This is a genomic window from Aquisalibacillus elongatus, assembly GCF_003843875.1.
GTDB lineage: Bacteria > Bacillota > Bacilli > Bacillales > Alkalibacillaceae > Aquisalibacillus > Aquisalibacillus elongatus.
Genome location: NZ_RKRF01000011.1, coordinates 1 through 115,343, shown reverse-complemented (window position 1 = coordinate 115,343; position 115,343 = coordinate 1). Strand labels below are relative to the sequence as shown.

The following is a 115,343-nucleotide window of genomic DNA, read 5'->3' as shown; positions in this document are numbered from 1 at the left end:
TAATAGTACGTCCACATTTCGATATTTATTGCGGAAATCAATCGCTTTGTTATCTCGAATCGAATTTATAAACTCATTTGTAAATTTTTCTGATGTTGTATAAACAACACTAGCTTGAGGATTATGTTCTAAAACATAATGACCAATCGCATGCATTAAGTGTGTTTTACCTAATCCAACTCCTCCGTAAATAAAAAGGGGATTGTAGGCTTTGGCTGGTGCTTCGGCTACAGCTAAAGAAGCAGCATGAGCGAAACGGTTTCCTGAACCAATGACGAATGTTTCAAAAGTATATTTGGAATTCAACATTGTTTTCGAAGATGATTGATCATTTTTCATTTGGTTTATTTTCTTAACAGGTTGTTTAGCTGGTTCATCAATGTTCTCTGTTTCGGGAATCATAAATTTAGGCTCTAATTCAGATCCTGTTAAATCATAAATCGTTGATGAAATTAATGATGAATAACTATTTTCAAGCCAATCCCTTGCGAACTCATTTGGAGCGGCAATCACAATTTGGTTGTCTTGTATATATTTAGCTTCAGTTGATTTTAGCCAAGTATCAAAGCTTGGTTTACTCACTTTTTTCTCAATTTCAGCTAAAGCTTTGGTCCAGATCTCTGCTATGTTATCCAACTAGTTCACTCCTTTGACTAACGTCTAAAAAGGCGTTGCCCTTAATAATAAAACAATTGTGGATAATTGTATATAACTCAGACAACAAATATGTAAATTTATCGACAAAATCCACAACAATGTGCATAACAAACTAAACAGGATGTGAGTAACTATCCACAAATTATTCACATCCTGTGGAAAACAGCGTTATGTGATAAAGTTATCCACGTAAATTAACACTATTATCTTATCAAATTATCACAACAATTACAACGCTTGTAGATACTTATCCACAAATGTAACAAACATGTACAAAATTTCTATCCACAACCCTGTATATTGTGGTTAATTTGTCGAAAAATGATGTGGATATATTTTAAATTGTTTTAGTTGTTCTATTAAGATGTGGATAAATAAATGCTTGTGTTCAACAGAAGAATGTTTTACAATGAATATTGCGTTATTAAATTGACATTTGTTGTTCCATTTTATATACTAATTTGGACTGTTTTTTGAAATAGTAAATGTAACGTGCTTGGAAGATTTTCAGGAGGTGTAAATGATGAAACGCACTTATCAACCAAATAAACGTAAGCGAAATAAAGTACACGGCTTCCGTACTAGAATGAAAACGAAAAATGGACGTAAGGTTCTAGCGCGTCGTCGTAAAAAAGGTAGAAAAGTTCTTTCTGCGTAGACCACTGAAAAAGCTCAGTGGTCTTTTTTCACGTTAAATTGAAGTTTTATATAAAAGGAAATGAGTCAATCCTATAGTAGAGATCTCATGATGGGATGATTGGATGAAGAAAGAATACAGAATTAAAAAAAATGAGGATTTCCAAAAAATATTAAGAAATGGTCAGTCGTTTGCGAATCGACAGCTTGTTATATATTATTATGAGAAGAATGATCAAAACCATTTTCGTGTGGGGCTTTCAGTTGGAAAGAAAATCGGTAACGCCGTTAAGCGAAATGAAATTAAGCGTTATTTAAGACATGCGTTTATAGAGTTAGAAGATTCTATAAAACCAAATTATGATTTAGTCATTATTGCTAGAAAACCGACGAGTCAGATGAGCTTCCATGAGGTTAAAAAAAGTTTAACACATGTTTTGAAGCGCTCTAACATGTTTCGTCAATAAATGATTGAATTTCTTATGGTAATAGATGCTGAAGAAGTGCTAAAATACTAAATAGAGTTTTATCTCAATACATACTTGAGACTAATATAGATACATGTGAAGTTTGATAGGAGGAAATAGAGGGTGCGCAAAAAAATATTACTGATCATAACATTAATAGGGTTAGCCTTATTTTTATCCGGTTGTTTAGATGTTAACCAGGATATTACTAACGATACTAAAGAAGGAGTATGGGAAGAATATTTTGTGTGGCCATTAGTGTCACTTATTGAGTTTGTAGCTACTGATATTTTTAACCATGGATATGGTGCAGCTATTATTATCGTAACGATTTTACTTCGTACGTTAATTCTTCCATTGAATGTTAAACAATTAAAGTCATCTCAGGCAATGCAGTTATTACAGCCTGAAATTCAAAAGTTAAGAGAAAAGTATTCGTCAAAAGACCAACAAACACAACAGAAATTACAACAAGAAACGATGGCGTTATTCCAAAAGCATGGTGTTAATCCACTGGCTGGGTGTTTACCTATAGTTGCTCAAATGCCAATTTTAATCGCATTCTACCATGCCATTGTCCGTTGGGAACCTATTAGAGATTACGGCTTTTTATGGTTCCAATTAGGAGAATCAGGTATTGCTAACAACTTACTGTTAGCCTTAATTACAATGGGAACAACTTTCTTACAACAAAAATTAATGATGGCAGGACAACCTGCTAGTGTTAACCCGCAAATGCAAATTATGTTATACTTATTACCACTAATGATTGGTGGGTTTGCATTATTCTTCCCGGCGGCATTAGCACTATACTGGATCGTCGGTAACATCTTTATGATAGCTCAAACAATCTTTATTCGTCGTCCGTTGATGAAACAATTCGAAGAAAATAATAATGGGGGAGCGAAAAAGTGAGAGAAATAACGGCTAGTGGTCAAACAGTTGAAGAAGCTAAGGAAAATGCGCTAAGTCAATTAGGACTTTCTGAAGACCAAGTGAATGTAGAAATCATTGACGAAGGTAAGAAAGGGTTATTGGGCGTATTTGGATCTAAACGTGCGTATGTAAAGGTTCAAGAGAAAATTGATTTAGTTCAAGTAGGAAAAAGTTATTTAGAACACGTGGCTCATGAAATGGGTATTGAGGTCGAGGTTCGACCAGATAACCGTGAAGATGAAATTTCATTTGAGTTGGTGGGCGACAAAATTGGTCTATTAATAGGAAAGCGCGGTCAGACACTAAATGCATTACAATATTTAACGCATTTAGCTGTTAATAAAGCGGATGAAAATCAATACGTAACCGTTGTTGTAGATGCTGAGAATTACCGTGAAAGAAGAAAAGAAACGCTTTATCAGTTGGCTGAGAAATTAGCGAGTAAAGCTGTTCGAACAGACCAAGATGTCAAAATTGAACCAATGCCATCATTTGAACGTAAAATCATTCATACAGCATTACAAGACCACACCGATGTTTCAACTCACTCAGAAGGAAAAGATCCAAATCGATATGTTGTTATAAAACCTAATTAAGTAAAGGGGGGCTGTCTTTCTAGTCATATAAGCTGACTAGAAGACAGTCTTTTTAATGGGCAGATAAGACTTCTTAATACCTTTTCTTTTGACACGTTTTATGTTATTGTTTTAAGTTAGGAAAATCATGTGCTGAACGCATGGAGTTGCGTTTTGAGGTTATATTTTCCTTAAAAATATGAAATTAGAAAGGGGTGAAGGTCATGGAACAAGACACCATTACAGCTATTTCAACACCGATTGGTGAGGGAGCGATTGCGATTGTTCGTCTAAGTGGTGATGAAGCTTTTGCCATTGCTAATCGAGTGTTTCAAGGTAAAGACATTTATGAAGTGGATTCACATACGATCCATTATGGAAATGTCGTAGATTCAAAGACAAATGAATTAGTTGAAGAAGTGATGATGACAGTCATGAGAGCTCCGAAAACCTTCACCCGTGAAGATATCATAGAGATAAACTGTCACGGTGGAATGGTTTCAGTTAACCGTGTCTTACAACTTGTACTAAGAGAAGGGGCTCGCCTGGCCGAACCAGGTGAATTTACAAAACGCGCCTTTTTAAATGGCCGTATAGACTTATCACAAGCAGAGGCGGTAATGGACCTCATTCGTGCTAAAACAGATAAGGCCATGAATGTAGCACTAAAACAAATGGATGGGCGACTGTCTGGATTGATTAGACAATTACGTCAGGAGCTCATCGAGACAGTTGCGCATGTCGAAGTGAATATAGATTATCCTGAGTATGACGATGTAGAAGAAATGACGCACGAAGTATTGGTAGAAAAAGCTACTCATGTTAAAAAAGAAGTGCAAAAAATTCTTCAAACCGCTAAACAAGGAAAGATTCTAAGGGAAGGAATCGCTACAGCTATTATTGGAAGACCGAACGTTGGTAAGTCTTCCTTACTAAATAAATTAGCACACGAAAATAAAGCGATCGTTACTGAAGTACCTGGTACAACACGTGATGTGATTGAAGAGTATGTCAATGTAAGAGGAGTCCCACTTCGATTGATTGATACAGCAGGTATTCGTGAAACAGAGGACATCGTGGAGAAAATAGGTGTTGACCGTTCTCGTCAAGCTCTAAAAGATGCTGATTTAATTTTATTAGTGTTAAACGGTAATGAGGAGTTCACAAAGGAAGATGCTGCATTGTTTGAAGCAGCTGAAGGTATGGATGTCATCGCATTAGTTAATAAGACTGATTTAGATCAACAAATAGATATGAATCAAGTTAAACATGTTGCAGGCGGATCCCCCGTTGTAACGACTTCTCTTTTACAAGAGGAAGGAATTGATGAACTAGAAGAAGCGATTGCTAATACGTTTTTCGAAGGCGAATTAGAATCTGCTGATTTAACCTATGTATCAAATGTTCGTCATATCCAATTACTCGAACAAGCCGAATCTGCACTAGACGACGCCTTAAATGGAATTGAAATGGATATGCCGCTTGATTTAGTGCAAATTGATATAACAAGATCGTGGGAATTACTCGGTGAGATCATTGGTGATAACGTACACGAATCACTTATTGATCAATTGTTCTCCCAGTTCTGTTTAGGAAAATAATAAAGGAGGTACAAACATGTATAATGCAGGACAATATGATGTTATTGTTGTCGGTGCAGGTCATGCAGGTGTTGAAGCAGGTCTAGCAGCTGCTAAACGTGGTGCGAAAACACTAATGCTGACTTTGAATTTGGATTTAATTGCATTTATGCCATGCAACCCATCAATTGGTGGTCCTGCTAAAGGCGTCGTCGTTCGAGAAATTGACGCACTTGGCGGCCAAATGGGTAAAACAATTGATAAAACGCATATTCAAATGCGTTTGCTTAATACAAGTAAAGGACCAGCTGTTCGTGCATTACGTGCACAAGCTGATAAAGTTTTATATCAACAAGAAATGAAAAAAGTCATTGAAAATCAAGAGAATTTAACGCTTCGCCAAGGTATGGTCGATCAGTTATTTGTAGAAGATGGTGCTGTAAAAGGTGTGTTAACTGAAACGAAGGCGGCTTACTACGCACCAACTGTTATTGTAACAACAGGGACGTTTATGCGTGGTAAAGTGTTGATTGGTGACATTGAGTATGAAAGTGGACCAAACAATCAACGTTCTACTGTTAAACTTTCAGAGCAGTTAGAAGAGCTCGGGTTTGATATCGTTCGCTTTAAGACAGGCACACCGCCACGAGTAAATAGTCACACAATCGATTATACTAAAACAGAACAACAACCTGGCGATGAAGTGCCTCGAGCATTTTCTTATGAAACAACAGAATTTATTACAGACCAAATTCCATGCTGGTTAACGTATACAGGCGAATTTACGCATCAAATCATTGATGAAAACCTAGGTCGATCTGCTATGTACTCAGGTGCAGAGCGTGGTACTGGACCAAGATATTGTCCGTCAATTGAAGATAAAATAGTTCGTTTCCATGATAAGCCACGTCACCAAATTTTCTTAGAACCAGAAGGACGGGATACAGAAGAAGTATACGTTCAAGGGCTATCGACGTCACTACCTGAGGACATTCAAAAACGTTTGTTAGAAACAATCCCAGGTTTAGAAAAAGCAGATATGATGCGCGCAGGCTATGCCATTGAATATGATGCTGTTGTGCCAACACAGCTTTGGCCAACACTTGAAACGAAAAAAGTTGACGGTTTATTTACGGCAGGCCAAATTAATGGGACATCTGGATATGAAGAAGCAGGCGGTCAAGGGATTGTAGCCGGCATTAACGCAGCGGCGAAATCCCTAGATAAGGAGCCATTAATTCTAGACCGCTCTGAGGCTTATATTGGTGTTATGATCGATGATTTAGTGACAAAAGGAACTAATGAACCTTATCGTCTATTAACTTCACGTGCCGAATATCGTTTGTTACTACGTCATGATAATGCAGACTTACGACTAACGGACATTGGATATAAGATGGATGTCGTTACTGAAGAGCGTTATGAACGATTCACACGTAAGAAAAACTTAATTGACCAAGAAGTTAAGCGACTAAAATCGCATATTATTAAACCAAATGAAGACGTTCAAAACTTACTTCATGAACTAGGTGGTTCACCACTGAAGGATGGTGTTCGTGCTTCTGACTTACTTCGACGTCCAGAGATTAAATATGATCATATTAAACAGTTGATCCCAAATGATGAAACATTACCTGAAGACGTTGAGGAACAAGTTGAAATCATCGTGAAGTATGAAGGTTATATTGAAAAATCAATGCAGCAAGTAGATAAAATGCGAAAAATGGATAACAAACGCATTCCTGAACACATTAACTATGATGATATTCAAGGGATTGCAACGGAGGCTAGAGAAAAGCTTAAAAAAGTTCAACCTTTATCAGTTGGGCAGGCATCACGAATTTCAGGTGTTAACCCATCAGATATTTCTATTTTACTCGTTTATATTGAACAAGGTGTCAGATCTCAAGCTTCGAATGAATAGAGGATGCTTATGAATGAATCAATGTTTATAAATGCATTAAAAGAACAAAATATTAATTTAACAGAGCAACAACTTCAGCAGTTTAATACCTATTTTGAGGTATTAGTGGAATGGAATGAAAAAATGAACTTAACCGGTATTACAGACCGAGAAGGCGTTTATTTAAAACATTTTTATGATTCCATTTCGGCTGCTTTCTATGTTGACTTTAATCAAGTTGATTCGATTTGTGATGTTGGTGCTGGAGCGGGATTTCCTTCAATCCCGCTCAAAATTATTTATCCTCATCTGAAAGTAACAATTGTTGACTCACTCAAAAAACGGATTACGTTCCTAAATCATTTAGCAGAGCAGTTGAACCTTGATGGTGTAGCCTTTTATCACGATCGTGCAGAAACGTTTGGGAAAAATAAAATGTTTCGAGAGTCTTTTGATGTTGTCATGGCCAGAGCTGTTGCTAGAACGTCAGTCTTAAGTGAATTATGCTTACCATTAGTTGAAGTTGGAGGAAGACTGATTATGATGAAAGGTGCTAGTTTCAAAGAAGAACAAGTATCAGGTGAATTAGCTGTTAAAACACTTGGTGGAGAGTGGAACGCTATTCATACTTTTTCACTACCGATTGAAAATAGTGAACGCTCAATTGCGATTATTGATAAGAAGCGGAAAACACCGAAAAAGTATCCAAGAAAACCTGGAACACCGAACAAAGATCCGATCGAATCATAAGCGAAAATGTCGATTTGTAAAGGTTTTTGACGTAAAGTTAAGGCTAGTATTCTATAAAATTTACTTCTTTCAAATGCTAGAATATGATAGAATAGTAGTAGTGATTCACAAGATAGTACGATTAATTAATGTAATGTTTCACGTGAAACATTACATTTTTAATACATAATATACTTCGACTTAAGAGATTCATTGAATTTTGAAGGTAGGTGCCTAAATGAGTTCGTTAAGTAAATTGTTTGGAAAAAACGAGCAAAATAATGAATCAACTAATCAAGAAGAACAAATTGACTTGAACGAAGTAGTCGAACTACCCGTTCAAGATATTAGGCCGAACCAATATCAGCCGCGTACCATTTTTGACGATTCGAAAATAGAAGAATTAGCTCAAACGATTCGTACGCATGGTATGATCCAGCCGATTGTTGTTCGAAAATTAGAAGACCAGAGTGGTTATGAACTCATCGCTGGTGAACGTAGGTGGCGAGCTGTTCAGACATTAGAATGGGAAACCATCCCATCTATTATTAAAGATATGACAGATACGCAAACAGCTTCCGTGGCATTAATTGAAAACTTACAACGTGAAGAATTGACCGTGATAGAAGAGGCGATTGCTTACGACCAATTACTTCAAATTCACGGGCTTACACAAGAGGCGTTGGCGCAACGCTTAGGTAAAAGTCAGTCTACAATTGCAAACAAATTAAGATTACTTAAACTAGCAAGCGTCGTCCAGCAGGCAATTTTAAATAAACAAATTACAGAACGTCATGCGAGAGCTCTAATTGCTTTAAAAGAAGAAGAGCAACAAGAAAATGTCCTAAATGAGGTTCTCGAGAAACATTTAAATGTTAAACAAACTGAAGATTACGTAAAACAGATCTTAAATCCTGAAGAAAAGAAACAGAAAAAGAAAAAACCTCAAGTAAAAGGGGTTAATAAAGATGTTAGAATTGCACTTAATACCATTCGTCAGTCATTAAATATGGTTCAGGATACGGGAATGGACATTGAATCTGAAGAAAAAGATTCAGATGAGTTTTACGAGATTACCATTAAAATTCCTAAAAAATAGCTTAATAGTTACGGTATTCCCATCTTAATTTTAAAAGATGGGTCTTTTTTCTATAATATACATCTAACATTTAATTCAAATACATGATAAAATAAAAATATTGAATACTAATAGATTGGGCAGGTGACATTATGGGAAAAGTCATTGCCATTACGAATCAAAAGGGTGGCGTTGGCAAGACAACAACAGCAGTGAACTTGAGCGCTTGTTTAGCTCATGAAGGCAATAAAGTCTTGCTCATTGATATCGACCCGCAAGGTAATGCAACAAGCGGTATAGGGTTGAATAAAGGCGATATGTCCGCTTGTATATATGATGTACTAATTGAAGAAGAAGATCCTCGACAAGTCCGAGTTACTTCAAATGTTCCTAACTTAGATGCGATTCCGGCAACTATTCAGCTAGCTGGGTCGGAAATTGAACTTGTACCGACGATTTCTCGTGAGTTACGTTTAAGGAAATCACTAGAAAATATTCGAGATGACTACGATTACATAATCATAGATTGTCCACCTTCCTTAGGGTTATTAACGCTTAATGCATTAACAGCTGCAGATAGCGTAATCATCCCAGTTCAGTGCGAATATTATGCACTTGAAGGTTTAAGTCAGTTATTGAATACGGTTAGACTGGTGCAGAAACGACTAAACCAAAACCTAACTATCGAAGGTGTACTGCTGACAATGCTTGATGCACGTACAAATCTCGGAATTCAAGTAATTGAAGAAGTGAAGAAATACTTCCAAGATAAAGTGTTTAATGCAATCGTACCTAGAAATATCCGTTTAGGTGAAGCACCGAGTTATGGTGAGCCGATCATTACTTATGATCCAAAATCTAAAGGTGCTGAAATATATAGCGAATTAGCGAAGGAAGTGATGGCAAATGGCCAGAGGGTTGGGTAGAGGTTTAGAAGAACTGTTTGGTGTTGAGGAAGAAGGAGTACAAGAAGTACCAATAGATCAAATTCGTCCAAATCCTTACCAACCTAGAAAAAACTTCGAGGCGGATGCGATAGAAGAACTTAAAGATTCCATTTTACAGAATGGTGTTTTGCAGCCTATTATTGTAAGGCAAACGATCAAAGGTTTTGAAATCGTCGTTGGTGAACGTCGTTACAGAGCTTCTAAAGAAGGTGGCTTAAAAACGATTCCAGCAGTTGTTCGTGAACTATCAGATGAACAAATGATGGAGTTAGCCCTTTTAGAAAATCTTCAACGTGAAGATTTAACACCAATGGAAGAAGCTGAAGCTTATGAACGATTAATCCATGAATTAAATATTAAACAAGATGATTTAGCTAAACGACTTGGTAAAAGCCGTCCTCATATAGCTAATATGATGCGACTATTATCGCTGCCTGAAAAGGTCAGAGCGATGATTAACAGCAAAGAGCTCACAATGGGGCACGGTAGAGCACTACTTTCTTTGAAAGAAGAAGAGGAAATTGTCTTAGTTGCTGATAAAATTCGCAAAGAACACTTAAACGTCCGCCAAGTTGAAAATTTAATTACTCAATTAAATGAAAAGAAACAAAAGAAAAAGCAGAAAAAGACAACGAAAAAAGATGTCTTTATCTCTTCAAAAGAGGCTGAATTAAGAGACTTATTTGGTACAAGTGTTAATATACAACAAGGCAAGAAAAAAGGTAAGATTGAAATTGAGTATTTCGACCAAGATGATTTTAATCGCATACTTGAATTACTAACTCATAAGTAATAAGAGCTCGCCATTCGGCGGGTTTTCTTTTATAGTTAGATTAAAAATGTTTCACGTGAAACATTTTAAGGTAAGGGTGATCAAAATAGCACTAACAGGCGTTATTGTAAACGGTATTTGTATTATATTAGGAACGATATTCGGACTATTTTTTACTAAAATATCAGAACGAATAAAAGATACAGTCATGGTTGGGATTGGACTTACAGTTTTGTTGATCGGTTTTTCAATGGCGCTCACGTCTGAACGAATCATTGTAATTCTACTGAGTTTAGTAACCGGCGCCATCATTGGTGAAGGGCTCGACTTAGAAGAAAAACTAAATCGCTTGGGTTCTCATATCGAAGTGAAATTTAAAAAGCCTGGTCAAAATTCAAGAATAGCAGAAGGCTTTGTAACTGCATCTTTAATTTTCGTGATTGGTGCGATGGCTGTTGTTGGGGCTTTAGATAGTGGATTGCGCGGAGACCATGAAGTGTTATTCACGAAGTCAATCATTGACGGTTTTGTTGCACTAGTCTTAACAACCACAATGGGTTTTGGCGTGATTTTTTCCGTTATTCCCGTTGTATTATACGAAGGTGGAATAGCTCTTTTTGCAACACAAATTAATGCTTGGATACCTAAAGATATGCTCGACTTATTTATTGAGGATATGACATCGACAGGTGGTTTGTTAATTTTTGCGATTGGACTCAACCTATTAAAAATCACTGAAATTAGAGTCGCTAATTTACTCCCAAGCTTACTGACAGTTGGAATTATTCTATACGTGTATTTACAAGTTGAATCATGGCTCATGTAACCCCATAGTAATCTATGGGGTTTTGATTTTTACAAAACTTTTGTTGCGCTTCCTCTTAATATCCATATAATAAAGGGCTTGTGCAATTTGTTTCGCCATTTTCATCACAACGGATAAGCGAGTGTTTTGTAGAATCGTAAACTCCATAAACCCACCAATATTCACATAACCTTTAATAGATAAATCTCCGACGGGCTTAATATCCTTTTTTACTGCTGCTCCAGGTATTAACGGCCCGACTTCTACATCAATCGATTTAACTTTTGGTAAGGAAGACAATGCAGCATCAATGGCAATGATGCATGGTAGTTGGTATGTCTCATAAATATCATCTAATGTCTCTTTGAGGTTTTTTGCATGGACAGGTTGATCAATCGTTCCATATACATGTAAGTCTTTTATAGGTTTTTGTTTTAACATATAACCTATTAGAGGTCCTAAACTATCACCAGTCGATCGATCGGTTCCGATACACAAAATAATAATAGGTCTATTAGATGGAATGTTATCGTGAAGTGTTTCGGATAAGTTGTGAACAAAACTACGGTCATCTGTATGTAACGTCGTGATGGATTGGTTAAATTTAATAGAAGTCATACTTCCAACCCCTTGTACATATTTTTACTAGTATATGGCGTAGATTTAGAAGATATACATAAGGGGTTGAAGGGATGGTAGGTGGATTTCGTTGGATTGGACTTATTGTGGCAACTATGATTGGGGCAGGTTATGCTTCAGGGCGTGAGATTTGGGAGTTTTTTGGCCATGAAAGTGGACTAGCTATTTTATTATTTACGATTATGTTTATCGTTAGTTGTAGTGTTATCTTAACGATTAGTTATGAAATGAAATCGGAGAACTACTTACCGGTGTTACAAACATTAGTAGGGAAGAGGTTTGCGAATGTATATGACTGGGGAATTTTATTATACTTATTCACCATGTTATTTGTCATGATCTCAGGGAGTGGTGCAACTGTAAATATGTTTGAGCTTCCTTACTCAATTGGCGTGGTATTAATAATTACCCTGTTACTCGCAGTGATCCCATATGGTATGGATGGAATCTTATCGATTAATCGTTTTTTACTTCCAATGTTGATTGTAGGATTGGCAGTTGTTTTAATCGTTTTTATTTTTCAAGAAAAAGTCCCATTATTATACCATTATGTTGAGCAATCGAATTGGGCCTCATCGATTCCTTTTACATCATTAAATGTTGTCCCACTCATTGCAGTAATTGGAGCCATAGGGAAAGAAATAAAGAGCAAAAAAGAAATATATGTTGCAAGTATAGGTAGTGGTTTAGTTTTAGGTTTTATATCTTATATGTATAATATTAGTTTAATACACGTCTCTGATCAGCTATTTTTCTATGAAATCCCATTGTTTGCGATATTAAATGGCTATCCTGTTCAAATGTTCTTTATCATGACAGTATTACTTTGGTTTGCTATATATACGACAGCGATCACGAGTCTTTTTGGTTTGATTGCACGCGTAAAAGGTTATTTTAAGATGAACAAAGGGATGGTAGGCGTCGTGTTAATCCTAGCAGCGTTACCATTTACCTTGGTTGGTTTTTCAAACTTAATCAGTTACTTGTATCCTTTATATGGAATCGTTAATATCTATGTACTTGCAATGATTTTATTATTTCCTATTATTAGACGAGCAAATGAGAGACAAATTTGATAAAATAAGAAGGTAATAAATAATGGAGGGTGGTCAATATGGTTGAAGCTAAATTTGATTTAAATGATGTTGTTGAAATGAAAAAGCCACATCCATGCGGGACAAATAAGTGGAAAATTGTACGAATGGGGATGGATATTCGTATTAAGTGCTTAGGCTGCAATCATAGTATTTTAATTCCAAGAAAAAAATTCGAGAAAAAACTAAAAAAAGTTTTAGAAAAATCAGAGTGAAAAAATGTTTCACGTGAAACAAAATTAAATTATATACCTATTTTTTGATAAACAAGGGCTAAAATGCCTTTGTTTTTTTAATTTTCCCTATAGCTTGTTTTTTTACGTTCAAATATCTATAATTGTTATGGACTAATCTTGATAGAAGTGGGTTCGGAAACTGAAGGAGTGTTTAAAAAATATATGTCATTAACAGCTGGGATTGTAGGTTTACCAAACGTAGGGAAATCTACTTTATTTAACGCAATTACACAAGCTGGAGCGCTATCGGCAAACTATCCATTCGCAACTATTGATCCAAACGTAGGAATTGTAGAAGTGCCCGATGAGCGACTTCATACGTTAACAGAAATGGTGAATCCTAAGAAAACAGTTCCAACATCATTTGAGTTTACCGATATTGCTGGAATTGTGGAAGGTGCAAGTAAAGGTGAAGGGTTAGGTAACCAATTCCTTTCACACATTAGACAAGTAGATGCTATTTGTCATGTCGTACGTTGTTTTAGTGATGATGATATCACACACGTATCAGGAAAAGTTGATCCAATCGCTGATATTGAAACAATTAACTTAGAATTAATTTTAGCGGATCTTGAAACGATTTCGAAACGTTATGACAAAGTCGAAAAATTAGCGAAGCAAAAAGTGAAGGATGCACAGTTTGAATACGATATTTTAACTAAACTAAAAAACGCATTTGAAAATGAGCAACCAGCACGTACGCTAGAATTTTCAAAAGAAGAAGAGCGATATGTTAAACAACTACATTTATTAACGTCTAAACCAATCCTTTATGTAGCAAACGTTGGTGAAGATGAACTATTAGATGTTGAAAGTAACGATAACGTTCAAAAAGTAAAAGAGTATGCTGAACAAGAAGAAGCAGGCGTCATTGTCATTTGCGCGAAAGTGGAATCGGAAATTGCTGAGTTAGAAGGCGAAGAGAAAGAAGAATTTCTAAATGAATTAGGGATTGAGGAATCAGGGTTAGACCAATTAATCAAAGCATCTTATAACATGCTTGGGTTGGCGACTTATTTCACAGCTGGAGAACAAGAAGTTAGAGCCTGGACGTTTAAAAAAGGAATGACGGCTCCACAAGCTGCTGGTATTATTCACTCAGATTTTGAGCGAGGTTTTATTAGAGCTGAGACGGTTTCTTACGAAGATTTAGTTGAAGCAGGATCTATGGCTAAAGCTAGAGAAAACGGGAAAGTTCGCTTAGAAGGAAAAGAATACATTGTACAAGATGGCGATGTCATTCACTTCCGTTTTAATGTGTAAAATCAGGGGATAAATTATTGTTGTGAGTTAACCTTAAGTTTGATATAATACTTTATTGTGAGTAATTAGATTACTCCTTGCCCTCATATGAAATGTAGGGCCGTAAAGTCCAAGAGGAGGTGAAGACGGATGAATAAATACGAAATCATGTATATCATCCGCCCAGATGTTGAAGAAGAAGCTCGTAAAAGCGAAATAGAGCGTCTTCACAACGTGTTAACGAATAATGGCGCGGAGATTACGAATGTTGACGAAATGGGACAGCGTCGTCTTGCGTATGAAATCAACGACTACCGTGATGGTTACTATGTTGTTGTTAATTTCGAAGGCGAACCTGTAGCGGTTGATGAATTTAGCCGTGTTGCGAAGTTCTCTGACGATGTAATTCGTCATATGGCAATTCGCGAAGACGATCAATAAGGGGTGTTTGATGTGTTAAACCGAGTTGTATTAGTTGGAAGATTAACGAAGGACCCTGATTTACGCTACACTCCAAATGGGGTGGCGGTTGCTAACTTTACCGTAGCCGTTAATAGACCTTTCTCCAACCAACAAGGAGAACGTGAAGCGGACTTTATTAATTGTGTCATTTGGAGACGTCCAGCCGAAAACCTTGCAAACTATATGAAAAAAGGTAGCATGGTTGGTGTGGATGGCCGAATTCAAACTAGAAGTTTTGACGGTCAAGATGGAAAACGCGTATTCATAACCGAAGTGGTTGCAGATAGCGTTCAATTCCTTGAATCAAAAGGGTCATCTAGAGGTGGAGCAAACACTCAAGGAAGTTCAGCTCCAAACACATCAAACAATTCAGGCTCACAAAATCAAAGTGGATCAGAATCTAAACAAGATGACAATCCATTTGAAAATAGTGGCGAACCAGTAGATTTGTCGGATGACGACTTACCATTTTAAACAAACATTCTAATCAAAGGAGGGTTATCGATGGCACGTCGTGGACGCAAACGTAAAAAAGTGTGTTATTTCAAGTCGAACGGTATTACACACATCGACTATAAAGATCTTGATTTACTAAGACGATTCGTTTCAGAACGTGGTAAAATTTTACCTCGTCGTGTAACAGGAACGTCAGCAAAATATCAACGTAAATTAACAAGAGCAATTAAACGCGCTAGACAAATGGCATTACTACCATATGTTAGCGAATAATAACTTTGAACTGCAACGACTTACCTAAAAGGTAAGTCGTTTTTTATATTAAGAAATGTAATACTAAGGCAACAAAATAAAAAATATAAGGTACTATTAATAAAAGAAGTTAATAATCACATATAATTCAAAGGATTTTATACTTAAGCAAAGGTGGATTAATAATGAAAAAAACACATTTTTTAAATATTATACTCATTATAATGTTATTCACTTCATGGATATGGTTTGCTTTAGATGATAATAAGCCTAAGACAAGTGCTGACTTAGTCAATTATCTATTGGTCAATGATAACGATGATTTAGAAGATGTTATTCAAAGGGATTCATCATTAGAAGGTAAAGATATTAAAAACCGTAAGGAATATTTTCAAAATTCAACTGAGATTACACAATTTTTTATTGTAGAAGCAAACCACAAGGAAAGTCCTCTTCTAATTGAGACTACTCCAAGTTTAATTAACAATAAACTACTTATCAAAGATATTAAGGAAATTAACATGAACACCTTACAAAATATATTAACAGAATAGGAGATAGATTTATAAAAGCAAAGTAAGAATCCAATATACTTATTTTGCTTTTTTTATGTACAAGTCAGTGTTGAATCCATTCAATATAACGAGTACAATATACCAAAATGTGTATAATTTTCAGAAATTAACTAGTGATTCTATATAATAAAAGAGGAGGTTAGTTTTGGCGTCATTAAGATGGATTAGTGTAATCGCACATGTGTTAGGGTTGGTATTCATATTTTATGGTTGGACTCAGTCATGGGATTTTTCAGCGCATACTTCAGAATATGAAAGCATCTTGATCGCAAGAACCGTCAGGACATACGCCTTTATCATTGGTGGTTTTATATTACTCTTTGTAGGTGTTTCATTAAAGCTGGTTTGTGATTATTTACGTACATTAGAAAATGAAGTACTTTCTTTAGATAATGATGAGAGAAAGAGCATTTAAGAAGTGAAAAAAAGACTTTTCAACTAAGGCCATAAGGGAGAGGGGGAGGATGTATTGAGCAGAATAGTTATTATAATTATATTAATGATGGCCATATTTTCATTAAGCGCTTGTAATACTTTTAATTCGAATACCAATACGATTTCTACTGTCGAATTAACAGATCGAGAAAATGCCATACTTACTACAAGTGCGGATCAGTCATTTGTATATGATTTCAACCTGGATAGTGATTATAAAGAAGTGTCTGTATGGATTGAGAAGTATGAATCAGGTGAGTTGGTTAATGATCGAATAAGTAAAATAACTTCTCGTGTTGAGGACAACGGATCTATTATCATGACATCGACAAAAACAGATAATCAAATAGCATTTAATATTGGAGTTAATAGTGATGATGGTGTTAGTTCAATTCGTGGTTTTGACACTAATGCTGAAGGTTTTGCCAATGCTTCAAGTGTATCGAGTGATATTCATGAAGATAGCATTTCAATTGAAGAAGGTGTCGTCTTAGCAAGTCATAGTTACTCTTATGATGAATATGGTATGAGGTCACTTAGCGCTGATTTTTTTAAAAATCCTGAAGATCATTTACATGAGATAGAGGGATATGATGTTGTTTATATTTTAAAAGCAGAGTTTCAATAAGGTTATTTTCGGACAACTTTAAATGTTGTCTTTTTTTTGTGGTTATAAGTGAGTTCATACTTATCATGGTTTTTACATATGATTAAACCTAAAAATGTTGTAAAATAGAAGTATTAGATATTATGGTAGAGGTGTCACATAAATGCTTAAATCCAACGCAGTAAAAGATGGGGTTGTGTATACGTTAGTTTATATTGCATTGCTCCTTTTAGTTTTGTTTATACCTTTTTTAAGTTTCTTTCTAATGTTTGTTTTGCCTATACCGTTTATTTTATATGCTTACAAGTATGAAACTAGGCAAACAGGCATATTTTTTATAGCGGTCCTTTTATTAAGCACGTTTTTCTTAATTGGGATTACGTTGCCATTAACGGTCTTTGTTGGTCTTGGTGGTATTGTGATCGGCATAAGCCTTAGAAATCGAAGGAAAATTTTAGAGACTTTAGCCTACGGGACGATGGCTTATACAGTTGGCTTGGCTTTAGTTTACGTCATTACACAATTTATTTTCCAAGTTAACTGGAGTCAGGAAATTCAAGAAGGGCTTAACGAAAGCCTTAATACTTACATGGGATTTTACGACGAATTTGGTGATCTGTCTGATGAAGAAAGGGAAATTTTAAGCAACCAAATGAATTCAATGGTTGATAAGGTCCCAACTGGTATGGTTATTTTTGGTCTATTCTATGCTTGGATTACACAGTTAATAGGTCATAAAGTGATTAAGCGATCTGAAGGTGTAACCTTTAAGTTCCCTAAATTTAGAGAGTTTACTTTTCCACTAGCTTTAATCTGGTATTTCTTTATTGGTGTCATTTTAACGTTAATCTTTCCGGAACGTGGAGATATGCTGTATTTAGTAGGGGATAACCTATATGCTCTGACAGGATTATTATTATCAATACAAGGTTTATCGTTTATCTTTTTCTTTAATCACCATAAAAAGTGGCCGAAGTTCATACCATATATTGTTATCGTGTTATTTGTTTTACAACCGATTTTACTTCTTTATCCACTAAGAATATTAGGTATAATTGATTTAGGATTCCATCTAAGAGATCGACTATCGAAGAAAAGTTAATGTCTCGATTGATTGGGAGATGAATGTTCATGAACGATTTGAAAGAGCTAACAGAAAATAAAAGTATATGGCTATTATATGGGTTAGCAGGTATACTCACGATTATCGTGTTATACCATCAGTGGATCATCGGGACAGTTCTTACAACAGTATTAGCGATACTGATTTACTTTACTTACAGAACTGAAGCTCGTAATAAGCAAAAAACGGAAAACTATATATCGACTTTATCGTATCGTGTGAAAAAAGTCGGAGAGGAAGCTCTACTTGAGTTGCCATATGGGATTTTGTTATTTAATGAAGATAACCAAATTGAGTGGGCTAACCCTTATATGAACGACTATTTCGATGATGACCAGTCTCTAATAGGTGAACCGTTAAGTTATTTATCGGAAACATTATTAAATGCTGTGAAAGACCAAGATCAAGAAACGTGGATTAGTTTAGGGGAGAAACGTTTCCAAGCGATTATAAAAAATCAAGAGCGTCTCGTTTATTTATTTGACCGAACAGAACAAGTTGAATTAGAGCATACGTATGACAATGAACGCGCCGTCATTGGAGTTATTTTCTTAGATAACTATGAAGAATTAACTCAAGCGATGGATGATACATCGAAAAGTCATTTGAACTCAGAAGTGACGTCTATTTTAAATAATTGGTCCAATGATTATGGTATTTATTTAAAACGTACGTCACAAGAGCGATTTGTGGCTGTTTTAAATAAAGAAATTCTAACGCAACTTGAAAAAAATAAATTTGAAATTTTAGATGATGTTCGAGAACTCATCTCTGATCAAAATGTGCCACTAACATTAAGTATCGGTATTGGAAGAGGATCAACTGATTTACCTGAATTAGGTGACTTAGCGCAGTCCAGCCTAGACCTTGCCTTAGGTCGAGGTGGTGACCAGGTTGCCATTAAGGATGAGTCAGGAAGAGTGAAGTTCTATGGCGGTAAAACGAACCCTATGGAAAAACGAACGCGAGTAAGAGCGCGTGTTATTTCTCATGCCTTACGTGAATTAGTACGTGAGAGCGATAAAGTTCTGATCATGGGTCACTTAACGCCAGATATGGATTCTATTGGATCTTCAGTCGGTATTTTGAAGCTTGCACAACAAAATGGCAAAAAAGGTTATGTTGTCTTTGATCCAGATGGTGTTAATACAGGTGTACAGCGCTTAATGGACCAAATTGGTGAGCATGAATCATTAAGTGATTGGTTTATTACACCAGAAGATTCATTAGATATGGTAACCAAAGATACATTAATTGTAGTCGTCGATACGCATAAACCATCGATGGTGATGGAAGAGCGCTTGCTTAATAAAACAGAGCGCATTGTTGTTATCGACCACCATAGACGTGGCGAAGAATTCATTGAAGAGCCAACGCTTGTATATATGGAACCATACGCATCATCTACAGCAGAATTAGTAACTGAACTACTTGAGTATCAAGATGGCCCGTTAAAACTTGATATACTTGAGGCAACATCATTATTAGCAGGAATTACGGTTGATACGAAGTCATTTACGTTAAGAACCGGATCACGTACATTTGATGCAGCCTCTTATTTAAGGTCCAAAGGTGCAGATACCGTATTAGTTCAAAACCTTCTAAAAGAAGATATTGATGTGTATGTTAAACGAAGTGAGCTTGTGAAAAATGCCACCGTCTATCAGGAAGGTGTTGCGATTGCTAAAGGCCTTAAAGATGAAGACTACGGTGCCATTATTATCGCACAAGCTGCTGATACGCTTCTGACGATGAGCAATGTGAGTGCAGCATTTGCTATTGCTAAACGTAAGGATGGTAAAATTGGTGTGAGTGCTAGGTCACTTGGAGAAGTCAACGTTCAGATTATCATGGAAAAAATGAACGGTGGCGGTCATCTGACAAATGCAGCGACTCAATTAGAAGATACAACGATTGAGCAAGTAGAAGAACAACTTAAAGAAATTATTGATGATTACTTTGAAGGAGGCGACGAATCATGAAGGTTATTTTTACAAAAGACGTAAAAGGCAAAGGTAAAAAAGGGGAAGTTAAAAACGTCTCTGAAGGTTATGCGAGAAACTATTTATTAAAAAATAATTTAGCTGTAGAAGCTACTAAAGGAAATTTAAAACAACTTGAAGGCGAGAAACAAAAAGAAAAAGAACGCCAAGAAGAAATCTTGCACGAAGCTAAAAAGTTAAAAGACGAACTAGAAGACTTAACCGTTGAATTGACTGCAAAATCAGGGGATGGCGGCCGATTATTTGGCTCCGTTACAAGTAAGCATATAGCTGATGAGTTGAAGAAAAATCATCAAATAAAAATTGATAAACGTAAAATCGAGTTAGACAACCCGATTCGTTCGTTAGGATATACAAATGTACCAGTTAAAGTTCACTCTGAAGTAACAGCGACTTTACGTGTACATGTCAAGGAAGCCTAATGGCTCCAGGCTAAAGGAGGAACCGACGTGTCAGATATCGTAGCTCAAGATCGTACACCACCGCACAATATAGAAGCAGAACAAGCGGTACTAGGTGCTATCTTTTTACAACCCAATGCCATTGTGACAGCTACAGAAACACTAGAAGCAGAAGACTTTTATCGCATTAGTCATCAGCGAATTTTTGAAGTGATGATTAGCTTAACTGATAAAGGCGAGCCTATAGATTTAGTAACCTTAACTAATGAGCTCACCCAATTGGAACTTCTGGATGATGTTGGTGGCGTTTCATATTTAACAGACGTCGCAGAATCTGTTCCAACGGCTGCAAATATTGACTACTATGCCAAAATCGTTGAGGAAAAATCGGTTTTAAGGCGTATTATTCAGACTGCAACTGGCATTGTAACAAAATCATTTGAAGAAAAAGATGATTTACCAAGTATTATCGATTACGCTGAGAAGTCCATCTTAGATGTGTCTCAACAAAAAGCATCAGGAAAGTTTAGAAATATAAAAGATGTTTTAATTAATGTTTATGACAATATTGAGCAGCTTCACCATCAGAGCGAAGAAGTTACAGGTGTTCCTACAGGATTTAAAGATTTGGACCACATTACATCTGGATTCCAGAAAAATGACCTGATCATTATCGCAGCTCGTCCTTCTGTTGGTAAGACCGCTTTTGCCCTTAACATTGCGCAAAATGTCGCGATTCAAGCTCAAGAGAACTGCGCCATCTTCAGTTTAGAGATGGGCGCCGAACAACTTGTCATGCGTATGCTTTGTGCAGAAGGGAATATTGATGCGCAGAGACTTAGAACAGGTAGTCTTGAAGAGGAAGACTGGGGTAAGTTGACTATGGCAATGGGAAGCCTCTCAGATGCCGGTATATATATCGATGATACACCTGGTGTAAAAGTTAGTGAAATACGTTCTAAATGTCGTCGGTTAAAACAAGAATCAGGTTTAGGCATGGTTTTAATTGATTATTTACAACTAATACAAGGAAGCGGGACAAGTCGAGAGAACCGACAACAAGAAGTATCGGAAATCTCACGTCAATTAAAGGCATTAGCACGTGAGTTAGAAGTTCCTGTGATTGCGTTATCCCAGTTATCACGTGGTGTTGAACAACGTCAGGATAAACGTCCAATCATGTCAGACATCCGTGAGTCCGGTAGTATTGAGCAGGATGCCGATATTATTGGTTTCTTATATCGTGATGATTACTACGAAGATGATAGCGAGAAGGAAAACATTATCGAAATAATTATCGCTAAACAACGTAATGGTCCGATTGGTACTGTGGAGTTAGCCTTTGTAAAAGAGTATAATAAATTCGTCGATTTAGACAGACGATATAATGAAGCGGATATTCCACCTGCATGAATTAAACCGCCTCGAATAATTTTCGGGGCGGTTTTTAAAAACGAATATTTTTTAGTTTGTGATTAAAAATGTTCGTTTATAATTGAATATTAACGTAAGAATTGATAAACTAACGATGTATTTATGTTATTTCTTAATATTAGGAGGACCTATCATGACAACTGCTGTCGTAATCGGAACACAATGGGGTGACGAAGGGAAAGGTAAAATTACGGATTTTTTAGCTAAACAAGCACAAGTCATCGCCCGTTATCAAGGTGGAGATAATGCGGGTCACACGATAAAATTTGGTAATCAAACCTATAAACTTCATCTAATTCCTTCGGGTATCTTCAACCAATATAAAACATGTGTATTAGGCAATGGAATGGTGATCAACCCCAATAAGTTATTAGAAGAAATGAATTATGTAAAAGAAAACGGCATGTCACTAGATCAGTTAAAAATAAGTAGTCGAGCACATGTGATTATGCCTTATCATATCACTTTAGACCGTTTACAAGAGGAATCAAAAGGAAAAGAACAACAAATTGGAACAACGAAGAAAGGCATCGGTCCTGCTTATTCAGATAAAATTAACCGTATTGGCATTAGAATGGCGGATTTATTAGATCCAGACGTATTAAAAGATAAAATAAAACAACAAGTTCAGGATAAAAACATATGGTTCGAAAAAGTTTACGGCGAATCACCTGTTAATATTGACGAGGTATTTCATGAGTATCTTAACTATGGCGAGAAGTTAAAGTCTCATATAGTAGACACATCCTTATTATTAGATCAGTCAGTTGATCAAGGGGATTCCATCCTGTTTGAAGGCGCACAAGGTGTCATGCTCGACATAGATCAAGGGACGTACCCATATGTCACATCATCTAACACGTCAGCTGCAGGCGTAGCTACAGGAAGTGGGATTGGTCCTAACAAAATTAATAAAGTTGTTGGCGTCTCGAAAGCCTATACGACTCGAGTTGGCGATGGACCATTTCCGACAGAACTAAATGATGAAACGGGTGAACAAATTAGAAGAGTCGGCCATGAATACGGCACAACAACGGGTCGCGCAAGACGTGTTGGTTGGTTTGATGCCGTAGTTGTAAATCATTCTAAACGTGTCAGTGGATTAACTGACTTATCGTTAAACTGTTTAGATGTGCTTAGTGGTATCGACAAACTGAAAATTTGTACAGGTTACGAACTAGACGGGGAAGTTATTAAGTATTATCCGGCAAATGGAAAATCACTTGAACGATGCAAACCAATCTATGAAGAATTACCTGGTTGGGATGAAGATATAAGTCAGGTACGAACGTTTGAGGATCTTCCTAAAAATGCACAGCAGTATTTAACACGTATAGAACAATTAATCGGAGTAAATGTATCAATATTTTCCGTTGGCCCTGATCGAAATCAAACCGTTGTTCAAAAAGATATTTACTAAATAAAGAAGGACAAGCTTCTATTAAAATGGAGCTTGTCTATTATTTTTGATAGATTGCCCAAATTATCAAACTTTAAATTGTTGGACAAAAAATCTCCAATAGTGCTTGTCAAAGCAGGTATGAAGTGATAGTATTAACGCTGTTCGCATTTAATTGGTCCGGTAGTTCAGCTGGTTAGAATGCCTGCCTGTCACGCAGGAGGTCGCGGGTTCGAGTCCCGTCCGGACCGCCATTAAAATATATAAACAAACCTGGCTCGGTAGCTCAGTCGGTAGAGCAACGGACTGAAAATCCGTGTGTCGGCGGTTCGATTCCGTCCCGAGCCACCATTCATTTCATTAACACAGTTATGACTGTGTTATTATTTTTATAATCTATTGTTACAGAAAGATTACAATTGTGTAAAAAATTCTAAATTTTCACATCAATATAGTTTCCTTTTACACTTCTTCTAACAAAAACTAGCTTTTTGTTAGAAGAAAATGTCAATAATAATACAAGTTCTTTACAATGTATGAATAGAGGTTTATTTTCATCAAAACCCTATGATAGATTATATACGTGTAGGAAAATAGTAGATTAGTTTCATATATTTATATAAATTAAGTAATATGGGGGATTTTGTCGTGGGAAAATTAATGGGGAGAGTTAAGCATAGTGTTCGTGCGTTTAAAAACACGTCTTTGATTAAAAAGACCGTCCTCACAACCTGTGTAGGTTTAGGTATGGCTTTTGGATCAGTGTATGCTGACTCAGTCAATGATAGCTTTGTAGAAGTTTACCACGTTTATGTTGATAGTAAACATGTTGGTACAGTTGAAAATAAAGAAGATGTAGAATCCTATATCAAGGAGCTGGAAGAACAAGCTGAGAATGAATATGATCAGGTAGATTTAGTTCCAGAACAAGACATCTCATACGTTAGTGAAGTTGTTTTTACGCCAAAAGATGAAGTAGATGAAGTACAATCTGAATTAGGAGAACAAATATCATTTAACGCTTCTGCTGTAAAATTACAACTAAACGATGAAGTATTAGGGTACGTTAGTGATCTAAAGACAGCTAACCAAGCTATCAATCGCGTTGTAAGTAAGTATTTACCAGAAGATTTAAAACAAGATTTTGAGTTACTAACAATGGATAATAATGAAATTCATACAACGTCCATCTTGAACCATTTACCTAAAGAATATGCAAAAGACACTGAAGAAGATAAAGAAGAAAAAGAGAATGAAAAGATTAAATTAAATGATGGTTCAGTGGTAGTTGATTTAGGTTTAACTGAAAATCTCACATTCTCTCAACAAGGTGTGGATCCCAAAGAATTATTAAGTGCTGAACAATTACAAAAAATGTTAGAACGAGGCACTAAAGGTAAAGAAGTACATACCATCAAGGAAAATGAGGTCCTTGGTCAGGTTGCAAGTGAGTATGACTTATCTTTTGATGAATTACTAGAATTAAATCCGGACTTAAATGAAGATTCAATTGTTCAAGTCGGTCAGGAAGTATTTGTAGAAGCTGAAAAACCAATCATTGATGTCACTTATACAAAAGAAACAGAAGAAGAAGAGTCTATCGGTTTTGAAACAGAATATAAAGACACAGACTCTTTATATAAAGGTCAAACTGAAGTTGAACAACAAGGTAAAAAAGGAACAAAACGTATTAAATACGAAATAACAACAAAGAACAACGAAGTGATCAATAAAGTAAAAGTTGACGAAGAAGTCGTAGAGGATCCACGAAACAAAGTGGTACTCCGAGGAACAAAGGTAATTGACTCTCGTGGTTCTGGACAATTTGCAAACCCAACAGTTGGAGGTATCCTTACAAGTACAATGGGGTATCGTTGGGGAAGAATGCATAAAGGAATAGATATCTCTGGTGTGAGTGACCCAACGATTAAAGCTGCAGATAATGGTACCGTATCATTTGCTGGAAATGATGGCGCATTTGGAAAGAAGGTCGTTATTAATCATAATAACGGCTACAAAACACTATATGCTCACTTGTCAAGTATTTCAGTCAGTTCAGGCCAAACGGTTAAACGCGGTCAGAAAATCGGTGTAATGGGTTCATCCGGTAGTTCAACAGGAACTCACTTACATTTTGAAGTATTGAAGAACGGTTCGAATGTGAACCCATTAAATTTTGTTGGTTATTAATTTTTAACCTCTAGCTTTTATAGCTAGAGGTTTCTTAATATTTTAATTTAATATGATGCCATAAGAGGCGTTTTTCTTAATCTGATTGAAAAAGACATTTTACGTAAAATCATGTAAAATAATAATGGACAAGACTTTTTATCCTAATGAAAGTAGGTGTAGTCATGAACTATAAAGTATTAGTTGTCGATGATGAAGAACCAATTGCAGATATTTTAAAATATAATTTAGAAAATGAAGGTTATGATGTAGTTGTTGCTTATGATGGTGATGAAGCAATAGAACTAACAAAAAGAGAAGTACCAGACATTATTTTATTAGATATTATGTTACCAGAGAAAGATGGTATGGAAGTTTGCCGTCAGATTCGTAAAGATTTTCAAATGCCAATCATTATGTTGACAGCAAAGGACTCTGAAATTGATAAGGTTTTAGGGCTTGAACTCGGGGCTGATGATTATGTAACGAAGCCATTTAGTAATAGAGAAGTGATTGCTCGGGTAAAAGCTAACCTTAGAAGGCAAAGTCAATCAGAAGACCCTAAGAGTGGTTCTATACCAAATCTAAAAATTGGAGCACTTGAGATTAACCGTGAAAATTATTCGGTTACAAGAGACGGCGAACCAATAGATTTAACCCATAGAGAATTTGAACTGTTATTATATTTAGCAAAACATTTAGAACAAGTGATGACTCGTGAGCATTTACTAGAGACTGTATGGGGTTACGACTATTACGGTGATGTACGTACAGTTGATGTCACGATTAGAAGGCTTCGCGAGAAAATTGAGGAAAATCCAAGTAACCCTAACTGGATTGTGACTAGACGTGGGGTTGGATATTATATGCGTAATCCTGAATAGGGGAAGTTAGTATGAAAACCATCTGGGGATTCTTTAAATCCATTCAACTAAAAATGATTATTATATATATCCTACTCATTCTAATTACGATTCAAGTTATTGGAGCTTATTTTGCTCAGCAATTAGAACAGGAATTAACCGATAATTTTATTGAATCGGTTAACGACCGAGTAGAATTATTAAATTATAACTTACAACAAGCATTTCAGGTGGATCGCTCAGAAGAGGGGACACCATCGCTTGAAGTGGATGTTAGAGAAATTATTAATGACTATACATCTGATGATTTAAGTGAGATTTTAGTCATTAATAATAATGGTCGTGTGTTGGGCACGACGAACCAGATGGAATTACACAATGTTGGTAAACGAACAACAGAGACGAGAATCCAACAAGCTTTAACGGGAAACCATGACGAAGATATTCGATATAATGAAGAAAATGGCCACAGAACACTTGTATTATCTACCCCAATCTATGAAAGTGAAGGATCAGATGAGGTTGTAGGGGCTTTATCAATTGAGGCCTCTTTAGAAGGTGTTTATGGGCAAATGAATGATATTAATCGGATTTTTGCCAATGGTACGATGCTAGCCATCACAGTTTCTGCTTTATTAGGGATTCTGGTTGCTAGAACGATTACCAAACCCATAACTGAAATGCGTAAGCAAGCTAAATTAATGGGACAAGGTGATTACTCACAAAAAGTTAATGTTTATGGTACGGATGAAATAGGACAGTTAGCAGAGACATTTAATGAATTAGGCGACAAAATTAAGGCTGCCCAGGCATCAACAGAAGGGGAGCGGAGAAAGCTAAGTCTAGTATTAACCAACATGACAGATGGTGTTGTCGCTACTGAGGAGACTGGTAAAATTATTTTAATGAATCTCCCTGCTCAAAATCTATTAAAAGCAACACAAGAAGAGTTAGAGGACAATTCACTTATTCAGTTACTAGGTATGGAAGATCAAGTATCAGACATTAATGAATTAAAAGATATGAAAAGTGTCATCATAGACCTTTCAGACGAAGCTCAGCTGTTATTAGTTCGAGCTAATTTTTCCGAAGTACAGGATGAGAACGAAGAGTTTAGCGGTATTATTACGGTCATTAGTGATGTCACCGAACAAGAGAAAGTTGAGCGTGAACGAAGAGAGTTTGTGGCGAATGTTTCCCACGAACTTAGAACACCACTAACGACGATGCGCAGTTACTTAGAAGCCTTAACAGATGGCGATACGTGGAAGGACGAGAATATTGCGCCTAAATTCTTATCCGTTACTCAAAATGAAACTGAGCGAATGATTCGCCTCGTCAACGATTTATTACAGTTATCTAAAATGGACAACAAGGATTATCAACTGCATAAGGAACGTGTGAATTATACGGATTTTATTCATCATGTGGTTGATCGTTTCGAATTAAATCTAAAACAAGAAATTGATATCAAAAGAAATGTTCCAGAAGAAAAATATAATGTTTGGGTAGACAAAGATAAAGTCACGCAAGTATTAGATAATATTATATCCAATGCCATCAAATATTCTCCAGAAGGTGGAGAAATCTTGGTTGAAGTTACAAAAGAAAAACACCAATTATTAACGAAAGTCACTGATGAAGGTGTCGGAATACCAGAGAGCAATATAGATAAAATCTTTGATCGTTTTTATCGAGTTGATAAAGCTCGTTCCCGTCAATTAGGTGGTACGGGACTTGGGCTTGCGATCGCTAAAGAGTTGATAGAAGCTCATGACGGTGAAGTATGGGCTAAGAGTAAAGAGAACGAAGGTACAACCATTACATTCCGGTTGCCACTGATGCAAAAGAAAAGGGGGCAGCGTAAATGAATCTAGAAAACATTAAATCGCTTGTCCTTTTTCTCTTAGTGTTATTCAGCTTATTTCTCACGTTCGCTTTATGGACGTATCAACCTCAATTTGATGAACTTGAACAGAGAGATTATCTTGATCGCACGAAATTAGATGGACAAGAGCAGTCTATAAGTGAAGTTATTTATCCGAACGAAGTCATTTTTCATCATTATAATCAAGCTAAAAAGCTATTGGATAAAGAGGAAGAGACCGATTTTTATAGTGAGATGACATCTTGGGAGATTTCCAAAATAACTTCACTAAACAGTTCTAATCAAAATGTATTGAATCAGTTTATGCAAGAAACGGACCTTGGATTGCAACGAAATAATTTAAATGAAAGTATTGAACTGCACTTTCCGGATGATCTCCCAATGGAATTAATACCACAAATGTTTAATGTTAGTGATGTGACAGGTATTTTAAGCGGCTCGTTCAATAAAATGTATTTACATTTGGATTCGTCTGCACAGGACATCAAAATTCTTTTTCTGTCAGACCGTCGTGATGAAGAACAAATTTTTGTAGGGAATATTCAATCTTCAGATGTTTATGCAGAATTAGAGGGTCAAATTGATAATAGAAGTAAGATGATGTTTCTAAGCCGTTATCCTATTGGCAATAAGGAATTTTATTTACCTAACGAAGAAGAAAGTATGCCAGCCTATACATTAACAACGGAAGACTTAGATTTAGAACCACTTAAGAACGTATTATTTAACAACCCTTCTTTAATTAGAAGGACATCAAGTGCATTAGACGAAAGTTCTCATCACACGGATGGGAACCGCGCGTTAAAAACGTATAGTGCCTTTAATTATAATGAATTTATTGTGTTCATTAATCCGCTTTCTAATGAACAAATTAGAATGAACCCAGATGACTTGGTCAATAGAAGTATTGAATTTACTAACGACCATACGGGTTGGACTGATGAATACAAATTAAGCAAACTTTCTATACAACCGACCAATACGTTGACCTATCGGATGTATTATAATGGATATCCAGTTTTTGACAGCAGTCAATATACGATTATGGAACAAGACTGGGGCGATAATGGTCTGTATCGTATGAAAAGGCCACTATTCAAAATCAGTCAAGAATTCTCAAATGCCCAAGAAAAACGGATGGATTCTGGTGAACAAATCTATCAATCATTGCAAAGTATTGAAGGGCAAGTTTCTCTAGATTTAATTGAGGAGTTTCGCCTCGGGTATAAGTTATCTAAACATCCAGATGTCACTTCCCAAGTCATGACTCTAGAACCAAGCTGGTACATTAAATATCAAGGGACATGGGAAGAGTATAATTCCTTTACTTCGAAGTATTTAAACCAAGGGGTTGAGTAATATGAAATGGGGCCAGATTAAAACAATATTTATTATTAGCTTCTTGGTTTTGAACTTATTTTTATTGCAGGAACTTCTAAATAAAGTTGAGCGTAGTGAGTATGATACGTTAGATAAATCAACATTAGAAGATCAATTGGCCGCTCAAGAAATCGAATACTCGCTACCTGAAAGTGGTCAAACAGAAGCTTACGTATCAGCTGAGCGCTATCAATTAACTGAAGATGACATGGATGATCTAGGTGATTTATTAGATGAACAAACGATTGAAGTCGGTGAGAATCAAGAAGTCATCGTTAGTGAGTTTAATGAACCGCTAGAGCTTGATTTTGAAAATCGTGAAGAGGCGATTTCATTAATTAAGGAACAGGTTCTTTACGGTGATCAGTACTCATTTTGGGATTATTATGAGGAAGAAAATGTGTTATTATTTTTCCAGAAACAAAATGACCGAATGGTTTATTTTAATGAAACAAGTTCCCTCATTGTTCAGTTAGATGAGGAAGGAAGAGCTATACAGTATAGACAAACATTACTTGAAGAAGTTGAACATAGAACGGAAGAACAAGAAACGATTGATCCTATAAACGTCATTCGGACCCTATATTCAAGTGATTTTATTATGCCTGAGAGCGCAGTTTCCATGAAGATGGGGTACCAACGACTTGTTCCCTTAGAAGATGGTGTACAAGTTTTCGTCCCAACATGGGAAGTTATTGTAAACGATGACGAGCACTACTTTGTCAACGCCATTGAAGGACAGCACATTCCAAATGATGAATTAGATTTTGTTATTGGATTAAAAGAAAGTTTAAAAAGAGAAATCGATGAATTAGAAATAAATCGGAGTGAGACAGAGTGACACTACATTTCAGTGTATTAGCATCGGGGAGTACAGGAAACGCATTTTATATCGGAACAGATCAGACGAAATTATTAGTCGATGTTGGGTTAAGTGGCAAGAAGTTAGAAGCACTACTAGATGACATTCAAGTTAACCCAAGTGAGCTAGATGGTATTTTAGTGACGCATGAACATAGCGACCATATTAAAGGCGTTGGTATTTTTGCACGACGATACCAATTACCTATTTATGCCAATGAGAAAACTTGGGAGGCCATGGAACCTAACCTAGGTAAAATTTCAACGGATCAAAAATTTCATTTCGGAATGGAAACCTCTCAAACGTTTGCAGATTTAGATATTGAAAGCTTCGGCGTATCACATGATGCCATTGATCCTATGTTTTATGTGTTTCATCATGAAGGAAAAAAAGTGTCAATGTTAACTGATACGGGGTATGTATCCGATAGAATGAAAAAAACGGTTGGTAATTCGGATGCCATCTTGTTTGAGGCGAATCATGATGTAGGAATGCTACAAATGGGTGGATATCCTTGGAACATTAAGCGTAGAATATTAAGTGATAAAGGGCACGTCTCCAACGAAGATGCTGCTGTTGCTATGTTAGATGTCATTGGGAATCGTACGAAGCATATTTATTTAGGGCACTTAAGCCAAGATAATAATATGGTTGATTTAGCGCGTATGAGTGTCGAACAAATTTTAAAGAAACACGATGTAGCAGTCGGTGAGCAATTATTGTTAGAAGATACGAGCCCTGTTAAACCAACTCCTATTTGTTATGTTTAAATCCACGAACAGTGAGGTGTAGGAAATGGGATATTATGATGATCATATGAGACCCAGACGTCATAACAAAGGTTGGCTCATGCCATCTTTGGTTGGGTTAGTTTTGGGAGCCATATTAGTTTTGTTGGCATTACCTATATTAGCTCAGGCAAACCTTCTCCCTTATGACATTGCTCAGGAAGAAGAATCGAATAACCAGGTTGATCAAAATGAATCAGACACTGAGGGTAGTAACAAAACGGTTAATGTAGAAGTGAATACCCAAATAACAGATATTGTAGACAACGTCTCTAATGCTGTTGTAGGTGTGGTCAATATTAAACAACAAAGTATGTTTGGAGATAATAACAATCAACAAGATGGAGTTGGATCAGGTGTCATTTATAAAGTCTCCGATGGTGATGCATTTGTCGTGACCAATTACCATGTCATACAAAATGCAGATGATGTTGAAATTGCTTTATCTCAAGAGAAACAGGTTGCAGCCGAAGTCATTGGAGGCGATGTATATACCGACTTAGCGGTAATCCGTATGGACGCTGAACATGCTGAACAAGTGGCTGAACTTGGAAGCTCTGAAAACTTAAGAGTTGGAGAACCCGTTATTGCCATTGGGAACCCATTAGGCCTACAGTTTGCAGGGTCTGTCACACAAGGTATTATCAGTGGAAAAGACAGAGTTATTCCACAGGACTTTAGTGGTGACGGACAACCGGATTGGCAATCAGAAGTTATTCAGACTGATGCAGCTATTAACCCTGGAAACTCAGGGGGAGCATTAGTTAATCTAGATGGGCAATTAATCGGTATTAATTCAATGAAATATGCCTCAGCCAACTTAGAAGGTTTAGGGTTTGCTATACCAATTGATATTGCGAGACCAATTATTGCTGATCTTGAAGAAGATGGTACGTTAACACGCTCTTACATGGGCGTTAGTATCTTCTCGTTAACGGATGTGGCGCAATACCATTGGGAAAACACGCTAAACCTACCTAACGATGTAGAAAGTGGCGTTGTGGTAGAACGCGTTGAGCGCATGACACCAGCAGCTCAAGCTGGACTTGAACAATACGATGTTATTGTTCAAATGAATGATCAGGAAATTACGAACGTTTTAGAATTAAGACAGTTCTTATTTAACCAATCTAATCCAGGTGATGAAGTGACGATTGAGTATTATCGTAACGGCGAATTACAACAAACAACGATTACATTAGTTGCTCAAGAATAAACCCAAACTCCGCTCAAACCTAACTTGAGCGGAGTTTTCTATATTGTTCGGAAATGAACTTATGCACACTATCTACAAGTTTATTCACAAAATGTGTATACTTAAATCACCCTAAAACAATATCTTGTGTCCAAAATAGATAACACAACTAAATCAAGTACGAACATATGTTGATATGTTGATAAACCTGTGGATAAATGGCGATTTTGTTAATAACTATAAAGTTATACAGAGTTTTAAACAGGTTTTCCACTAAAAGTGTGGATAACAAGTTAGAAAGTTGATAAAGCAAAGAGTTGAGGGAATACTTATTCAGTTATTAACAAGTTTTCAACAAAAATTGTGGAAAAGATAATGTTCGGAAGTAAATAAAGGAGGCTAACAATGGACATTAAAATCTTATCGGTTGGAAAAATTAAAGAGAAGTATCTCAAGCAAGGCATAGAAGAGTATGTGAAACGGTTATCTCCATACGCTAAGATAAAAATAGAAGAAGTTCCAGATGAACACGCACCAGAAAATTTAAGTGAAGCGGAGCAAGAAGCCGTAAAGAAGAAAGAAGGGGACAAGTTATTAACAAAGTTATCCACAGATACATACGTCTTCACATTAGAAATTGAAGGAAAACAACTAACCTCAGAAGCCTTCGCCAAAAAAATCGACAACCTCGCAACCTACGGCAAAAGCAAGATCGCGTTCATAATTGGTGGATCATTAGGTTTAAGCGACGAAGTTAAAACCCGAAGTGACGAATCCCTATCCTTCAGCAAAATGACTTATCCACACCAGTTGATGAGATTAATCTTGCTAGAGCAGGTTTATCGGGGATTCAAAATCATACGAAATGAACCGTATCATAAGTAATTGAGGATATAAAAGGAACAAGCCGTAATATGCAAGTTTTGTATAGGAACTTGAAATTACGGCTTTTTTAAACTGTTATCATGATTATTTTTAGGTTTTTTTCTTTCGAGTCTAAATAAATAGGTCGCCATGGATAGATAGGTCAAAAATAGAAGAAACAAAAAGACTGGTGTGGACAAAACATTTAGGACGAACATCAAGAAACTCTCCTTTATTTAATCAATAGAGCGGAACCGGGAACATGATATAGAAAAGTGCTGCTGCCGGTAAAACAAGGATAAGTGCTAAAGCAGGTTTTCTATAATGGATGAGTAAAAACATAAACAATGTGGCGTTTAACCAAATATTATGCCAACTATTCCATCCATCTCCGTACACATACATTTCTTTATGAGCAAATAATGCCTCAATAATGGAGTAAAAAATCACCCAAACTGCAGTATAGATAATTTTTGCATTACGAGCTGTTGGCATCCGCTGGAAAAAAATAATTAGAGTTACCGGACATATATAAAACGTGAAAAATAAATTAATCGTCATATGGTTTAACCATTCTGCAGTTATCCCCTGAAAAGCCCAAAGTAATTGATCGTGATAAATCGTGTTATACGTCATGTTTATGGCAATGAAAAATAAAATCGTAGGATATTGATGATTTACACGTGACCAATCAATAAATTTATAAGCAAATAAAGTCCATATAACCAAAACTAATAATAAATACATAGTCCACCTCTAATATTAGTAGAAACTAAGATTTATTATCGCCAAAATAATACACTCTTATGCAATATAAACACGCCGTATGCAACTAAGTGGTTAGAATAAATTATTAGCAAGTATAAAAAACTAAATCCCGTATTACCATTAAAGTGGTACGGGATTTAATAATTGCTGTATAAGCCCTTTAATTTGGAACAGTCTCTTTTCCCACAAACTCTACATATCATGATCCGATTTTTGTTTTTGCCGTGAATGGTTTTGCTGTTTTACTTTGTGCGATCCTTGCATTGGCTCGCCATATGGCTGTTTCGGACTCTTTGGTAAATTTGGTTTTGTTTGCTGTTTTGGTCCTTTGGGTTTTCCGCTCATTTTCGATCTCCTCCTTTGCTGATTTACGGATAGCTTTTAACAAGGGATAGAAATCTATACTTTGGAAAGCCAAATTCTCACCGCACTTGCCTAATCCATTTTTTGCGTAACTTATCATCTTACCTTGGCTCATGAATATTTGGGTTCTTAGTAACTGATAAATTATAAATCATCTATACACTTATTAATGCCTGGTACACTAGGTGCTAAGTTTATTCCTCAATCTATTCTTCATCCGGTGGACTTAGGCTAATGACAATATCTCCTTCCTCTCCTTTTACATCTGAATCGGGAGTGAAAAATTCTAATGCTCCTGTGTTTTTAAGTACAAATAAACGGATTTCCTTCTCGCTACGGTCTTGGTTATACTGTTTGTAACTATACTGCTTTGTTATTGGTGTTCTTTTAAATTTAAAGCCATTTTCAACTGCATCCGACAGTTTTGTTAATGAATAATGCTCTTCAAATAAAACTCGCCCGCCTATTGTAGGTTTCAAATCTTTAACTGTTTCTCCTTCTCCTTCTTCAACACTTAATCGAAATACGTTATTACGACCGTATTCAGGAATAAATGTCGAACAAACCAATGCATTATAAGAATCGTAATCTGTTCCTGCAATTAGATATTCAAATGGAGTCATATCAATGGAATGTTCTGTTTGTTCCGATAAGACCTCACCATGGTAAAAAGGTAAATCAGCTTTTTTTACTTTTTCTAACTTTCCCAAAGAAGAATCCGCAATCGTAAAAGGGACTTTTAATTTTTGTAAAAATTGCCCCAAAGATAACGTGAAAGCGTTACTTCCAACTAGCAATATTCCAGGTTGATCATCAATAGAAAGGTTTAGTTTTTTTGCAAGTGGCTCTAACGTAAACCCGTGTGCACACACAGTAAAGAAAACGAGTGCGAATGTTAAAGGGGTCACAATTGTTGCATCCGTGTATCCTTCTTCTAATAATATAGAAGCAAAATAACTTGATACAGTTAGTGCAACAATTCCCCGTGGTGCAATCCAACCAACCAATACTTTTTCACCAAGTGTTAAATCAGTTCGAATCGTTGAAAGTAAAATGGACAATGGACGTACTAGAAATAACATTAGCACGACAAATCCAATAATCCCTGGCTGGAAGATATCAAAAAGTGTGTCCATTGATAATGATGCAGTCAACATAACAAAAATTACGGATATTAGGAGGATGGAAATATTCTCCTTGAAATGACGCATATCTTGAATCGATGGAATACCAATGTTAGCCAATGTCATTCCCATTACAGTGACTGCAAGTAGGCCTGTCTCATGCTTGATTTCATCCGATATAGTGAAACAACCGATAACAATTGCAAAAACGATTGGTGATTTAAGAAATTCAGGAATATATCCTTTCTTAAACATCCAACCGACCCCACGACCACAAGCCCAGCCAAGAAACCCAGCAAAAAGTAAACCAAGAAAGAAATCAACTAATCTTGATGAATCCGATGTTCCATTCGTTAAAACTACGATGACTTCAAATGCTAATACTGCCAATAGTGCTCCTAAAGGATCAACTATAATTCCTTCCCATTTCAAAATTTTTGATGGTCTTGGCTTTAGCTTTGATTGTCGTAATAATGGTAAAATAACCGTGGGACCTGTAACTATAAATAAGGCACTGATAACGAGTGACACAGCCCAGCCTAATCCTGCAACATAATGTGCAGCTAGTGATCCAAAAATCCAGCTAATCAATGCACCAACTGTTATAATACGAATAACCGGTCTACCAAGTCCCTTTATTTCTTTTATACTTAGACTTAAACTACCCTCAAATAAAATAATGGCAACAGCAATTGAAATTAAGGGTTTAAATAGGTCGCCAAATGTATCTTCAGGGTGGATTAGGCCAAATATTGGTCCTGCCAATAAACCAACAACAGACATTACTACAATGGCAGGCATTTGAAATCGCCAAGAAATCCATTGTGACCCCATTCCTAATAGAATGATAATCATGATTTCAGCTAATGTGGATAGTGTCATGTGTTTATCTTCCTTTTCCTCATTTCAACTGTAAATAAAACAAGTATTCCACCGTACTTTTGTTCAATCCTATTTTAGATTTCCCATGTAGGTGAGTTCTTATGCTATCAGTTGACTTGCGGTATATGGCACAGCCATAATTGATGCAATTTTTTAAAATAAGGGGCCAGTTAGTAGACTGACAAAATCATGGTCTAAAGTGTGATTATCTGCAAAGCCTCCAAAGGGTTAGTTCAAAGTTTTAATAAAATCATTAGCTCTTGAGGGATAAACACCTTCTGTTATATACCATTTCCACACCAAGTCATCACCTTTCTTACCAATGAGACCTTCAATTAGGATTCCGGGTTGGACTTTATTGATGGAGATTCCACTTATTTGGTAGTTCGGTTTGTGAGTAAATCAATAGAGGTAACAATTTCATTGAATATTTCTTTAACTTGAAACATACTACGACGCGCTTCTGTACAATTATTAATCTCCTCTTCATTAAAAAACCTATCCGCCGCTTAAGCGGCGGATAGGAAGTAAATAATTTATTCTTTACCTACTATCAGTCTATGAAGATGTTTGATTAATAGATTAAATATTGTTCACGTACTTCTTTGAACTCGTCTAAGTCATCTTGCCATTGTTCGATAATCGCATCGACCGATTCGCCGTTTTCAATTGCTTCTTGTACCCAATCATTACCAATTAAGTTGTTGAAGAAACCATCAGAACGGAATGAGAAGTCTTCTGGGTATAAATCATGAATCGCTTTAACAATGTGTAACCCTGTTTCGATTGATTTATAAGCTGTTTGATCGGTAACATGAATTTCTATTCCGTGTGATAGGTTACCAGCATGTTTCGAGAACGTCGGTGTAAATGATGCAGCTCTAAATGTGACGCCAGGTAGTTCTTGTTCATTTAAGTGGGTCGCCAGTTCATCTGCATCAATAAATGGTGCACCGATTAATTCAAATGGTTTGGTAGTGCCACGTCCTTCAGATACGTTCGTACCTTCAATTAAAGCAGCTCCTGGATAAACCACGGTTGTATCTGTTGTCGGCATGTTTGGTGACGGTGCGACAAAATCTAAGTTCGTATCATCATAATACATGTAACGCTTCCAACTATCCATTTCAACGACTGTTAAGTCAGCGTTAATATCGAACTCATTATTAAATAATTTAGCTAATTCACCAACTGTCATCCCGTGACGTAACGGAATTTCATATTCTCCGACGAATGAAGAAAACTCATCATCTAAGACTGGACCTGCGACATCTTGGCCATTAATTGGGTTTGGACGATCTAAAACGACGAATTCTACATCGTTTTCTTGGGCTGCTTCCATAGCATTAGCCATTGTATAAATATAAGTGTAGAAGCGTGTGCCAACGTCTTGAATATCAAATAGGAGAACGTCGACATCTTCTAACATTTCAGGCGTTGGTTTTCTCGTTTCGCCGTAAAGGCTATAAACTGGAAGACCTGTTTTCTCATCAATGTAGTATTCAACATATTCGCCTGCTTGGGCACTACCACGGACACCGTGCTCTGGTCCGTATAGTGCAGTTAGGTTCACGTCAGGATCATTGTGTAAAGTATCGACAATACTGTTTAGTTCTGAATCTACACCTGTTGGATTTGTAATTAAACCAACATCTTTACCTTCAATAATGTCTTTTTCATCTTCTAATAATTGTTCAACACCTAGTTCAAATTGTTTTGCATGGCCTTTAGCTTGACCATTACCATTGCCTGGGTCTGCCATGGTGACTGTTATGGTTGTTAAAGTCAGAGTTAGTGCCATTAAACCGATGAGCCATTTTTTCATGAAAAATTCCTCCTTGAATTATTTAATAAAGAAACGGATTAGTAATTCAATCCGTGTCCAAATTCATATAAGACGTCATCGTTAAGTGTCGGAATCGTAACTGGAAGTGTTCCTGTTGGTTCGTTTTTACCGAAGATGGTTGCAGCAGTTGCATCAAAACTAGCCTGGTTAAAACCGTATTGAGCTAAATAACCATCAACATCAGGGTAAGCCATAATATCGTACGGGTTCCGAATACCTACTGAGACGACAGGAGCATCGGTCATACCTTCGAGTGAATTAATAAGTGACATGACTGGGTTATTTGGTGAGCGTCCATTGACATTATAAGTGTAAGAGCCAGCAATCACAGCTTCCGCGTTTGCTATTGTTTCTTGCTCACTTTCTGATAACTCACCTGACGTTTTGATCACAGTCGTTTGGTCGTGATAATTGGTAATCGCTTTACCTAAATTGTTTATAAACGTATCACCAACGACAACGATTTCGCCTTGACTGTCCTGGTTGAGTGGTAGAGCATCGTCTTCATTTTTAACCAATGTAATGGACCCATTAGCAACCTCCCGTTCTAGTTGTTGATGCTCATCTGCACCTACGATTTCAGTTGCCTTTGCTATTTTATCTTCAATAGATGGTGGGTTTTCTTGTTTGATAATCCCGCGTTCAATTTTCAAGCTTAAAATACGTTCAACAGATGCTTCGATACGTTCTTCAGAAATCTCACCTTCCTCAATGGCTGATAATAAACCATCTGCAACTTCTTCTAAGCCTACGGGCATTAAGACAATGTCACTACCTGCTTTCACAGCACGAATCGCTGCATCTACTGTACCGAAATGGTCTGTGATGGCATTCATGTTCATGGCATCTGTTGTGATAATGCCGTCGTAGCCCATGTCATCACGCATTAATTCTGTTAATACTTTGTGAGAAAGCGTGGCTGGTAGTGTTACTTCTTCACCAGTTTTTTGTGATGTTACCGTGGTGTCGTCGATTTGTGGGAAAGTCACATGGGCAGTCATGATCATGTCCACGCCAGCTTCCATCGCTTGTTGGAAAGGTGCTAGCTCTACTTGTTCTAAACGTTCGCGGTCATGCGGGACTTCTGGTAACCCTAGATGTGAATCCACATCTGTATCGCCATGACCAGGAAAGTGTTTAGCAGTTGCTGCGACACCAGTCGATTGCAGACCTTTCGTATAAGCGATCCCTAAATCGGCAACTAAATCAGGATCTTCACCGAATGAACGGACCCCAATAACAGGGTTATCTGGGTTATTATTCACGTCCATGACAGGTGCGAAGTTTGTATTAATACCAAGTGATCCGATTTCACGTCCGATAGCTTGACCGACATCGTAGGCCATTTCTTCAGAACGCGTTGCCCCCAGTGCCATATTGCCAGGAAAATCGGTACCTGACTGTAGACGCGTTACAATGCCACCTTCTTGGTCAATAGTCATCATTAAACCAAATTTCTCAGCAGCATTTTGGTAATCACTGACTAAACGAGCAGTTTGCTCTGTGCTTTGAACGTTTTCAGCAAATAAGATCACGCCACCTAAATGATACTCATCAACGAGTTGTTCGATTTCTGGAAGCATTTCCGTTACTGCTTCACCGTCCCAGTTCCGAAAATCAGGCATTAACATTTGCCCTAACTTTTCTTCAATCGACAGCTCGTCTAAAGCGTGTTGAATCATATCATATCGATCGCCATGTTCCTTAACTAAAGAAGGCTCGGATTTTGGTTTCCCAGGTTCTTTTTTACAGGGATTAACTTTATAATCGACTGCGATACGATCTTCATAGTCGCCGTTGGTTACTTTGATAAATGTTCTCCCGTTTTGCCCAGTCAGTGAGACCTGACCATTTTCATCAACGGTGGCGACATTTGGATTCGTTGAAGACCATTCAATTCCTTTAGAAACTTCCTTGAAATGTCCGTCATCATAGACATTTAAGGCTGATAGTTGAAATTGTTCAGAATCAATTGTGGCATTCGCTTCGGGAACATTTTCTAAGAGGATTAAATCTTGAGGAGTCGCTTGTTCTTGTGCTTGGACTAATTGACTTTGCATGCTTAAACCGACATTCGATAAGACAAACATGACGGCAACAGTTAAAATCAACCATTTTTGCGCATGATTCACGTTAGCATCACCTCAAATTAAGATTGGAATTGCAAGAGTAGCTTATGTGTTTTCTGTGAGGCTATTAAGAATAAATCTTGGTGAGGTCTAGAAAGCGCTTTCATAATTGTGATAAAATTTTGTTTCACCACCCTTTGGTAATGATGAATTTAAAATTTAGAATAAGGTTAACATTGTGAAATTTTAGAGTCAAATTTGGGAATAATGCTGTAAATCAGTGTTTTTGAGTATAAAGTTTTAGGTTTAGGAAAGTTTTGTGTTGGGATTTAGGACAAAATGAATGAAAATTGGAGGCGTTGTGTGAGGATTGGTTTTTAAAATTTAGAAAAATAGATAGAATGTCGTATTTTTAAACGATGGCTTTTACGAAATAGCTATATTTTAGGGACAAGAATCTATATAATCTGCCATTTGACTCATTGTTTCTATAAGACTCTTGTAAAGTAAAACTCTTTCATAAAGAATAGACAACTTGCACATTATTGTGGCATGATTTATGTACACAATTACTATGTACAATTGGGAGGTTCACAGCATGACCATCGTATTAGGCATTGACGGTGGCGGCACGGGTACGCAGGCACTAGTTGCTGATGAAACAGGTTATATTTATGCTACATCGACAGTAGGACCTACGAACCCGAATGCCGTGAGTCGATCACAATTAAAAGAAACGATTACTAACATAATGACGGAATTACATACGGAAAACCCAACAGCCTTTGGTCAAATTGCTTGCGGTTTTGCTGGCATGTCTGGTTCAGGTGATTCAGAGAAAAGTCACCTTGTCGAATCCGTCTTAGCTGAAGCGGCACCAGATTTCCCAATTCGAGTTGATAATGATGCGATTAATGCTTTGTATGCGGAAACGTTAGGTGAACCTGGCATTGTTCAAATTGCTGGGACAGGCTCAATTACTTTTGGTCTGAATGAGTCTGGCGAAACCGCTCGCATCGGTGGCTGGGGCTATTTATTCGGTGATGAAGGAAGCGGTTATGCAATTGGTCAATCTGCCTTACAAGCTGTTTTTCAAGCTTACGACGGTAAAGTGGAGGCAGATGTGATCACAAGACATATTTTATCCTACGCACAAATACAGCATATACCAGATTTGATTCCTTTTATTTATGAATCGCTCAGTCCCCGTGAAACGATTGCTAAATTAACGCGTCCAGTGTTTCAAGCTTATGATGATGGTGATGCTTTAGCGATTCGTCTAATTCAACAAGCTGCAGATGATCTAACTTTATCAATTCAAACGATGCTGAACCGCCATTTCCAACATAACCAAGAAGTTGTCTTAGCGGGTGGGTTGTTTAAACGTCGTGATGTCTTGCCAACAATACTCAATCAGCAATTATCTGTACCAGTTAGAGTTCTTGAGCGAGAACCCGTTGTGGGCGCTGTTGTTGCTGCCTTACAAGATGCTGGTGCAGTAGTTCAACCTGAGTTCAAATCATCAGTTGATAATGCCTCTAATAATAGGTCTGCTAAATGAACAGCACGCATCGTATCTGTTTGCTCAGTTCGTTCGATACCTAGTTTCATTTGTAATAGACAGCCTGGATTCGTCGTCACAATTGTGGTCGCACTGGTTGTGTCGACGTTTTTCATTTTATGATCTAAGATTTGCATCGACATCTCAGGTTGCGTCAAGTTATAGATGCCGGCTGAACCACAACATTGGTCAGCGTGTGGCATTTCAACGTATCCCCCTCCTTGGATCGCCTGGATGAGTTGACGGGGCGCTTCCGCAACGCATAAGACATTCCTTAAGTGACACGAATCTTGATAGGTGATGATTTGAGGATCGATTATTAAAGGTACTTCGTTTGGAAAATCAAGCTCCATTAATACGCTCGAAAAATCGACAATTTTATCGGTGAACGCTTTTGCTCGCTCAGCCCAGTCAGGATCGTTTTTTAATAAATGATCGTAGTCATGAAGAAACGCTCCGCAACCGCCAGCATTCGTGATGATGTAGTCGACGTCTGCTGTTTCAAATGCTTCAATATTTTGCTTAGCCAATTCAACAGCACCAGATTTTTCCCCACTATGGCCGTGCAAAGCCCCGCAACAACCTTGAGTGTCAGGAACGACGACATCACAGCCGGCTCGGTTTAATAACGCAATCGTAGACTGGTTCGTATCGTAAAATAGCGTATCCATGAGGCAGCCTTTAAACATAGCAACGGTTGCTTTCGTCTGAGTTGTTTCACTCGGGAATGTCGATTCACGGTGCTGTTTTGTCCGTTTCGGAACTTCTGGTAAGACGCGTTCCATTTGTTGCATATGTTCCGGGAAAAAGTTCATCACCTTTAATTTTCGTGCTGTTTTTTGTAAACCGGATCGCTGATAAAATCGTAATAAACTTGTTGCTTTGCCAATTTTGTCTTGATCGGTAAAAAGGGTGTTTAATGTTGTTTTGCGTAAGGCTTTTTCTCGTATGGCCTTATCTTTATGTTCGTAAAAAATCGCTCGCGCTTCTTCTAGCATTTCCCCATAATTAACACCGGCAGGGCAAGCAGGTTCACAAGCTCGGCAACCTAGGCAAACATTAAGTGATTCCTCGACTTCATGAACATCATCAATCTCTCCGTCTCGAACCGCCATCATAAGTGAAATTCGTCCGCGCGGAGAGTGAACTTCATCTTGCGTCTCGACATATGTCGGACAAGCAGGTAGACAAAAGCCACACTTCATACAATTGAGTAATTCATCTTCACTTATTCGTTCCTGAAAGGCTTGAGTGATGGATTCACTCATCGACCTCACCTCCTGAACGGTGAAATAATTTACCTGGATTCATGATGTGTTGGGGATCAAAGGCGTCCTTGATTTGTTTCATGAGATTGATTCCCTCGTCACCGACTTTCCAAGCTAAGTAGGGTGACTTCATTTCGCCGACGCCATGTTCCCCTGTAATGGTGCCACCTAGGTCAATAGCTTTTTGAAAAATCGCGGCGAATGCGGCTTCGACACGTTCCCATTCAGATTTGTCACGCAGATCTGTCATGCATGTTGGGTGTAAATTGCCATCACCAGCATGGCCGAATGTCGCGATATTGACCTCATACTCTAAGGCAATCGCCTCAATCGCTTTAACCATGGTGGCGATTTCAGAACGAGGGACGGTAGCGTCTTCTAAAATGGTCGTTGGGCTACGTTTGGCTAAAGCTGATAGAGCACTACGCCTCGCCTCACGTAACTGAGCTGCTCGTTCTTCCGTTTCAGCTATTTGTGTGGTGATTGCCCCATGTTCGACCGCAATCCCTTGAATTAATTGAATATCGTGTTCGCAAATGGAAGGTGGACCATCTTGTTCGATTAGTAATACTGCTTCGGCATCTGTTGGTAAACCGACATGGGAATAATCTTCAACTGCTTGAATCGTTGCACGGTCGATGAACTCTAGTGTTGCAGGGGTTAATTTGTTAGCAATCACCTGTGAAACGGTTTCAGCTGCGCGTTCAATCGAATCAAAAGAAGCTAACAATGTTTGTTTCGACTCAGGTAATGGGACCAGTTTAAGTGTTGCTTCTGTTATGATTCCTAATGTCCCTTCTGAACCGACAAACAAACTGGTTAAATCGTATCCCGCGACATCCTTAACGTTTTTCCCACCTGCGCGAATCACATCGCCGTTCGCTAAAACAGCATTAACACCGAGAACATAATCCTTCGTTACACCATACTTTAAGCCACGTAAGCCACCGGAGTTTTCGTTTATATTACCACCGATTGTTGAGATTTTCATCGAACTGGGATCAGGTGGGTAAAATAATCCTTTTGCCTCAACGGTCTGACATATATCTCCCGTAATGACACCTGGTTGAACCGTAATCGTTAAGTTGTTTTCATCGAGTTCCAAAATTTGATTCATACGATGGAAAAGCAAAACGACACCACCCTGAGTAGGTGTCGTGCCAGCAGCTAAATTCGTACCAGATCCCCGTGGCACAATGGGTACTTGGTGGTTATCACAGACCGTGACAATTTTTTTGATTTCTTGTTCACTTGCTGGAGCAACCACAGCCTCTGGTTTTGCATTGAAATTCGGCGTGGCATCGTATGCGTAAGAATGTAAAGAGGACTGTTTTGTTTGCACATGCTTGTCACCGACAATTTGTCGAATCTCTTGAATCCATGTCATAGTGATCGTACCCCTCTTGATAATTTTTTGAAAAGTTCTTAATTTTATTATAATATGAAAAAACACATGTTAAAATAAAATTACATTAAAAAATAAAAATTTTAAAATATACGTTTAAAACAAAAGGGAAAGAAGTGGTCTTTTTATGATCATGAATCATGTGACAATATTTCTCGAAAATCAGACCATTGATAGTGGTTCGATTGAGATTGAAGACGGTAAAATTATCGGCGTTTATGAGGAGTCTATCCATAATGAGTCGGCGATTGATGGACTTGGGTTGAACATTATTCCTGGTTTCATCGATACCCATATTCATGGTACCAATGGTGTTGATGTCATGGATGGGACGAATGAAGCGTTGGCAACAATGGCGCGAACCTTACCGCAAGAAGGAACAACCTCATTTTTACCGACAACGTTAACAAGTGATCCGTCGCAGATTGAACAAGCGTTAAACACGATCGTTGATTATCACCAGAATGAAGGTGAAGCTGAAATTCTAGGAGCACACATAGAAGGCCCGTTTATCAATCAAAAGAAAAAAGGAGCCCAGCCAGCAGAACATATTCGCTTGCCAGATTACACATTAACCAAAAAGTGGCTTGAAACCGGTGTGGTAAAGGCCATGACGTTAGCTCCAGAATTGGATCATGCGGATGATATTATGCAATTGTTACGTGATGCGTCTGTTGTCGCATCAGCTGGTCATACAGATGCGGATTATAACACGATTCGATTAGCGAGAACGCATGGTTTAAGTCAATTGACGCATTTATGTAACGCGATGAATGGTCTTCACCACCGAGAAGTCGGAGCGGTTGGTGCAGCGGCATTATTCGAGGATTTACAAAGTGAACTCATTGCTGATGGCATTCATGTTGTTGATCCCATGTTGAAATTGCTCTACGATATGTTAGGTCCTGATAAGATTACGCTTATTACGGATAGTATTCGAGCGAAAGGCTTAGAAGACGGAACTTATACATTGGGCGGGCAAGATGTAACTGTGGCGAATAAACAGGCGACACTGAATGACGGCACACTTGCTGGTAGTGTTCTGAAGATGAATGAAGCGGCGCGACGAATGATGGACGTTAGTGGTGCTTCATTTCGAGATGTCATAAAAATGGCTTCTGTTAATCCGGCTAAACAGTATGGTGTTTGGAATCAGAAGGGTAGTATTGCTGTTGGTAAAGATGCTGATTTCGTCTTAGTCGATAATCAATTAACGGTATATGCAACTTATTGTAAAGGTGTGAAAACCTATGAACGTCATCCAAACCAATAATTATGAAGCGTTGAGTCAACGAGTAGCTGATTATGTGCAGGAGCTTGTTGGTGCAAAAGACCAACCAGTTTTAGGTTTAGCGACCGGTAGTACTCCCGTAGGATTCTATGAGTACATACGCCAAACCCAACCCGATTGGTCACATGTAACGACGTTCAATTTAGATGAATATGTCGGGATTTCTCCAAGTCATTCGCAAAGTTACCGGACGTTTATGGAGAAGAATTTATTTTCTAACATTTCGGTGATGGCAAGTTATATCCCTGATGGTCAGGCTCATGATTTAACGGCTGAGTGTACCCGTTATGAACAATTAATCGCGGAACAAGGTCAGATTGATTTACAAATTCTCGGACTGGGTCATAATGGACATATTGGTTTTAATGAACCAGGGACGTCATTTCAATCTCGCACACATATAGTTGATTTAGCTGAAACAACGCGTCAAGCGAATGCTCGTTTTTTCGAATCAATTGACGACGTGCCGACTCAAGCGATTACAATGGGTATTCAGACCATTATGGAAGCAAAGAAAATTGTTCTAATGGTTAGTGGACACGATAAACAACATGCATTTAATCGTTTAATGGAAGGTGAGGTTGACGAACAATTTCCAGCTAGTGTCCTGCATCATCACCCTGATGTCACCGTGTTTGTAAGTGATGTTGGATAATATTATACAGAAAGGATGAAGGCGTATGTCGGATTTAAAAGGTGGACTCGTGATTTTAAAAGAAATGGTTGGTTTTTTACCGAATTCCGAACGCAAAATTGCTGAATATATGATTCAGCATCCTGAAGAAGCCATTCAAATGACAGCAGCATCATTAGGCAAAGCAAGCCAAACAAGTAGTGCTGCAGTCATTCGTATGTGTAAATCAATTGGCTTTAAAAGTTTTCAAGAATTAAAACTTCGTGTCGCTGGTGATCTACAACAAGGGAATGGATCAACCGATTACCGTGATATTAAACCGAATGAAGATATTGGCAGTGTGATTGATACCGTAACCGCTAATACCATTCAAACGATCAAAGAATCAGTTGATATCTTAGATAAGCAAGAATTGGAGCGGGCGGTCAATTCCATTATAAACGCAGAGTCGATTACTTTTGTTGGCTTCGGTGCGTCATACATTGCTGCAAGTGATGCAGCGCAGAAGTTCGTACGGATTAATAAGCATGTTCATTCATTTTCAGATTTACATATGGCAGCGACTACAGTTGCGAATAAAGGTAAGCAAGATGTCGTGGTCGGGTTATCGTTCTCAGGTGAAACAACAGAAGTAGCTAAAATACTCGGATTGGCGAGACAAAAAGGTATTCAAACGATTAGTGTAACGAAATATGGCCGGTCGAAAGTGGCTGACCAAGCTGATATTAAGCTTCATACTTCGGCGGCACGTGAAGCAACATTTCGTAGTGGTGCGACGTCATCTCGTATTGCGCAATTACATGTGATCGATATGTTATTCATGAGTCTAGCAGCGCAACAGTACGAGCAGTCCGTGCAATACATTGACGAAACGCGTGAAGCGATTTCCTATATTAAAGGGGATTTATAAATGTTTGATACAAATATTAGTTTTTTATAAATGCTGATCAAACACATCTAATGCTTGGTTTAGAGAAGGTAGTAGCATGCATTCTAAATAATATTTTTCTATCTGAAATAATATTTCAAAAACAAAACGTTTTATTGACATAAGAAATTAAAAAGGTTATAATAATTATAAATTTTCAGTTAATTATCATGATTTTGAAAGCGCTTTACTAAAACAATGGTAAGGGAATGGAGCTACATGGAATTATCAACGTTAACAACAGAACAGCGAAACTCTAATAGCATGAATCTTGACCAAAAAGATACATATGACATTTTAAAAACGATTCATCAGGAAGATGCTAATGTTCATCAAGCAATTGAAAAGGTTTTACCGACCATTGAAGATGTTGTTGAAGCAGTTTATCAACGTTTATTGCGAGGAGGTCGATTAATATATGTAGGGGCCGGGACAAGTGGTCGCTTAGGTTACTTGGACTCATCAGAATGCCAGCCGACGTTTATGACACCACCAGAAATGGTGCAAACGATTATGGCTGGAGGCGTCGATGCATTTTTCCAAGCGTCAGAGGGCTCTGAAGACCAAGAAAGTCAGGGTAGAGAAGACATTGCTGTTAAGGAGATTGGTCCATCTGATGTTGTTATTGGTATTACATCGAGTGGGCGGACGCCTTATCCGATTGGTGCGGTCAAACTTGCTAAAGAACAAGGCGCATTCACAGTGGCGCTAACGTGTAATGAGCATTCAGAAATTGGCCAGATAACAGATCGAGCAATTGAAGTTGTCGTTGGACCTGAAGTGCTAACCGGTTCAACAAGAATGAAAGCGGCAACAGCTCATAAAATGATTCTAAACATGATTAGTACAACGACTATGGTTAAATTAGGTAAAGTTTATGAAAACTTAATGGTCGATGTGCAAGCGAATAATGTGAAATTACGTGATCGGGCGAAACGAATTATTATGGATATCGCTAAAGTTACATATGAAGTAGCGGAACAGACATTGGCCAAAACAAACAACCATGTAAAACCAGCCATTGTGATGCTAAAAGGTGACGTTGATTATGAAACAGCCAACCAAGCACTGAATGAATGTGATGGCTATGTACGAGATGCTATTCAATACGTGAAGGACAATTAATGGATGAAGTCGCATCTTAAGTTAACTTTAGATGCGTTTCAAATAATATTAATCACAAGGGGGATAACCAAGTGAATGGATTGTTGAAAAAGCAATTTGGACTTGTGTTAATGATGATGCTTCTAGCACTTCTGATGTATGCTTGTGCACCAGATGAAGCACCAGTAGATGATGGTGGGTCCTCGGATGAAGAGGAGTCTTCCGATGATGAAGGTAGTAGCGATGAATCATCAGATGGCGAAATTAGTGGCGAATTAGAAATTCAATACTTTGTTGGTGGTTATGGTGATTCTTGGTGGAAAGAAGTAATTTCTGACTTCGAAGAGGAATATCCAGATGTTAACGTGACTCAACATGCAGGGCCGACTATTAACGAAGAAATGCGTTCGCGTTGGGTTTCTGGCGATCCACCTGATGTTGTTTATATTGATGGTGCGGGTTCCAGTGAAACGCAAATGGTTGAAGACGACCAATTGATGAATCTAACCGAATGGGCTGAAGGAATTGAGCTTGAAGATGGTTCTAAATTAGTTGATAGTTTCATAGCTGAACCGTCCGATTATGACGGCGAACTTTACAGCTTACCGTTAGTATTTGACGCCTGGGGTACTTGGTATGATATGAACCGTTTTGAAGAGAACGGTTATGAAGTCCCACAAGGCTTTGATAGTTTCATGAGTACGATGGGAGACATTCAAGAAAACGAAGATATTTCACCGTTTGTAACAACAGGGCAACACCCTTACTACTTCTCACGTGGTATGTTGTATCCTGCCTTTGCAGCTCACGGTGGTAATGAGCTATTGGCTGACATCGTTCAAGGTGCAGAAGGTGCTTGGGAAACAGACGAGGCAGTGGAAGTTATGAATAATGTAGAAGAGATGGTTGATGCAGGTTATGTTGATTCAGGTTTAGGTGCACTTAACCATACGCAGTCACAAATGAATTTCTTACTTGGTGACAATGCGTTTATTCCAGTTGGTTTCTGGTTACCGAATGAGATGGAAGGCGACAAACCAGAAGATTTACAGTATGGTTTTATTCCGTCTCCAATGAACCCAGAAGGTGAACCAATGGCGATTGTTCCAGACTTAAGACCGTTAGCAATAGCTGAGGAAGCTGAGAATCCAGAAGCTGCAAAAGCGTTTGTTGAGTTTGTGTTCACACGTGAATATGCAGAGTTATTCTCCGAGCATACAGGTGCGATTATGAACTTAGAAGGTGTTGACTTAGCGAACAACGAGAATGTTCCAGAGTATTTAATTCAGGCGAACGAAATGATTAACGACCCAGAACAAGTTGAAATCTTTTACAAGCCGCATCCAATGAGTGCTGACCTTGAAACACCGATCAGTGACTCACTCGTATCATTGCTACTTGGTAATTTAACAGCAGAAGAATTTATTCAAGAAGCTGAAGAAGCAGCAGCAGAGTATCGAGAAGGAAATTAAGAAAGTTGTATGGAATGTAGTTAATCTGCATTCCATACACTTACTACATAACGAAGATTTGACTCTTTTCAATCTGACGATAGAGCTATCGTCAACCTTCTTTAAACATACATCATAAATAGAAGAAAAGAGTGATAAGCATGGTTCAAACTAAGAAACAAAAATACTTATTTTTAGCGTTTTGTTTAGTTCCTACCTTTATTATGTTTAGTATTTTTACTTTATATCCGTTATTTAGTGGTTTATATTTTTCCTTTTTTGAATGGTCAGGAACGTCACAAACGCGTGAATTTGTTGGTTTTGATAACTATATTCGGTTATTTAATGATGAGATTATTCCAGATACGGTTTGGCATGACTACTTTTTAGTCGCAACTAAGGTGATTGGGATTATGGTTATGGCATTGTTTATAGCAGTAGCCTTAACGCAGTTGAAGATTAAAGAAGCGCCGTTTTATCGCATTGTTTTCTTTTTCCCGAACATCATGTCAGTAGTGGTCATTGGTATTCTTTGGATGTTCATTTATAACCCTAATCTAGGTCTAGTGAACTCTGGTTTAGAGATGATTGGATTAGAAGAATGGACTCGTCCTTGGCTAGGTAGTGAAACATGGGCGTTGCCAAGTTTAGTCCTCCCATCCATTTGGGCTGGGATTGGCCTATTTATGTTACTACTCATGGGCGGTATTTCCAATATATCGAAGAGTTATTATGAAGCTGCCAAAATTGATGGTGCTAATGAATGGCAGCAATTTTGGAAGGTGACGTTGCCGCTGATTTGGCCACAAATTAAGATTTCGATCTTATATATTGTAATTACAACATTAAACGGGTCATTTATCATTGTGCAAGTTATGACTGGCGGGGGGCCAAACAACTCCACACACGTGATGGGCTCTTATTTATACCAACAAGCCTTCACACAGTATAACTTCGGTTATGGGGCAACGATTGGTGTTATGATTCTTGTTCTATCACTTATTACCGTTGTTTTATTACAGTTGTTGTTAAGAAGAGATAGAGTAGAGTACTAGGGGGGACTATCGTGAAACGTACTTTTGGTGAAAGACTAGTACGAAGTGGAATTCGTTTGCCCTTGATCCTATGGTCATTGGCTGTATTATATCCGATCTTTTGGATGTTCTTAGGGTCATTTAAGAGTAACGCAGAGATTTATGCTAATCCATGGGGCATTCCAGAACAATTTAATTTTAGTAATTTCGTCACGGCTTGGACAGAATATAATCTTGATACCAGTATATTTAATAGTTTCGTTGTGACAGCGCTTGGTGCGGTCCTATGTCTTGTCTTAGCAGTACCGACAGCTTATGCGTTAGAGCGAATTCGTTTTAAAGGCAGCCAAATGCTTTTTACGTTGTATATTTCAGCGATGATGATACCGATGGTACTAGGTTGGATTCCATTGTTCTTCCTATTAGCACAGTTTAATATGCTTGATAGTATTATTGGATTGTCTGTCGTCTACGCGATGTCTCAATTACCGTTTACAATTTTCGTTTTAACGAGTTTCATGGGGACCATCCCAAAATCGCTAGAAGAATCAGCATCGGTTGATGGTATGTCACCATACGGAATTCTGTGGAAAATCGTGACGCCACTAACTATGTCGGGGATTATTACGGTCACAATCATGAATGCGATTCAGTTTTGGAACGAATACTTTATGGCCTTGATCTTCCTGCAATCAAGTGAAAATTACACGTTAGCTCTAGCAATAGACTTTATCAGTAATGAAGCACAGTATACGAATGCTTGGGGCGTTCTATTTGCGAGTCTAGTATTTGCGATTCTTCCAGTCATTATTTTATATTCGATTTTCCAACGCCGAATTACAAAAGGAATGACAGAAGGTGCGATCAAAGGTTAATTGAATATTGTTAATTACCAATGCTTGATTAGGAATTTTTAGCCTGGAGCATGGGGATATGCCATAACGTTTATCATCTAAGAGGGAAGTGGTAGTTTCATAGAACCTAAATCTCAAGAGAAGCATAGTCAGAGCAATTAAACTAAGCTTCTCTTGTAATTTTATTCGTTAGGTACTGTAAATGATAAGCCAACTGCGATTCCTGTACTTCTTTCAAGCATGGAAGATATATCAATTCCCTCGAGCGTATCATAATTGACAGCATCAAGTGTGAATTCTTGGTTTTCGTCTTCAAATTCAATAGAATAATCATTCTGAGTGACATAATCTTTAATGCTATTGAAAAGTTCAGATGGATCTCCATCAAACATAAAGTTTACAGTGTAAAGGGTAGATCCCGACATCTCTGATTCAGTGACCATGACTTGGGTGGCATTTTCAGGGAATGGAAAGTCAGACGGAATGGCATCAGGTAAGTCACTTAATGAATCACCGCTTTCATCCTCATCTGTTTCCTCTTCATTTTGTGATTGCTCTTCTTCATCTGTGTTTTGATCATCACTTTCCTGACTCGTATTTTCTTTACCATTTTCACTATTATTATCCTGCTCTTGATCCTCATTTTCACCACCACAAGCCACTAAGAATAGGCCTAAGGCAGTGACAGTTAAGGCTCTCAATATAAATGTATTCTTCAAAACTAAAACACCTCCCCTAAAATTTATTCATAAACCTTACTGAAATAACCAATATTTTTAAAAATTTCATAAAGTTCTTCCTATTGAGTAGAGGAATGCCAGGTTTAAATTAAATCTTTATCATAAAACGGACTTTTTCAGTTGGCTTTACTATAATTGGTTTTTATTTCATAATATTTTATTAATAAACTATTTAAGGGTGTTTTTAGAATGGGGAATGTAACTAAAACACGAATTCTGATTGTTATAGTAATCATTATCATTGCAGTGTTAACATTCATTGCTATTAGGCAAACTTTAGAGGTTCACCATTTCCAGGAACGTTTGGGGCACGATTATGCTAGCGAAATTAGATCATTAGAATTTAATTTAGTTGAAGAACAAATTGACTTATGGTTTGATAAGGTTGAACAAGGTGATTATCGCGAAGTAAGTAATGACATAAATTATTTCCAATATAAGGTTAAATTAGTTCCGCGGAATGCTGGTGAAGTTCCTTACATGAATCTGTTAAAGATTAATAATTTGTTTCGTGATTATGACGAAGGGGATTCCGAAAAAGAAATAAGAAGGGAATACGAATTCCTTCAAAATCTATTAGCTGATTTAGAAGAACACGTGACAGAGAGACTAGAGACAGATCGTGGCACGAGAGAATTATATCATGAACTAAATGATTCTGATTCAGAACTTAATCGTGAGTTACAAAACAGGTTCAATGAACACATTCAGTCATCTGAAAATCAATAAAAAGTGCCTGACCGTCGTGGTTCAGGCACTTTTTTTGATAATTAATTTTTATTAACGGACGCATCATGAATGGAGTTAACCGCTTTTTGTAAAGCGTTGTTGAACTCTTCATCTGTTTGATTCACGTTTAGGTCACTGACTAATGCGCGTGAGAAGCTGGCAATTAGGCCGTCGTTATCTTTTAGTTTTTCGTTTGCTTCTTCACGTGAGTAACCACCAGATAACGCAACGACGCGAACAACATTAGGATGTTCGATAAGTTCTTTATAAAGGTTTGGTTTATTTGGAATGGTTAGCTTAAGCATGACGAACTGGTCGTCTGATAGCTCGTTTAAATGCTTTAAGATCTCATCGTTTAAAATGTCTTCACATTTTTCTTTTTCAGGGCTGTTGATATCTACTTCTGGTTCAATAATTGGAACAAGTCCTGCTTCGATAATGCTTTTGGCGATATCGAATTGTTGGTCTACAACTGCTTTGATGCTCTCTTCATTTGCTTCGTGAATAACAGAGCGCATCTTAGTTCCGAAAATGCCGCGTTCGTTTGCACGACGTAGTGTTTCATCTAAGTCATGGATTGGTTTCATTAATTGAACGCCGTTTTCTTTATCAGCTAGACCCTTGTCCACTTTAAGGAACGGGACAATGCCTTTACCAGATAAGTAATCAGCTGTATACTTACCTTCAACTTTACGATCCATCGTTTGTTCGAAAAGAATCGCGCCTACGATTTGATCGGCATTAAAAGCAGGAGACGTCATAATTCTTGTGCGCATTTGGTGCACAAGGTCGAACATTTCGTCCTCGTTTGAATAAGCGTCTTCCATTACACCATAACCTGCAAGTGCATTAGGTGTACTTCCGCCACTTTGGTCAAGTGCTGCGATAAAACCGTCTTTCGTTTTCATATTGTTAAAATGAGTTTTGTTCATATTAACACTCCTTTAATGCAATAGTTATCTACATACCATCCTACCACGTTATAATAAACTAATACAGCATGATTATGAAGACGTATTTGTTACTTTCATTTTACTAAAATATTCGTCATTTGTCGCTATGTTTAACTTATTTTATCCCATCTTTGCCAAAGTCAATCATTCGTTTAATTGAAATCTTCATGTCTTTTAAATCATTAAAATCTATTATATAATAGTAAATGGTTGTAAATTTTTATAAAGGCTCTATACAGAGCGTTTTTTATTGTTTTGAATATATAATACTACAAATCTATAATTAGGAAGGTTTTTATGAGTAACGGAGAACAGACAAAAGACGTTATTTTAATAGGTGCTGGCATTATGAGTGCTACGTTGGGCACGATTTTAAAAGAATTAGTACCGGATTGGAATATCAAGATTTTTGAACAATTGGACCGTCCTGGCGATGAAAGTTCCAATGAGTGGAACAATGCTGGAACAGGCCATGCTGCATTATGTGAGCTGAATTATACACCTGAGAATGAAGATGGTTCGATAAGTACAAGCAAGGCAATCAAGATCAATGAACAATTCCAAGTATCTAGACAGTTTTGGTCTTATTTAGTGAATCATCAATTATTAGAGCGACCACAAGATTTCATTATGCCACTGCCACATATGAGTTTAGTAAGAGGAGAAGCAAATGTAAACTATCTTAAAAAACGCTTTGAAGCGCTAAGGCACACCCCTTTATTTAAAGGGATGGAGTTTTCAGATGATCCACAACAGTTAATGAACTGGATTCCATTAATTATGCAAAACCGTCAGACAGATGAGGCAATTGCTGCTACTAAAATTGATTCAGGAACGGATGTTAACTTCGGAGCTTTAACACGTAAGTTAATTCATCATTTGGAAGATCATGGCGTGGAAGTCAAGTATCAGCATGGTGTGGATGATATTAGTCAAAATCGTGATGGCTCATGGGAAGTAGACGTTAAACATGTTTATAGCGGACGTGAAGAGCATCATACGGCTGACTTTGTCTTTATTGGTGCCGGTGGTGGCGCACTATCGTTATTACAAAAGACAGGCATTCCTGAAAGTAAAAATATCGGTGGCTTTCCGGTTAGCGGCTTATTTATGGTTTGTAACAATCCAGAAGTCGTTGAGCAGCATCAGGCGAAGGTTTATGGAAAAGCAGCAGTGGGTGCACCTCCGATGTCTGTTCCACATTTGGATACAAGGTATATTGATAATCAAAAGACATTATTATTCGGGCCATTCGCTGGCTTTTCACCGAAGTTCTTAAAAGAAGGGTCTCCTTTTGACTTAATCTCATCTCTTCAATCAGATAATATTTTAACAATGTTAGCCGCAGGAGCTAAAGAGATGAAATTAACGAAGTATTTGATCTCTCAAGTCCTTCAATCGAAAGAGAAAAGGATGGAAGCGTTACGTGACTTTATTCCAGATGCCAAAAGTGAAGATTGGGATATCGTCGTTGCTGGACAACGCGTACAAGTAATTAAAGATACGGAAGACAAGGGCAAAGGAACACTTCAATTTGGAACAGAATTAGTGACCTCAGAAGATGGAACTATCGCAGCACTTCTAGGAGCGTCACCAGGCGCATCAACAGCCGTATCCGTCATGTTTGAAATATTAGAAACCTGTTTCCCAGCTTATTTACAAGACTGGGAGCCTAAAATAAAAGAAATGGTGCCATCTTATGGTCAATCATTAACTGAAAATCCTGAGTTAGCTGACCAAGTTCAATCGGAAACAGCGAGAACTTTAGGATTAGTTGAAGCTCACGTTCAAGAACAAGTGTCGAGTTAACTGAATTAAGAGTCTATGATTCTACTTTGAATCATAGACTCTTTTTTTAGACCATTTTGACATGGTTTTAGTACCTCTTTTATAGTGTTAGACCCTTTTTTGAGATGAATAGTTACGAAACTTGTCGAATACGGTTTAAATTTCTTCGTCTCAGACCTTTTAGCCTAATTTTAGCCGAGTTTTTATTCCTATTAATCAGGGTAAACTCTAGGTAGGGAGGTCAAATCATGTTTAGAAAACAGGTGCGCCATATCGGTCGTTATCGTGAAATTGCTACAGCCTTTTCACGCAATGGACTAGGGTTTATCGTAAAAGAATTAGGTCTAGAACAAGTCTTTGCTTTACCTCGTCGTATGATGGTAAAACAAAGGCCCGAGACGTCTTCAAAGTCTCTTGGAGCACGCATTCGGAATTTTTTAGAAGAATTAGGGCCGACCTTCATTAAAGTCGGTCAAATGGCGAGCACACGACCAGATTTATTACCAAAACATATCATTGATGAACTATCTTTGTTACAAGACGATATTGCCCCATTTTCATATGAAGAAGTGGAAAACATTATCGAAAAGGAATTGGGCCATCCGGTTCATGAAGTTTTCGAGAAGTTCGCCGAATCGCCAATTGGCGCGGCTTCTATTGGGCAGGTACATGGAGCGGTATTAAAAAATGGAGAAAAAGTCGTTGTAAAAGTTCAACGCCCTAATATTTATAAGCAAATACATACCGACCTTGAAATTTTAGAAGAGTTGGCCAAACGTGCAGAAAAACGGTTTGATTGGGCTTATAAATATCAAGTGGTGGACATTATAGAAGAATTCTCAACAGCTATTAAAGACGAATTAGATTATAAGAAAGAAGGACGTAATACAGAGCTTATTGCAAAGCAATTTTCAGAAGACCCAGAAGTGATCACACCAGACATTTACTGGGACTATACAAATCGAAAAGTGTTAACGATGGAAGCACTAGAAGGAATAAAACTCAGTCACCAAGAGGAACTAAAAGAAGAGGCTATCGATCTACATTGGTTATCTGAAAAACTCGTTCACACGTTTATGTATCAGATTTTTAAAGAGGGCGTCTTTCATGCCGATCCGCATATCGGAAATATTATGGCAATCCCAAACCAAGGTGTGGCCTTACTTGATTTTGGGCTAGTTGGCCGTTTGTCACCAGAGATGAGAGAACGTTTAGCATCTCTTGTTATTGCTATGGTTAAACAAGATGTGGACAGAATGCTTCATACGATTACGGACATGGAAGTTGTATCCGACGATGTAAATGAACATGAATTAAGAGCGGATTTAGAACAACTCATGATTAAGTATTACGATGTACCGCTAAGTGAAGTTAGCTTAGGTGAATCGATTACAGACTTGTTTTCAGTCGCTCAACGACATAAAGTAAGAATTCCGTCTGACTTAACCCTAGTCGGAAAAGCATTGATAACATTAGAAGGTGTTATTGAACAGTTGAATCCGGACTTTAGCATTGTAGATGCTGCGGAGCCTTTTGGCCAAGAGTTGATTAGAGAAAAGTATCACCCGAAGAGAATTGCAGAAAATGTGATGGAGCAACTTAATGATTACGGTGAGATTTTAGAAGATTTACCGGCTACAATTAAGGAACTAAAAGCTATGGCCAAACAACGGAAGCTGCCAATAGAAATTTCCATTCCAAAATCAGAAACTTTTTTATCAAAGTTAGATCAAATCAGTAATCGACTTTCGTTTAGTATCGTTCTATTAGCATTTAGCTTGATTATGGTTGGATTAATCATTGGTTCGGCATTAGGCAGACAAACGTCATTGCTATGGGATGTTCCGGCAATTGAAATCGGCTTTGTGATTGCCATTTTAATGTTTGCTTGGTTAATTTACTCCATCTTCCGCTCAGGTAGATTCTGACTAGAGTAGCAAATTTCAAATTCGCCCATACGATATTACATGAACTGAATGAAAGGAGATCGTATGGGATGTATTTTCAGTGGAATTATAGGGGCGATTTTCCTAATGTGGTGGCAGAAGATGTAGGTGATGTGACAGGAGATGGTGTAGTAGATAATATATTTTTAACGGGTAACCAAACGCCAGACAGTCCTTTTATTCAACATATCACTTTAGTCGTCCGAAGTGGGGCGAATGATAGAGTTACGACAATCCCGCTTAGCCAAAATATGGGCTACAACCCGACGTTGTTTTTAGGTGATTTTACGGGAAATGGTGTTGTTGACATATTAGTCTCGATTGATTCTGGTGGAAGCGGCGCAACGACGTATCAGTATATTTATTCTTTGTTAAATGATCGTGTTCACCAGCTGTTTAATTTTGAAATCTATAATAACTTTTACACGTATCAGGTGACCTACCAAGATGATTATAAGGTGCGGGTCATTAGTGATCGAAATCAAAAAAAATATATATTAGATATTTCCACTAGGGGGACGGAATACTTAAATGAAATCTATGATCAAAATGGTCGATTAAAAGAGCCTATAGAAGGTTGGGTTAATCCAATCAGCGGATTTTATCCCGTGGATTTTGACCGGGACAGCGTTTACGAGATTCTCGTATACCAAAGCATTGCAGGTAGATACAATGCAGATTCGTTAGGTTATGTTATGAATACATTAGCTTGGGATGGCCAAACGTTTAATTTAGATCGACAATCTATTGGAATTTTTGGTAGTGACATTTAAAAAACGAAACACCGCTGAGATGGTGTTTCGTTTTCTTTTATCCTTGATAATAAATGTGGTACAAGTTTCGGTTTTGACCTCTTGCAAATACATCAATCCGGTTAGAATCCCACGAAACCGAAGCGGGATGTGAAGTTAAGTTACCTCCAAGGTCTTGCCAATCTTCCCATCGTGATCCATTCCAAGTTTTTTTATAGAGACGGTTATCCGTGCCACGGACAAAGACATCAAGGTGATTGGATCGTCTAGAGGATGCTGCGGGTGCACCGACTAAGCTTCCGCCAAGGTTCTCCCAATCGCTCCAACGGTTGCCGTCCCACCATTTGTGAATAAGTTCCTGATTTTGCCCTCGTGCAAAGACGTCAATTCGATTGTTCCCCCAGGAAACTGCAGCAGGGTGAGAGGTAAGGTTTCCGCCTAAGTCTTCCCAATCAAGCCATCTAGAACCATTCCAAGTCCGTTTGTATAGTCGGTTATTGGTTCCGCGAACAAAGACATCAAGCTGGTTTTGTCTTTGTGAGGAAACGGATGGTCCACTTGTTAAAGTGCCGCCGAGGTTCTCCCAATCACTCCAACGGCTACCATCCCACCATTTGTGGTACAAACTTTGATCGGTTCCTCGAACAAAGACATCGATTCGGTTAGGTCCCCAAGAGACTGCTGATGGAGGAGAAGTTAACGTGCCACCAAGGTTTTCCCAGTCACTCCATCGGTTACCATCCCACCACTTATGAATGAGCTGCTGATTTTGCCCTCTTGCAAAAACATCTAAACGGTTTGGCGCCCACGATGAGACGGCTGGCGCAGAGTTTAAGTTTCCACCAAGGTTTTCCCAATTAGACCAGCCAGTACTAGGCTGATCGCCTTCATGGATAATGTCTAACGTAATTTGGATCACCTGCGTTAACACGCGATCAACCTGACTTTGGGGAACGTTTGATTGTGCAAAAAATACTCTAAGCCAAGGAACTTGGCGCTGAAATTGCTGATAGATTTGACTAGCAGATTGGTTGTGGTCAGCCTGATTTAACGTAAAACTTACGACCAAATAAAATACGTAGTCAACAAATTGTCTATTAACACCCGAGCGCGTTAGCTGTGCGTATAACTGATTGTGTTCTGAACGAAGTATTTGCATGATTTGACGTACGGACGGCTGTTGACGGACGACCTGCTCGTGAATAGGTGCATCAAAAGATTCAAATGGAGAATCCTGAAACATATCTTATAACCTCCTGAAATTGTTAGTGTTCTAAACTAACATATGCACCTACCCAACTAATTGGGAAAGTTGACCATAAAAAGACTTATATATGACTAGGAGCAGGGTTGAAAAGTAATTCTTCCCCATAATCTACTAAGACAACTTTAGTGTCCGTGTAATCTTCGAGGTGTTTTTGAAGTTCTTGGTCTTTTCCAATCATATTTTCAACAACTGGAAATTCGTTAAGTAAAGCCTCTAACAACTCAGGTGAGGTAGAGGTTTGTTTAGTCGGGAACGTATGGCTTGGAACCACGTAATCAACATCTAGTAAATGTTTAACCGCATATGCAGCTTCCTTTGGTCCCATTGTAAAATGACCAGAAGAAGACAAAATTGCAATGCTTGGTTGATAGACATCTTGAATGAGTTTCATATCAGACATGATTGCCGTATCGCCGGAGTGATAAACGGTATGATCATCTGTGAAATCTAATATATAACCAGATGACTCCCCTGCATAAATCGGTGTGCTCTGAGTTTCTTTATAAGATGAGGTGTGCAGTGCCTGTACCATTGTCACTTTAACGTCTTCGAAAAAGACAGAGCCACCTAAGTTGATGGGCATAACATTTTGGAGACCTTGTTGAAGTAGAATTAAAGCTAGTTCATATTGAGCTACAATCATCACGTTTGGGTTATGTTCGACAAATTTGGAAAGGCCGCTAGTGTGGTCGAAATGTCCGTGAGTTAACAGAATAGCATCAATCGATTGGTAAAACTCTTCTGAATCGAGTAGTTGAGGGAACCCAGGGTTTAAATCGACGAATGGATCCACGAGGTATTTATGTCCTTCTTCGCTAGTAAACAAGTACATCGCATGTCCAAGACGTTGTATTTTCATAATCATCCTCCTATAAGGTGTTTGTACATTGTATTCACAACTTATAGAAGTATGTTTTATTGAGAGAGGAGGATATTATAATCGTCGAAAGTTCCCCAGTTTTCAATTTTATTGAATTGTGGGTAAACAGACATAAAGTGAGTAATAATTTGACATGAATCTAAACTGGGATGGAGGTTGAAGATGCCACGATCGCCATATCGAATAGCTTCTAATGCTAATGGTAGCTCGCGACGGAAAATGTCATTTCGAATTGAAGCAACTTCCTCGCTAAACGGACCACCGACATATAAGTAAACATGGTAAAAACAACCGTCAGCCTGGTCAATCCACTCGCCAATCACCTCATCACGCATTTCATTAAATAAATCATAAGCGTATGACAAACCGACTGTTAAAAACAATTCCCCAGTTTCATCCGAATGCGTGAGGGTATGACGTCTGTTTAATAACGGCTCATATGGCGTTACTCCGTCACGGTACTCCACATATAATTGTTCCGGGTCTAATCGACTCAAAGAAACCACATCCAAACTTTACATATTATGATGCATTATATGAAAAAGGCACATGTCGTGTTCATTTATAAATACTCTTTATAGCTATTGTTTCTTCTTTATAATAATTTAAAACCTCAGGATTCATAGTTTTGTAAAAGGCTGAATTATTATAAAATAAAACAAAAGATAGGAGGGGCTTAGATGATTGATTTAAGAAGTGATACAGTTACAAAGCCGACAAAAGAAATGCGTCAGGCTGCATTCGAAGCTGAAGTTGGCGATGATGTTTATGGGGAAGACCCTTCAGTGAATCAACTTGAAGCATTAGCCGCTGAGAAACTTGGGAAAGAAGCGGCTTTGTTTGTCACAAGTGGAACACAAGGAAACCAGCTAGCGGTTTTGGCACATTGTAAGCCTAGCGATGAAGTTATTATGGAAGACAATGCTCATGTGTTTGTTTATGAAGGAGCGGCTATGTCAGCACTTGCTGGAATTCAGCCCCGAACGATAAAGGGTGAACGTGGAGCGATGAATCCAGAAGAAGTTGAAGCTGCGATCCGCCCTGAAGACATTCATTTTCCTGAGACGGGCTTGATCTGTCTCGAGAATACGCATAACAAAGCAGGTGGCACGATTTTACCACTTGAGAACATGAAAGAAATTAAAGATATTGCTCAAAAACACCAGATTCCTGTTCATTTAGACGGCGCTCGTTTGTTTAACGCCTCTGTTGCTACCGGAATCCCGGTACATGAGTATGCTGCCTATACGGATACTGTTCAATTTTGTTTATCAAAAGGACTAGGTGCGCCTGTCGGATCCATTTTAGCAGGTCCTAAAGAATTCATAGATCGCGCGCGTAAATGGCGCAAGCGTTTAGGTGGCGGGCTAAGACAGGCCGGAATGGTTGCCGCACCAGGTATATATGCGTTAAATCATATGATAGATCGGTTAGCAGAGGACCATTATAACGCTAAAGTTTTAGCAGAAGGATTAGGTGACATATCAGGCATAGAGGTTGAAGGCCAAGTTGAGACAAATATGGTGTTACTCAATGTAAAAAACCTAGGTCTAACCAGTGAACAGTTTATTCAAAAACTGGAATCTCAAGGTGTATTAGCTGTTCCTTATGGTCCTTATACGATTCGTTTTGTGACCCATAATGGCATTTCACAGGAAGATGTTCAAACAGCTTTATCAAAAATTCAGCAGGCTATTTAATCTGAAACCAGTCGTATTAAGCGGCTGGTTTTTATATGTGTTTTGGAAGGAATTTAAGAACTTTTCTAGAATGCGAATTATGGAGGTAATATATAGAAAGGCTGGTAATATGGTGTTAAACAAAAGGCGTTTATTACCCATTTTGTATATCTCTTTAGCCTTGGCTATTTCTTGGGTAATCGTCTATACTTTTAGACCGAATACGGTTACTGTACATTTATACTATTTTCCCATTATTTTATCTGCATGGTTTTTTAAAGCGCCAGGTGGAATTATAAGTGGGTTGTTGAGTGGTTTTTTAGCTGGTCCGTTTATGATGTTAGAAGTAACAGAAAATGTTAATCAACTAACGGTTGCCTGGATTATAAGGCTGCTGTTTTTCTCATCTTTAGGTGCATTTGTAGGTTTGCTGTTTCATAGATTACAAGCTCACCAAATCAATATGATCCAACAGAATGAGAGAATTATTGAGCAAACCAATATGGCGAATACAGACAGCTTAACTTCCATTCCAAATCGCCGAAAATTTGATCAAGTGTTGCAAGAAATTGTAGGTGAGTTAAGTCATAAAACGACATCTTTAATAATATTGGATATTGACCACTTTAAGCAGTTCAATGATTCATTTGGTCATCCAAAAGGTGACGAGTGTTTAATAGAAGTTGCTAAGACTATTCAATCTACACTGAAGCGACCTACAGACTTTTTTGCCCGTTATGGTGGAGAGGAATTCGTCGTCATTCTCCCAAACACTGACCAAAAAGGTGCGCTCAAAATTGCAGAGAGTATTCGTAAGAAGGTTGCACAATTGAATATACCAAATCCAAATTCTCGGACAAAGCCTTTTGTGACAATAAGTTTAGGCGCTGAGACATTTGATAAGTTTTCTAATTTTAGAAAAGAAGAAATTCTAAATAGAGCTGATCAGGCGTTATATCTTGCTAAATCTAGAGGCCGTAATCAGGTTGTTCAGTTAACTTCGTCCTAAATATAAGTTTTAATCCTTTATAATATCAATACGTCGTTTAACTTTCTCAACAAATCGTTGTGATTTATGATACATACCTTTGTATTTATTCATCTTTTTATAGTCTAACGGTTGTTCTTCTGGGTCGCTTATGCCATTTACAATGAGGGTGATCTTAAACGTTTCCCCTGGCTCATCGATAAAGTAAGAACCGACTTTAAACAAATCGGCTTTAGCAAATAAATCGTGGAGACGTAGATTGATTTGTTTAAACGTTTCCATGTTTACATGTTGCGAATATCCGAGATTGATCATCAATTGTTTTCCATCTAAAAAATCATTAGGCAAATATGGGTTAGACACTAAATATTTTAAAGGGATATCAAAGGTGTCTTCTTCAACAGTGTGTACAAATAGCGGACCCTGATCGTTTTGAATGAACGTGACAAGATCATGGTAATCAATATTAACCTCACCCGTATGCTCAAGTAGTAGTTTTAACGATTGGATGGTTTGTTCTTCGACGTTGTTAAATGTATGGTGAGCTTTTAAAATTGATGTTTCATCATCAATTAATTTCATGAGATCATCACTATAAAAATATATAACCGCATTACACAGTTCCTTCATGCGATAGTATTGATGGACTGCTGTATTGAACCGCTTTTTCCCTTCAAAACGAAACGGGAAACGAAAAAGTCCGATAATCAGTGGCTTCTGTTCCCTAAGCACCGATAATTGCTCAATTAATCCTTCCGTTTCACTCGAGTTCCCACCTATAAAACGGTAGAAATATAAATAATCTAGCTCCGGATTAATAGAAATAAGCTTGTCCTTTTCAACATCATCATAGTCTAAATGTAGAACTTTTACCGACTCCATAAGATCGACTCCTGTTAAACATTTTTCACCATTATAACCTTAACTCTAAAAGAACTTTGTCGGATGCTGTAAGGAATGTAGAGATTTTTAATTAAAAACGACTTATTAAACTCTTAATTTTGTGAAAAACGAAGAAAATAAAAGAGATTCTATATTTTATCCTTAATGCATTCGATACAACTTAAAGTCATCTAATCAAATGGACTGAAATCAATATATTTACTCTTTGAGAATGACTGAAATAATAATTAGAATTTAAAATAGTTTTGTGTTTTGATTTATTATGTTCTTAGCAATGAAGAAAGTGAACTTCTTTCTATGAAAAGCATGAAGGTAACTTCGAAGATTTAGGTCCAGTTTATGAACAAGCTAAAGTCGGTTTAGCCGTACCAGAGTACATGGACATTGAATCAATTGAAGATCTTGAAGCTGCAGAATAATATGATTAATTCCCCTTTTGTCTCGAGACAAAAGGGGAATTTTTTGTTTAGAGTACATAGAAAGAGAGTTTCAGACCTTTTCCAAACTCGTTCAGCACCTTTTCCATTAAATAAAGGTTTTTAGTCTTTATTGTTTAAATTAATAAGTAGACATTTTTAAGGAGGGACTAACCTTGGTTAAGGATCAAGTTGTTTTAATTACTGGTGCAGCAGGTGGAATTGGCTATGCGATGGGAGTTCACTTTTTGGAAAATGAGGCAAAGGTTGTGTTTAGCGACATTAATGAAGGAAAACTGAAGCAGGTGACCAAGGACTTGCAGGAACAAGGTTATGAGTGTATGAGTGTGACGTGTGACGTGACAAAGGAGGAGCAGATTCAAGCTGCAATTGACAAAACAGCCAAAACATATGGACGTTTAGATGTGTTAATTAATAATGCAGGATTACAACATGTATCAACGGTTGAGGAATTTCCGACTGAAACGTTTGAATTAATGACTAAAGTGATGTTAGTCGCACCTTTTATGGGAACAAAACATGCCCTTCCGAAAATGAAAGAACAAGGGTTTGGCCGTATTATTAATATGGCATCCATTAATGGTTTGATCGGTTTTGCGGGAAAGTCGGCATATAATAGTGCTAAGCACGGCGTGATTGGGCTTACAAAGGTAACAGCATTAGAAGCAGCGGAATACGGTGTGACAGTAAATGCTGTTTGTCCAGGTTATGTTGATACACCACTAGTTCGCAACCAATTAGAGGACTTAGCGAAAAACCGTAACGTATCGCTTGAATCAGTGCTAGAAGATGTCATTTATCCGTTAGTACCACAGAAAAGATTGTTGGATGTTCAGGAGATCGCCGATTATGTTTTATATCTTGCCAGTGACCGCGCAAAAGGAATTACAGGCCAAGCGGTTGTTATTGATGGGGGGTACACAGCTCAATAGTCATAAGACATTTGACTCATAAGGACGGATTTGGGATAATAAAATAAAATTTTTCTAAAAATTCTAACAAACATGGAGGCCCTCTTCTTATGGTCTGGCAAATAACCAAACAAATACTGATTTTTTGCCTTATACTTATTGGTTTTATTCTGCTTTTGCTTTTACCTAGAGAACGTGAAATTGAAATGCTAGGTCCGATGCAGTTCGAGGCTGATTATCCTTTTACGTTAGAACTGTATCAAGAATCGATCCAAGATTTCGTTAGTTATGTCAAAGTTGAAAAAGGCTTTGGGGAAACAACTGGCGGCAACTCAATATGGAGTGAGTCACAACGGTTTCTCAATAGAAGCCTAAAAATTATCATCCCGGCTTTTATATTGAGCATGGTTGTTGGTATTTTAATTGGAATGCTACAAATTCATTGGCGTAACCGTAAAAAAGGGAAGGTAATCGCATTCTTTTCCTGGTTATTTGCAGCGATTCCCGATTTCTTTTTATTCATCTCTATTCAGTACTTGTTGATAGTCTTAATGAGGAACGGACTACCTCAGTTTAGTATTTTCGGGGATGAACATTGGTATAACTTCATTATTCCACTTGTTGCGCTTATGATTTTTCCAATTGCACATTTGGTTAAATTCACTGTGGTATCTATGGAAAACGAAATGGGACAGGATTATGTTCGAACTGCTTTTTCAAAAGGGATGACTAGATTAGAAGCTATTAAACATATGTTTTGGAACAGCTTTGGGCCATTGATGAATCAATCTCAGATGGTTATGCTTTACATTCTTTCAAGTTTACCGATCATAGAAAAAGTCTCGAATTATAACGGTGCAGGTTATCAACTTCTAGAAAGTATTTTAGCTAACGAAGAAATGAGAGCGCTCGCCTTGATGATACCGTTTTTATTCATAATGTTTATCGTGGTTTTAACGACACAGGTGTTAAAGCACCAGTTTGTGCCTAAGGATGTGACGGCCAAATGAAGATCATAAAAATTCTACAAAACCATGGACTGCTAATTCTTGGCTTAGTTCTATTAGCTTTCTTACTATTTGTAACGTTTATAGGGCCATACTTACCAATTATTGATGATAGTTTAGAAGAGACAGTCTTTATACGAGATGAAGAAGGTACACCGATTCCACCGCCTTTTGAGCCAAACACCCAAGATTATATTCTTGGTTCAGATCATGAGGGAAGAGACCTTTTAAGTTTAATTGTGATGGGTGCCAAAGAGACTCTATTTATTATTGTTGCGATAACGATCATCCGCTATGTTATGGCAATTCCATTAGGTTACTTAGCGCACAAACGATTTTTAGGAACGCATCATATTTTAAAATGGTTAAATGGCTTTTTATCATATGTGCCGACCATTATCATGGTCGCACTACTGGCAACGTTACCACCGATATTATTCTCTGATTATAGAATTTACGCTCTTGTGTTCCTTATAGCCTTTGTGGAAGTTGGAAGGGCTGGTGAATCTATTAAAGTTGATCTAGATGAAGCGGCCTCTCAAGAGTTTATAGAAAGTGGTGTTGTCGCAGGAGCGAAGCCATTCCGTATTTTTAGAAAGTACTTATGGCCTTTTATATATGGTAAACTCATCGTCTATGCCATAACGGACATAGGAAAAGTCATGTTTTTGATTGGTCAATTAGCTTTTGTTGGGATATTTATCTCACAAGCATTGATTCAAGTTGATGCTGGGGTGTTTGAGATTCGAAATGATTCGATCTCTTGGCCAATGTTATTCTTAGATGCTTTTCGCGATCTTAGAATGTCGATATGGATCCCGTTCTGGTCAGCGTTTGCGATGGCTTTTACAATATTGACTTTTAACATCTTATCCCAAGGTGTACAGAATATCTTTAAAAGAAAAGATTCGCATATTTAACTTCGAACCTAGCCGTTTGGAGTTAATAACGAAAGGTTGTCCGATTACTCGGACAACCTTTATTTTTTCTTTTTTGCCAATTGATCTCGATCATCAAACATTGGAGGTTCTTCCATCCATTTCTTCCTAATCATAATATTCATACCATCCTCAGCATACTTTAGCACTTCCGTTATCATCGCCAGATAACTAGCACCTAAATCTCGTCTTTGAGACAAGGCTAACGCAACACCGTAATAGCCAGCAGCTGTAGATAGTAAGTTTAGAACGTGAAACAACATGAGTTTATCCGAAAAAACAGGCGTAGTCGTATTTAAAACTTGATCATCCAATTTACTCGTTGACGGTAAGTTACTTTCAGATAACATTTTATTGAACGTATCAAATTGTTTATCACAGATTTTCTCGCCACGCTTAAAAAAGTCTTGCAGTTCTTTGTTTTTGGTCATTTGTCTGGACGCCATTTCCATGCAGATTTTTATGACGTCTTTTTTCATATTAAAATAGATGCCGCTAACTTCAATAGCATTGAGTGGACGTCTTTTGCCAAACCAGCCGGTAAGATAGCTTTGCTTTTTAACCACTGTAGGTTTCTCAGGTGGATTGATATTAGGTGGTCGGTCAATTAGGCCTTTTTCTGTTAAGATCTTTGTGATTCGACGGTATAACTCCATTGCTTCTTTATTACACTCAATAAAGTACTCCACTTGATCTTCTCGTATTGATGTATTTAAAGATCCAGCATAACCAGATAAACCATGGACAGTCATGATATACATATAATGAATGACTAATTTGTCAGAGAATATAGGCGGAGCCTCTAAATCGACATCGTCATCTGTGAAACCGATTGGAACAGGGTATTGATCTCCTTCAAGAAAAATTTTGATTTTATCTAAATGTCTATGAGACAACTCTAGTGCAAATTCCAGAATCGATTTAACTTCTTCATCTTGAGCGTGAATTAAAAAGTGCTTCATAACACAAATAGACATACTATCGTTCATATACTGCGTCCATAAGTTTGCGATTTCTGACGAAGTTAATCGAGCATCATGAATGGATTTTTCCAAAGTAGGCCCTCCTTACAACACTCCTTAAATTAGTTTTGTGTAAACTCAAAATTTTATTCTGTTTAATTTAGTTCCTCATAGGATTTTAATAACTAATTGAACTAGGAGGTTAGGAAGTGAAGAATGAGAAAGGAAAAATCAGAGTTGTAGATTGGTCGCCGTTGAATTGGTTGTATGTGTTATTTAATACAATGGAAGAGTTCGTTCGCGTTGTTCCAGCAGGTCGAATAGTCCCATCTCTTGCAAAAGCGTTTAATTGGATCGATTCAAAAACCTTAAGCGTTTCCTTAAGGGAACCTGTCTCTTTTCATAATGGTCAGCCGTATAATGCTAAAGTGGTTCAACGAAACTTTGAAGAAGTAAAAAAGTGGTATGCCCCACATCCACCTGGCACATGGCTTAATTTGCCGGAGGGTACTGAATTAGAAATAATGAATTCACATGAGGTTATTTTTCACTTTCCCTATCCTGAGGGGTTGGCTCTCGGAAAATTTAGAGCCCAACACCAAGGAAATGATTTGTTTTGGGAAGTTTTAGGTTTTGGGTATAAAAAACTTGGAACCGCGGAGGGACATTGGTGAGTATTGGACGCACCAGGCCCGTGGGGTACTGGACCGTTCCAATTAAGAGAAGGATATTCGTCTATTTATAATCGGGCGGCCTTTATAAATGGAAGCCCACTGTCTCTCACATGGTTGACAACAGAAGAAGATCGAACGCCATATGTCTGTTTACAAGCAAATAAGTATTACTGGAATGATGAGCGTCTTCCACAATTACACGAAGTTATATTTCGAAATGACCTTTCAAAAGATGAAGCCATTGATAACTGTATGTACACAGAAGGAGAAGTGGACCTTGTGACAGAGCTACCCTTATCCAGAGCAGATGAGGTTCAACAGTCACCATTTGCTAAACTAGTTAAGGCTAAGGGTAACGCAGTTTTGACAGGAGTGTTCAATCGTAACTATGAAGTATTAAATGAACGAGCCCTTAGATTAGCCTTAAATTATGCTGTTTCGAAAGAAGACTTAATTCAGACTTGTTTCAATGGTTATGCGGATATTGTTCCTGCCTTAACACCACCTTGGGCTGTTGATTTTCCAACAGGGCTACCCGCTCGGGAATTCGACCAAGCTAAAGCTCAATATTGGTTGGAACAATCAGCGTGGCAGGAGGAAGATGTGTTTACCATTGCAACGTTTAATCAATTTGAAGACTCAGCTATATTCATCTCTAGAAGTCTTCAACAAACACTAGGTATGCATGTAGAGTTATATGTGATTCCAGACCATGAAGAGTTAAAATGGCGTCATATTTTGGCTGAGAAAAAACTGCCACCTTATTATCATTTGTTTTTGTTAGACGTGAGTGCTTTATTTTTAGAAGGGACACCCGCTTTTTTTCATCGTGAAATTTTTGGCGATGATGGAATGTACCGAGTCGGCCCTAAGATACCAGGGTTTACAAAGCTATATAACTCTTTTGAGCGAGAAACAAACCAAGATCAATTTATTGAAAAAGCTCAGGCTCTTGACCGTTTTGTATACGAAGAAGCATTAGGTCTGTTTTTATGTAGCCCAAATCACCTGTACGCGGTTAATCGGCATGTTAATTTCGTCCCATACCGAACGACCTTGGAATTTGCTGAAACATCAGTCAATCGCCACCATTGGTCAGTAACTTAATCCACAGAATATATTCTGTGGATTTTTTTGAGTTACCCCTTTAATAATTTCGACTAATAATTGCTTTAATGCATTAACATATTAACAATTGAAATGGTTTAAGGAATAAAATCTGTATTATTCTTAAGAAAACATAATAATATTTAAGGATTTTTAAGTTCGTTTATACTAAGCCTTATTTTTCCACAATTAAATCTAATGCATTACGTTTAATGACGTTTAAACTGAATTGATTAAAAATACTGACACCCTTATTATAAATAAATGAATATAAAAAACGTTTCGAAAGGAGCACATAGCTATTAGTACTGAAAATGCAACAGCAACTTTAAAACCGTTAGAGACTGTTTCATTAGAAGAACCTTCTCCAGGTGATGGAGCTGGGATGTGGGAGTTAGTAAACAGTTCCACATTGGATCAGAATTCGGCTTATAAATATATTATGATGTGTGAATATTTTTCTGAGACTTGTGTGGTAGCTAAAGAAAAAGGAAAAGTCGTCGGATTTGTAACAGGATTTATCCCACCAGAAAAACAAGATGTTGTGTTTGTTTGGCAGGTTGGTGTTGATTCATCACAGCGCGGAAAAGGAATTGCATCGAAAATGCTTCACGAGCTGTTTAATCGAGAAGCATGCAAAGACGTTCGCTTTTTAGAAGCGACGGTAACGCCATCTAACCAGGCTTCACAGTCATTGTTTAAAGGGTTCGCTAAGAAAAATAATACAAAATGTGATGTATCTGAGTTTTTCAAAGAGGATCTTTTTCCAACAGATGAGCATGAAGAAGAACTGCGATTCAGAATTGGACCTATTAAACGCTAATTTTTAAGGTACAAGGTATATCAATCTTAAGGAGGAAAAGAATGGGTAAAACAGATATGAAAATCTTTGAAACAAAGGAATCAGAGGTGCGTAGTTACTGCCGCGATTTCCCAAAAGTTTTTACAAAAGCTAAGGGGCATAAGCTTTGGGATGAAGATGGCAATACGTATATTGACTTTTTCTCAGGTGCAGGAGCGCTAAACTATGGACATAATGATGACCATATGAAAGAAAAATTAGTTGAGTATATTACGAATGATGGTATTACTCATTCATTAGATAAAGCGACAACAGCAAAAGCAGAGTTTATCCAAAAGTTTAATGATGTCATTTTAGAACCTAGAAATCTAGATTATAAAATGATGTTCCCAGGACCTACTGGAACGAATGCAGTTGAGAGTGCCCTTAAACTAGCTCGTAAAGTGACTGGTCGCACAGATGTGATTAGTTTCACTAGAGGATTCCATGGGATGACAATTGGATCATTATCGGTCACGGGTAATGCTTCTAAGCGTAAAGGTGCTGGTGTGCCATTACATCACACCGTAACAATGCCTTATGATAACTTTGTTGATGAGCAAGATTCGATTAAGTATTTAGAGCAATATTTAGAAGACGACGGCAGTGGTGTTGACTTGCCAGCTGCGATGATCGTTGAGACAGTTCAAGGTGAAGGTGGTATTAATGCTGCTCGCTTTGAATGGTTAAAAAAGATAGAAGGAGTTTGTAAACGTCACGATATTTTATTAATCGTTGATGATATCCAAGCCGGCATTGGCCGTACTGGAACATTCTTCAGCTTCGAACAAGCGGGCATTGAGCCTGATATCGTTTGCCTATCTAAATCGCTAAGCGGCTTTGGACTACCGTTTGCGATAGCTTTATTCCGCCCGGATTTAGACATCTGGAGCCCAGGTGAGCATAACGGAACATTCCGTGGTAATAACCACGCATTTGTGACAGCTTCAGCGGCTTTAGACTATTGGACAGACAAATCATTTGAAGAAAGTATTAAAGAGAAGTCTAAATTAACCCTTGATTATTTAAATCAAATCGTAGAGAAATATCCTGAGTTAAATGGTCGCGTAAAAGGCCGTGGCTTGATGGTTGGTATTGAGTGCGAAAATGGCGACATTGCTGACCAAGTGACGACTGAATGCTTTAATCGTGGCCTAATTATGGAAACAGCAGGAATGGACGGGGAAGTCTTTAAGCTATTCCCAGCAATCAATATTGATGAAGGTGCGCTTAAAGAAGGTTTATCCATTATAGAAGAAAGCGTAAAAGTTGTTGTAAAAGAACCAGTTACGAACTAACACCGAGGAGGAGAAATCGATGAAGGTTGTAAAATTAGAAGACATTTTAGGAACAGAACATGATGTAGAAGCAGATAACGGGAATTGGAATAGCCGCCGCTTAATTATGAAAAAAGACGGCATGGGTTACTCAGTAAACGATACGATCATCCGCGCAGGTACAGAGACACATATTTGGTATAAGAACCATTTAGAAGCTGTGTACTGCATCGAAGGCGACGGAGAAGTAGAGACATTAAGTGATAGCAAGGTTTATAAAATTACACCAGGAACACTATACGCGTTAGATGAACATGATGAACACCTATTACGTGGTGGCAGCAAAGACATGCGCGTCATTTGCGTATTCAACCCACCACTATCCGGTAAAGAAGTTCATGATGAAAACGGTGTGTATCCTGTAGATAAAGATTAATTTTAAAAAACGTGAATTCGATGAGAATTCACGTTTTTTCTATTTAAAAGAAAAAATAAAACCTACTTCACCTATTAGAAAATTATGTTAATATAATGGCAAGTACATAAAGGGAGGGGAAAATATGGAAGTTAATGCCATAAGGCACGAGCTATCTGTTTTGGGTAAAAACGGGATAGGCTTTTTATTATCCGCAATTATCATTTGGTCCATCATTACGTTTATATTTTTACTGCCAACTGAAATGACTCAAAAAAATATGTACATGTTATTTTCAACAGGGCTTATGTTTCCGCTATCCGTTGCCATTTCGAACTTGATTAAGGCTGATTGGAAGCTTGAACAAAATCCATTAGGAAATATAGGTTTAATTTTGAACTTGGCCCAAATTGTATACTTTCCTATTCTTATATGGGCCATGGCGGAGTACCCTCAAGAAGCGCTTATGATATTTGCGATTATCACAGGTGCACATTTCTTTCCTTACGGCTGGTTTTATGATGCAAAAGCTTATTACATAATGGCGCCGATTTCCTCATTAACGATCATGGTATTAGGTTTTTCATTGAATGGTAAAAACATTTGGTTAAATTCCTTAGCCATGGTATTTTTACTAATCACTTTAACTATTTGGCTTTACTTAGATTATAAACAAAAAGCAAAGGTGGGAGCTTATGAAACGGAGTAACCTACAAACATATATATAAATACTAATGGCTGTTGTGTTATTCATAACAGTCCCTTGGCTTGTTCTAGAAAAAGTGGAAGACAAGCAACAGTTTGAAGCTTATCTAAATGAATTTTATAAAACTTTAGATGACACTCATCGCGATGTTGAGGCTATCCAATCAAATCCTGATGAAATGAGTCCTCTCCTAATTGATCAAAACCTTGAGAAGTTGAACTCGATACTTCGCCTCGGTAATAGAACAATTAACAATGATATTCAAGATCAGCCAAGGTTTTTTGTAGGACGCATTTCGGCGGATGAAGTGCAACAAGCTGAATTGGAAAAAGTCGAAGAGGGTCTTAGTTACATGTTAGATAAGCTTCACTCAGAAGAGACCGGACAGGAAAATCCAGACCTAACCGTAGAGATGTTTGGTGAAATTATCGAAAAAGGCGCCAGTATAGGCAATTAATCTGCATAATCAATTTTGTTTTGAGAAAAATAGGCATTAGAGAAACGGAGGTTTGTCTAATGCCTGAAAGCCCAAAAATATCTTCTTCTGAAATAGGTGTGTTATGGATTACCTATCAGCAAAATACGATGATTCTTAGAATGCTTGAATATTTCATTGAGCATGCAGATGATGACCAAGCCAAACAAATTCTAGTAGATGTATACGAAGACATTAAGCCTTACGCAACTAAGATTGAAAATATATTCCAAACAGAAGGTGCGGCTATACCAGTTGGCTTTAAAGCTGATGATGTTAATATTGGGGCGCCTAAGTTGTTTGACAACGGATTTGACATTCTATTCATAAGACTTATGAAAGAAATTAGTATGGGGATGCATACGCTAAATTTGAATATGTGTTATCGTCCAGACATCGTGATGATGATGCGTGAATTAACAAACATTACGCAACGTTGTTACGACAAATGTACGGAGTATCTATTAGAAAAAGGGATTTTGACTCGTTCTCCTTATGTTCAAATCCCTAAAAATGTTGAGTTTGTTCAAGAGGTAGGGTATTTGAGTGGTTTCAATCTATTTAAAGAAAAGCGTCCTTTAAACGTCGTTGAAACAGCACATTTACACCATACAATAGAGTCCAATATGGTAGGCATGCAATTGATCTTAGGTTTTTCCCAATGTGCGAATGAAAAAGAGGTTAAACAGTACTTAGGAGAAGGAGCGGCGATTTCAAAAGAAATTATTAAAACTATTTCAAATATCTTGTTAGATAGTAGTCTACAAGTCCCGTCTACGCCTGGTGGTAACGTTACAGGTTCAACCGTTCCTCCATTTTCAGACAAAATGATGATGTACTGTGTGTCGTTGTTCTGTAGTTTCGCTATTGGGGGAAGCTCCCTGGGGACAGCGTTTAGCCAACGGAATGACCTGGTTGAAAAAATTACTAAAATCATGCAAGATATCTTTGCTTATGCCCATAAAGGTGCCAAGCTTATGATTCAACACGGCTGGTTAGAAGAGCCGCCACAAACTAAAAATAACAAGAAGAGTCCTAAATAAAAAAAGAAGCTTTAGCGTAGTGCTAAAGCTTCTTAAATTTATTATTGATCAAACTTCTCTGGAAACTGATTTACAACTCCCTTAGAAATGGTATCTGCCATTAAGATAATATGGGAAAGACCTTCATCAATAGCCACTATTCGATCATCCCATTCCTTTTCTAAACTTGCGACTAAGTCATCTGTCACTAATTCTAAATGCATATAAAGCAGTTTCTGTAAATCTTCATTTTTCAAATGAGGATTAGCTTCACTTAGGAATGCCGCTATATCATCAGCATTATTATACCATTCCTTGTCTAGCTGATTGACCAAGTCATCGTCTCCACTTTTAGCGGCTTCTACGATCTTACCTGCAATAACAATGTGTTCCTTAAGTAATGTGGTAAGCTGTTCACCTGCGTCATCTCCATAAATAGGTTTTACAGCATTCCCGATATCTTCTTGATTTTTTAGCAGCCGTGATAGTACCTGCTCTTGGTCCTCTGCTCCTGCCGTTGTAGCACTTGTAATATAATTACTTGTCCACAATACATGGTCAATCCAGAGTCTCCTGAAATCATTTTTAAAATTTACTTCAGATTGACTTATACCAACCTCGTCTGTATCTGCCTTGACAATAGTTGAATCCGGTAACATGTTTAGTATAAATACCAAAAGTAGTAAAAATGCTAATATTTTTTTCATACTTGACCCCTTCCCAAAATATTTAGTTCTTTCCTATTATTGATCTGCTCATATTTTTCATTCGTTAAATTAGGAATAATTCAAAAGTCCACTGCATAATGTTCAATAAGTTATATTATGGGAAGGTGGATGTATATGAGTGATGAACAAGTAAAAGAAAACGAAGAGGTGAAAAGCGAGGAGACGAGTAAGGATGCGGAAGAAAATAAAGGGATGGGTGTTGTGGCCTATATTATATTTTTCATTCCTTTATTAGCAGCTAAAGAATCCGAATTTGCTATGTATCATGCGAATCAAGGACTTTTACTTTTATTAACGGCTATTATCATTAATACAGTTGGTACGATTATCCCGATTATTGGTTGGTTATTAATCCTACCTTTAGGTAACTTATTTGTCTTTATTTTATGGATTCTAGGTATCATAAATTCGGCGAGAGGTCAGATGAAGCCGTTACCGCTTATTGGCAAATTCGAAATCCTTAAATAGCTTATTAGAAAACTGTCGAGCGTTTACTCGACAGTTTTTGTTTGGCGTGTTCGATACCATAATGCCCCAATCAAAACGGCTAGGTAAAGGGCTAAGCCTAAAAACGTATAAAGATACATAACAGGATCATTTTGGACAAACCCAACGACAGGTACATTCAGTAATAAAAGTAATGGAAAACCAAACAATAAAGCCGTTCCACTCCCCATGACTAAATTATCTGCTGTGTTTGATTTAAAATAAGGATCGACAGCCTTAACTAAAGCCATGCCAGTTGAAATAGTACCCGTTTGCATTCCAAAAAAGCCTAAAGTGTTTGATAATGCATCTTTTGGAAACACACGAGGGATAATCCATACTAAATAGAAAATAGTGAACAAGCCCCCAAGTGTTGTGATGAGAATGACTGGCACAATGTATTCTCTTAAGGCATAAATCGAGATGGCCGCAATCGATGCTGTGATCATATAGTCAAACGAGAAACCAGCAATACGCTGTAATAAGTAATTGTTCGGACTATGTTCGAGCTTGAGCCCTTTGTCCTGCACTTTGTTTAGAATTACTCTGAATAACACGGCATATAAACTACCAATTAAAAAGTGAAATCCGACAAATAATTGCGCTAACGTGGCTCCGAATGTGCCAAGTGGTGTTAAGACGATGTCTAGCCCAACAATCGTTAAATAGGTTATTAAGTAAATAACGCCTATTAAAGCAATTTGATACGTTAATTTATCGATAGCGTCGCTTAACGGAATCTCATCAGGCGCTGATTTTTCAACGACAGGCTTAGGTTCTACTGCATCTCCAAATTCTTGCTTGAATCCTTTTCTCTTAATTAAGAAGTTCATTAATATAATTCCAATGACGGTTGCCCAAATAAAACCAATTCCAGCGATCGTAAGACCTAAGTTCCCGCCGCCGACTACGCCTAGTTCTTCCCACTGCGTACCAATGGAATAAGCCTGCCCAGGGCCTTGCCCAAAACCTAGCGGTAACAATAACCCTATACCAGGGAAAAAGTCAGGGTAAAACCACTGCACTAATATAAGTAATAATCCAAAACCAATAATACCTTGCAGTAAATATGTAGAGACAATGAGCATTCCAGAGTTCACGACGGCTGGACTACTCTGTACTTGGCGGTCTTTTAAAGAAAGGGCAATAAACCCAATCGCCATTAAGTGATAAACGATTGCACCTAGCATATCGACATCAAAAGGGATGAGTCTAAGAATCTCAGGTCCCATTAATAATCCAATAAATCCAGCAATCATCGACGTTGGTATAATGAGTCGTCTCATTGCTGGTATTCTAGCTTTTATAATAGCGGCTAATACCATTAAGACCGATAAAAATATAAAATCCGTTACGAAAGACCATGAGTTATCCATTCGTTACTCCCCTTGGTTCTGAACTTGTTTCTTTCTGAATTTGTTTGGCCACTTGAAGCCATTTGTAAGCGGAGCTTCTCGGTTCATAAAAAACCATCCGATAAAAATCGTCATCGTATAGAAAATCTAATTTGTGATGGAATTGAATATTAACCCCGTCGGCATGTTTAATTTGGAATGACAAAGTTTCCTGCTCGGTTTTAAAAATAAATTCATAATGATTCCACGTTAACTTTCCTGTTCCGATGAGTTCGAAAGGCTTTTTATCTTTTGATACATACAAATTAATAGGATCCTTCAGACAGTCAGCCCAAGAATTTTGCCAATCTGGGTGGTCGAAATATTGATCTAAGATCGATGATTGCCAATTCTTCCAATCACGAGGTGTTTCATAATGTATTGGTAGATTAGTAGATTCAAAATTTCCATAAGCTGTGTACCTTACTTTGTATTGGCAACTCTTACAAAAAAATAGATCACCAACAGAATGCATAAATCCCGGCGTTTGACAGTGCGGGCAAATATAAAGCAGTCGTTCTAAATAGTGAGCGGGATTTTTAGCCTTGTATGTATTCATTTCATGCTGTTGCCAATCCACCTCATCATGGAACATTGCATCTGTTAGTTTTTCATAGACTTCATCCACTGAAAGGTTTTTGAGGTCCCCGTCAGCCCAATGTTTTTCAAATGAAATTTGAATTTTTCCCTTGCGGTGACCATCTCCCCATCTTGGGTGGCTTAAGTGGCCGCCTTTTATTTTAGCTACGACTACAGGAATATTTAAGAGTTTAACGAGTTTCGCTGTTGAATAAATAATCGGCTCATTAACTCCATCCCAATTGCGATTGCCTTCTGGAAAAATCCCGATAACACGATTGTGTTTTTTCGCTTTTATGACATTCCGAATAGTTGTCGTGTCATTCGTGAACTTCGTCTTCCGAATCGCCCCAGCGTAATTGAGAATATGCTTCAAAAAAGGGTTTCGGAATAAAGGTTCACCTGCAATATAACAAATGGGCTCATCCACATAGCAATTTAAAAACAATGGATCCCAGTTATTTACATGGTTTGAAATAATGACATAAGGCGGTTTTAACCCGATTGTGTCGTTACGCTCAATTTCTATAACGGACCTTGAATTTATAAAAGCTTTAATGGGTGTTACGAGTGCATGCTGAGCCAATCGGCCTGGCTTTTTTTCAATACTCATCGTGCGGTCACACCCCTTTAAATATAAATCTGTAATATAAGTATATTATCACAAAATTCGGTCAATATCTTCAATTTAAAGTAATTTTAGTGGGGTTAAAATCCATAAAAAAACCCGCCATTTGGCGAGTATTAGAAATTTTGACTGATCATACGATCACTTATGCTATTATTCTTAAGTTGTTTTCCTGATCTTAAAATGGCTTGTTCAACTAAAACATCCATCGCGTCAATCGTATAAGGCCTTAACTGAGGTTTAATTGAAATACACGATAACTCAGTGCAAGCCAAAATAACGCTTTGACATTGTTCTTTCTGAATTAAATGCTGAATAATATGTTCAAGCTTTTGAGGATCTGCAGATAAATCCCCTTTTACATCTTCATAGATAATATTCATAACCTGCGATTGAATCGCTTCATTTGGCGTATATAAGTCAAGTTGATATTTTTTAGCTGCTTGTTCATATATTTGGGTACGGATTGTACCGTTCGTTGCTAAGATACCGACTTTTGTATTTGAACCATACTGATCGTAAATATAACGAACCGTTTCATCTACCATATGAATAATAGGAATGTTCGTCATCGCTTGTAACTGTTCATAGTAAAAATGTGACGTATTGCACGGAATCGCAATATTGGATACGCCAACGTTTTCTAAGGTTTTAAAATCTTGCTTAATCGTATCAAGAAATTTTTCACCTTGGTTTGTTAATATAGCCTGTGTTCGGTCTGGCATGGTGGCGTGATTTAAAATCACCATATTGAGATGGTCTTGGTCTTGGTGAGCATCTGTTTGATCGATAATCCGATCATAAAACACAGAGGTCGCCTTAGGCCCCATACCCCCTATAACACCTAAAGGATAGTCGTTTATCATGTCAAACACCTTTTCGTTTATTTATTGATGAGGCGCTAGTTTTAACAATAATTCTCGTTGTTTTTTCGTAACCCCTGCAACGCGATTCTTAAGCGGTAAAAATAATTCTTCATCCGACAGATGAGGCTTTAATTTGTGCAGAGATTCAAGCGCTAGACCTGCTCCATAATCCATACCCTGTGCACCACCAAGAATAACTAGATCATTTGATTGAGTTTTGTTTAACGCATCATCAATTGCGTCATTTAACTCATTGTAAAGGTTAACGTTAATACCTGCTTCTTCTAATACATTTAGAAAGGCTTCTTCTTCCTCTTGAGATACTTGGTCTTTAGAGGCTACATGTGACTCACTTTTAGTTGCATAAACATCTTTTAGGCCTAATTTTGGTGCCCAGTATGCAATTGCTTCTGCATTTTCACGGTTGACTGTCGGCCCTCTTCCACCTCGGATTGAGTAAACTAAGTGGAACTGATTGTAGTCCATGTGTTGTACGGTCTTTAGGGTCACTTCGATATTTCCTGCATTAGCAAAATGGTCATCAATAACTTTAAAGTCACCTTCATAAATGTACTCAAAACGGCGCTCAACGCCTACGAAGTGTTTCAAAGCGTTTTGGATATTAGAGATGGAAATCCCATTAAGCAAGCCGCACGTAATCGCAACCATTGAGTTGTAAACTGAATGAAGGCCTGGGACAGATAATTCAATGTCGAACGTTTGAGGTTGCATGACGTTCGGCTCTTTGCCAAAAGGTTTTAATACCTCAACCGTAAATTTTGCTCGTCCAGTGGATAAATCTAAACTTTTACACGTTAGATGCCCATTGTTACTCTCGACACCGAATGTTACGACGGAAGCGTTTGTTTCATTTATTAATGAAGCTGAATAGTCATTATCTAAATTTAAAACAGCAAAACTATTTTCACTAGCATTTCGTATAAGGCTCGCTTTAGAATCAAAGTATTGTTGGAATGAGCCGTGATCATCAATGTGTTCACGACTAATATTATTTAAAGTCACAATGTCATAATCGACTTTTTCAACTCGGTAGGACTCTAAAGCTTTCGATGATACCTCCATCGTGACATGGGAGACCTCATGTTTCACCATTTGGTCTAAATAATATTGTAAATCTAAAGATTCAGGTGTCGTCAGTTCAGATGGATAAGATTCATTGCCATACTTAACAGCGACAGTACCGATAAGCCCCGTGTTAAGTCCTTTTTGTTCTAAAATCGCATTCGTCATAAACGTTGTTGTCGTCTTTCCGTTCGTGGCTGTAATACCAATCATGTTAAGTTTCTTAGAAGGTTCCGCGTAATAGAAATTCGCCAATTGAGCTAACGCGATACGGCTGTTCTGAACAACAATCTGAGGGATTTCAACGTCTTCTTGTACGTCTTCAACGACAGCTGCGATAGCACCATTTTGTACCGCGTGCTTTAGAAATTTATGTCCGTCCGTTTGAAAGCCTTTAATACAAACAAATAGATTCCCATCATTAATTTTGGCAGAATGATAGGCTAGCCCAGTAATATCTAATTGTGATTTTTTATTAATCGATTTTAAAATATCAATCGATTGGATGAGATTGTCTAACTGCATAAAGATAAACCCTTCTTTCTAATAATCATGATAGGGTGCTTACTAAGAAAGCTTTCGTTTAATTCTTATAAGCCAAAATGACATAAACGGACGTGGATCTTTTAAGTCCCAAACAGCGTGTGCCTTCCGTTTGAATAATGATTTAATAACTTGACGTTTTGTCAGTTGGTTGGTTTTTAAATAGTCTTTAATGGCTTTCATATCTTCAAAGAAGTACCAGAAGACAATACCTGTGCTTCGTTTAACGGCCTTAGGTTGCAATGGTTTCCCAATCAAATCACGATAGGTGATATACGGGAAGTTAAGTCCAACTTTTCTTAATAAAGCGTCAAAGTTTGTAAACCTGACGTTTAATTCAATTAAATAAAAGTCGCCTGTATTGGCATCTTTTTTATACTCAATTTCAACGAACCCTTTAAAGCCAATGCCTTGTAAAAACTTCTTGCTCATATCATATAATTCCGGGAAGTACTTTTGATGCGTATAGACAGATGCACCAAAGTTAATCGGATACTGACGTAGCTTTTGAGCAGTGGTCCAATGGGTAATCTCCCCATTCTGATCGAGATAACAATCGAATGTATGCATGTGATCGTCAAAGCCAGGAATAATTCGTTGAACCACGACATCTAACTCGGCATCAGTGGCTTTTTTAATGGCTTCATCAAGCTCTACTCGATTATTTACCTCAAAGCTTTTACAGTTAAACACTTTTGTAAATTGAGGTGAGTCAGTTGGTTTTACAATACAAGGATAACCTATTTCTTGATCAATTTTTTCATAGAAATGGTCTTCATTTAATCGAACAGTCTCTGGTACTAACACACCGTGCTCTTCAGCAAGACGATGAAGCTTCTCCTTGTCCATTGTGTTAATATAAAGACCTTGTTCTGTTTGTGGAATGAGATAATACTCTTTTAATTTATATAAATATTGATCGACTATTTCTACATAGGAGTCATGACACGGTAATAATACCGGCTTATAATTTTGTCTTTTAGCAAAATTTATTAAAAACTCTATAAACCCCTCTGGGTCTTCCTGATAATGAGGTGAAATGAGATGTTCGTCGCAATATTTTGAATCAGCTGCATATGTATTTTTTTTAGCATAATCTACAGCTACAGTATGAACGCCTTGAATACCAAGGCCTCGTAGGACGCTAAGTGCTATATAATAATTGTTTCCTAATACAACGGCTTTATTAACCATCTTATACTCCCTTTGGTTTTATAACTATACTTATATATACATATCTAAATATTGACATATAAACCCCTATATTTCAAGCTATATAAAGTCTCAAAAGCATGATGAGGCATAGTTTAAAAATAGGAATTTTTGATTACGCATAGATTTTCTAAAACTTAACAGTTAAGATATTAGTAAATCTATTTTAGAAAGAGGAGAGTGCATCGATGAGCAGGTATTTAAAACTGTTAGCGGTTGTGCTGTGTTTCGTTGTGGTCGTTGCTTGCACAGACAATGAGCCAGAACAGGAAGAGCAGTCTCAAGTAGATGATGACACGGAACAGGAAGAGAATGTTGAAGAGGAAGAAAAGAATGAAGATGATGATGGGGAGCAGGAAGATGGTTCAGGCGGTTTTTTGTGGAAAGTTGAAAATGGTGATACGACCGTTTATTTACAAGGGACGATTCATATCGGGCCTGAAGATATGTACCCATTACATACTAAAATAGAAGAGGCATACGAGGAGTCGGATATCGTGGTGCCTGAGATTGATTTAATTAACGTGGATCAGGCTGAAGCACAGAGTCTTTATCAACAATATGGCACTTATCAAGATGGAACAACGCTTCAAGACCATATTTCACAGGATTTATATCAGTCTGTTGAAGAGGTTGCTGACGGGTATATGATGGTGGACATGGAAACGTTGAATATGTTTAAGCCATGGTACGTATCAAATCTCCTTCAACAGTTCAAAGTGATGGAGTTAGAGTATGAATCAGGTGTCGATATGTATTTCTTAGATAGAGCTGTTTCAGACGGTAAGGAGATTAAGGACTTAGAGACGGTAGAAGAACAATTACAAGTTTTATCTGGTGCTTCTGAAGAGTATCAGATTACTATGTTAGAAGAGATGTTAGTCAGTGATGAACAATACGAAGAAGACCTCGAGGAAATGCTGGCATTATGGCAAGAAGGCGATGAAGATGCATTACTAGATGAGTTGATTGTGGAATCTGACGAAGAAGACGCTGAAGCTGAAGCCTTTTTAGAGGCAATGAATGATGAACGGAATTACAAAATGGCGGATCAAATCATGGAGTTTCTAGAAGAAGATTCGTCGGATACTTACTTTGTCATTGTTGGTTCTATGCATTTACTGTTAGAACCACACATTGGATCTATTTTAGAAGAAAACGGTTATGAAGTTGAGCGCGTGCATTAAAAACGAAGCTAATCGTTACAGGTGTAGCGATTAGCTTTTTATTTGTTTATAATAGAAGAATCGAAAGGAGTTTCAGTTATGGTAAGTGTTACATATTCAGGACAAATGGAAGACGTATTAACAGAAACGAAAAAAGAAAAACTTGAAAGTATTCATCGAGGATTATATGCCAAAGAAGGGGCAGGATCTGAGTTTTTAGGTTGGTTGGACTGGCCTTCTGGCTTAAGTCAGGAATTTTTAGATCAAATTAAACAGACGGCTGAACAGATTAGGTCGCAGGCGGATGTGTTAATTGTAATTGGCATTGGTGGTTCTTATTTAGGAGCAAAAGCTGTGATTGAAGCGTTACAGCCACATTTTGAGAAGAACCCTGAATTTGAAGTGATTTTTGCCGGGCATCAAGTTAGTGGAGCTTATTTAAAACAATTAATGGCGTATGTTGATGACAAAGAGGTGGCACTCAATGTGATCTCAAAGTCAGGAACGACAACAGAGCCAGCACTAGCTTTTCGATTTTTACAACAGTATATGCAAGAACGTTATGGAGCTGATGCGGCTTCGCGGATCTATGTGACGACCGATGAGAACAAAGGAGCATTGTTAACACTTGCGAAAGAACAAGGTTACAAGCGTTTTGTTGTACCAGATGATGTCGGTGGACGTTATTCGGTATTCACTGCAGTAGGCTTATTGCCGATTGCAGCTGCTGGATTTGACGTTGAACGGTTAATCAGTGGTGCAAAAGCGGCAGAAGAAGAGCTGAAGACGTTTGGTGAAGATAACCCTGCCATTCGTTACGCAGCCATTCGCCATAGTTTATACGAACAAGGCTACACGAATGAAGTGTTAGCAACATTTGAGCCGAAACTGAATTTTGTTCAAGAATGGTGGAAGCAATTATTCGGTGAAAGTGAAGGTAAGGAAGGTAAAGGGATTTTCCCTGTGTCAGTCGTTTACACAACTGATCTACACTCATTAGGACAGTATATCCAAGACGGCAAGCGCAATTTATTTGAGTCGTTTTTAGTCGTTGAAGAAACAGACGAGGATTTAGAAGTCTTTGAAGCCGACAACAACTTAGATCAATTAAACTACTTATCAGGATTATCACTGCATGACTTTAATTTAACAGCCTATAAAGGCGTATCGGAAGCGCACCTCAACGGCGGTGTTCCTCAAGTCGGCATTCATGTGAATCAAATGGATGAATATCATGTAGGTTATTTACTCTATTTTTACATGCTATCTTGCGCCTACAGTGCGTATTTGCTAGAGATTAATCCGTTTAATCAGCCAGGTGTTGAGGATTATAAAACTGCAATCTTTAGATTGTTGAATAAGCCAGGGTACTAAAGTTACTCCCGAACAGGGACGGTTTACTCCCGAACGCGGGAGGAATACTCTCGAACAGAGGCGATTTACTCCCGAGCACAAGGAAGTTACTCTCGAATAAGAAAAGGCTGGGGCTCCCCAGCCTTTTTCCATTTATAACAGGACGGTCCGGTTGTTCTTTAAGAGCGGTTTTCAATATACTCATTATCGGCGTTTGCCCAACCCCTCCACTAGTGGTTTAGTTGTTTGTAAATCTAGTTGGAAATCTCCGCTTGGAGCGCACTCCCCAAGCGTGTTTTTTCTTGAAACCTGCTTGTAAATTCGAACAACCTGCAGGTAAATCTGAGAAACCTGCGTGTAACCAGCCAAAACCTGCGGATAAACTGAATTATAACACTAACTGCGCAGCACCTAACATGCCGGCATCATTTTTATACTGCGCAATTCGAATGTCAATTGGGTTGAGCCACAAGGTTTCTAGGTGTCCTTTTAGCTCGTCTAACCAATGATCCGCGGCATCTGACACGCCGCCACCTAATACGACGACTTCCATATCGAAAGTGGCTTGTAATGAACTAATAATAACAGCTAAATCATACGTGAATTCACTAACTAGCTGTTTTGCTTTTGGATCATCGACTTTAAAAATTTCCTCAGGTTGGTATGGTAATTTTGCTTCTTCAATGCGACGGCGCAAGGCTGAGCCTGAGACGTATTGTTCGAAACAACCTCTACGGCCGCAAGCGCACTCAACACCGCCTGGGTATAGCGTCATATGGCCAAGTTCAGCAGCCCCGCCGTTCGGCCCGCCAGATAAAAGGAAATCATCGATAATGACGCCGCCTCCAAGGCCAGTACCTAATGTTAGGCACACAGTTCGGTCATAATCTTTAGCGGCACCGATTTTTGCTTCAGCTAATGCCGCACAATTGGCGTCATTGTCGACTTCCACTCTTAAGCCAGTTGCTTCTTCAAGCTGCTTTTTAACCTCTGTTCCAGTCCATCCTGGCAAAAGGTCGGTAGCGTATACAATCCGCCCTTTTTTGGAATCGACAAAACCATGTGTCCCAATGCCAATCGCTTCGACATCAGGGTGGTCCTTAAGTATTCTAAGAATCTCTTTTTCTAACAGTTCATCTAATGGAAACGTTGTCGGCACGCGCTCATCTAACAGAATATTCATTTCATCGTCTAATACGCCCATTCGGACTTTTGTACCGCCAATATCAACACCAATGATTTTCATTATGACTCCCCCTTTTTCTCATAAAAGACAACAGCTTCCCAAGGTCGAAGTTTTTCATGACTCGACTCATAGTTTTGGATCAAAATTTCACCACTTGGCTGATTAATGTCGTATTCATTTGCGCTAAAGTTACAATAAACCGTTAGTGTTTCTTGATCAGTTTCTCTTTTATAGGCAAAAATGTCAGGATGATCGCGATGGATAAGTGTGAAATCCCCATTCGTAATCACATCGTACGTTTTACGTAATGAAATTAAAGATTGATAGTAATAAAAAATAGAATCAGTTTCCTCAAGCGCCTGTTTTACATTAATAGCTTTATAGTTCGGATTAACTTGAAGCCAAGGCTCACCCGTGGTAAAACCAGCGTTCGCCGCATCATTCCATTGCATCGGTGTTCTCGCGTTGTCGCGGCCTTTTACATGAATCGAGCGCATGATGTCCTCGTGTGACCAGCCTTGCTCTTTTTTCTCTTGATACATATTGAGTGTTTCGATATCTTCATACTGATCAATTGACTCGAACGCCACATTCGTCATACCGACCTCTTCGCCTTGGTAAATATAAGGCGTGCCTTGCATCATATGAAGACAGGTTGCTAGCATTTTGGCCGACTCCACACGATACTCCTGATCATCGCCAAAACGAGAGACGATTCTCGGCTGATCATGGTTATTCCAATATAAACTGTTCCAGCCGACATTAAACAATGCATGCTGCCATTTCTCTAAGTTTTCTTTTAAATCAACTAAGTTTAAAGGCTTCAAATCCCACTTATCGGATCCGCCATCAAGGTCCATATGTTCAAAAGTGAAAATCATATTGAGTTCTTGATTGTCAGGGTTTGTATATTTTTGTGCGTCACCTGGTGCAGCTCCAGGCATCTCGCCAACAGTGACACAATCGTAATTTGATAACACTTCTTGGTTCATCTCATGTAGAAACTCATGAATCCGAGGGCCATTCATGAAGTAAGGGCTGCCATCTCCATCTGGCGTATCTGGCAGCTCAGAGTCTTTCGAGATAAAATTAATGACATCCATACGAAAGCCGTCAACGCCTTTATCAAGCCACCAACGCATCATGTCATAAACCTTTTCTCTTAAGTTAGGGTTTTCCCAATTTAGATCAGGTTGTTTTTTAGAAAAGATATGTAAATAATACTGATTACGCTTATCATCAAATTCCCAAGCCGGGCCGCCAAAGACAGATTTCCAGTTGTTCGGTTGATCTTGCCAATAATAAAAGTCTGGATACTGTGCAAACCACTCATGCTCATCAGATGTGTGATTCACGACTAAATCCATCATTAACTTCATGTCGCGTTTATGTATCTCATCTAACATTTGGTCAAAATCCTGCATCGTCCCAAATTCGCTCATGATTTTAAAATAATCTCGAATATCGTAACCGTTATCATCATTAGGTGAATCGTAAACCGGGCTTAACCAAATGATATCGATTCCAAGTTTCTTTAAATAATCCAGTTTTTGAATAATCCCTTGTAAGTCACCAATACCATCCCCGTTAGAATCCATAAAACTTCGAGGATAAATTTGATAGACGACTGAATCTTTCCACCATGTCATTCTCATTCCCCCTCTATCTATCTCATTCTAGCACATGACCGAAACAGGTTGTGCATCATATAATAATTAAGTGTCAGAAAAAAGTTACTAAATAATTATCTTTTAAATGTGATTTAATGATACACTATTTTTATAAAAGTAAAGAAATAAGAGGGTTTGTTATGTCAGAAGAGAATATAACAAGAATTCAATTAGACGATAAAGAAGTTATTATTATTGGAACAGCCCACGTATCGAAACAAAGTGCCGAACAAGTTAAAGAAGTAGTGGCAACAGAACAGCCAGATTCGGTGTGCGTGGAATTAGACCAACAACGTTACCAGTCAATTAAAGATGGTAACAAGTGGAAGAACATGGACATTTTTAAGGTCATTAAAGAGAAAAAAGCCACGATGCTTTTGATGAACATGATGATCTCATCTTTCCAAAATCGAATGGCTAAACAATTTGGCATCAATCCGGGCCAGGAGATGATTCAAGGGATTGAATCAGCAGAAGAACATGATGCGGAGTTAGTGCTAGCCGATCGAAATATTCAAATTACATTTCAAAGAATATGGCGTAATTTAGGTTTCTCAGGAAAATTTAAACTACTCATGAGCATCATTTACAGTATTTTCAGCAATGATGATATTTCAGAAGAAGAACTGGAACGCATGAAATCTCAGGATATGTTAGATTCGGTTTTACAGGAATTTAGCCAATCCTTTCCACGTTTGAAAAAGCCTTTAATTGACGAGCGTGACCAATATTTAGCTCAAAAAATTAAAGAAGCACCTGGCCAAAAAGTGGTCGCCATACTAGGTGCCGCTCACGTGCCTGGTGTTAAAGAAGAAATCCATCAGGAGAATGATTTAAAGCAGTTAACAAAAGTTCCACCAAAGTCGAAGAAGCCGAAGATTATTGCGTGGGCAATACCGATTCTGATCCTATCCGTGATCGTTTATACGTTTTTAAACAACCCATCAGCTGGTTTTTACCAAATGATTTCTTGGGTGTTATGGAATGGTTCTTTATCCGCTATAGGAACAGCCATCGCTTTAGGCCATCCGTTAGCGGTTTTAACCGCCTTTATAGTGGCGCCGATTAGCTCGCTGAACCCGCTCCTTGCAGCCGGTTGGTTCGCTGGCTTCGTTCAGGCAATTGTCAAAAAGCCACAAGTACAAGATTTTGAAAAACTATCTGAAGACGCCCAAACCGTGAAAGGATTTTGGCGTAATAAGGTCACCCGCGTCTTACTCATTGTAGTGATGGCGAACATCGGAAGTTCCCTTGGCACTTTTATCGGCGGTGCGGATGTCATCCGAGTTTTCTTAGAAAATTTATAAGTTTAAAAACCACAGACGAAGGTTCTGTGGTTTTTCTTTTGAAAAAAGAGCGCATATGAGGTCTGAAAAGGGCGCATAAATTAGAAAAAAGGTAACGTTCGACAAAATTCGAACCGCGTAAATCGAAAAAACCAGCGCATAAAATGAAGAACCTAGCGCATAAATTCAAAAGTGCTAAACAAAAATAACGTGCCCAACAATCTCGCATACGATAACACTAAGAGGTGATGAAAATGGCGAAAGTACCACTAGCCTTAGCGGCGACAGGTCGGGATGAGGTGGCATTTCAGTCTTGGGCGATCAATGCGGTGGGCCGTGAACATGCTAAGCAATGGCGTTCAGGAAAAAATCTATTGGAGCATTTGGTTCAAGCAACCGATGGCGGGCGAAATTGTATTAAAAAGTTGATCATTTTTTCACATGCTTGGCCGTTTGATCCGAACGGAAACCGGGGTGGTGTAAAAATCGGCGGGCCTGACATCAATGGTTTTTATTTGAATCAACGTTTGTATGATCATGAAGATGCTAGATATTTAAGTGATTTAGCACGGTTAGTCAGATCAGGCGAGGTTCAATTTTGTGATGATCAAGAAATTATTTTTACGGGCTGTCGGGTGGCGTCGAGTGAGTTTCCGATAAAGCTTGTGGAACTCACGAAAGGAACTGTGATTGCCGCAAATGGTTCAAGTTTTCCGAAACAAGGGAATCCACCAGGTGATCAAACCGGAGAGTGGATGAGTGGTGTGAATCTTTGGGAAGAACAACAGGCTGCTAAACAAGGGCACTATGTTGGGTGGTTGAAGTACACATATGATCCAAACACCCAACAAGTGATAGAAGAAGAAGTTGGTCAGAAAACCAAGCAAGGCTATGTCTTTAAGGTGTGGTAATGTTAGGGCCTGAAAAATTTACCGTCATATTGCTGGTATAGTAAGAAAAGTAAGCCGAGCATGACAATGTCTAATCGAGCGTGGAATAAAGTATGGATAATTCCTTCATGTAACATCGGGAGTTTGGTAATGACGAGTGCACCAATAATCACAACCATTAGCGGGATGGTAGAAAGTTTGACGTAGCGATTGAGTAGAATTAAAAGTCCGAAAATAATTTCAGTAATGGCGACCACATACATGAATGTGATCGGTGAAGGAAAGCCTAGATTTGTAAAGTATCCTCCTAACCCTTCTCCTACAATTTTCATCAAAGCTGACACAATGAACACAAATCCAACCAAGTAACGCACAAGCTGTGTAGTTGACACATTAACCATTTGTATTCCCCTCCATTTATGCTTGTCTTAAGACGTGTTACTAATTTATATGTTGAATTCAGACAAGCATGCATTTTTTGTTATAAAATTATTCAATTGGAAGACCTTACAACTTGTCATCGCTTATAAACTTAAGTACTATAGGTAGAGGATTAAAATTATAAGAAGGAATTCTTATAAAAAGGAAGGTTTTTTGAATGCATAAACAATCCATCTATGGATTAACTTATGATCAATTAAAGGATTGGCTCGTGGAGAGCGGACAGAAGCGTTTCCGCGCTGACCAAGTGTGGGATTGGCTTTATCGTAAACGTGTTAAATCCTTTTCAAATATGAAAAATGTCAATAAAGATACAATCGACTTATTAGAAGAAAACTACGTCATCCAAACACTTAGTGAAACCGTCAAACAAGAATCAAAGGATGGGACGATTAAGTTTTTATTCGAACTTCAGGATGGCAACCATATCGAAACGGTACTCATGCGATTTGATTATGGTCTATCCGTTTGTGTGACGACTCAGGTAGGTTGTAATATTGGTTGTTCATTCTGCGCAAGCGGTATATTACGTAAAAACCGTGATTTAACGAGTGGTGAGATCGTTGAGCAGATTATGAATGTGCAGCATCACCTAGACGACCAAGAAAAAGACGAACGCGTGAGCCACATTGTCGTTATGGGTATTGGTGAGCCGTTTGATAACTACGACAACACGTTAGACTTTTTACGTATTGTGAATGACCAAAAAGGGTTATCCATTGGTGCCCGTCACATTACCGTATCAACAAGTGGCTTAGCAGATAAAATTTATGAATTTGCGGATGAAAACTTACAAGTTAACTTAGCGCTATCCATTCACGCGCCAAATAACGAGTTGCGTACGAAAATCATGAAAATTAACCGAGCGTATCCGCTTGAAAAACTCATGCCAGCGATTGATTATTATCTAGAAAAAACGAATCGCCGGATTACGTTCGAGTATATTTTACTTGATGATGTGAACGACCACGTGGAAGAAGCGAAGCAATTAGCTGAACTCTTGAAGGATAAACGTCATTTATCCTATGTCAACTTAATTCCGTATAACCCAGTTGCGGACCACCCGTATGAACGTAGCCGTAAACAAAATATCTTGAATTTTTATGAAACGTTATTAGAAAACAACATTAATTGTGGTGTGCGAGTGGAGCAAGGAAGTGACATTGACGCTGCTTGCGGCCAATTAAGAAGTAAACAGATCGAAAAAGCGAAAAAGAAAAAAGTGAATGCATCCTAATTTGAAAGAGTGCCTGTGGCTAGACAGGCACTCTTTTTTTAGGTGAATGCATATGTTATAAGAGCAGAGTCACAAAAGGATGTGATCGTTTGACTTTATATTTTAACGGACAACCGAATATATACCGGTCCAAAGAACCTGTTGAGGCACCGAATCAAAAAGAGGTAATAACGGATCGGGTGACGGATTTTATGAACCACCAACAAAAAATTAATCGCCAATTAACTCGTTCCTATAATTTGTTACATCAATTGTATGAAAGGCAAGAAAACCAGCAGAAAAGTATGGTTACTCAATTAAATGCTTTTGATCAGCGCCATCACAATCATGATCAATTTAAACAACAAGTATTAAACCGTCTTCAAAAAGTTGATCAACAACATGCGAAAGTGGAGGATTGGATGACACAAGAAGAGATGAAAAATGATGAGTTGTTGCGTGAATTACGAGACTTGCATGATTCCAATCAAAAAATCATTGATGAATTAACGAAGCAAGACCATTCAAATGAAACGTTAACCGAGCAGTTAAATGATATATTGAACGTGCAACAAAAATTATCCGAACATATTTTAGACCAGGATGAACAACAACAGAAAATGAATCAGAAGCTAGAAAATCAAGAGGCACTGTTAGAAAAACTGTCTCATCAGTTAACTAATTTTAGGTCGATTTTGTATGAACGCAGTCATCACTTAGCTGAAAAAATTGAAGATCAGTATGAATTAACCTCGTCATATGTTCACCAGTTATTGACAGGTAAAGAACAACCCATGACGTTTGTTTTATCGAAAAAAGATGATCAATCAGATTAATGAAAAGAACTCGCTAGAAGGAGATAGCGAGTTCTTTTTCGTCAATGCTTTTCTCTAATATTAGATAATTGCACCTCAAATTCATTCGTCGGGTCATCGAGGTAGTAAACGCGAGCGACATCAGAGCTTTCTTGTACATGTTGTATGAAAACTCGTTTGCCATTGTATTGGACGTTGCAAATCTTAGGTGAGCTCGCTATTTCTTCAGCGCGTAATCGGTCCATCTAAAACCTCCTTCATGACATGGTTATATCTAAACGCTATCTTAGCGTTTATAACCTAAAACATTAAATGGACTGGATCATCAGCGTAAAGGCCGTCCAAATCGACTTCTTGTTCTTGATCCATCTGGTCTAGAGGAAAGACTTTGGCAGTACCATTCTCTTCGTCAATACCTTGAATATACACGGGAAATCCGTGGTACTTCACTTGAACTAAAGTAGGAGAATCCACAATCTGTCTGATCTTATCTAATTCCATTTGAAACCTCCATGCTGTCTATCATGTAGTGTTGGTTTCGTAATATTATTTTTGACTTAATAAAAGAAAATATACTTGGAAAAAGATACGTTGCTCTAATCGACATTTCTCGCTCTTTACCAATGTAAAAGCTTTATGATATCTTAATATTAAGAAAATTTAAAAAAGGGAGTCGTGCGCATGGCTGCTAGGTACTTAACAAAAGAGCATGATATGTATCGCGATAGTTTAAAGAAGTTTTTAAATAAAGAGGTTGTTCCTTATTTTGATCAGTGGGAAGAGGATCGTCTAATTCCGCGAGAGTTATGGACCAAGATGGGCGAAAATGGCTTTTTGTGTCCATGGGTAGATGAACATTACGGAGGACTAAACGCTGATTTTGGCTATTCGGTTGTTTTTAACGAGGAAATCGAGCGAGTTGGAACTGGCTTAGTTGGTCTGGGATTACATAATGATATCGTCGTGCCTTATTTAGATACATACGGCACATCAGAGCAAAAGGAACGTTGGCTACCTAAGTGCGTCACAGGTGAAATCATTACAGCTATTGCTATGACGGAGCCTGATGCTGGGTCGGATTTAGCAGGAATCAAGTCAAACGCGATTGAGAATGGTGACCACTATGTCTTAAACGGTCAAAAAACGTTTATTACCAATGGACTTCATGCTGACTTAGTTGTTGTCGTCGCTAAAACAGATCCTAAGGCTGAACCGGCTCATAAAGGAATTAGTTTACTCGTCGTTGAAAGAGACATGCCAGGCTTTACACACGGAAGGAAACTGGATAAAGTCGGGTTGCATTCTCAAGATACAGCAGAGTTATTTTTTGAAGATGTTAAGGTTCCTAAAGAAAATCTGCTAGGCGAAGAAGGTAAAGGTTTTTACTACTTGATGGATCAATTACAGCAAGAGCGCCTGACCGTGGGCATTAGCGCACAAGTAGCGGCAGAAGAAATGTTAGAGACCACTAAACAATACGTTAAAGAGCGAAAAGCTTTCGGTAGACCGGTATCAAAACTTCAAACCGTTCAACATAAAATGGCTGAAGTTGCAACCGAAGTTCAGATTGGTCGAACATTTTTAGATGATGTAATTGAACGCCATATGAAACAAGAAAATGTCGTCACTGAAGTTTCAATGGCAAAATGGTGGATCACTGATATGGCCAGGCGTGTAGCGACAACGTGTATGCAGCTTCACGGTGGCTATGGCTATATGGAAGAATACTCAATCGCACGTCGTTACCGTGATATCCCTGTCTCATCGATTTATGCAGGAACGAATGACATTATGAAAAATATTATTGCAAAAAATATGGAGCTGTAGCTGATGTTAGAAGGAATACGAGTGATCGATTTTTCGTTATATTTACCGGGCCCGTATGCAACGCTTCGTTTGGCGGATTTTGGCGCAGAAGTGGTTAAGATCGAACCGTCAAAAGGTGATCAGATACGGCAAATGGCAAATGAAACATTATTTGCTGCGAACAATCGAGGTAAAAAGAGTGTTGCACTTGATCTAAAACTTGAATCAGAAAAAGAAAAGGCTTTAGAACTCATTAAGACAGCTGATGTCGTCGTCGAGAGCTTTCGCCCAGGTGTTATGGGTCGTCTAGGGTTAGGGTATGACGATGTACGAGAAATTAACCCAAACATTATTTACTTATCGTTAACGGGTTTTGGGCAAAACAGCTCGCTTTCACATCGGGGGAGCCACGACCTGAACTATTTAGCAATGAGTGGCATGCTTAGTCAAATAAAAGATGACAAAGGTCAACCCGTTCAACCGACTCATACAATGGCAGATCTTATTGGTGGGATGGTTGCCAGTGAAACGATTTTAGCAAACCTCTTAAAGCGTGAACGTACGGGTAGTGGTACTTATATAGATTTAGCTATTACTGATGCGGTCTTTTCCATGATGGAAAATCATATGATGTTATCAACTGTTGCTAATGTTGGCACAGGCATTCCAGTGTTAAATGGCAGCTACGCGAATTACCGGATATACGAAACAAAGGACCAACAATTCGTGTCATTAGGAGCTTTAGAATATAAGTTTTGGAACAATTTCTGTCTTGCGGTGGGGCAAGAAGATTGGCTTGACCATTTTCCTGATCAGCTCAAAACACCAAAGGTCATCAAGCAACTTGAACAACTATTTAAAACTAGGACAAAGGCGGAGTGGACAACGATAGGAGAGGAGCAGGATTGTTGTTTATTCCCGGTCTTAGAAATCGATGAAGTGCTTAAAAGTGATTATATAAATGAGCGAGGTTTACTCCATCAAGAGGACAACTTATCTTATGTTCAAACCCATTATGATTCAAAGGCAACACGTTTTGACGTTGCAGAACTTGCTGAACATAATCGGATGATTACGAAAGACCCGAATTAAGTTTGAAAGCTCGTATGACCGCGAGCTGGATATAAAACTATTTAAAGGAGAGGGTCCATTATGATGGAAGGTTCTTTACTAATCAGCAAGATGCTTGAACGTGCAGAAAAACTTTTTCCTAAAAAGGAGGTCGTCTCACGAACGTCATCAGGTATTCACCGATTTAATTATAAGGAGTTAGGTGAGCGGACAAGGCGTTTGTCTAGTGCGCTTGAAACTTTAGGTGTCGAGCGCGGTGATAAAGTAGCCACGCTCGCTTGGAATGATCACCGCCACCTCGAAGCTTATTTTGCCATCCCAGGAATTGGAGCCGTGTTGCATACGATTAATATTCGACTATCACCAGAGCACATCGCTTATATTATTAATCATGCTGAAGACAAAGTACTTTTAGTTGACCCGATGTTCTTACCTATTTTAGATGCGATTAAAGACCATCTCTCCACAGTTGAAGCCATCATTTTAATGACGGACGAACCTCAATTACCTGAAACATCACTTTCACCGATTTATTCATACGAAGAATTACTATCAGAAGCAAACCCGAATTATGAATTTCCAAAAGATCTGGATGAAAACGACCCGGCAGGAATGTGCTTTACGTCTGCCACAACAGGTAAACCAAAAGGAGTGGTTTACTCGCATAGAGGCATTACGTTGCACACGTTTGCTTTAGGTTTAGCGGATTCGGCTGCGATTTCTGAGTCAGATGTTTGTATGCCTGTTGTACCTATGTTCCACGCAAACGCTTGGGGGATGCCGTTTGCTTCAACATGGTATGGTACAACGCAAGTTATGCCAGGCCCATCATTCACGCCAGAATTATTAGCAGAACTCATCACACAAGAAAAAGTGACAATTACAGCAGGCGTGCCAACTATTTGGTTAGGCTTGTTGAAGGAATTAGATGCTAATGCAGAGAAGTATGACATGAGTTCTCTAAGAGCTGTGCTATGTGGAGGGTCCGCTGCGCCAATGGGTATGATTCGTGCGTTTGAACAGAAACACAAAGTACCGTTCATTCATGCTTATGGTATGACTGAAACAACACCACTCGCTACATTATCTCGTCTGAAGAGTTACCAAGAAGATTTGCCTGAAGAAGACAAATTAGAAATTCGTGCGAAACAAGGCTATGTCGTGCCAGGGCTTGAGATTAAAGTGGTTAATGACGAAGGAGAAGCGGAATGGAACGGTGAAGACATGGGAGAGTTACTCATTCGCGGCCCTTGGATTGCAGATGAATATTACAAGGATGAGCGTACAACCGATGCCTTCCGTGATGGCTGGCTTCATACGGGTGATATAGTGACAATTGATGAAGAAGGCATTATTAAAATTGCTGACCGGACGAAAGATTTAGTGAAAAGTGGCGGTGAGTGGATTTCAACGATTGATTTAGAAAATGCACTCATGGCACATGATGCGGTTTTTGAAGCGGCTGTGGTCGGTGTTCCGCACCCTAGCTGGCAAGAGAGACCTGTAGCCTGTGTTGTATTAAAACCAGAGGCGTCAGCGACAAAAGAAGAGCTCTTAGATTACTTAAAACCACAGTTTGCCAAGTGGTGGATTCCAGATGATGTGATCTTTATGGACGAATTACCCAAAACGTCCGTCGGAAAGTTCCAGAAAAATAGCTTACGTGAAGAGCTTCAGGAACATTTAATAGTATAACAAAAATTCGGAACTCGCCATTTATTGCGGGTTCCGTATCTATTAGGGGGTGATAAGGTGAGGTTAAAAGAATTTGAACAAGGCCAAACGTTTTGGACGGAGCCTGTGATGGTAACCAAAAAATCAATTATTGATTTTGCTGAGGAACATGACCCGCAGTACTTTCACGTAGATGAAGAAGCGGCTCAAACAGGGCCGTTTGGCGGCTTAATTGCATCCGGGTTTCACACACTATCCATCGTTTGGAAGGAATTTATTAAATTAAATATTTTAGGACATGATTGTCTGGGCGGCATGGGGATGAATCAAATTGTTTGGCATTCGCCAGTGTACCCTGGAGATCAGTTGCGTGGTGAGTTTACGGTTGATCGTACCAAGCCGCTAGACCAAGTGAAAGGTATTTTAAATTTAAGTATTAGGGTTTTTAATCAGGAAGACCAAGAAGTGATGAGCTGTGACACGATGATTATGTTAAAGGCATAAAAAAGCTGGCGAATAAACGCCAGCCATTATTTTGGTTGCATCCGAATCGCACCATCGAGTCGGATTACTTCACCGTTTAACATCGGGTTTTCAATAATGCTCTCAGCTAACTTCGCATACTCTTCTGGGTAGCCTAAACGTGAAGGGAATGGTGTCATAGCGCCTAAGGCTTCACGCGCTTTTTCAGGAAGTGATGCGAAAAGTGGCGTATCAAATAGACCAGGTGCAATCGTCATGACGCGTATGCCGTGTGGTGATAGGTCTCGTGCAATTGGAAGCGTCATACCGACAATGCCACCTTTAGATGCACTGTAGGCTGCTTGACCGATTTGGCCTTCATAAGCAGCAACTGAAGCGGTATTAATGATCACCCCGCGTTCTCCTGCATGGGTTTCCTGATTCTCGCTCATAAATTCTGACGCTAACCGAATCACATTAAAGGTTCCAACAAGATTCACTTGCACAACCTTCTGAAATGTTTCAAGATCATGCACGCCCTTACTGCTTAAGGTCTTCTTAGCTGCACCAATCCCTGCACAATTTACTACCACATGAACGGCACCGAATGTGTCCACAGCCTGACTTAAAGCCTGCTTAACACTTTCTTCATCGGTGACATCTGTTTTAACATAAGTAGCCTGATTGCCGAGCTTTTGTGCAAGTTCTTTTCCTTTTTCCTCTTGCAAGTCAGCGATGACAACGTTTGCCCCTTTATGAGCTAAGTTGCGCACGGTCGCTTCACCTAACCCTGATGCTCCACCAGTTACGAATCCAACAGTTTGTTTAAGCTCCATGAAAAATCCCCCTTAATCTAATCGTTCAATAATCGTGGCGTTCGCCATACCATGTCCTTCACACATGGTTTGCAGTCCGAATCTTGCTCCCGTTCGTTCAAGTTCATGAACAAGTGTGGTCATTAATTTTGCACCACTTGCGCCAAGCGGATGCCCGAGTGCAATCGCGCCGCCGTTCACGTTTAGTTTTTCAGGGTCTGCATTTAACTCTTCAAGCCAAGCCATTGGAACAGGAGCAAATGCTTCGTTGACTTCAAATAAATCAATATCATCAATGGATAAGCCAGCTTTTTCTAAAACTTTTTTAGTAGCCGGAATAGGCCCTGTTAACATCATCGTTGGATCTGATCCGACAACAGTGCGCGCAATAATCTTAGCTCTTGGTTTTAATCCCAACTGATCTGCCTTTTCGCGAGACATAAGTAATAGCGCAGCTGAACCGTCGCTAATTTGACTGGCATTACCTGCATGAATGACGCCGTCTTCCTTAAAAACTGGATTCAAACCAGCTAGTGTTTCAGGATTCGTATCACTCCGAGGCCCTTCATCAGCTGTGATTGTTTCAGTACTTCCATCGTCCAACGTGACATCAATTGAATACATTTCGTTGTCAAAACGGCCATCCTTCTGCGCTTGAATGGCCTTCTGGTGACTTTGGTAAGAAAACTCATCTAATTGTTCACGAGAATAGCCCCACTTTTCAGCAATACGTTCTGCTGATAAACCTTGATTTATCATTTCGTACTTCTCAGTTAGAGCTGGACTGAATGAAGCGCCATTCATATTCGAAAACATCGGAACGCGTGACATGTTCTCAACACCTGCAGCCACAACGATATCCATGTCCCCACTCAAAATAGCTTGCGAAGCGAAATGAACCGCTTGTTGACTCGATCCACATTGACGATCTAAAGTCACGCCTGGTACTTCGATAGGAAACCCAGCAATTAATGCTGCTAATCGTCCAACATCAGCCGCCTGCTCACCTACTTGTGAGACGCACCCCATAATGACATCCTCAACCATACCCGGGTCAACTCCAGCACGGTCGACGAGTTCTTTTAAAGTCATTCCAGCTAAATCATCTGGTCGGACGTGGCTCAACAGCCCTTTACGCCTACCAACAGGCGTCCGAACAGCCTCTACAATAACAACTTCCCTCATATGTAAGTCTCCTCTCCATCTGTCTTGTCATTATTATAACAAATTTTTATAATAATCAGAAAATATATTTTAGCATATTAATAATGTTTACTGACGGATTTTTGTATTTTACTACCGGATTCGTAAAACTCTAATCCAACTTCAACCTTAATAAAACATCATCTTGCTCATCAGGGTCTCCGCGCCCATCACGATTGCTCGTAATTGTATATAAAAACCCGTCTTCAATATAAATATCCCGCATGCGTCCTTGGTCTTCATAAAATGTTTCAGCCTTATTCGCTTCAATATCGTATGCGATAATTTGAGAACCTCTTAAGCCCGCGATGTAAAGCTTACCATCATAGTAACCAATACCAGACGGAGCCCATGTTGTATCGCCAGTATGGTAAATCGGCGGGACCATGTCGTCTTGGTCAGCATCGCCTTCAATGACAGGCCAGCCGTAGTTTTGCCCTGGTTCGATTAAATTGATTTCGTCATGAGCACTTTCACCATGTTCAGTGCTGTACATCGTACCCTCTTCACTCCAAGCCAGTCCTTGCGGGTTGCGGTGCCCATAAGAATACACATAAGAATCATCGAACGGATTGTCACTCGGGATTGTGCCATCTAGGTTCATTCTTAAAATTTTCCCCGCTAAACTGGTGACATCTTGCGCAGAATTTCGAACAACAGCATCACCGGTTGTTATATAAAGTTTTTGATCTGGTCCAATTGCTAGCCGTCCGCCATTATGGAATTGCGCACCAGGTATATATTCCAATAAAGCCTCTGTTTCCTCCCATTGTTCACCTTCTTGCTGCACGAGTACGACACGGTTGAATACGTTATTATTGTCGTCTTGGTATGTGTGATATAGATAGGCTTCGCCACTTTCTTCATAATCAGGGGTTAAAATAAACCCTAACAATCCACCTTCACCGTAATGTAAAACCTCTTCATTTAATGATAATTCTTGCTCATTAACATCCCCGTTAGAATCAATCTCTAACAAACGTCCTCCTCGTTCAGTTACGTAAAATGTATCGTCATACTTATCTATAGCCCAAGGAATCGCTAATTGCTCTGCTAACACAAGCTCGTCCGCAGTTTCCTCAATCGCTTGTTTTTCATCTAAAGAATTGACAGCTTCAGCATTTTCATCAGAATCTAAAGACTGATCATCACTCGAAAAACATCCAGAAAGTATAACAATTGAACTTAGTATAATAAGGTATTTGTACATTGGATTATCCCCCCTAATTCTTAATACTCATGTTACCGTATTTTTCCTTTTTTAAACAGTCAGAAAAATATTTCGGTTTTCGTAGGATTTTATAGTATAATATCGAATTAAGAAGTAGAGAGATTTTTTATGGGGAGGACATGACAAATGCAATTTAAAAAACCTAATGTCGAACAATTTTTTCAGACTTATGGCATTCAATCATTCGCTGTAAGTCCTGATGAGTCACAGTTAGCCTTTAGTACAAACTTAAATGGTCAGTACAACCTGTGGGCAATGGATTTGCCGAACACATTTCCGTATCCGTTGACCTTTCACAATCAAAGTACAGGGTCATTACAATATGATCAAAATAGTGAGTACTTATTGTTAGCATCAGACAATGATGGTGATGAGAACACGCAACTTTATGCGATCCCACCTCAGGGAGGCGAATTGAAGACGATTCGCACATCTGAAGGTCATCGTCACATGCTGCCACTCTTATCAAAAGATGGTAAGAAGGTGTATTACACTTCTAATAAAGAAGCTCAAACTTTCTTAAAATCTTACGTTTATGACATTGAAAATGATCAAGAAGAAGTTTTCCTTGAAGGAGATGGTGCACCAACCTACTTAGCTAAGAAAAACTCAGAAGAAACAGCTTTTGTTTACTTAAAAATGTTTGCGAATACGTCTCAGTTGGCCTATGCTCTCTATAAAGGAGAACACCATCGTCTAACGCCAGAAACAGATGATCAGCATACATTTGGTGGCTTAGATTTTGCATCCGAGACAGAGATTTATTTTACAACAACTTATAATTCTGACTTCGCTTATTTAGCAAAATATGATTTAGAAACAAAAGAGTTTGAGAAAGTTAAGGAATTAGAAAAAGAAGCCTTTACGGATGTTAAGTATGATCAATCATCTAATTCTCTATATTTAGTCGGAGAAAAAGGGGTCGTTGACTCATTCTACCGATATGATTTAGAAAATGGCACGCTTGAAAAAATCGAAACGCCGACAAGCATCATTGAAGATGTCAAAGTCACGAAATCTGGTAATGTTTATTTATTAGGACGTTCAGCAACCGTTCCGTTTAATATTTATAAGTATTCCAATAACAAATGGGAACAATTAACGAATTACGGCGTTCCTGGGGTTTCCAAAGACGAAATGGTTGAGCCGGAAGTGGTGACATATCCTTCTTATGATGGAACTGAGATAGAGGCGATGTTCTTTAGAGCTAAGCCAGAGAATGATAATGGTCATGTGATTTTATGGCCGCATGGTGGTCCACAAGCAGCTGAGCGTTCATTTTTCCGTGCCTTATTCCAGTTTTTAATTTACCAAGGTTATAGTATCTTTACGCCGAACTTCCGTGGTTCAACCGGTTACGGGCTGAAGTTCACAAAAGTCATTGAAGGCGACTGGGGTTACGGCCCACGCATAGATAATGTCGAAGGCTTAGAATGGCTCATCAAAAACGGCTATGCCGACCGCGATAAAATTTTACTGATGGGCGGCAGCTACGGCGGTTACATGGCACTACTGCTTCACGGCCGTCACCCAGAATACTTTAAAGCAGTTGTCGATATCTTTGGCGTCAGCAACTTATTTAGTTTTGTTGAGACAGTTCCGGAACACTGGAAGCCAATGATGAAACAGTGGGTGGGCGACCCAGAAAAAGACCGCGAGAAATTCGAAGAGGACTCACCAATCACGTATCTAGATAGCATGAAAAAGCCGATGCTAGTCATTCAAGGTGCCAAAGACCCGCGAGTTGTCAAAGCAGAATCAGATCAGATCGTTGAAGCTTTACAGAAACAAGGAACTGAAGTTGAGTATCTTGTGTTAGACGATGAAGGTCACGGTTTTTCGAAAAAAGAAAATGAAATCAAAGTTTACAAAAAAGTGCTTGAGTTTTTTGAGCAATATGTATAATTGACCAGGTAAAACCCAACTCATTCTCATTGAGTTGGGTTTTTTAGTACCTTTTTTTAGTGTTGGTAGTGACATCTACAAGAACTTTTAGACCCTTTTTCAGTGCTTTTCAATAGGGAATCTTGTCGAGATCGACTTCAGACCTTTTTGTGAATATTATTCAACCCTTCACAACTTTAAAGCAATTTTAAATCACGAGTATATGTACAAATGATGAAGAATTTATAAATTTATAAAAGAATTTGAGTTTTTAACTTGAAATAATCTTTATATTTGGTATTATATAGTTGCAAATCAAAATAAATCACAATATTTGATGAAGGAGGATGAGATCTATGGAAACATCTCTAATTTTAGTCTCATTAACAGTCTTCCTTACCTTCTTAGTATTATATGCAGGAGAAAAGGTGGTTTCATTCTTCAAAAGAAAGAAATCGACCCTTCAAACAATAGATCAAGCAACGAACGGCGTAGACATGGAAGTAGAAGTAGGACATCGTTAAACACGACAAAAGGGCTGGCCAGTGAAATGGCACAGCCCTTTTTTAGGTACTTCATCAAGAGTTCAATTTGAAATCAAACTCAGGATGCTTATACAAAACTTCAAATCGATCATCATTCTCTAACGTAGATAGGTCCTCAGGGGAATAAAGGAAATAGTCATTCTCAAGGTTTATATTAGCACCATAGTAATAACAGAGCCAGACTAATTTTGAACAATAAATAGAATTATAGGGATCATCTAATGAAATCAACGGCGTTAATGAGAACTCTGGGACCTCATCTCCGTTTTGTAACCCATCATGATACATTTGTAAGTATTCGTAGGCGAAATCACGCGCATTCTCCGCAGCTTGCCGGTTTTTGCAGCGCAAGTGCATGTATTTAGGGTGAAGATCGATAAACTCTCGAATGGTTGCTACTCGTATCTGTGGCATAGAGGTAGTAGCCTCCGCGATTGACCGTTGATCTAAGACGATTGCTGAATGCCCCATATACCCTGGTGGCGGGAAATCCCCGAAATTATCACAAGCGACAAGAATATCTCCCGGTTGATAGTCCACTCGATTAAAATAGCGCTGTATTCTTCCCCCCATTAAAATCGTTTCATGTTTATCACCATCAGAGAAAACAAGTACCACTTTAACCGGAAGCCCTTTTGGATTTCTTAAATGAAAATCCGAAATGGGGTGGAAGGTACCGACTTCTTCTCCGCCTAAATAAACTTTCACATACCGAACTGGATAACGAAATAAATCAATGTGAACAGAAACGGTATCATTAGTCGTTGTTCCCGTTACAATTGACCTTCCCATGTCAAACACCTCATTTTTGTCGTCATACTACAAGATATAGGTATTTACCTAAAAAAGTGCATCGTTTGTAACAATTTTTTAAAACAAACGACTAATCGTATTAGAGGTGATGGATGTGCGAAAAATAATGATGTTAATTTCCGTGCTAGTTGTCATGGTAGGGTGCGGACAGTCGACGGGAGCCCCGTCTGATGGTGAGCTTAATCAGCGTGAGGTAAAGAATACGACGAGTGAAGTACAGGACGGGGACTTTATTTATCGATTAGTAACGGAAAAATCGGAGTATGATGACGGAAAAGATGTTTCTATTTATGCAGAGTTGGAATATGTGGGAGAACAAGATTCGGTCGAAATTAGTCATGCGGCGTCGCCTTTTAATTTCCCAATGTATGAAGCGACAAGAGATTATGAAATTGGTTACGCCATGAATGAGCCACTCTTGACCACGACATTAGAGCGGGGAGAACCCATCCGTGAGGAATATCAGGGATCAGGTGGTTATTCACATGATGACCCGGGTGAGTATATAGAGTTTATGAACAGAATTATAGATGGGGATTTTCCAAAAGGATTTTATGAAGTAAATGGCCATGCCGATTTCAATTACAACGAGCAAGAATATAAAATAAAAGCCGACGTGCAGTTCAAGGTGAATTAACTACCTCTTGTGATAGGGGTAGTTTTTTTGTGAAACCAATTAAAAGTTGACACACTTTAACTGACGATTGTATAATTTAGAACCATACACATAATTCCGATTAAATAGATAGGGATTATAAGAATAAGGTGATAATATGTTCTTGGAATTCAATGAGGTTGGGAAAAACTTCGCAGATGAACAGCATGGCTCATTCGAAGTCTTTTCTGATATAAATTTATCCATAGAGGAAAACCAGTTTGTTTCAATTCTAGGTCCATCGGGTTGTGGGAAATCAACTTTATTATCCATGGTCGCTGGCTTAGAAGATGTGACACAGGGTGATATCCAACTTGAAGGCAATGAGATTAACAGTCCAGGGCCGGATCGTGGGATGGTGTTTCAGGAACCATCGCTTTTTCCGTGGTTAAATGTAAAAGAAAACGTTATGTTTCCAATTAAGAAAAAAATGTCTAAAGCGGAAGCGGAAAAACGTGCTGATCACTTTTTACAGATGGTTCATTTAAGTCGTTTTAAAAACCATTACACGTATGAATTATCAGGCGGTATGCAACAGCGGGTAGCAATTGCCAGGGCACTTGCGATGGACCCTAAAGTGTTACTCATGGATGAACCGTTTGGAGCTTTAGATGAACAAACGCGCCATATATTACATGATGAACTGATGAAAATTTGGCAAGAAACTCGAAAGACAATCCTGTTTGTGACCCACAGTATTCAAGAAGCTATCAAACTATCAGACCGAGTAGTCGTTATGGGCACGAGACCAGGCCGGGTAATAGCTGATTTTGATATTGATTTGCCAAGACCAAGAAAGCGAGATAATCCCGAAGTCATCAAACTTGAGAAAACGGTTATGGATTTACTAGAAGTCGAAATCAACAAAGTATTAAAGGAAGAGTTAAATCATGAAGATCGCGCTTAAACGATTATTATTTATCGTCGTCGTTATTGGAATTTGGCAAGGGATTTATTTAGCTCAATTATACCCGGATTATATTGTTCCATCGCCTTTTACCGTTGGGGAAACATTGTTCAGTGGTTTCGTTGATGGTGAGTTATTAAAAGCGTTAGGCGCAAGTTTCAAGCATTTAATCATCGGCTTAACATTATCGATTCTAACGGGGACGTTACTTGGTGTGTTATTAGGGAAATCTAGGCAGGCGGATGAAACTGCCGGAATGTACTTGATTGCCTTGCAAAGTATCCCAAGTATTGTTTGGGTTCCATTAGCGATATTGTTATTTGGCTTTGGCGAGCTTGCGGTCATTTTCGTTGTCGTCATTGGTGGTACGTTTGTGATGGCGCTAAATGTCAGGTCAGCCATTCATAACGTTCCGCCACAATTAAAGCGTGCAGCGAGAACAATGGATACAAAAGGATTTGAATTATTTTATCGAATCGAAGTACCTGCAAGTATTCCGTACTTCATGCAAGGGGTTCGATTAGCTTGGGCGTTCAGCTGGCGTGCGCTCATGGCAGGGGAGTTTTTAAGTAATGGCCCAGGGTTGGGTTATTCACTTAGCTTTGCGCAGGATTATGCCCGCATGGATCAAGTGATTGGCATTATTATCATCATCGGTGTTATTGGCGCCGTGGTCGATCAGTTAGTTTTCTCAAAACTCGAGAAAAACGTGATGAAACGTTGGGGACTTTTAAATAAATAAGAAGGGATTGTTCAAATCATGAAAAAACTATTAACGTTTGCTTTTATTCTATTAACAGGAGCGGTGTTGTCAGCATGCGGTAGTGCATCTGCTGATGGCTCTGATGAAATTACAATTGGGTACTTCCCAAATATTAACCACGTCGCTGGTATGGTGGCAGAGGAGAAAGACTTGTATTCTGAAACATTACCAGACGGAACAGAAGTCAATTACAAATACTTCCCGGACGGGTCAGCTTTTATGACAGCGATTGAGACAGGTGAGATTGAAGGAGGACTTGTAGGACCAGGACCTGCGATGAACCATTTCGCTAGTGGAGCAGAGGTGCATATTGTTGCTGCAGGCTCAAAAGGTGGTACCGTCATCATGGCACGAAATGACTCAGGTATTGAAACACCAGAAGACCTTGCGGGTAAAACTTTTATCTCGCCTCGCGTTGGTTGCACACACGATGTTCAGTTTGAAGCTATGATGAAAGATGAGTATGGCCTAACATCTGACCGCGTCGATGGTGAGATGAAGCACGTAACAGGGAAACCTGCGACTTATGCAAGTATGTTTGAAACTGAAAAAGTAGATGCCGCAACCGTTCCAGAGCCTTGGGCATCAGTAATTGAAGAGGATGGATCAGGTAAAGTATTAGTGGATACACCTGATGTTGCTTATGGCGAGACGCTTCCTGCAGCAGTGTTCGTTACATCTCAGGAATTAGCCGAAAATGACCCTGATAAAGTACAAAACATTGTAGATGCACATGTAAAAGCAACTGAATTTATTCAAAACAACCCAGAAGAGGCTAAAGAAATCGCTATTAAGAAAATCAAAGAAATTACAGATCAAGAGCTTTCAAAATCAGTGATTGATAATGCGTGGGAGCGAATCGAGTTTTCTTACGAAGTAGACGAACAGGTTTTACAAGACTTCATTGATTCCTCGTATGACTTAGGATTCTTAGATGAACAACAAGATTTAGAAGGATTAGTAAATAAAAGCTTTATAGAATAAAACAAAAACCGGTTGCCTGAAAAAGGCAACCGGTTTTTTAAGCACTAATCGAAGCTATTAAGCTCTCAACCATTTCCAAATTTCTTGTGGTGTCGCGTTTTTGCCATAAATTAAGATTCCAATCTGGAAGATCTTGCCCGCGAGTTTCATGAAAATCCAAATACTCACGATTAAAATTGCAAGGCCGATCAGCATCTCAACCCAAGGCCACTCATCTAAAATCGATAAGCGCATAATGAGGACTGCTGGTGACGTGAATGGAATGTAGGTTCCAATCTGGGCCACAATGCCTTCTGGGTTGCTGAAAATAGGGCCGATAAAGATAAATGGTAAAAATGGTAGCATCATCACCATGCCCTGGAAGTTACCGCTTGTTGAGTAATCCTCAATAGTCGCACCTAATCCGACAAACAAGGCTGCAAATAATAAGTAACCTAATACGGCGATAAATGTTAGCAATAATGTCTCAGGTACGAATAAATATTCGAGCACTGGAACATCTTCTAGTCTCCAAAGTGCAATTGGAAGTGCCATGGTAATCCAGACAGCAACTTGTAAAATTCCTAAACTAAAGTAACCCCAAATCTTACCTTGCATTAACTCACTAGTTGTAACTGATGATAAAATGATCTCCGCTACTTTATCCTTCTTCTCTTGTGAAGCACTTTGGAAAATCATCATACCAGAAATGACAATTGAGAATAGCACTAATCCTGCAAAAATTGCCGGGATGGCTGATTCATAAGGGAAACCGCCTATTTCTTCTTGTGGAACAGTGCCCCCTGAAGTTTCTTGCTCAAATGCTTCGTATTCAATCGGTGTCTGAACAAGCTGTAACTGTTCTTGTGAAAGTCCAGCTGATTGTAGCTGGGTTTGTTTAATCGGTTGTTGTAAAACGCCTAACTGGTTTTCAAACGAACCTTGCAAATCATCACTCGTCATGTAAGTGATCGTGCCAGTTTCAAGTGTCTCTTCATTCAAAATAATATAAGCTGCATCATCGGCCTGACTAATCGTTTCGGTCATATCACTCGGCTCATTTGGTGTTTCCTGAACATCCCATGACACGAGCTCGCTTTCTTCAAACATAGGCTCTAGTGCTTCGTAAACTCCAATCTGATCGTTTAAGTAAACCGTTGTCTGAGACTCTTCATCGTCTCCTAAGTGATTCAGTAATGTCGGAGCTGATGCAAAAAGTAAAAATATTAAAGGTGTAATAAACAAGGATATAATAAATGTTTTGTTTCGTACGTTACGTTTAAATTCCCAACGAGCAACTTTCAAACTATTACGCATTTGAAGCACCTACTTCCTGAGCTAAAGTTTGGTCTGTCGCAATATCAACAAAAATTTCGTGTAACGACACGCGGTCGACGGAAAGCTCCTGAACGTCAAGCGTTTCCGGCAGCTGAGATAGCCACTTTGTCACTTCGACTTCTTGAGTCAAATATAAAATAGAGATCTCATCACTCTGCTCCACACGCGTTACTTCAGGCAGGCTTTCGAGTGTTGATTGCTCATTTTTTCCACGAATCGTACATTTAAAGTTCGCGTATTCTTTCTTCACATCGTCCATTAAACCGTAAATGACTTTCTCACCACGATTGATCATGAACAGACGATCACACATCTCTTCAACTAAATTCATCTGGTGTGAGCTCAGTAAAATAGACGTTCCATTTTTAGCGAGCTGTTTAATTTCATTTTTAAAAACTTCCTGACTGACTGGGTCTAGCCCTGAGAAAGGTTCATCTAAAATGAGAAGTTCAGGCTCATGAATGATTGAGCCGATGAACTGAATCTTTTGCCCTTGACCTTTCGAAAGCTCCTCAACTGGTGAGTTCTCCTTACCTTCTAAATCAAATTTCTTTAAATAATCTAATGCACGTTGTTTTGCTTTTTCCTTCGGGTAGTCTTTTAAGTCCGCGAAGTATAGCAAAATATCCATCACTTTCACATTTTTATAAAGTCCACGTTCTTCTGGCAAGTAACCGATTTTATAACGCGGAATTTCATTGCCATTATGGTTATGGAAGGTAACAGATCCTTCATCTGGATACATAATGCCCATAATGTTGCGGATGGTCGTGGACTTCCCGGCACCATTAGGACCTAAGATTGCCATGATTTCGCCTTCGCGAACGTCGAAGGAAATGTCTTTTAACACTTTAGCGTTCTTAAAAGACTTCTGTAAATTTTCAACACTTAATACTTTATTCAACACGCTCTCCCCCTTAATAAACTCATATACACTACAACTTATTATATACGAATACCTATTAAATAAAGTTTCACTTAATGCAATAAATTCTTCAACAGATTGATAACTTTTCATATTCAACATTTTGTTATACGATAGGCGTTGTGACAATTAGGGAGAGGTGTTATTGATGTCATCTAGATTCTCGCATTGGAAATTATTATTGATGCTCGGGGCATTCACAGCGCTCGTGCCATTAACGATAGATTTATATTTACCAGCATTCCCGGAGTTATCCAACGACTTAGAGAGCCCGGCGTCGCTCATTCAGCTCAGTCTGACGACAACGTTGCTTGGTATTGCGTTTGGACAGCTGACGATGGGGGCTTTAAGTGATGTTTTCGGTCGGAAAAAGCCACTCACTATATCAATCGCGATTTATGTTGTCGCGTCCATTATTTGTGCAGTTGCGCCTAATGTTTGGGTTTTAATTGCAGCACGGTTCATTCAAGGGTTCTCGGGCGCAGGTGGTATTGTGATTTCCCGCTCAATTATTCGTGATTTATATACAGGTACAGAACTGACGAAAATGTTCTCATTATTAGTGCTCGTTATGGGTCTTGCGCCAATTTTGGCCCCAATGATTGGCGGACAAATTCTGCTTTTCACAAGCTGGCGTGGACTGTTCGCGATTTTATCTATCATCGGAACATTATTAGTTGCACTCGCAATTTTTAGGTTAAAAGAATCACTACCACATGAAGAGCGGTCGGATGGTGGGCTTAAGACGACGTTTAATATTTTTGCATCCTTAACGAAACACCGCAGATACATGAGTTTTGCGTTAGTCCAAGGCTTTGCGGCCGCGGCGATGTTCGCATACATTTCAGGGTCTTCGTTTATTTTGCAGGATATTTTTAGTTTGTCCCCACAAGCGTATGCCATGGTATTTGGACTGAATGCGCTAGGGTTTATATCCATGAGTCAAGTCGTCGGCCGTTTCTCTGGTCAATTTTCAGAGGAAAACCTGTTGATAGCAGGAATGATCGTGGCTTTAACTGGAGGCACAATATTAGTGCTAGCATCTGTTTTAAACGGCGGCCTTGTAATGGTGATCATCGGACTATTCTTTATTACATCCAGCACAGGTCTGATTAATCCAACTAGCTTATCCTTAGCCATGCAAACGCAGGATCGTAATGCAGGAAGTGCTTCTGCATTACTAGGTTTATTTCAGTTTATCTTTGGCGGTTCAGTTGCACCAATTGTAGGCTTGTTCGGCACAAGTACAATTTTGCCACTATCAGTCATAATCCTCGTAAGCCAGACATTACTTGTGGTAAGTTATATAGTACTAGGAAGGAAAGGGGATGTGGCACATGGATCTTAATTATGAAGTGGAAACACAAAATGGGAACAAAACTTTAAACGACCTACTGAACAACCAAAAGACGATTCTAGTATTCTCGCGCCATCTTGGTTGACCGCTTTGCCGAGAATATCTCGCGCAGTTGCGTGAGCAGTACGATGATATTCAGAAGGAAGGTTACCAGATTGTCGCTGTAGCACCTTCGAATGCATCATTTATTAAACAATTCTTAGATGCCTTTGGACCGTTTCCGTTCGATATTGTCGGCGACCCAGCTCGAACGTCCTTTAAAGGCGTCGGGGTCAAAACTGCACCTAAGCTTAAGTTGTTAACAAAAGCGTTGTTAGGTGTCGTGTTCCGTAAGGTCAAAAATTTTATCCCAAAGGATAAACAACAAGCCGATTTCGTGAAAAAATCAATGGCCACGCAGGATGTTTATATCCAAGGCGGCACATTGATCTTTGATGAACAAGGCAAACTCCTTTGGAAGCATCTAGACCAATCACCCGAATACCATGCGAAACTTAGAGATATATTTTCTGTGATTAAAAAAGGCTCGTGAGACTGCTCACGGCCTTTTTTTCGTTAAAAAGAGCGCATAAACACCTTCAAAAGGGCGCATAAATTTGGAAAAAGGTACCGTTCGACAAAATTCGAAGCGCATAAATGGCGAAAAGTAGCGCATAAATTGAAAAACCTAGCGCATAAATAAGCCAAGGTTAAACCTTCTATCATATCTCGTCCACTAGACTCATAGAGTGTTAGTGAGGACAAGTTGTCTTTAATTTTTAAAGGAGGTATGACGATGACGTATGCATTTCCTAACACAGATGGAGCTGTTATAAACTTTAAGGATCGTTATGAGAACTATATTGGAGGTGAGTGGACGCCGCCAGTGAATGGTGAGTACTTTGACAATGTGACGCCTGTAACTGGTAAGCCTTTTTGTGAGATTCCGCGTTCTACGAAAGAAGACATCGAACTTGCGCTAGATGCTGCGCATGAGGTAAAAGTTGAGTGGGGTACGACATCAGTTGCGGAACGAGCAAATATGTTAAACAAAATTGCCGACCGCATTGAGGAAAATTTAGAAATGCTTGCCGTGGCTGAAACATGGGAAAACGGGAAGTCCGTTCGTGAAACTTTAAACGCGGACCTGCCGTTAGCGGTGGATCATTTCCGTTATTTCGCAGGTGCGATTCGTGCGCAGGAAGGGTCGATCGGTGAGATTAATAACGACACGGTCGCTTATCATTTTAACGAGCCAATTGGGGTTGTCGGACAAATTATTCCGTGGAACTTCCCATTACTTATGGCCACATGGAAGCTAGCGCCTGCTTTAGCGACAGGTAACTGTGTCATTTTAAAGCCAGCTGAACAAACGCCATCTTCAATTCTCGTTTTAATGGAGTTAATAGAAGATCTAATTCCAGCAGGTGTAGTTAATATTGTGAATGGTTTTGGTTTAGAAACAGGTAAACCACTTGCGCAAAACCCACGTGTAGACAAAGTCGCTTTCACAGGTGAAACAACAACCGGACGCCTGATTATGCAGTACGCTTCACAAAACTTAATCCCTGTCACACTGGAGTTAGGTGGAAAATCGCCAAATATTTTCTTCAAAGATGTCATGGCAGAAGACGATGACTTTTTAGATAAAGCGATTGAAGGTCTTGTCATGTTCGCGCTCAACCAGGGCGAAGTATGTACGTGCCCGTCGCGTGCGTTGATTCATGAGGATATTTATGACGAGTTCATGGAGCGCGCATTAGAACGAGTAAAAGCGATTGCAACAGGTAACCCACTTGACCCGAACACAATGATGGGTGCTCAAGCATCTAGTGAACAATTAGAGAAAATTTTATCGTATTTAGATATTGGAAAACAAGAAGGTGCGGAATGCCTAATCGGTGGTGAACAAAATGTAAAAGACGGTGAATTCCAAGATGGCTACTACGTTCAGCCGACCGTCTTTAAAGGGCATAACAATATGCGCATTTTCCAGGAAGAAATTTTCGGCCCGGTATTGTCTGTGACAACGTTTAAAGATGATGCTGAAGCGTTAGAAATTGCGAACGATACATTATATGGATTAGGTGCTGGTGTTTGGACACGTGACATTAATAAAGCTTATCGATTCGGTCGTGGCATTAAAGCAGGACGCGTCTGGACGAACTGCTACCACGACTACCCTGCTCATGCTGCATTCGGTGGTTATAAAATGTCAGGTGTTGGTCGTGAAAATCATAAGATGATGCTCAACCACTATCAACAAACGAAAAACATGCTCGTCAGCTACAGCCCGCAAAAATTAGGATTCTTCTAAAATGAATTTTTGCATATAATAGAGTAACCTAATTGAAAGGTGATGATGTTCATGGTCGAACGCGTCACAGCAACAGATGCCGCTTTGGAGCTAGTTGAGCTACTGAAGCAAAAACACGGTCCGATCATGTTTCATCAATCAGGTGGCTGTTGTGATGGTAGCTCGCCGATGTGCTATCCAGATGGAGACCTCATAATAGGTGATCAAGATGTTTACCTTGGTAAGATTGGCGACGCGCCATTTTATATCCATCGCAACCAATTCGAGTATTGGAAGCACACACAGCTCATCATTGATGTGGTAGACGGCCGTGGTGGAATGTTTTCACTAGAAGGTGTAGAAGGCAAACGCTTTTTAACAAAATCAAGAGCTTTTACCAATGAAGAGTACCAAGAACTTCAGTCTTAAACTGGCTAGAATTAATTTTCTAGCCAGTTTTTCTTTTGGAAAAGCTATGAAAGGAAGAAAAAATTCTAAAAAAACGAATTTATAACTATTATATAAAACTTGGTCTGAAACGTCTGAGAAAGGGTCTAAATGCACTGTATAAAGGTCTGAAAGTGACACTCAGCCTCTAAGTCACCAAGTGAAGTCGATTGTTTTGCAATTGATTGTGAACAAACGTAAAATATAGTGAATAAGGTTATAATGGGGTGATTTGCGGTGAATATTATATTTTATGTAGTATCTCTTATAGCTATTGGTGTAGCCGCATTCCTGCTGTATAAAGGTCTTAGAAAACTTTTTGCAGTGAGAAAAGAAGAGTTAAACCTAGAGGAGAGCGAAACACGACATATAAATAGTAAATAACATCGATAAGAAATGATGGAGGTCATAGATTTATGAAGATTGAAATCTGGTCAGATGTCGTATGCCCGTTTTGTTATATCGGAAAAAAACGATTAGAACATGCTATGGAGCAATTTGACCATTCAGATGAGGTTCAACTACAGTTTAGAAGTTTTCAGTTGGACCCAACAGCTAAGAAAAATACAAACGAAGATATTCATGAAATGCTCGCCAATAAATACGGCATGTCATACGAAGAAGGAAAGCGCATGAATGATCAGATGGCTGAGCAGGCCAAGGAAGTTGGGTTGGAGTTTAATTTTGACGACGTCATTCCAACTAATACGGAAGATGCCCATCGGTTAAGTCATTTTGCAGACCAGCAAGGAAAAATGTATGACATGATGGAACGCCTCATGCAGGCCTATTTTACAGAGGGTAAAAATGTAGGCGACCAAGACGTATTGGCCGTTTTAGCTGAAGAAGTTGGACTTAATCGTGAGGAATCACTTGAAATTTTAGAAACGGTTAAGTACAAACGAGATGTTGTAAATGATCAACAAGAAGCGGGTCAATTAGGTGTACAAGGAGTACCGTTTTTTGTTTTTAACGAAAAATATGCCGTCTCAGGCGCACAGCCGACAGATGTGTTCTTAGATGTATTAAATAAAGTGCATGAAGAAGAACAACAAAAACCAAAGATTCAAGTACTAAACAAAAGCTCAAATACAGAATACTGCGATGATGATTCATGCGGAACATAAGGAAACTCCCCGGTGGGTGGTGACCCCAAAAAGTTAGAGTTTTAATTATGCAGCTGATTGGCTGGTTTGAGTTCGGTATTTAACTGGACATAAACCAGCCAATTTTAAT

Annotated in this window: 112 protein-coding genes, 2 tRNA genes and 2 pseudogenes (1 of these 116 running past the window's edge); 83 read left to right on the top strand and 33 right to left on the bottom strand. The window is 38.5% G+C overall.

Features of this window, described 5'->3' with window-relative positions:
* Window positions 1-636, bottom strand: partial view of a chromosomal replication initiator protein DnaA gene (gene dnaA / locus EDC24_RS11725; RefSeq protein WP_124222830.1) — the start only. It extends 711 nt beyond the left edge of the window; the window shows 636 of its 1,347 coding nt (coding positions 1-636); the start codon lies at window positions 634-636; its stop codon lies beyond the left edge, outside the window.
* Window positions 637-1,180: 544 nt separating this feature from the next.
* Between dnaA and rpmH the strand changes: the two genes are divergently transcribed.
* The 11 genes from rpmH (at window position 1,181) to EDC24_RS11670 (ending at window position 11,106) form a co-directional block, all read left to right on the top strand.
* Complete coding sequence (gene rpmH, locus EDC24_RS11720; protein ID WP_124222997.1) at window positions 1,181-1,315, top strand: 50S ribosomal protein L34; 135 nt, start codon at window positions 1,181-1,183, stop codon at window positions 1,313-1,315.
* A gap of 103 nt (window positions 1,316-1,418) precedes the next feature.
* The gene (rnpA, locus tag EDC24_RS11715) at window positions 1,419-1,760 is read left to right on the top strand and encodes a ribonuclease P protein component (RefSeq protein ID WP_124222828.1); all 342 of its coding nucleotides are present in this window, start codon (window positions 1,419-1,421) and stop codon (window positions 1,758-1,760) included.
* A 123-nt stretch (window positions 1,761-1,883) separates the two neighbouring features.
* A complete protein-coding gene (gene yidC, locus EDC24_RS11710) occupies window positions 1,884-2,675 on the top strand; it encodes a membrane protein insertase YidC (protein ID WP_124222826.1) in 792 nt (263 codons plus the stop codon).
* Window positions 2,672-3,292 (top strand): RNA-binding cell elongation regulator Jag/EloR, encoded by a 621-nt coding sequence (gene jag / locus EDC24_RS11705; RefSeq protein WP_124222824.1) that lies wholly within the window; start codon window positions 2,672-2,674, stop codon window positions 3,290-3,292. The genes yidC and jag overlap by 4 nt, the downstream gene beginning before the upstream one ends.
* 203 nt (window positions 3,293-3,495) lie before the next feature.
* Window positions 3,496-4,872 (top strand): tRNA uridine-5-carboxymethylaminomethyl(34) synthesis GTPase MnmE, encoded by a 1,377-nt coding sequence (mnmE, locus tag EDC24_RS11700; protein WP_124222822.1) that lies wholly within the window; start codon window positions 3,496-3,498, stop codon window positions 4,870-4,872.
* A 16-nt stretch (window positions 4,873-4,888) separates the two neighbouring features.
* Window positions 4,889-6,775 (top strand): tRNA uridine-5-carboxymethylaminomethyl(34) synthesis enzyme MnmG, encoded by a 1,887-nt coding sequence (gene mnmG, locus EDC24_RS11695; protein ID WP_124222820.1) that lies wholly within the window; start codon window positions 4,889-4,891, stop codon window positions 6,773-6,775.
* Window positions 6,776-6,784: 9 nt separating this feature from the next.
* Window positions 6,785-7,504 (top strand): 16S rRNA (guanine(527)-N(7))-methyltransferase RsmG, encoded by a 720-nt coding sequence (rsmG, locus tag EDC24_RS11690; protein ID WP_124222818.1) that lies wholly within the window; start codon window positions 6,785-6,787, stop codon window positions 7,502-7,504.
* 217 nt (window positions 7,505-7,721) lie between these two features.
* Entirely contained in the window at window positions 7,722-8,582 is an 861-nt protein-coding gene (noc, locus tag EDC24_RS11685; RefSeq protein ID WP_124222816.1) for a nucleoid occlusion protein, read from the top strand.
* Window positions 8,583-8,713: 131 nt separating this feature from the next.
* A complete protein-coding gene (locus EDC24_RS11680; protein ID WP_124222815.1) occupies window positions 8,714-9,487 on the top strand; it encodes a ParA family protein in 774 nt (257 codons plus the stop codon).
* Window positions 9,468-10,301: a ParB/RepB/Spo0J family partition protein gene (locus tag EDC24_RS11675; RefSeq protein ID WP_124222813.1), complete on the top strand. Its 834-nt coding sequence runs from the start codon at window positions 9,468-9,470 to the stop codon at window positions 10,299-10,301. The genes EDC24_RS11680 and EDC24_RS11675 overlap by 20 nt, the downstream gene beginning before the upstream one ends.
* An 85-nt stretch (window positions 10,302-10,386) precedes the next feature.
* A complete protein-coding gene (locus EDC24_RS11670; protein WP_124222995.1) occupies window positions 10,387-11,106 on the top strand; it encodes a DUF554 domain-containing protein in 720 nt (239 codons plus the stop codon).
* Window positions 11,107-11,118: 12 nt separating this feature from the next.
* Here EDC24_RS11670 and yyaC read toward each other — a convergent pair whose 3' ends face one another.
* Complete coding sequence (gene yyaC, locus EDC24_RS11665) at window positions 11,119-11,703, bottom strand: spore protease YyaC (protein WP_124222811.1); 585 nt, start codon at window positions 11,701-11,703, stop codon at window positions 11,119-11,121.
* A gap of 74 nt (window positions 11,704-11,777) precedes the next feature.
* Between yyaC and EDC24_RS11660 the strand changes: the two genes are divergently transcribed.
* From EDC24_RS11660 to rlmH, 24 genes are all read left to right on the top strand, one after another.
* Window positions 11,778-12,800, top strand: a complete 1,023-nt coding sequence (locus EDC24_RS11660; protein WP_124222809.1) for a YkvI family membrane protein — start codon at window positions 11,778-11,780, stop codon at window positions 12,798-12,800.
* A 38-nt stretch (window positions 12,801-12,838) separates the two neighbouring features.
* Window positions 12,839-13,033, top strand: coding sequence for a DUF951 domain-containing protein (locus EDC24_RS11655; protein ID WP_124222807.1), 195 nt, complete (start codon window positions 12,839-12,841; stop codon window positions 13,031-13,033).
* 183 nt (window positions 13,034-13,216) lie between these two features.
* Window positions 13,217-14,317 carry a redox-regulated ATPase YchF gene (ychF, locus tag EDC24_RS11650; protein WP_124222804.1) on the top strand — a complete coding sequence of 367 codons (1,101 nt, stop codon included), beginning with the start codon at window positions 13,217-13,219 and terminating at the stop codon, window positions 14,315-14,317.
* Window positions 14,318-14,446: 129 nt separating this feature from the next.
* The gene (rpsF, locus tag EDC24_RS11645; RefSeq protein WP_124222802.1) at window positions 14,447-14,737 is read left to right on the top strand and encodes a 30S ribosomal protein S6; all 291 of its coding nucleotides are present in this window, start codon (window positions 14,447-14,449) and stop codon (window positions 14,735-14,737) included.
* Window positions 14,738-14,749: 12 nt separating this feature from the next.
* A complete protein-coding gene (gene ssb / locus EDC24_RS11640; RefSeq protein ID WP_124222800.1) occupies window positions 14,750-15,232 on the top strand; it encodes a single-stranded DNA-binding protein in 483 nt (160 codons plus the stop codon).
* A gap of 30 nt (window positions 15,233-15,262) precedes the next feature.
* Window positions 15,263-15,487 carry a 30S ribosomal protein S18 gene (gene rpsR / locus EDC24_RS11635; protein WP_124222798.1) on the top strand — a complete coding sequence of 75 codons (225 nt, stop codon included), beginning with the start codon at window positions 15,263-15,265 and terminating at the stop codon, window positions 15,485-15,487.
* A gap of 164 nt (window positions 15,488-15,651) precedes the next feature.
* A complete protein-coding gene (locus EDC24_RS11630) occupies window positions 15,652-16,020 on the top strand; it encodes a hypothetical protein (protein ID WP_124222796.1) in 369 nt (122 codons plus the stop codon).
* 166 nt (window positions 16,021-16,186) lie between these two features.
* Window positions 16,187-16,456, top strand: coding sequence for a hypothetical protein (locus EDC24_RS11625; RefSeq protein ID WP_124222794.1), 270 nt, complete (start codon window positions 16,187-16,189; stop codon window positions 16,454-16,456).
* Between the two features lie 54 nt (window positions 16,457-16,510).
* Entirely contained in the window at window positions 16,511-17,104 is a 594-nt protein-coding gene (locus EDC24_RS11620) for a hypothetical protein (RefSeq protein WP_124222792.1), read from the top strand.
* A gap of 142 nt (window positions 17,105-17,246) precedes the next feature.
* Window positions 17,247-18,185: a YybS family protein gene (locus EDC24_RS11615; protein WP_124222790.1), complete on the top strand. Its 939-nt coding sequence runs from the start codon at window positions 17,247-17,249 to the stop codon at window positions 18,183-18,185.
* Between the two features lie 29 nt (window positions 18,186-18,214).
* Window positions 18,215-20,188 (top strand): DHH family phosphoesterase, encoded by a 1,974-nt coding sequence (locus EDC24_RS11610; RefSeq protein ID WP_124222788.1) that lies wholly within the window; start codon window positions 18,215-18,217, stop codon window positions 20,186-20,188.
* A complete protein-coding gene (gene rplI / locus EDC24_RS11605; protein WP_124222786.1) occupies window positions 20,185-20,631 on the top strand; it encodes a 50S ribosomal protein L9 in 447 nt (148 codons plus the stop codon). Before EDC24_RS11610 ends, rplI begins: the two co-directional genes overlap by 4 nt.
* A gap of 27 nt (window positions 20,632-20,658) precedes the next feature.
* On the top strand, window positions 20,659-22,023 hold the full coding sequence (gene dnaB, locus EDC24_RS11600; protein ID WP_124222784.1) for a replicative DNA helicase: 1,365 nt from the start codon (window positions 20,659-20,661) through the stop codon (window positions 22,021-22,023).
* A 154-nt stretch (window positions 22,024-22,177) separates the two neighbouring features.
* Window positions 22,178-23,464: an adenylosuccinate synthase gene (locus EDC24_RS11595; RefSeq protein ID WP_124222783.1), complete on the top strand. Its 1,287-nt coding sequence runs from the start codon at window positions 22,178-22,180 to the stop codon at window positions 23,462-23,464.
* A gap of 156 nt (window positions 23,465-23,620) precedes the next feature.
* Window positions 23,621-23,697 (top strand) — tRNA-Asp (locus tag EDC24_RS11590).
* A 21-nt stretch (window positions 23,698-23,718) separates the two neighbouring features.
* Window positions 23,719-23,794, top strand: a tRNA-Phe gene (locus tag EDC24_RS11585).
* Window positions 23,795-24,091: 297 nt separating this feature from the next.
* Window positions 24,092-25,633 (top strand): peptidoglycan DD-metalloendopeptidase family protein, encoded by a 1,542-nt coding sequence (locus tag EDC24_RS11580; RefSeq protein WP_170158575.1) that lies wholly within the window; start codon window positions 24,092-24,094, stop codon window positions 25,631-25,633.
* 164 nt (window positions 25,634-25,797) lie between these two features.
* Window positions 25,798-26,496, top strand: coding sequence for a response regulator YycF (gene yycF, locus EDC24_RS11575; protein ID WP_124222779.1), 699 nt, complete (start codon window positions 25,798-25,800; stop codon window positions 26,494-26,496).
* Between the two features lie 11 nt (window positions 26,497-26,507).
* Window positions 26,508-28,346, top strand: a complete 1,839-nt coding sequence (gene walK / locus EDC24_RS11570) for a cell wall metabolism sensor histidine kinase WalK (protein WP_124222777.1) — start codon at window positions 26,508-26,510, stop codon at window positions 28,344-28,346.
* Window positions 28,343-29,722, top strand: a complete 1,380-nt coding sequence (locus EDC24_RS11565) for a YycH family regulatory protein (RefSeq protein ID WP_124222775.1) — start codon at window positions 28,343-28,345, stop codon at window positions 29,720-29,722. The genes walK and EDC24_RS11565 overlap by 4 nt, the downstream gene beginning before the upstream one ends.
* A gap of 1 nt (window position 29,723) precedes the next feature.
* Complete coding sequence (locus EDC24_RS11560) at window positions 29,724-30,584, top strand: two-component system regulatory protein YycI (protein ID WP_124222773.1); 861 nt, start codon at window positions 29,724-29,726, stop codon at window positions 30,582-30,584.
* Window positions 30,581-31,375 (top strand): MBL fold metallo-hydrolase, encoded by a 795-nt coding sequence (locus EDC24_RS11555; RefSeq protein WP_124222771.1) that lies wholly within the window; start codon window positions 30,581-30,583, stop codon window positions 31,373-31,375. The genes EDC24_RS11560 and EDC24_RS11555 overlap by 4 nt, the downstream gene beginning before the upstream one ends.
* A gap of 25 nt (window positions 31,376-31,400) precedes the next feature.
* A complete protein-coding gene (locus tag EDC24_RS11550) occupies window positions 31,401-32,609 on the top strand; it encodes a S1C family serine protease (protein WP_124222769.1) in 1,209 nt (402 codons plus the stop codon).
* Between the two features lie 384 nt (window positions 32,610-32,993).
* Window positions 32,994-33,473 (top strand): 23S rRNA (pseudouridine(1915)-N(3))-methyltransferase RlmH, encoded by a 480-nt coding sequence (rlmH, locus tag EDC24_RS11545; RefSeq protein WP_124222767.1) that lies wholly within the window; start codon window positions 32,994-32,996, stop codon window positions 33,471-33,473.
* Between the two features lie 219 nt (window positions 33,474-33,692).
* Here rlmH and EDC24_RS11540 read toward each other — a convergent pair whose 3' ends face one another.
* The 5 genes from EDC24_RS11540 to EDC24_RS11520 all read right to left on the bottom strand — a co-directional run bounded on the left by EDC24_RS11540 (window position 33,693) and on the right by EDC24_RS11520 (window position 40,495).
* Entirely contained in the window at window positions 33,693-34,199 is a 507-nt protein-coding gene (locus tag EDC24_RS11540; protein ID WP_124222765.1) for a CBO0543 family protein, read from the bottom strand.
* A gap of 213 nt (window positions 34,200-34,412) precedes the next feature.
* Complete coding sequence (locus EDC24_RS11535; protein WP_124222763.1) at window positions 34,413-34,565, bottom strand: small acid-soluble spore protein P; 153 nt, start codon at window positions 34,563-34,565, stop codon at window positions 34,413-34,415.
* 224 nt (window positions 34,566-34,789) lie between these two features.
* Entirely contained in the window at window positions 34,790-36,589 is a 1,800-nt protein-coding gene (locus EDC24_RS11530; protein ID WP_124222761.1) for a cation:proton antiporter, read from the bottom strand.
* Between the two features lie 574 nt (window positions 36,590-37,163).
* Window positions 37,164-38,414 (bottom strand): exo-beta-N-acetylmuramidase NamZ family protein, encoded by a 1,251-nt coding sequence (locus tag EDC24_RS11525; protein WP_124222759.1) that lies wholly within the window; start codon window positions 38,412-38,414, stop codon window positions 37,164-37,166.
* 38 nt (window positions 38,415-38,452) lie between these two features.
* Window positions 38,453-40,495 (bottom strand): glycoside hydrolase family 3 protein, encoded by a 2,043-nt coding sequence (locus EDC24_RS11520; RefSeq protein ID WP_245998157.1) that lies wholly within the window; start codon window positions 40,493-40,495, stop codon window positions 38,453-38,455.
* A gap of 607 nt (window positions 40,496-41,102) precedes the next feature.
* On the opposite strand from EDC24_RS11520, the gene EDC24_RS11515 reads away from it, so the two are divergent.
* Window positions 41,103-42,065, top strand: a complete 963-nt coding sequence (locus EDC24_RS11515; protein WP_170158574.1) for an N-acetylglucosamine kinase — start codon at window positions 41,103-41,105, stop codon at window positions 42,063-42,065.
* Here EDC24_RS11515 and EDC24_RS11510 read toward each other — a convergent pair.
* Together EDC24_RS11510 and glcD are read right to left on the bottom strand one after the other, a co-directional pair.
* On the bottom strand, window positions 42,008-43,333 hold the full coding sequence (locus EDC24_RS11510) for a (Fe-S)-binding protein (protein ID WP_124222755.1): 1,326 nt from the start codon (window positions 43,331-43,333) through the stop codon (window positions 42,008-42,010). The genes EDC24_RS11515 and EDC24_RS11510 overlap by 58 nt on opposite strands.
* On the bottom strand, window positions 43,326-44,720 hold the full coding sequence (glcD, locus tag EDC24_RS11505; RefSeq protein WP_124222753.1) for a glycolate oxidase subunit GlcD: 1,395 nt from the start codon (window positions 44,718-44,720) through the stop codon (window positions 43,326-43,328). Before glcD ends, EDC24_RS11510 begins: the two co-directional genes overlap by 8 nt.
* A 151-nt stretch (window positions 44,721-44,871) precedes the next feature.
* On the opposite strand from glcD, the gene nagA reads away from it, so the two are divergent.
* From nagA to EDC24_RS11470, 7 genes are all read left to right on the top strand, one after another.
* Window positions 44,872-46,011, top strand: coding sequence for an N-acetylglucosamine-6-phosphate deacetylase (gene nagA, locus EDC24_RS11500; protein ID WP_245998149.1), 1,140 nt, complete (start codon window positions 44,872-44,874; stop codon window positions 46,009-46,011).
* Window positions 45,989-46,684 carry a glucosamine-6-phosphate deaminase gene (gene nagB / locus EDC24_RS11495; RefSeq protein WP_124222750.1) on the top strand — a complete coding sequence of 232 codons (696 nt, stop codon included), beginning with the start codon at window positions 45,989-45,991 and terminating at the stop codon, window positions 46,682-46,684. Before nagA ends, nagB begins: the two co-directional genes overlap by 23 nt.
* A 25-nt stretch (window positions 46,685-46,709) precedes the next feature.
* Entirely contained in the window at window positions 46,710-47,573 is an 864-nt protein-coding gene (locus tag EDC24_RS11490; RefSeq protein WP_124222748.1) for a MurR/RpiR family transcriptional regulator, read from the top strand.
* 237 nt (window positions 47,574-47,810) lie between these two features.
* Window positions 47,811-48,716: an N-acetylmuramic acid 6-phosphate etherase gene (gene murQ, locus EDC24_RS11485; protein WP_124222746.1), complete on the top strand. Its 906-nt coding sequence runs from the start codon at window positions 47,811-47,813 to the stop codon at window positions 48,714-48,716.
* A 116-nt stretch (window positions 48,717-48,832) separates the two neighbouring features.
* Window positions 48,833-50,167, top strand: coding sequence for an ABC transporter substrate-binding protein (locus tag EDC24_RS11480; RefSeq protein ID WP_425455189.1), 1,335 nt, complete (start codon window positions 48,833-48,835; stop codon window positions 50,165-50,167).
* A 140-nt stretch (window positions 50,168-50,307) separates the two neighbouring features.
* Window positions 50,308-51,201, top strand: coding sequence for a carbohydrate ABC transporter permease (locus EDC24_RS11475; RefSeq protein ID WP_124222743.1), 894 nt, complete (start codon window positions 50,308-50,310; stop codon window positions 51,199-51,201).
* 11 nt (window positions 51,202-51,212) lie between these two features.
* Entirely contained in the window at window positions 51,213-52,055 is an 843-nt protein-coding gene (locus EDC24_RS11470; RefSeq protein ID WP_124222742.1) for a carbohydrate ABC transporter permease, read from the top strand.
* A gap of 161 nt (window positions 52,056-52,216) precedes the next feature.
* Here EDC24_RS11470 and EDC24_RS11465 read toward each other — a convergent pair whose 3' ends face one another.
* Entirely contained in the window at window positions 52,217-52,753 is a 537-nt protein-coding gene (locus EDC24_RS11465) for a hypothetical protein (RefSeq protein ID WP_124222740.1), read from the bottom strand.
* A 210-nt stretch (window positions 52,754-52,963) separates the two neighbouring features.
* Here EDC24_RS11465 and EDC24_RS11460 point away from each other — a divergent pair, with 210 nt between their 5' ends.
* On the top strand, window positions 52,964-53,503 hold the full coding sequence (locus EDC24_RS11460) for a hypothetical protein (protein ID WP_124222738.1): 540 nt from the start codon (window positions 52,964-52,966) through the stop codon (window positions 53,501-53,503).
* A gap of 41 nt (window positions 53,504-53,544) precedes the next feature.
* Here EDC24_RS11460 and EDC24_RS11455 read toward each other — a convergent pair whose 3' ends face one another.
* Window positions 53,545-54,435 (bottom strand): fructose bisphosphate aldolase, encoded by an 891-nt coding sequence (locus EDC24_RS11455; protein WP_124222736.1) that lies wholly within the window; start codon window positions 54,433-54,435, stop codon window positions 53,545-53,547.
* Window positions 54,436-54,753: 318 nt separating this feature from the next.
* Between EDC24_RS11455 and EDC24_RS11450 the strand changes: the two genes are divergently transcribed.
* From EDC24_RS11450 to EDC24_RS11440, 3 genes are all read left to right on the top strand, one after another.
* Window positions 54,754-56,265, top strand: a complete 1,512-nt coding sequence (locus EDC24_RS11450; RefSeq protein WP_124222734.1) for a malate:quinone oxidoreductase — start codon at window positions 54,754-54,756, stop codon at window positions 56,263-56,265.
* 227 nt (window positions 56,266-56,492) lie between these two features.
* A complete protein-coding gene (locus tag EDC24_RS11445; RefSeq protein ID WP_124222732.1) occupies window positions 56,493-58,172 on the top strand; it encodes an ABC1 kinase family protein in 1,680 nt (559 codons plus the stop codon).
* A gap of 110 nt (window positions 58,173-58,282) precedes the next feature.
* Complete coding sequence (locus EDC24_RS11440) at window positions 58,283-58,963, top strand: VCBS repeat-containing protein (RefSeq protein WP_245998146.1); 681 nt, start codon at window positions 58,283-58,285, stop codon at window positions 58,961-58,963.
* Window positions 58,964-59,000: 37 nt separating this feature from the next.
* On the opposite strand, the gene EDC24_RS11435 is transcribed toward EDC24_RS11440, so the two are convergent.
* The 3 genes from EDC24_RS11435 to EDC24_RS11425 all read right to left on the bottom strand — a co-directional run bounded on the left by EDC24_RS11435 (window position 59,001) and on the right by EDC24_RS11425 (window position 61,595).
* Window positions 59,001-60,185, bottom strand: a complete 1,185-nt coding sequence (locus EDC24_RS11435; protein WP_245998144.1) for a PLL family lectin — start codon at window positions 60,183-60,185, stop codon at window positions 59,001-59,003.
* Between the two features lie 85 nt (window positions 60,186-60,270).
* The gene (locus EDC24_RS11430) at window positions 60,271-61,068 is read right to left on the bottom strand and encodes a metal-dependent hydrolase (RefSeq protein WP_170158573.1); all 798 of its coding nucleotides are present in this window, start codon (window positions 61,066-61,068) and stop codon (window positions 60,271-60,273) included.
* Between the two features lie 56 nt (window positions 61,069-61,124).
* Complete coding sequence (locus EDC24_RS11425; protein WP_342769370.1) at window positions 61,125-61,595, bottom strand: staygreen family protein; 471 nt, start codon at window positions 61,593-61,595, stop codon at window positions 61,125-61,127.
* 174 nt (window positions 61,596-61,769) lie between these two features.
* On the opposite strand from EDC24_RS11425, the gene ltaE reads away from it, so the two are divergent.
* Together ltaE and EDC24_RS11415 are read left to right on the top strand one after the other, a co-directional pair.
* The gene (gene ltaE / locus EDC24_RS11420; protein WP_124222725.1) at window positions 61,770-62,789 is read left to right on the top strand and encodes a low-specificity L-threonine aldolase; all 1,020 of its coding nucleotides are present in this window, start codon (window positions 61,770-61,772) and stop codon (window positions 62,787-62,789) included.
* A gap of 160 nt (window positions 62,790-62,949) precedes the next feature.
* Window positions 62,950-63,777, top strand: a complete 828-nt coding sequence (locus EDC24_RS11415) for a GGDEF domain-containing protein (protein WP_170158572.1) — start codon at window positions 62,950-62,952, stop codon at window positions 63,775-63,777.
* 9 nt (window positions 63,778-63,786) lie between these two features.
* Here the strand turns inward: EDC24_RS11415 and EDC24_RS11410 are convergent, their stop codons facing one another.
* Window positions 63,787-64,638, bottom strand: a complete 852-nt coding sequence (locus tag EDC24_RS11410; RefSeq protein ID WP_124222721.1) for an FtsZ/tubulin family protein — start codon at window positions 64,636-64,638, stop codon at window positions 63,787-63,789.
* Between the two features lie 338 nt (window positions 64,639-64,976).
* On the opposite strand from EDC24_RS11410, the pseudogene EDC24_RS15325 reads away from it, so the two are divergent.
* From EDC24_RS15325 to EDC24_RS11395, 4 genes and pseudogenes are all read left to right on the top strand, one after another.
* A pseudogene (locus EDC24_RS15325) lies at window positions 64,977-65,078 on the top strand (glycine/betaine ABC transporter); the annotation flags it as partial.
* A 173-nt stretch (window positions 65,079-65,251) separates the two neighbouring features.
* Window positions 65,252-66,028: a 3-hydroxybutyrate dehydrogenase gene (locus tag EDC24_RS11405; protein ID WP_124222719.1), complete on the top strand. Its 777-nt coding sequence runs from the start codon at window positions 65,252-65,254 to the stop codon at window positions 66,026-66,028.
* Window positions 66,029-66,117: 89 nt separating this feature from the next.
* Complete coding sequence (locus EDC24_RS11400; RefSeq protein WP_124222717.1) at window positions 66,118-67,017, top strand: ABC transporter permease subunit; 900 nt, start codon at window positions 66,118-66,120, stop codon at window positions 67,015-67,017.
* A complete protein-coding gene (locus EDC24_RS11395; protein WP_124222715.1) occupies window positions 67,014-67,934 on the top strand; it encodes a peptide ABC transporter permease in 921 nt (306 codons plus the stop codon). The genes EDC24_RS11400 and EDC24_RS11395 overlap by 4 nt, the downstream gene beginning before the upstream one ends.
* A gap of 59 nt (window positions 67,935-67,993) precedes the next feature.
* On the opposite strand, the gene EDC24_RS11390 is transcribed toward EDC24_RS11395, so the two are convergent.
* Window positions 67,994-69,007, bottom strand: coding sequence for a DUF3231 family protein (locus tag EDC24_RS11390; protein WP_124222713.1), 1,014 nt, complete (start codon window positions 69,005-69,007; stop codon window positions 67,994-67,996).
* A 116-nt stretch (window positions 69,008-69,123) separates the two neighbouring features.
* Between EDC24_RS11390 and EDC24_RS11385 the strand changes: the two genes are divergently transcribed.
* The 8 genes from EDC24_RS11385 (at window position 69,124) to EDC24_RS11350 (ending at window position 75,452) form a co-directional block, all read left to right on the top strand.
* A complete protein-coding gene (locus EDC24_RS11385) occupies window positions 69,124-69,588 on the top strand; it encodes an ABC transporter substrate-binding protein (RefSeq protein WP_170158571.1) in 465 nt (154 codons plus the stop codon).
* 3 nt (window positions 69,589-69,591) lie between these two features.
* Window positions 69,592-70,695: an ABC transporter substrate-binding protein gene (locus tag EDC24_RS11380; RefSeq protein WP_124222711.1), complete on the top strand. Its 1,104-nt coding sequence runs from the start codon at window positions 69,592-69,594 to the stop codon at window positions 70,693-70,695.
* A gap of 295 nt (window positions 70,696-70,990) precedes the next feature.
* Window positions 70,991-71,518 (top strand): diaminobutyrate acetyltransferase, encoded by a 528-nt coding sequence (gene ectA, locus EDC24_RS11375; RefSeq protein ID WP_425455188.1) that lies wholly within the window; start codon window positions 70,991-70,993, stop codon window positions 71,516-71,518.
* A gap of 41 nt (window positions 71,519-71,559) precedes the next feature.
* On the top strand, window positions 71,560-72,834 hold the full coding sequence (gene ectB, locus EDC24_RS11370; protein ID WP_124222707.1) for a diaminobutyrate--2-oxoglutarate transaminase: 1,275 nt from the start codon (window positions 71,560-71,562) through the stop codon (window positions 72,832-72,834).
* A 19-nt stretch (window positions 72,835-72,853) separates the two neighbouring features.
* A complete protein-coding gene (locus tag EDC24_RS11365; protein WP_124222705.1) occupies window positions 72,854-73,249 on the top strand; it encodes an ectoine synthase in 396 nt (131 codons plus the stop codon).
* Between the two features lie 124 nt (window positions 73,250-73,373).
* Entirely contained in the window at window positions 73,374-73,937 is a 564-nt protein-coding gene (locus tag EDC24_RS11360; protein WP_124222703.1) for a DUF7010 family protein, read from the top strand.
* Between the two features lie 25 nt (window positions 73,938-73,962).
* Entirely contained in the window at window positions 73,963-74,391 is a 429-nt protein-coding gene (locus EDC24_RS11355) for a hypothetical protein (RefSeq protein WP_124222701.1), read from the top strand.
* Between the two features lie 59 nt (window positions 74,392-74,450).
* The gene (locus tag EDC24_RS11350; protein WP_124222699.1) at window positions 74,451-75,452 is read left to right on the top strand and encodes a DUF3231 family protein; all 1,002 of its coding nucleotides are present in this window, start codon (window positions 74,451-74,453) and stop codon (window positions 75,450-75,452) included.
* Window positions 75,453-75,493: 41 nt separating this feature from the next.
* Here EDC24_RS11350 and EDC24_RS11345 read toward each other — a convergent pair whose 3' ends face one another.
* On the bottom strand, window positions 75,494-76,138 hold the full coding sequence (locus EDC24_RS11345) for a glycosyltransferase (RefSeq protein WP_124222697.1): 645 nt from the start codon (window positions 76,136-76,138) through the stop codon (window positions 75,494-75,496).
* A gap of 135 nt (window positions 76,139-76,273) precedes the next feature.
* On the opposite strand from EDC24_RS11345, the gene EDC24_RS11340 reads away from it, so the two are divergent.
* Entirely contained in the window at window positions 76,274-76,627 is a 354-nt protein-coding gene (locus tag EDC24_RS11340; RefSeq protein WP_124222695.1) for a DUF4870 domain-containing protein, read from the top strand.
* A gap of 23 nt (window positions 76,628-76,650) precedes the next feature.
* Here the strand turns inward: EDC24_RS11340 and EDC24_RS11335 are convergent, their stop codons facing one another.
* From EDC24_RS11335 to EDC24_RS11315, 5 genes are all read right to left on the bottom strand, one after another.
* The gene (locus EDC24_RS11335; RefSeq protein WP_124222693.1) at window positions 76,651-78,021 is read right to left on the bottom strand and encodes a sodium/glutamate symporter family protein; all 1,371 of its coding nucleotides are present in this window, start codon (window positions 78,019-78,021) and stop codon (window positions 76,651-76,653) included.
* Window positions 78,014-79,231: a lysophospholipid acyltransferase family protein gene (locus tag EDC24_RS11330; RefSeq protein WP_124222691.1), complete on the bottom strand. Its 1,218-nt coding sequence runs from the start codon at window positions 79,229-79,231 to the stop codon at window positions 78,014-78,016. Before EDC24_RS11330 ends, EDC24_RS11335 begins: the two co-directional genes overlap by 8 nt.
* 131 nt (window positions 79,232-79,362) lie before the next feature.
* Entirely contained in the window at window positions 79,363-80,112 is a 750-nt protein-coding gene (cuyB, locus tag EDC24_RS11325) for a cysteate racemase (protein WP_124222689.1), read from the bottom strand.
* A gap of 21 nt (window positions 80,113-80,133) precedes the next feature.
* Window positions 80,134-81,720 carry a Mur ligase family protein gene (locus EDC24_RS11320; RefSeq protein WP_124222688.1) on the bottom strand — a complete coding sequence of 529 codons (1,587 nt, stop codon included), beginning with the start codon at window positions 81,718-81,720 and terminating at the stop codon, window positions 80,134-80,136.
* Between the two features lie 42 nt (window positions 81,721-81,762).
* On the bottom strand, window positions 81,763-82,932 hold the full coding sequence (locus EDC24_RS11315; protein ID WP_124222686.1) for a carboxylate--amine ligase: 1,170 nt from the start codon (window positions 82,930-82,932) through the stop codon (window positions 81,763-81,765).
* Window positions 82,933-83,138: 206 nt separating this feature from the next.
* On the opposite strand from EDC24_RS11315, the gene EDC24_RS11310 reads away from it, so the two are divergent.
* Window positions 83,139-84,137 carry a TraB/GumN family protein gene (locus EDC24_RS11310; protein ID WP_124222684.1) on the top strand — a complete coding sequence of 333 codons (999 nt, stop codon included), beginning with the start codon at window positions 83,139-83,141 and terminating at the stop codon, window positions 84,135-84,137.
* Window positions 84,138-84,215: 78 nt separating this feature from the next.
* Window positions 84,216-85,490 (top strand): glucose-6-phosphate isomerase, encoded by a 1,275-nt coding sequence (locus EDC24_RS11305; RefSeq protein ID WP_124222682.1) that lies wholly within the window; start codon window positions 84,216-84,218, stop codon window positions 85,488-85,490.
* Window positions 85,491-85,857: 367 nt separating this feature from the next.
* On the opposite strand, the gene EDC24_RS11300 is transcribed toward EDC24_RS11305, so the two are convergent.
* Both EDC24_RS11300 and EDC24_RS11295 read right to left on the bottom strand, forming a co-directional pair.
* Window positions 85,858-86,715: an ROK family protein gene (locus EDC24_RS11300; RefSeq protein ID WP_211342373.1), complete on the bottom strand. Its 858-nt coding sequence runs from the start codon at window positions 86,713-86,715 to the stop codon at window positions 85,858-85,860.
* On the bottom strand, window positions 86,715-88,310 hold the full coding sequence (locus tag EDC24_RS11295) for a glycoside hydrolase family 13 protein (protein ID WP_245998141.1): 1,596 nt from the start codon (window positions 88,308-88,310) through the stop codon (window positions 86,715-86,717). The genes EDC24_RS11300 and EDC24_RS11295 overlap by 1 nt, the downstream gene beginning before the upstream one ends.
* 155 nt (window positions 88,311-88,465) lie before the next feature.
* Between EDC24_RS11295 and EDC24_RS11290 the strand changes: the two genes are divergently transcribed.
* Both EDC24_RS11290 and EDC24_RS11285 read left to right on the top strand, forming a co-directional pair.
* Complete coding sequence (locus tag EDC24_RS11290) at window positions 88,466-89,632, top strand: TraB/GumN family protein (RefSeq protein ID WP_124222675.1); 1,167 nt, start codon at window positions 88,466-88,468, stop codon at window positions 89,630-89,632.
* A 233-nt stretch (window positions 89,633-89,865) separates the two neighbouring features.
* Entirely contained in the window at window positions 89,866-90,522 is a 657-nt protein-coding gene (locus EDC24_RS11285; protein WP_124222673.1) for a hypothetical protein, read from the top strand.
* Between the two features lie 2 nt (window positions 90,523-90,524).
* Here EDC24_RS11285 and EDC24_RS11280 read toward each other — a convergent pair whose 3' ends face one another.
* A complete protein-coding gene (locus EDC24_RS11280) occupies window positions 90,525-90,902 on the bottom strand; it encodes a DoxX family protein (RefSeq protein ID WP_124222671.1) in 378 nt (125 codons plus the stop codon).
* A 197-nt stretch (window positions 90,903-91,099) separates the two neighbouring features.
* On the opposite strand from EDC24_RS11280, the gene rlmN reads away from it, so the two are divergent.
* Window positions 91,100-92,179, top strand: a complete 1,080-nt coding sequence (gene rlmN, locus EDC24_RS11275) for a dual-specificity RNA methyltransferase RlmN (protein ID WP_124222669.1) — start codon at window positions 91,100-91,102, stop codon at window positions 92,177-92,179.
* Window positions 92,180-92,268: 89 nt separating this feature from the next.
* The gene (locus EDC24_RS11270) at window positions 92,269-92,994 is read left to right on the top strand and encodes a hypothetical protein (RefSeq protein ID WP_124222667.1); all 726 of its coding nucleotides are present in this window, start codon (window positions 92,269-92,271) and stop codon (window positions 92,992-92,994) included.
* Window positions 92,995-93,035: 41 nt separating this feature from the next.
* Here EDC24_RS11270 and EDC24_RS11265 read toward each other — a convergent pair whose 3' ends face one another.
* Together EDC24_RS11265 and EDC24_RS11260 are read right to left on the bottom strand one after the other, a co-directional pair.
* Window positions 93,036-93,218: an H-type small acid-soluble spore protein gene (locus tag EDC24_RS11265; protein ID WP_124222665.1), complete on the bottom strand. Its 183-nt coding sequence runs from the start codon at window positions 93,216-93,218 to the stop codon at window positions 93,036-93,038.
* Between the two features lie 55 nt (window positions 93,219-93,273).
* The gene (locus tag EDC24_RS11260) at window positions 93,274-93,474 is read right to left on the bottom strand and encodes an H-type small acid-soluble spore protein (protein WP_124222663.1); all 201 of its coding nucleotides are present in this window, start codon (window positions 93,472-93,474) and stop codon (window positions 93,274-93,276) included.
* Window positions 93,475-93,654: 180 nt separating this feature from the next.
* Between EDC24_RS11260 and EDC24_RS11255 the strand changes: the two genes are divergently transcribed.
* The 4 genes from EDC24_RS11255 to EDC24_RS11240 are packed head-to-tail and all read left to right on the top strand — an operon-like array spanning window position 93,655 to window position 98,028.
* Entirely contained in the window at window positions 93,655-94,800 is a 1,146-nt protein-coding gene (locus tag EDC24_RS11255) for an acyl-CoA dehydrogenase family protein (protein ID WP_124222661.1), read from the top strand.
* 3 nt (window positions 94,801-94,803) lie between these two features.
* Window positions 94,804-95,871, top strand: coding sequence for a CaiB/BaiF CoA transferase family protein (locus EDC24_RS11250; RefSeq protein ID WP_124222659.1), 1,068 nt, complete (start codon window positions 94,804-94,806; stop codon window positions 95,869-95,871).
* A 60-nt stretch (window positions 95,872-95,931) separates the two neighbouring features.
* The gene (locus tag EDC24_RS11245; protein WP_211342372.1) at window positions 95,932-97,545 is read left to right on the top strand and encodes a long-chain fatty acid--CoA ligase; all 1,614 of its coding nucleotides are present in this window, start codon (window positions 95,932-95,934) and stop codon (window positions 97,543-97,545) included.
* 57 nt (window positions 97,546-97,602) lie between these two features.
* Window positions 97,603-98,028, top strand: a complete 426-nt coding sequence (locus EDC24_RS11240; RefSeq protein ID WP_124222655.1) for a MaoC/PaaZ C-terminal domain-containing protein — start codon at window positions 97,603-97,605, stop codon at window positions 98,026-98,028.
* 26 nt (window positions 98,029-98,054) lie between these two features.
* Here EDC24_RS11240 and EDC24_RS11235 read toward each other — a convergent pair whose 3' ends face one another.
* From EDC24_RS11235 to EDC24_RS11225, 3 genes are all read right to left on the bottom strand, one after another.
* Entirely contained in the window at window positions 98,055-98,822 is a 768-nt protein-coding gene (locus tag EDC24_RS11235) for a 3-hydroxyacyl-CoA dehydrogenase (protein ID WP_124222653.1), read from the bottom strand.
* Between the two features lie 12 nt (window positions 98,823-98,834).
* Window positions 98,835-99,986 (bottom strand): thiolase family protein, encoded by a 1,152-nt coding sequence (locus tag EDC24_RS11230; protein ID WP_124222651.1) that lies wholly within the window; start codon window positions 99,984-99,986, stop codon window positions 98,835-98,837.
* A 130-nt stretch (window positions 99,987-100,116) separates the two neighbouring features.
* Window positions 100,117-101,214, bottom strand: a complete 1,098-nt coding sequence (locus EDC24_RS11225; protein ID WP_124222649.1) for a PQQ-dependent sugar dehydrogenase — start codon at window positions 101,212-101,214, stop codon at window positions 100,117-100,119.
* 147 nt (window positions 101,215-101,361) lie between these two features.
* On the opposite strand from EDC24_RS11225, the gene EDC24_RS11220 reads away from it, so the two are divergent.
* Both EDC24_RS11220 and EDC24_RS15210 read left to right on the top strand, forming a co-directional pair.
* Window positions 101,362-103,140, top strand: coding sequence for a S9 family peptidase (locus tag EDC24_RS11220; RefSeq protein ID WP_124222647.1), 1,779 nt, complete (start codon window positions 101,362-101,364; stop codon window positions 103,138-103,140).
* A 335-nt stretch (window positions 103,141-103,475) separates the two neighbouring features.
* Complete coding sequence (locus EDC24_RS15210; RefSeq protein ID WP_170158570.1) at window positions 103,476-103,643, top strand: hypothetical protein; 168 nt, start codon at window positions 103,476-103,478, stop codon at window positions 103,641-103,643.
* 54 nt (window positions 103,644-103,697) lie between these two features.
* Here the strand turns inward: EDC24_RS15210 and EDC24_RS11215 are convergent, their stop codons facing one another.
* Window positions 103,698-104,456, bottom strand: a complete 759-nt coding sequence (locus EDC24_RS11215; RefSeq protein ID WP_124222645.1) for a C40 family peptidase — start codon at window positions 104,454-104,456, stop codon at window positions 103,698-103,700.
* A gap of 115 nt (window positions 104,457-104,571) precedes the next feature.
* Here EDC24_RS11215 and EDC24_RS11210 point away from each other — a divergent pair, with 115 nt between their 5' ends.
* The 4 genes from EDC24_RS11210 (at window position 104,572) to EDC24_RS11195 (ending at window position 107,786) form a co-directional block, all read left to right on the top strand.
* Window positions 104,572-105,114, top strand: a complete 543-nt coding sequence (locus EDC24_RS11210; protein ID WP_211342371.1) for a hypothetical protein — start codon at window positions 104,572-104,574, stop codon at window positions 105,112-105,114.
* Window positions 105,115-105,250: 136 nt separating this feature from the next.
* Entirely contained in the window at window positions 105,251-106,039 is a 789-nt protein-coding gene (locus EDC24_RS11205; RefSeq protein WP_124222643.1) for an ABC transporter ATP-binding protein, read from the top strand.
* Entirely contained in the window at window positions 106,023-106,781 is a 759-nt protein-coding gene (locus tag EDC24_RS11200) for an ABC transporter permease (RefSeq protein ID WP_124222641.1), read from the top strand. Before EDC24_RS11205 ends, EDC24_RS11200 begins: the two co-directional genes overlap by 17 nt.
* An 18-nt stretch (window positions 106,782-106,799) precedes the next feature.
* Window positions 106,800-107,786 (top strand): ABC transporter substrate-binding protein, encoded by a 987-nt coding sequence (locus EDC24_RS11195; protein ID WP_124222640.1) that lies wholly within the window; start codon window positions 106,800-106,802, stop codon window positions 107,784-107,786.
* A 57-nt stretch (window positions 107,787-107,843) separates the two neighbouring features.
* Here the strand turns inward: EDC24_RS11195 and EDC24_RS11190 are convergent, their stop codons facing one another.
* Together EDC24_RS11190 and EDC24_RS11185 are read right to left on the bottom strand one after the other, a co-directional pair.
* On the bottom strand, window positions 107,844-109,082 hold the full coding sequence (locus tag EDC24_RS11190; RefSeq protein WP_124222638.1) for an ABC transporter permease: 1,239 nt from the start codon (window positions 109,080-109,082) through the stop codon (window positions 107,844-107,846).
* Window positions 109,075-110,007 (bottom strand): ABC transporter ATP-binding protein, encoded by a 933-nt coding sequence (locus EDC24_RS11185; protein WP_124222636.1) that lies wholly within the window; start codon window positions 110,005-110,007, stop codon window positions 109,075-109,077. Before EDC24_RS11185 ends, EDC24_RS11190 begins: the two co-directional genes overlap by 8 nt.
* Before the next feature lie 169 nt (window positions 110,008-110,176).
* On the opposite strand from EDC24_RS11185, the gene EDC24_RS11180 reads away from it, so the two are divergent.
* From EDC24_RS11180 to EDC24_RS11160, 5 genes and pseudogenes are all read left to right on the top strand, one after another.
* Complete coding sequence (locus tag EDC24_RS11180; protein ID WP_124222624.1) at window positions 110,177-111,376, top strand: multidrug effflux MFS transporter; 1,200 nt, start codon at window positions 110,177-110,179, stop codon at window positions 111,374-111,376.
* A gap of 106 nt (window positions 111,377-111,482) precedes the next feature.
* A pseudogene (locus tag EDC24_RS11175) lies at window positions 111,483-111,917 on the top strand (peroxiredoxin-like family protein); the annotation flags it as partial.
* Between the two features lie 243 nt (window positions 111,918-112,160).
* Entirely contained in the window at window positions 112,161-113,681 is a 1,521-nt protein-coding gene (adh, locus tag EDC24_RS11170) for an aldehyde dehydrogenase (RefSeq protein WP_124222620.1), read from the top strand.
* A gap of 51 nt (window positions 113,682-113,732) precedes the next feature.
* Window positions 113,733-114,089, top strand: coding sequence for a DUF779 domain-containing protein (locus EDC24_RS11165; protein WP_124222619.1), 357 nt, complete (start codon window positions 113,733-113,735; stop codon window positions 114,087-114,089).
* A 434-nt stretch (window positions 114,090-114,523) separates the two neighbouring features.
* Window positions 114,524-115,234 carry a DsbA family oxidoreductase gene (locus EDC24_RS11160; RefSeq protein WP_124222617.1) on the top strand — a complete coding sequence of 237 codons (711 nt, stop codon included), beginning with the start codon at window positions 114,524-114,526 and terminating at the stop codon, window positions 115,232-115,234.
* Window positions 115,235-115,343: the final 109 nt, after the last annotated feature.

Bases quoted from the DNA above. Each gene is read 5' to 3' on its own strand.
- EDC24_RS11630 (WP_124222796.1), top strand. From the start codon at position 15,652: ATGAAAAAAACACATTTTTTAAATATTATACTCATTATAATGTTATTC.
- EDC24_RS11615 (WP_124222790.1), top strand. From the start codon at position 17,247: ATGCTTAAATCCAACGCAGTAAAAGATGGGGTTGTGTATACGTTAGTT.
- EDC24_RS11455 (WP_124222736.1), bottom strand. From the start codon at position 54,435: ATGAACAAAACTCATTTTAACAATATGAAAACGAAAGACGGTTTTATC.
- EDC24_RS11540 (WP_124222765.1), bottom strand. From the start codon at position 34,199: ATGTATTTATTATTAGTTTTGGTTATATGGACTTTATTTGCTTATAAA.
- EDC24_RS11340 (WP_124222695.1), top strand. From the start codon at position 76,274: ATGAGTGATGAACAAGTAAAAGAAAACGAAGAGGTGAAAAGCGAGGAG.
- EDC24_RS11675 (WP_124222813.1), top strand. From the start codon at position 9,468: ATGGCCAGAGGGTTGGGTAGAGGTTTAGAAGAACTGTTTGGTGTTGAG.
- EDC24_RS15210 (WP_170158570.1), top strand. From the start codon at position 103,476: ATGGAAACATCTCTAATTTTAGTCTCATTAACAGTCTTCCTTACCTTC.
- EDC24_RS11450 (WP_124222734.1), top strand. From the start codon at position 54,754: ATGAGTAACGGAGAACAGACAAAAGACGTTATTTTAATAGGTGCTGGC.
- ychF (WP_124222804.1), top strand. From the start codon at position 13,217: ATGTCATTAACAGCTGGGATTGTAGGTTTACCAAACGTAGGGAAATCT.
- glcD (WP_124222753.1), bottom strand. From the start codon at position 44,720: ATGACATGGATTCAAGAGATTCGACAAATTGTCGGTGACAAGCATGTG.
- EDC24_RS11430 (WP_170158573.1), bottom strand. From the start codon at position 61,068: ATGAAAATACAACGTCTTGGACATGCGATGTACTTGTTTACTAGCGAA.
- rplI (WP_124222786.1), top strand. From the start codon at position 20,185: ATGAAGGTTATTTTTACAAAAGACGTAAAAGGCAAAGGTAAAAAAGGG.
- EDC24_RS11165 (WP_124222619.1), top strand. From the start codon at position 113,733: ATGGTCGAACGCGTCACAGCAACAGATGCCGCTTTGGAGCTAGTTGAG.
- rpsF (WP_124222802.1), top strand. From the start codon at position 14,447: ATGAATAAATACGAAATCATGTATATCATCCGCCCAGATGTTGAAGAA.
- EDC24_RS11235 (WP_124222653.1), bottom strand. From the start codon at position 98,822: ATGGAGCTTAAACAAACTGTTGGATTCGTAACTGGTGGAGCATCAGGG.
- EDC24_RS11245 (WP_211342372.1), top strand. From the start codon at position 95,932: ATGATGGAAGGTTCTTTACTAATCAGCAAGATGCTTGAACGTGCAGAA.
- EDC24_RS11355 (WP_124222701.1), top strand. From the start codon at position 73,963: ATGGCTGTTGTGTTATTCATAACAGTCCCTTGGCTTGTTCTAGAAAAA.
- EDC24_RS11180 (WP_124222624.1), top strand. From the start codon at position 110,177: ATGTCATCTAGATTCTCGCATTGGAAATTATTATTGATGCTCGGGGCA.
- EDC24_RS11160 (WP_124222617.1), top strand. From the start codon at position 114,524: ATGAAGATTGAAATCTGGTCAGATGTCGTATGCCCGTTTTGTTATATC.
- EDC24_RS11205 (WP_124222643.1), top strand. From the start codon at position 105,251: ATGTTCTTGGAATTCAATGAGGTTGGGAAAAACTTCGCAGATGAACAG.
- EDC24_RS11335 (WP_124222693.1), bottom strand. From the start codon at position 78,021: ATGGATAACTCATGGTCTTTCGTAACGGATTTTATATTTTTATCGGTC.
- EDC24_RS11445 (WP_124222732.1), top strand. From the start codon at position 56,493: ATGTTTAGAAAACAGGTGCGCCATATCGGTCGTTATCGTGAAATTGCT.
- murQ (WP_124222746.1), top strand. From the start codon at position 47,811: ATGGAATTATCAACGTTAACAACAGAACAGCGAAACTCTAATAGCATG.
- EDC24_RS11345 (WP_124222697.1), bottom strand. From the start codon at position 76,138: ATGAAAAAAATATTAGCATTTTTACTACTTTTGGTATTTATACTAAAC.
- rlmH (WP_124222767.1), top strand. From the start codon at position 32,994: ATGGACATTAAAATCTTATCGGTTGGAAAAATTAAAGAGAAGTATCTC.
- EDC24_RS11365 (WP_124222705.1), top strand. From the start codon at position 72,854: ATGAAGGTTGTAAAATTAGAAGACATTTTAGGAACAGAACATGATGTA.
- EDC24_RS11515 (WP_170158574.1), top strand. From the start codon at position 41,103: ATGACCATCGTATTAGGCATTGACGGTGGCGGCACGGGTACGCAGGCA.
- walK (WP_124222777.1), top strand. From the start codon at position 26,508: ATGAAAACCATCTGGGGATTCTTTAAATCCATTCAACTAAAAATGATT.
- EDC24_RS11265 (WP_124222665.1), bottom strand. From the start codon at position 93,218: ATGGACCGATTACGCGCTGAAGAAATAGCGAGCTCACCTAAGATTTGC.
- EDC24_RS11220 (WP_124222647.1), top strand. From the start codon at position 101,362: ATGCAATTTAAAAAACCTAATGTCGAACAATTTTTTCAGACTTATGGC.
- EDC24_RS11480 (WP_425455189.1), top strand. From the start codon at position 48,833: ATGCTTCTAGCACTTCTGATGTATGCTTGTGCACCAGATGAAGCACCA.
- EDC24_RS11195 (WP_124222640.1), top strand. From the start codon at position 106,800: ATGAAAAAACTATTAACGTTTGCTTTTATTCTATTAACAGGAGCGGTG.
- EDC24_RS11435 (WP_245998144.1), bottom strand. From the start codon at position 60,185: ATGTTTCAGGATTCTCCATTTGAATCTTTTGATGCACCTATTCACGAG.
- EDC24_RS11320 (WP_124222688.1), bottom strand. From the start codon at position 81,720: ATGCAGTTAGACAATCTCATCCAATCGATTGATATTTTAAAATCGATT.
- EDC24_RS11510 (WP_124222755.1), bottom strand. From the start codon at position 43,333: ATGAGTGAATCCATCACTCAAGCCTTTCAGGAACGAATAAGTGAAGAT.
- EDC24_RS11360 (WP_124222703.1), top strand. From the start codon at position 73,374: ATGGAAGTTAATGCCATAAGGCACGAGCTATCTGTTTTGGGTAAAAAC.
- rpsR (WP_124222798.1), top strand. From the start codon at position 15,263: ATGGCACGTCGTGGACGCAAACGTAAAAAAGTGTGTTATTTCAAGTCG.
- ectB (WP_124222707.1), top strand. From the start codon at position 71,560: ATGGGTAAAACAGATATGAAAATCTTTGAAACAAAGGAATCAGAGGTG.
- rpmH (WP_124222997.1), top strand. From the start codon at position 1,181: ATGAAACGCACTTATCAACCAAATAAACGTAAGCGAAATAAAGTACAC.
- EDC24_RS11550 (WP_124222769.1), top strand. From the start codon at position 31,401: ATGGGATATTATGATGATCATATGAGACCCAGACGTCATAACAAAGGT.
- EDC24_RS11490 (WP_124222748.1), top strand. From the start codon at position 46,710: ATGTCGGATTTAAAAGGTGGACTCGTGATTTTAAAAGAAATGGTTGGT.
- EDC24_RS11400 (WP_124222717.1), top strand. From the start codon at position 66,118: ATGGTCTGGCAAATAACCAAACAAATACTGATTTTTTGCCTTATACTT.
- EDC24_RS11315 (WP_124222686.1), bottom strand. From the start codon at position 82,932: ATGGTTAATAAAGCCGTTGTATTAGGAAACAATTATTATATAGCACTT.
- EDC24_RS11560 (WP_124222773.1), top strand. From the start codon at position 29,724: ATGAAATGGGGCCAGATTAAAACAATATTTATTATTAGCTTCTTGGTT.
- EDC24_RS11680 (WP_124222815.1), top strand. From the start codon at position 8,714: ATGGGAAAAGTCATTGCCATTACGAATCAAAAGGGTGGCGTTGGCAAG.
- mnmE (WP_124222822.1), top strand. From the start codon at position 3,496: ATGGAACAAGACACCATTACAGCTATTTCAACACCGATTGGTGAGGGA.
- cuyB (WP_124222689.1), bottom strand. From the start codon at position 80,112: ATGATAAACGACTATCCTTTAGGTGTTATAGGGGGTATGGGGCCTAAG.
- EDC24_RS11475 (WP_124222743.1), top strand. From the start codon at position 50,308: ATGGTTCAAACTAAGAAACAAAAATACTTATTTTTAGCGTTTTGTTTA.
- nagB (WP_124222750.1), top strand. From the start codon at position 45,989: ATGAACGTCATCCAAACCAATAATTATGAAGCGTTGAGTCAACGAGTA.
- EDC24_RS11295 (WP_245998141.1), bottom strand. From the start codon at position 88,310: ATGAGAATGACATGGTGGAAAGATTCAGTCGTCTATCAAATTTATCCT.
- EDC24_RS11230 (WP_124222651.1), bottom strand. From the start codon at position 99,986: ATGAGGGAAGTTGTTATTGTAGAGGCTGTTCGGACGCCTGTTGGTAGG.
- EDC24_RS11285 (WP_124222673.1), top strand. From the start codon at position 89,866: ATGGCGAAAGTACCACTAGCCTTAGCGGCGACAGGTCGGGATGAGGTG.
- EDC24_RS11460 (WP_124222738.1), top strand. From the start codon at position 52,964: ATGGGGAATGTAACTAAAACACGAATTCTGATTGTTATAGTAATCATT.
- EDC24_RS11255 (WP_124222661.1), top strand. From the start codon at position 93,655: ATGGCTGCTAGGTACTTAACAAAAGAGCATGATATGTATCGCGATAGT.
- EDC24_RS11535 (WP_124222763.1), bottom strand. From the start codon at position 34,565: ATGAGCGGAAAACCCAAAGGACCAAAACAGCAAACAAAACCAAATTTA.
- EDC24_RS11410 (WP_124222721.1), bottom strand. From the start codon at position 64,638: ATGGAGTCGGTAAAAGTTCTACATTTAGACTATGATGATGTTGAAAAG.
- rsmG (WP_124222818.1), top strand. From the start codon at position 6,785: ATGAATGAATCAATGTTTATAAATGCATTAAAAGAACAAAATATTAAT.
- EDC24_RS11260 (WP_124222663.1), bottom strand. From the start codon at position 93,474: ATGGAATTAGATAAGATCAGACAGATTGTGGATTCTCCTACTTTAGTT.
- ltaE (WP_124222725.1), top strand. From the start codon at position 61,770: ATGATTGATTTAAGAAGTGATACAGTTACAAAGCCGACAAAAGAAATG.
- EDC24_RS11215 (WP_124222645.1), bottom strand. From the start codon at position 104,456: ATGGGAAGGTCAATTGTAACGGGAACAACGACTAATGATACCGTTTCT.
- mnmG (WP_124222820.1), top strand. From the start codon at position 4,889: ATGTATAATGCAGGACAATATGATGTTATTGTTGTCGGTGCAGGTCAT.
- EDC24_RS11280 (WP_124222671.1), bottom strand. From the start codon at position 90,902: ATGGTTAATGTGTCAACTACACAGCTTGTGCGTTACTTGGTTGGATTT.
- EDC24_RS11595 (WP_124222783.1), top strand. From the start codon at position 22,178: ATGACAACTGCTGTCGTAATCGGAACACAATGGGGTGACGAAGGGAAA.
- EDC24_RS11525 (WP_124222759.1), bottom strand. From the start codon at position 38,414: ATGAAAAAATGGCTCATCGGTTTAATGGCACTAACTCTGACTTTAACA.
- EDC24_RS11290 (WP_124222675.1), top strand. From the start codon at position 88,466: ATGTCAGAAGAGAATATAACAAGAATTCAATTAGACGATAAAGAAGTT.
- EDC24_RS11655 (WP_124222807.1), top strand. From the start codon at position 12,839: ATGGTTGAAGCTAAATTTGATTTAAATGATGTTGTTGAAATGAAAAAG.
- EDC24_RS11395 (WP_124222715.1), top strand. From the start codon at position 67,014: ATGAAGATCATAAAAATTCTACAAAACCATGGACTGCTAATTCTTGGC.
- nagA (WP_245998149.1), top strand. From the start codon at position 44,872: ATGAATCATGTGACAATATTTCTCGAAAATCAGACCATTGATAGTGGT.
- EDC24_RS11520 (WP_245998157.1), bottom strand. From the start codon at position 40,495: ATGCAAAGTCAATTAGTCCAAGCACAAGAACAAGCGACTCCTCAAGAT.
- EDC24_RS11330 (WP_124222691.1), bottom strand. From the start codon at position 79,231: ATGAGTATTGAAAAAAAGCCAGGCCGATTGGCTCAGCATGCACTCGTA.
- yycF (WP_124222779.1), top strand. From the start codon at position 25,798: ATGAACTATAAAGTATTAGTTGTCGATGATGAAGAACCAATTGCAGAT.
- EDC24_RS11310 (WP_124222684.1), top strand. From the start codon at position 83,139: ATGAGCAGGTATTTAAAACTGTTAGCGGTTGTGCTGTGTTTCGTTGTG.
- EDC24_RS11225 (WP_124222649.1), bottom strand. From the start codon at position 101,214: ATGTACAAATACCTTATTATACTAAGTTCAATTGTTATACTTTCTGGA.
- EDC24_RS11565 (WP_124222775.1), top strand. From the start codon at position 28,343: ATGAATCTAGAAAACATTAAATCGCTTGTCCTTTTTCTCTTAGTGTTA.
- EDC24_RS11250 (WP_124222659.1), top strand. From the start codon at position 94,804: ATGTTAGAAGGAATACGAGTGATCGATTTTTCGTTATATTTACCGGGC.
- adh (WP_124222620.1), top strand. From the start codon at position 112,161: ATGACGTATGCATTTCCTAACACAGATGGAGCTGTTATAAACTTTAAG.
- EDC24_RS11300 (WP_211342373.1), bottom strand. From the start codon at position 86,715: ATGAAAATCATTGGTGTTGATATTGGCGGTACAAAAGTCCGAATGGGC.
- rnpA (WP_124222828.1), top strand. From the start codon at position 1,419: ATGAAGAAAGAATACAGAATTAAAAAAAATGAGGATTTCCAAAAAATA.
- yyaC (WP_124222811.1), bottom strand. From the start codon at position 11,703: ATGACTTCTATTAAATTTAACCAATCCATCACGACGTTACATACAGAT.
- EDC24_RS11305 (WP_124222682.1), top strand. From the start codon at position 84,216: ATGGTAAGTGTTACATATTCAGGACAAATGGAAGACGTATTAACAGAA.
- EDC24_RS11610 (WP_124222788.1), top strand. From the start codon at position 18,215: ATGAACGATTTGAAAGAGCTAACAGAAAATAAAAGTATATGGCTATTA.
- EDC24_RS11530 (WP_124222761.1), bottom strand. From the start codon at position 36,589: ATGACACTATCCACATTAGCTGAAATCATGATTATCATTCTATTAGGA.
- rlmN (WP_124222669.1), top strand. From the start codon at position 91,100: ATGCATAAACAATCCATCTATGGATTAACTTATGATCAATTAAAGGAT.
- EDC24_RS11350 (WP_124222699.1), top strand. From the start codon at position 74,451: ATGCCTGAAAGCCCAAAAATATCTTCTTCTGAAATAGGTGTGTTATGG.
- EDC24_RS11200 (WP_124222641.1), top strand. From the start codon at position 106,023: ATGAAGATCGCGCTTAAACGATTATTATTTATCGTCGTCGTTATTGGA.
- EDC24_RS11190 (WP_124222638.1), bottom strand. From the start codon at position 109,082: ATGCGTAATAGTTTGAAAGTTGCTCGTTGGGAATTTAAACGTAACGTA.
- EDC24_RS11660 (WP_124222809.1), top strand. From the start codon at position 11,778: ATGGTAGGTGGATTTCGTTGGATTGGACTTATTGTGGCAACTATGATT.
- noc (WP_124222816.1), top strand. From the start codon at position 7,722: ATGAGTTCGTTAAGTAAATTGTTTGGAAAAAACGAGCAAAATAATGAA.